Consider the following 110,879-nt stretch of genomic DNA (forward strand, 5'->3'; position numbering starts at 1 on the left):
CCTTGTCGGTACTTCCCTTCTCTGCGCCCTTCTTGCCCCCGCCGTCGCGGAAATCGGTGACGTACCAGCCCGAGCCCTTCAGTTGAAAGCCGGCCGCGGTGACCTGCTTGCTGAATGCGCTGGCGCCGCACTGCGGGCAGTCGGTCAGCGGCGCATCGGACAGTTTCTGCAGCACGTCCTTGGCAAAGCCGCAGGCGCTGCACTTGTAGGCGTAGATTGGCATGAGAAGGGGAGAGGAAAAAGCGGCCGGCGGCCGCTCGCAAAGCCTCTAATTATAGGTTGGCATAAAAGGTGCCATGAGGGTTGCCTCCCACCCTCACGCGGCGTACTTCACGCCTTTTCAAACAGTATCGACCGCCAGCGGCCGGTGCGGCGTGCGCCGGTTGGGCACCCACTGCGGCGCCAGCGAGCCCGCGAACATGCCCGCGAAGGAGGCCAGCACGCCGGCGAGCTGGGCCGGGAATTCCTCGCCCCAGGGCATGCTCAGGAACAACAGCCAGACCCCGATGCCCAGCACCACGGATGCCACCGCGCCCTGGGTGGTCGCCCGTTGCCAGTACAGGCCGCAGACCAGCGGCACGAAGGCGCCCACCAGCGGCACCTGGTAGGCGCCCGAGACCAGCTCGTAGATCGGGGTGCCCTGCATGCGGATCGCGTAGGCGAGCACGGCGGCGCTGAACAGCAGCACAGTGATGCGCATGGTCAGCAGGTTCTCGCGGTCGCTGCCGGCCGGGCGGAACTGGCGCCAGATGTTCTCGGTGAAGGTGACGCTGGGCGCCAGCAGCGTGGCCGAGGCGGTCGATTTGATGGCCGACAGCAGCGCGCCGAAGAAGAACACCTGCATGACGAAAGGCATCTTCTCCAGCACCAGCGTGGGCATGACCTTCTGCGGGTCGTCCTTGAGCAGGGTGGCGGTCTGCTCCGGCATGATCAGGAGCGCACTTGCCACCAGGAACATGGGCACGAAGGCGAAAAGGATGTAGCAGATGCCGCCGATCACCGGACCGCGGGTCGACGCCTTCACGCTGTTGGCCGACATCACGCGCTGGAACACGTCCTGCTGCGGGATCGATCCCAGCATCATGGTGATGGCCGCAGCGAAGAAGAAGACGATGTCTTTCCAGGCCGGCTCCGGCCAGAAGCGGAAGAGGTCCTTGCTGGCCGCAAAGGCCACCACCTTGTCCGCGCCCCCGGCCATGTTGCCGGCGAACACCGCGATCACTGTCAGGCCGAGCACCAGGATGATCATCTGGATGAAGTCGGTCACGGCCACGGACCACATGCCGCCGAACAGCGTGTAGGCCAGGATCGAGACCACGCCGATCACCATGCCGATCGGGATGCTGACGACGCCGGCCGACAGCAGGTTGAACACCAGCCCGAGAGCCGTCACCTGCGCCGAGACCCAGCCCAGGTAGCTGAGCATGATGATCAGCGAGCAGGCGATCTCGACGGTGCGGCCGAAGCGCTCGCGGTAGTAGTCGCTGATGGTCAGCAGCGTCATGCGGTAGAGCTTGCCGGCGAAGAACAGGCCGACCAGGATCAGGCACATGCCGGCACCGAAGGGGTCCTCGACCACGCCGTTCAGCCCGCCCTCGATGAACTTGGCCGGAATCCCCAGCACCGTCTCGGAGCCGAACCAGGTGGCGAACGTGGTGGTCACGATCATGTAGAGCGGCAGGTGCCGCCCCGCGATCGCGAAGTCGGTGGTGTTCTTCACACGCCTGGCCGCATACAGGCCGATGGCGATCGTGATGAGCAGATAGACGATGACCAGGGTCAGCAGCACGGCGGAATCCTCCTATTCAGAACAGACGCACCCGCACCAGCAGCTGCATCGCGATCAAGCCCAATACAAAACCTATGCCACCGTAGATGACGGCCTGCAGGAGCCGGTTGGTCCGCTTTTGAGCGGCCAGCAGTTCCAGCAGTTCACGGCGGTGGTCGGCCGGCCGATTTTCGAGGTAATCGTGCAGGAGGCGCGGCAGCTGCGGCAACAGCTTGGCGTAGCGCGGCGCCTCGGCGCGCAGCTGCTCCAGCAGCTTGCGCGGGCCGATCTGGTCGCTCATCCACTTTTCCAGAAAAGGCTTGGCGGTGTGCCACAGATCCAGCTCCGGGTCGAGCTGGCGGCCCAGGCCTTCGATGTTGAGCAGCGTCTTCTGCAGCAGCACCAGCTGCGGCTGGATCTCGACGTGAAAGCGGCGCGAGGTCTGGAACAGGCGCATCAGCACCATGCCGAGCGAGATCTCCTTGAGCGGCCGGTCGAAATAGGGTTCGCAGACGGTGCGGATCGCCGCTTCCAGCTCGTCGATGCGCGTGCCTTCCGGCACCCAGCCGCTTTCCAGGTGCAGCTCGGCGACCCGCTTGTAGTCGCGCCGGAAGAAGGCGGCGAAGTTCTGGGCCAGGTACTCCTTGTCGGACTCGGTCAGCGTGCCGATGATGCCGAAGTCCAGCGAGATGTAGCGCCCGAAGGTGGCCGGGTCCAGGCTGATCTGGATGTTGCCCGGGTGCATGTCGGCATGGAAGAAGCCGTCCCGGAACACCTGGGTGAAGAAAATGGTGACGCCGTCGCGTGCCAGCTTCGGGATGTCGACGCCTGCGGTGCGCAGCCGGTCCAGCTGCGCGATGGGCACGCCTTTCATCCGTTCCATCACGATCACCTCGGGATGGCAGAAGTCCCAGAACATCTCGGGGATCATCACCAGGTCGAGCTTGCTCATGTTGCGCCGCAGCTGCGCGGCATTGGCGGCTTCGCGCACCAGGTCGAGCTCGTCGTGCAGGTACTTGTCGAACTCGGCCACCACCTCGCGCGGCTTGAGGCGCTTGGCATCGCTGGACAGGTTCTCGACCCAGGCGGCCATCATGGCCATCAGCTCCAGGTCCTTCTCGATCACGCCGCGCATGCCGGGCCGCAGCACCTTGACCGCGACCTCGCGCACCAGCCCACCGGGCTCGCGCAGGGTGGCGAAGTGCACCTGCGCGATCGAGGCGCTGGCCACCGGCGTTTCGTCGAACTCGACGAAGACTTCGCCGACCGGCCGGCGGAAGGCGCGCTCGATGGTCGCGATCGCGATCCTGGAGTCGAAGGGCGGGACCCGGTCCTGCAGCCAGGCCAGCTCGTCGGCGATGTCGGGCGGCAGCAGGTCGCGTCGGGTGGACAGCACCTGGCCGAACTTGACGAAGATCGGCCCCAGGCTTTCCAGGGCCTCGCGCAGCCGCTGGCCCCGGGGCGCATCGAGCTTTCGCCCGAAAGACACGATGCGCGTCACCACGCGCAGCCAGGGCTTCTGGAAGCTGCTGAGCACGAGCTCGTCGAGCCCGTAGCGCAGCGCGACGAGGACGATGAAGATGCCGCGGTAGAAGCGCCTCATTCGGCGCCTGCGGAGCCCGCGGGCTTGCCGCCGCGCTCACCGACGAACTGCCGCAACCCCTCCACCACGCGCCTGGCGCCGTTCGCGATGGTATGGGCCGGCACATCGCCGATAAGGCGCGCCAGGTCGTCCTCCACGTCCCAGCGCACGTGGTCGACCAGCCAATTGACCTCGGCGGCCAGCTGCACGTCGCCCTCGATGCGGACGGCCGGCTTGTCGCCGCGGACGGCGGCCCGGGCCAAGCCGAGAGGCGAGGTCTCGGCAAGCACCAGCATGAGCTCGGGCACCTTGTCCTCGGGCGCCAGGTCGAGCAGGCCGGCCGGCGTGGCAACGACCTTCATCGTCACGAAGCGCCATTCGAACTCCACCACCCTGCCCTGCTGGCGCGCCAGGCGCTGCTGGGCTTCGGGCTCCTGCTGGAGCACGTGGTTGAGGAAGAGCACGGCGCGGTGCTGGACCTCGTGGATCACCCAGTCCGGCGGCTGCAGGCGGCTGCCGACGCGGTTGATGAAGTCGTCAAGAAACGAAAAAGGGGACGATGGTGTAACCATGTCCCCATTATCCCGGTCTTGCGACCGGCTTCGAAGCGTAATGCGCCTACTGCAGAGCCTGCACGCCGGCCACCAGCCAGCCGCTCGAGCCGCTGGTCGGCTTGGTCATGTTCCAGACTTCGCGGAAGGGGCTCGGGCCGGAGGACAGATCCTCGCGGATCATGCCGGAGAACTCGACACTCGCCAGGTAGGCGTCGGGCAGCTCCTCGATGCCCAGCAGCTTGGCGTCCAGCATCACGACCTCGGTCTTGTTGGCCTGGCCGCCGGTATGGTTCTCGCGCTCCGCCAGCTGCTGGCGGATCTCGCCGACCATGCCATCGGTCATCATCGAACGAAGGGTGCCGATGTCGGCACGGTCCCAGGCGTCCTGCAGGGTCACGAAGTTGCGCTTGGCCGCGGCCAGGAAGCCGTCGACGTCGAAGCCGGCCGGGATGCCCCACGACTGTGCGCCGCTCAGGGCCGAGCCGATCAGGCTGCCGCCGCCGGCCGCTGCCGCGCCGGCCATCGACGAGCCGCCGGTGTGGTGCTCGAGCTGCGCCGGGCTGGCGTCGAAGGCCGCGGTGTTGCGCTCCCAGGGACGTGCCGACGCGTCGTTGCCGACATTCTTCGGGCTGTACTCCACGGGCGAAACGGGATTGCCAGGAGTCCCCGCCCCCTGAAAGGCGAAGCCGCCGCTGCGCTGAGCGCCGGCCGCACGGGAACGGGCCGCGAAAATCCGCCACACGACCACGGCCGCCAGCACCAGGAGGGCGATCAGCAGGATATTGCCGAAGGCCTCGCCCAGGCCGAGCGAGTGGGCGAGCCAGGCAAGCCCGAGGCCGGCAGCCAAGCCACCGAGCATCGCGCCCCACGGCTTCTTGGGTGCTGCCGCCGGAGCGGCTGTGGCGGGCTTGGCCGCCGCGTTGCTCACGTTGCTCTGCGCGGGCGCGCCGGGCGTGGCCGGCGCGGTGGGCGTCGCCTCGCGCTGCGTCACGTTGCTCGACTGCTTGCCGATGGACTTCCCGCCGCCCAGGCGGCGTGCGTCGGCATCCATGCTTCCGACAGCCAAGGCACATACCAACAAAACGGACAACAAACTTTTCATGACGTCTCCTCTAACGGCAAAGAAATCTCTTCTGATCATCAACACATCAACACTTGATTCCAACATGCAGGGCGGCGACACCCCCCGTCATGTTGTGATAGTCCACATGCCCAAAACCGCCCTCTTTCATGAGGGTCTTGAGCTCCTCCTGCGAGGGATGCATGCGGATCGATTCGGCCAGGTAGCGATAGCTCGCATCGTCGCCCGCGACGGCCTTGCCCAGGCGCGGCAGCACGCTGAAGGAGTACCAGTCGTAGATCTTCGACAGCGGCTTGGCAACCTTCGAGAACTCCAGCACCAGCAGCTTGCCGCGCGGCTTGAGCACGCGGTTCATCTCCTTGAGCGCCAGGTCCTTGTGCGTCATGTTGCGCAAGCCGAAGGCGACGCTCACGAGGTCGAAATGGTTGTCGGGGAACGGGAGCTTTTCGGCATCGCAGACCACCGTGGGCAGCGCGACGCCGGCATCGAGCAGCCGGTCGCGGCCGGTGCGCAGCATGGCCTCGTTGATGTCGGTGTGGATCACCTCGCCGGTGGCGCCGACCTTCTTCGCGAAGGCCAGCGCGAGGTCGCCGGTGCCGCCCGCGATGTCCAGCACCTTCGAGCCCTCGCCCACGTTGGCGACCATCACGGTGTAGGCCTTCCAGGCGCGGTGCAGGCCACCCGACATCAGGTCGTTCATCAGGTCGTAGCGGCTGGCGACCGAATCGAACACGCCGCGCACGCGCCGTGCCTTGTCGCCTTCCTCGACCGTTTCGAAGCCGAAATGGGTGCTGCTCATGCGTCCGATGTTAGGTCGGAAGCGTTCACGTCAAGCCGACGCCCCTGCAAGGACGCCGGGCATTCGTTGCTTTGCGGCGAGCGATCTCGGCTTCTTCAGTGGCTGCCGCAAGCGTGGCCGCCCTTCTCGGCCATCGGCGCATCGCGGTCGACGCCGGCTGCGGCGAGGCGGCGCTCGTACTCGGCCCACAGTTCGTCCTGCTTCGCGCCCAGCTGGTACAGCAGGTCCCAGGAGTAGATGCCGGTGTCGTGGCCGTCGGAGAAGCTGGGTTGCACCGCGTAGTTGCCGACCGGCTGAAGGTCCAGCAGGTCGACGTTGCGCTTGCCGGTCTGAAGCACTTCCTGGCCCGGCCCATGGCCCTGCACCTCGGCCGAGGGCGAGTAGATGCGCATCAGCTCGAAGGGGATGCGGAAGCTGGCGCCATCGGAAAAGCCCACTTCCAGCACACGCGACTGGTTGTGCACGGTGATCGACTGGGGCGTCGGCGCGCCCGTTTGCAAACCTGCCATCAGGAACTCCTCGTCTCGAAGCTTTCGGCCAATTTCTGCTCCAGCGCCGGCAACAGCTTCTCGATTGCCGCCTCGCGCTCAGGCTCGCGTTCCCGCTGCACCTCGGCCCACACCGACCCCGGGAAGCGCGGATCCCAGTCGAAGCGCGCGATCACATGCCAGTGCAGGTGCGGCACCATGTTCCCCAGCGCCGCGATGTTGATCTTGGCGGGCGCCAGTGCGTCGCGCAAGCATCGCTCCACGGCGACCACGGCGTCCATGCACAGCGCGCGGTCTTCCGGCGCCAGATCGGACCATTCGGCGACATGGTCTTTCCAGACGACGCGGTAGAAGGCGGGAAAGCCCTCCTCGACCGCGTGGACGACGCGAAACGCCGGCGCCTCGAACACCACCCGGCCGCCGGGCCCCTCGCACAGCGGGCAACCCGCCACGCGCAGCGCCGTCATACCAGCACCCGCTCGATCCCGCCCTGGTTGGCGGCTGCCACGTACTCGGGCATCCAGTCCTTGCCGAGAATCCTGTTGGCCATCTCGACCACGATGTAGTCGGCCTCCAGCAGGCCGTTGTCCAGGTCCTTGCCGTAGCGGCTGAGGCCCTGCAGACAACTGGGGCAGCTGGTGAGGATCTTGACGTTGTCCTTGGGCGCAACCAGGCCGCCGCTGCGCAGCGCGGCCTCGCCCTTGCGCAGCTCCTCCTCCTTGCGGAAGCGGACCTGCGTCGAGATGTCCGGCCGCGTCACGCCCAGCGTGCCGGACTCGCCGCAGCAGCGGTCGTTCTTGAGCACCTGCTCGCCGACCAGCGCTTTCACCGTCTTCATCGGGTCCTGCAGCTTCATCGGGCTGTGGCAGGGGTCGTGGTAGAGGTAGGCGCCGGCGTTGGCGTCGCCCAGCGTGATGCCCTTCTCCAGCAAGTACTCGTGGATGTCGATGATCCGGCAGCCCGGGAAGATCTTGTCGAACTGGTAGCCCTGCAGCTGGTCGTAGCAGGTGCCGCAGCTCACCACCACGGTCTTGATGTCCAGGTAGTTCAGCGTGTTGGCCACTCGGTGGAAGAGCACGCGGTTGTCGGTGATCATCTTCTCGGCCCGGTCGTACTGGCCGCTGCCGCGCTGCGGATAGCCGCAGCACAGATAGCCCGGCGGCAGCACGGTCTGCACGCCGGCGTGCCAGAGCATCGCCTGCGTGGCCAGCCCCACCTGCGAGAACAGGCGCTCCGAGCCGCAGCCCGGGAAATAGAACACCGCCTCGGTGTCCGGCGTGGTGGCCTTCGGGTCGCGGATGATCGGCACGTAATCCGCATCCTCGATGTCGAGCAGCGCACGCGCGGTCTTGTTGGGCAGGCCACCCGGCATCTTCTTGTTGACGAAATGGATCACCTGCTCCTTGATCGGCGCCGGCCCCAGCGTCGCCGGCGGCGCGGCGGTTTGCTTCTTGGCCAGGCCGCGCAGGAGATCGTTGGCCAGGCGCTGGGCCTTGAAGCCGATGTCCACCATGCCGACGCGCATCGCCTTGATGGTCTGCGGGCTGGTGGCGTTGAGGAACAGCATCGCCGCCGCATTGCCGGGGCGGAAGGACTTCTGACCCATCTTGCGCAGCAGGTTGCGCATGTTCATGGAGACGTCGCCGAAGTCGATGTTGACCGGACAAGGGGTGACGCACTTGTGGCACACCGTGCAGTGGTCGGCCACGTCCTCGAACTCCTCCCAGTGCTTGATGCTGACGCCGCGCCGGGTCTGTTCCTCGTAGAGGAAGGCCTCGACCAGGAGCGAGGTCGCGAGGATCTTGTTGCGGGGCGAGTAGAGCAGGTTGGCGCGCGGCACGTGGGTGGCGCACACGGGCTTGCACTTGCCGCAGCGCAGGCAGTCCTTCACGCTGTCGGCGATGGCGCCGATGTCGCTCTGCTGCATGATCAGCGACTCGTGGCCCATCAGGCCGAAGCTGGGCGTGTAGGCGTTGGTCAGGTCGGCATAGAGCCCCGGACCGGCGTGCATCGAGGGGCGCAGCAGCTTGCCCTTGTTGAAGCGGCCTTCGGGGTCGACGCGCTGCTTGTAGTCGGCGAAGGGCCGCAGCTCGTCGTCGGACAGGAATTCAAGCTTGGTGATGCCGATGCCGTGCTCGCCGGAGATCACGCCGTCCAGGCTTCGCGCCAGCACCATGATGCGGGCCACCGCGGCGTGCGCGGTCTGCAGCATCTCGTAGTTGTCGCTGTTGACCGGGATGTTGGTGTGCACGTTGCCGTCGCCGGCGTGCATGTGCAGCGCCACCCAGACCCGGCCCTTGAGCACGCGCTGGTGGATCGCGTTGCACTCGGCCAGGATGGGCGCGAATTCGGCGCCCGAGAAGATGGCGGCCAGCGGCGCGCGGATCTGCGTCTTCCAGCTGGCGCGCAGCGAATGGTCCTGCAACTGCGGGAACAGCACGTCGATCTGGTCCAGCCAGCCCTGCCACAGGGCGCGCACCTCGCGCACCAGCGCCACGGCCTGCGCCACGCGGTCTTCCAGCAGCTCGGCCGAGGAGATCTCGCTGGCATCGTCGCTCTTGCCCAGCGGCAGGTGGCCGCGCAGGAAGAAGGCCTCCAGCTCGTCGGCGAGCTGGAGCTTGTTCTGCAGCGACAGCTCGATATTGATGCGCTCGATGCCGTCGGTGTATTCGGCCATCCGCGGCAGCGGGATCACCACGTCCTCGTTGATCTTGAAGGCGTTGGTGTGGCGGCTGATGGCGGCCGTGCGCTTGCGGTCCAGCCAGAACTTCTTGCGCGCCTCGGGACTGATGGCGATGAAGCCCTCGCCGCTGCGCGAGTTGGCGATGCGCACCACCTCGGAGGTCACGCGCGCCACGGCGTCGGCGTCGTCGCCGGCGATGTCGCCGAACAGCACCATCTTCGGCAGGCCGCCATGCTTCTTGGACTTGGTCGCGTAGCCGACGGCCTTGAGATAGCGGTCGTCCAGGTGTTCGAGGCCGGCCAACAACACGCCCGAGCGCTTCTGCTCGGCGAACATGAAGTCCTTGATCTCGACGATGCTGGGCACCGCGTCCTTGGCGTTGCCGAAGAACTCCAGGCACACCGTGCGGGTGTGCGCCGGCATGCGGTGCACCACCCAGCGGCAGCTGGTGATCAGGCCGTCGCAGCCCTCCTTCTGGATACCCGGCAGGCCGGAGAGGAACTTGTCCGTCACGTCCTTGCCCAGGCCCTCCTTGCGGAAGGTCTTGCCGGGGATCTCGAGCCGCTCGCTGCGCAGCTTCGTCCGGCCGTCGGCCGCGAAGTACTGCAGGTCGAAGACGGCGCTCTCGGCGTCGTGGATCTTGCCCAGGTTGTGGCCGATGCGCGTGACCTCCAGCCACTCGGCCTCGGGGGTCACCATGCGCCAGGAGGCCAGGTTGTCGAGGGCCGTGCCCCACAGCACGGCCTTCTTGCCGCCCGCATTCATCGCGACGTTGCCGCCCACGCAGGAGGCCTCGGCCGAGGTGGGGTCGACGGCAAACACGAAGCCTGCGCGCTCGGCCGCGTCGGCCACGCGCTGGGTGACCACGCCGGCCTCGGTCCAGACGGTGGGCACGGGCTGCTCGAGGCCGGGCAGCGCGACCATCTCGACTTCGGTCATCGCCTCCAGCTTCTCGGTATTGATGACGGCGCTGTTCCAGGCGAGCGGGATCGCCCCGCCGGTGTAGCCGGTCCCGCCTCCGCGCGGGATGATGGTCAGCCCGAGCTCGATGCAGCCCTTGACCAGCGCGGCCATCTCGGCCTCGCTGTCGGGCGTCAGCACGACGAAGGGGTACTCGACCCGCCAGTCGGTCGCATCGGTCACGTGCGACACGCGCGACAGGCCGTCGAACTTGATGTTGTCGCGCGCCGTGAGCCGGCCCAGCGTGCGCATGGCCTTGCGCCGCAGCGCCGCGACGTCGCGGAACAGGGTGTCGAAGGACTGCACAGCTTGCGCCACGAGCGCCGTGAGCTCGCCGACCAGCGCGTCGCGCTGCGCGGCGGCGTCGGGGGTGCGCCGCTTCTGCACCTCGGACAGGCGGTGGTTGAGCGCATCCACCAGTTGGCCGCGGCGGCGCGGGTTGTCCAGCAGGTCGTCGACCAGGTAAGGGTTGCGCTGCACGACCCAGATGTCGCCCAGCACCTCGTAGAGCATGCGCGCGGAGCGGCCGGTGCGGCGCTCGGAACGAAGGGTCTGGAGCAGCTCCCAGCCGCGCTCGCCCAGGAGGCGGATCACGATCTCGCGATCGGAGAAGCTGGTGTAGTTGTAGGGGATCTCACGCAATCGCGCGGGCTCTGCGGCCTGCGACAACAACGCCGTCAACGCGGTCGGTGCATTCATCGGGGTGGGCCTCGGTCGGGCGCTGCGCGCCCCTGAACCAGGGCCGACGATTTTAAGTCAGTGGGCGCAGGCCGCGCCCGGCTTTCAGAACAGCACCCGGCTGCGGATCGTCCCCGGCACCTTGGCCAGCTTCTCGAGCGCAAGGTCGGAGTAAGCGGCGTCGACGTCCGTCACCACGTAGCCCACCTTCTCGTTGGTCTGCAGGTACTGCGATGCGATGTTGATCTTGTTGTCGGCAAAGACGCGGTTGACGTTCGAGAGCACGCCCGGCACGTTGCGGTGGATGTGCAGCAGCCGGTGCTTGCCCGGGTGCGCCGGCAGCGCCACCTCGGGAAAGTTGACCGAAGAGGTGGAGGTGCCGTTGTCGCTGTACTTGACCAGCTTCTCCGCCACTTCGAGCCCGATGTTGGCCTGCGCCTCCATCGTGGAGCCGCCGATGTGCGGGGTGAGGATCACGTTGTCCAGCCCACGCAGCGGCGACTGGAACTCGTCCTTGTTGCTGCGCGGCTCGACGGGGAACACATCGATGGCCGCGCCCAGCAGCCTTTTCTGCCGAAGCGCCTGGGCCAGCGCGTCGATGTCGACCACGGTACCGCGCGAGGCATTGATCAGGATCGACCCGGGCCGCATGGCCGCGAGCTCCTTGGCGCCGATCATCCATTGCGTGGCGGGCGTCTCGGGCACGTGCAGGCTCACGATGTCGCTCTGCAGCAGCAGCTCGTTGAGCGTGCGCACCTGGCGCGCGTTGCCGAGCGGCAGCTTGGTGACCACGTCGAAGAAGGCCACCTGCATGCCCAGCGCCTCGGCCAGCACCGACAGCTGCGCGCCGATCGAGCCGTAGCCCACGATCCCCAGCGTCTTGCCGCGGATTTCGAAGGCGTTCTCGGCCGACTTGAGCCAGCCGCCGCGGTGCGCCACGGCGCTCTTTTCGGGGATGCCGCGCAGCAGCAGGATGGCCTCGGCCAGCACCAGCTCGGCCACGGAGCGCGTGTTGGAATAAGGGGCGTTGAAGACCGCCACGCCGTGCTCGCGCGCGGCATCGAGATCGATCTGGTTGGTGCCGATGCAGAAGGCGCCGACCGCCACCAGCTTCTGGGCCGCGGCGAACACCTCGGCCGTCAGTTGGGTGCGGGAGCGGATGCCGAGGAAATGCACGTCGGCGACGCGGCTGCGAAGCTCCTCATCGGGCAAGGCCCCCGCCAGCGTCTCGATGCTGGTGTAGCCGGCCGCGCGCAGCACCTCGACGGCCGAAGGATGGATGCCTTCGAGGAGAAGGAACTTGATCTTGCTCTTGTCGAGGGAGGTCTTGCTCATAGGCGTGACGATTACCCTGGTTGGCTTCCCACTCGAAGCAGGGCCTGAAAAACGGAAGGCGATGCTAGCATGGTGCAACGCAGCAATCAGATTTCATCGACTGTGCGGCCCGGGCGCGAAAAGGGTTTCCCCGGCTGGAGAGGCACCCTGCGGGTGCGACAAAATGTGACGCGGCCGTGTCATACGTACGGCCTAGCATGCGCGCTTTTGTTCTCTCCCTAGGAGTCTTCATGCAATTCAAGACGTTTGCCGTGGCATCGGCACTTGCGGCAACGCTTTCGGCACCTGCGATGGCCCAGACCGAAATCCAGTGGTGGCATTCCATGAGCGGTCCGCTCGGCGAATGGGTCAACGACCTGGCCAAGCAGTACAACGAGAGCCAGAAAGACTACAAGGTCGTGCCCACCTACAAGGGCCAGTACGACGAGTCGATGACGGCCGCCATCGCCGCCTTCCGTGCCGGCAACGCACCCGACATTCTTCAGGTGTTCGAGGTGGGCACCGCGACCATGATGGCTTCGAAGGGCGCCATCAAGCCGGTGGGCGAAGTGATGGAGTCGGGCGGGGCCAAGTTCGACCCCAGCGTCTATGTGCCGGCGGTGGCCGGCTACTACACGGCGCCCAACGGCCAGATGCTGAGCTTCCCGTTCAACAGCTCGACCACGATCTTCTATTACAACAAGGATGCCTTCAAGGCAGCCGGCCTGGACCCGGAAAAGGCGCCCACCACCTGGCCCGAAGTCATCGCGGCGGCCGACAAGCTCAAGGCCAGCGGCCACAAGTGCCCCTTCACGACGAGCTGGATGAGCTGGACCCAGCTGGAAAGCTTCTCGGCCTGGCACAACACCCTGTACGCGACGCAGAACAACGGCTTCGGCGGCACCGGTGCACGCCTGGCCTTCAACTCGCCGCTGCAAGTGCGTCACTTCGAGAACCTGGCCAAGATGGCGAAGGACGGCACCTTCGTCTACAAGGGCCGCAACAACACGGCCGACGCTGCCTTCCCCTCCGGCGAATGCGCCATGATGACCGGCTCGTCCGGCCTGTATGCCCGAGTGGCCAAGGACGCCAAGTTCAAGTACGGCATCTCGACCCTGCCCTACTACCCTGACGTGAAGGGCGCACCCCAGAACACCGTGATCGGCGGCGCCAGCCTGTGGGTGATGTCCGGCAAGCCGGCCGACCACTACAAGGGGGTGGCCAGCTTCTTCAACTACCTGTCCGACACCAAGGTGCAGTCCGAGAGCCACAAGCGCACCGGCTACCTGCCCATCACCACGGCCGCCTACAAGTTGACCGACGCCTCGGGCTTCTACAAGGAGAAGCCCGGCACCGACGTCGCCGTGACGCAGATGATCCGCAAGACCACCGACAAGTCGCGCGGCGTCCGCCTGGGCAGTTTCGTGCAGATCCGCACCATCGTCGACGAGGAAACCGAACAGATCTGGAGCGGCAAGAAGACCGCCAAGGAGGCACTCGATGCCGCCGTCAAGCGCGGCAACGAGCAGCTCGAGCGCTTCCAGAAGGCGAACAAGAGCTGAGGCCCCGGCTCGCTTCGCGGCAGTCCTGGCACCCCGCCCTGCCCTCCCCGCCAAGCGGAGAGCTTGCCTGCCGGTGAGGCGGGCGCCACAGTAGACTCGCACGCCCGCCCAATTCCACGCAGGGCGGGCGTTCTGTTTTTCGGGTTTGGAGGGATATGGAGAAACGCGTTCTTTTCCGGTCGGCCTGGCTGCCCTGGCTGCTGGTCGCGCCGCAGATGGCGGTGATCCTGGTGTTCTTCTTCTGGCCGGCAAGCCAGGCCATCTGGCAATCGCTGCAGTCGGAGGACGCCTTCGGCACCTCGACCGTCTTCGTCGGGCTGGAGAACTTCGAGACCCTGTTCGACGATCCGGCATACGTCGAGTCCTTCAAGGTCACGGCACTCTTTTCAGTGCTGGTGGCCGGCAGCGGCATCGCGCTGTCGTTGATGCTGGCCGTCTTCGCCGACCGCATCCTGCGAGGCGGCCTGGTCTACAAGACGTTCCTGATCATTCCCTACGCCGTGGCGCCGGCCATCGCGGGCGTGCTGTGGGTGTTCATGTTCTCGCCCAGCATCGGGGTGGTGTCGTACTTTCTTCGCTACATCGGCCTGGACTGGAACCACCTGCTCAACTCCAACCACGCGCTGACGCTGATCGTGGTGGCCGCCGTGTGGAAGCAGATTTCCTACAACTTCCTGTTCTTCCTGGCGGGCCTGCAGTCCATTCCCAGGGCACTGATCGAGGCCGCCTCGATCGACGGCGCCGGGCCGCTGCGGCGCTTCGCCACCATCCAGTTTCCGCTGCTGTCGCCCACCACCTTCTTCTTGCTGGTGATCAACATCGTCTATGCCTTCTTCGACACCTTCGCGATCGTGCATGCGACGACCGAAGGCGGGCCGGGGCGAGACACCGCGATCCTGGTCTACAAGGTGTGGCACGACGGCTTCAAGGCGCTGGACCTGGGCGGCTCGGCCGCGCAGTCGGTGGTGCTGATGGTGATCGTCGTCGTGCTGACGGTGATCCAGTTCCGCTACGTCGAAAAGAAGGTCCAGTATTGATGGCCGCCCATTCCCTCGCCCCTGACTTCGCCCTTCCTCGCGCCCTGTCCCGGAGGCAGCACCATGGTTGAACGCCGCCCCGGCCTCACCGTCCTGTCGCATGTGGTGCTGATCCTGGGCATCGCCATCGTGGCCTTCCCCATCTACCTCGCCTTCGTTGCCTCCACGCACACGCGCGACGAGATCCTGCGGGTGCCCATGCCGCTCCTGCCGGGCGGCCACATGTTCGAGAACTACAGCGCAGCCTTGCTGGGCGCCGACACCCAGGGCGCGCGCGTGGTGGTGGGCCGCATGATGTGGATCAGCCTGGTCACGGCGCTGGTCATCAGCATCGGCAAGATCGCGATCTCGCTGCTGTCGGCCTTCGCCATCGTGTACTTCCGCTTCCCGTTCAAGAAAATCGTCTTCTGGATGATCTTCGTGACCCTGATGCTGCCGGTGGAGGTGCGCATCCTGCCGACCTACCAGGTCCTGGCAGACCTCAACATGCTCAACACCTACGCGGGGCTGACGGTGCCGCTGATCGCGTCGGCCACGGCCACCTTTCTGTTCCGCCAGTTCTTCCTGAGCGTGCCCGACGAGCTGGTGGAAGCGGCGCGCATGGACGGTGCCGGGCCGATGCGCTTCTTCAAGGACATCCTGGTGCCGCTGTCGCAGACATCGATCGCGGCGCTGTTCGTGATTCAGTTCATCTACGGCTGGAATCAATACCTGTGGCCGCTCCTGGCCACCACCAGCGAGGACATGTATCCGGTGGTGATCGGCATCAAGCGAATGATCGCCTCGGGCGACGCCGCGGTCGACTGGAACCTGGTGATGGCCACGGCCATCCTGGCGCTGGTGCCGCCGGCGATCGTGGTGGTGCTGATGCAGCGCTGGTTCGTCAAGGGCCTCGTGGACACCGAGAAATAACCGACAAGAAGCAAACGACGCAATGGCTGCCATCTCTCTTCGCAACGTCATCAAGCGCTACGGCCACGGGGCCAAGGCCAACCAGGTCATCCACGGCGTCTCGGCCGACGTCAAGGACGGCGAATTCGTCGTCATCGTCGGGCCCTCGGGCTGCGGCAAATCCACGCTCCTGCGCATGGTCGCCGGCCTGGAGGAAATCAGCGCCGGCGAGATCGCCATCGGCAATCGCGTGGTGAACAACATCGAGCCGGCCCAGCGCGACATCGCGATGGTGTTCCAGAACTACGCGCTCTACCCGCACATGTCGAACTTCGACAACATGGCCTACGGGCTCAAGATCGCCAAGGTGCCCAAGGAGGAGATCAAGGCGCGCGTCGACAAGGCCGCCAAGATCCTCGAGCTGGGCCACCTGCTCGATCGCAAGCCGCGCGAGCTCTCCGGCGGGCAGCGCCAGCGCGTGGCCATGGGCCGTGCCATCGTGCGCCAGCCGCAGGTCTTCCTGTTCGACGAGCCGCTGTCCAACCTCGACGCCAAGCTGCGCGCCCAGACCCGCCTGGAGATCCAGAAGCTGCACCGCGAGCTCGGCATCACCTCGCTCTTCGTCACCCACGACCAGGTCGAGGCGATGACGCTGGCGCAGCGCATCATCGTGATGAACGCCGGCGTGATGGACCAATTCGGCACGCCCGAGGAGGTGTATGCGCGCCCCGCCACCACCTTCGTCGCCAGCTTCATCGGCTCGCCGCCGATGAACCTGCTCAAGCACGCGCCGGGCGTGCGCCCCGGCATGATCCTCGGCATCCGTCCGGAGCACCTGATGCTCGACGCGAGCGGCTGGTCGGTGCAGGTCGAGTATGTCGAGCTGCTGGGCGCCGAGCGGCTGATCTACGGGCGCGTCGGCGACGAGCAGCTGGTGGTGCGTGCCGACGAAAGCCAGCCGGCGCCGGTGGCCGGCGACACGGTGAAGATCGCGGCGCGGCAGGACAAGCTGCACTGGTTCGACGCCGGTTCCGGCAAGCGCGCCGCATGAAGCCCTGGCCATATCCCTACTGGATCGCACACCGCGGCGCCGGCAGGCTGGCCCCCGAGAACACCCTCGCCGCATTCCGCCTGGGCGCCGCGCACGGCTATCGCATGTTCGAGTGCGATGCCAAGCTCAGCGCCGACGGCGTGCCCTTCCTGCTGCACGACAGCACGCTCGAGCGCACCAGCAACGGCCACGGCGTCGCGGGCGAGCTGTCGTGGAGCGCGCTGGCCCAGCTCGATGCGGGCGCCTGGCACTCGCGCCGCTACGCCGGCGAGCCGCTGCCGACGCTCGAGGCGCTGATCCGCTTCTGCCTGGCCAACCGCCATCTGCTCGACATCGAGATCAAGCCCACGCCGGGCGAGGAGCGGCGCACGGGCGAGGCGGTCGCGCTGCTGGCGGGCCGGCTCTGGACGGCCACCGACCTGGCGCCGCCCGTCCTCACCTCCTTCTCCCCCGAATCCCTCGAGGGTGCGCGCTCGGCGCAGCCCGGCCTTCCTCTGGGACTCCTGCTCGATACCTGGTGGGACGGCTGGCTCGCCACCGCGCGCCGGCTGGACTGCGCGGCGATCGTCTGCAACTACGCGCTGTGGGACGCCACCACCGTGGCCCAGGTGCATGCCGCCGGCATGCGCGCGCTGAGTTACACCGTCAACGACGAATCGGTCGCCCGCTGGCTGGCCGGGCTCGGCACCGACGGCGTCGTCACCGACCGCGTCGACCGCTTCAGCCCGGCCTGATCCCGCGCCGCCCGGCCCGCGGCAGCCGCCTTCTATGATCGACCCATGAGCTGGATGCCCCGTCTCGCGGCCCTGCTGCTGGCCGCCGTCCTCGGCAGTGCCGTCTTCGCGCAGGGCGCCGCCCCGCCGCCGGAAGCGACGGTGGCCGAGTTGCGGACCCGGCTCGACGCCATCCCCTCCTCGGTGGAGAGCAACGCCGAGGTGCGCGAACTGCTCGCCCGCATCAACGCGATCGGCACCCAGGCGGACAAGTTCGTCGCGTCGCGCACCACGCGGCTCAGCGACCTCAACGCGCGCCTGGGAGAGCTGGGCAATCCGCCGGCGGCCGGCGCGCCGCCCGAAGACCCCGACATCACCGCCCAGCGCGCCGCCCTGCTGAAGGAACGCAACGCGCTCGATGCCGACATCCGGCTGGCGCGCCTCATCACCGTCGACGCGGAGCAACGCGGCAGCGAGCTGCTCGCCAAGCGCCGCAAGCTGTTCGAGGCCCAGCTCACCGAGCGCGCGCCCTCGCCGCTGGGCCGCCAGTTCTGGTTCGACATCAGCGACGCCTGGCCGGCCGACGTGGAGCGCCTGGAGAGCCTGCGCGACGAGCTGCGGACCGGCGTCGACACCGGGCTGCAGCCGGCGCACCGCATCTCGGTGCTGGCCAGCCTGGCCGCGGCATTGCTGCTCGCGCTCCTGGGCAACTGGGCGGCCGAGCACGGGCTGGTGCGGCTGGCCGCGCGCGTGCTGCCGCCCGGCCGGCTGCGCCGCTCGCTGCTGGTGATCGCGGTCGTGGGCGTCAACGTGGTGTTGGTCGCGCTGGCGGCGCAGGGCGTGTTCGCCACGCTCGACCGCCACGGAATCCTCGGGCCGCAGATCCGCAAGCTGGGCCAGGCGGTGGTGCAGTCCATCATCTTCATCGCCTTCGTGGTCGGGCTCGGGCGGGCTCTGCTGTCCAACCGGCGGCCGTCGTGGCGGCTCCCGCCGATTCCCAACACCATGGCCCGGCGACTTGCCCCCTTTCCCTGGCTCACGGCCCTGATCGCCGTGCTGGTCTGGGTGCCGAGCCAGATCAATGCGATCGTGGACGCCAGCTTCGCGGCCGTGGTCGCCACCCACGTGGTCACCGCGCTGGCGCTGACGGCGCTGATCGGCACCATGCTGCTGCGCCTGCACGAGCCCGCCGGCGCCGCGCCTGCCGATGCCGCCGCCAAGGAGGGGGCGGAGCCGGCGCCCGCCGAGCCGGAGCGCCCGCTGTGGATCAGCTTCCTGCTGAGCGCCCTGGCGCTGGCGGTCATCGTGATCTGGGTGCTGGTGGGCATCGGCTATGTGGCGCTCGCCAGCTTCCTGGCCAACCAGCTGACCTGGGCCGGCATCGTCGCCTCGGCCTTCTATCTGCTGTTCAAGTTCGCCGACGACCTGTTCATGGCCACGGTGGCCTCGAAGAGCGGACTGGGCCAGAAGCTGCAGAAGAGCTTCGGCTTCGCGCCGCGCACCCTGGACCAGGCGGCGGTGGCGCTCTCGGGCCTGGCGCGGGTCGCGCTCTTCTTCTACATGCTGATCGCGCTGGCCACGCCGCTGGGCACCAGCCCGGGCGAGGTGTTCCAGCGCAGCGGCCAGTTCGGCACCGGCGTCAAGGTCGGCGAGTTCCAGCTGGTGCCGGGCGCGATCTTCACCGCCCTCGCGGTGCTGGCCGTCGGCTTCGTCGCGCTGCGCGTGTTCAAGAAATGGCTGGGGGCGCGCTATCTGCCGGAGACTTCGCTCGAGCCCGGCATGCAGAGCTCGATCACCACGCTGCTCGGCTACGTGGGCGGCATCGTGGTGATCGCGGTGGCGATGTCGGCGCTGGGCATCGGCGTCGAGCGCATCGCCTGGGTGGCGAGCGCGCTGTCGGTGGGCATCGGCTTCGGCCTGCAGGCGATCGTGCAGAACTTCATCTCGGGGCTGATCCTGCTGGCCGAGCAGCCGGTCAAGGTCGGCGACTGGGTGGTGCTGGGCACGACCGAGGGCGACGTGCGGCGCATCAACGTGCGCGCCACCGAGATCCAGCTGGCCGACCGCTCCACGCTGATCGTGCCGAACTCGGAGTTCATCACCAAGACCGTGCGCAACATGACCCTCACCAACGCCGAGGGCCGCGTGCTGATCCGCCTGCCGATGCCGCTGTCGACCGATGCCAGGCTGGCGCGCGAGCTCATGCTCTCGGCCTGCGCCGACCATGGGGGCGTGCTGGTCGCACCCGCGCCCTCGGTCTCGCTCGAAGGCATCGAGAACGGCATGCTGATTTTCCAGGCCATTGCCTTCGTGCAGAGCCCGCGCCTGGCCGGTGGCGTGCGCAGCGATGTGCTGTTCACGATGCTGGAACGCTTCAAGCAGGCCGGGCTGCCGCTGGCGGCGCCGACCCTGGTGATGTCGCAAACCGAGCTGCCGGCCCCGCCGGCACCGGCACCGCCGACGCCGCCGCTCACGCAATAGGAACGGAGCCGAACCGAACCGCTGGGGCAGGCCAAGCGCAGCTGAACGGATCGAATCTGTTGGCCGCAGCTCGATCAGCCGCGCCAGCCGCGCAGCAGCCACCACTGGACGCTGCCGCAGACCACCACCAGCGCGGCATAGGTCGCCATGCGCCCGTCGCGCCCGAACCAGGCCAGGCCGGCCACCAGCACGAGCAGCCCCGCGGCGAAAGTGACCGCCACCTGGACCCAAAGGCCGACTGCCGCGCTGCGCCTGTGCAGGGCGAGCCGGAACAGCAGGGCGAGCAGGAGGGCCACGAAGAAGGCCGGCGCCGCGAAGTTGAGCAAATGGATCAGCAGGTCGAGCGCGGACATGAAAGGCAAGGGAGTGGCAGTCCGGGGTCATCCCTGGAGCGGAGGACTGCTGCCGGCCGCGGATTTTATAATCCCCGGTTATGTCAGTCTGGGCCCTTGGCTTGAACCACACGACCGCGCCGCTCGATCTGCGCGGTCGCTTCGCGTTTGCCATCGACCAGATCGCGCCCACGCTGCACAGCCTGCGCAGCTCCTTCGGCGCCCATCGGCATCCGGATGTCGAGGCGGCCATCATCTCCACCTGCAATCGCACCGAGATCTACTGCGCCGCCGACCACCTGGCGCTCGATCACACGGTCGACTGGCTGGCCCAGAGCGGCGGCGTCGCGCCGGCCTTGCTCCGCTCCCATGCCTACACCCTGCACGACGACAACGCGGCGCGCCATGCCTTCCGGGTTGCCAGCGGGCTCGACTCGATGGTGCTGGGCGAGGCCCAGATCCTGGGCCAGATGAAGGACGCGGTCCGTGTCGCCGAGACCGCCGGCTCGCTCGGCAGCACGCTGAACCAGCTGTTCCAGCGCTCCTTCGCGGTCGCCAAGGAAGTGCGCACCGCCACCGAGATCGGCGCCCACTCCATCAGCATGGCCGCCGCCGCCGTGCGCCTGGCGGCCCAGCTGTTCGAGGACCTGAAGCAGACGCGCGTGCTCTTCGTCGGCGCCGGCGAGATGATCGACCTGGCCGTGACGCACTTCGCGGCCAAGGAGCCCAAGTCCATCGTCATCGCCAACCGCACCCTGGAGCGCGGCGAGAAGCTGTCCTCGCGCTTCGGCGGCGAGGCGATGCGGCTGGCCGACCTGCCGGGGCGGCTGGCGGAATTCGACATCGTCGTGAGCTGCACCGCCAGCACGCTGCCGCTGATCGGCCTTGGCGCGGTGGAGCGCGCGCTCAAGCTGCGCAAGCACCGCCCGATGTTCATGGTCGACCTGGCCGTGCCGCGTGACATCGAGCCCGAGGTCAAGGCGCTCGAGGACATCTATCTCTACACTGTCGACGACCTGGCCCAGGTGGTCCAGCAGGGCCACGCCAGCCGCCAGGCTGCGGTGGCCGAGGCCGAGGTGATCATCGATGCCGGCGTGCGCAGCTTCATGCACTGGCTCGACCAGCGCGGCAGCGTGCCGCTCATCCAGCAGCTCAACGCCCAGGCCGACGAGTGGCGCGCCACGGAGCTGGCCCGCGCCCGCAAGCTGCTGTCCAAGGGCGAGCCGGTCGAGGCGGTGCTGGAGGCCCTGTCGCGCGGGCTCACGCAGAAGATGCTGCATGGCGCCATGGCCGAGCTGCATGCCGGCGACGCCACGGCGCGCGAGCACACGGCGCAGGCCATCTCGCGGCTGTTCCTGCGCAAAGAGCGTTAGCGGCGACCCCGGGGCGCGCTGCGCCCTTCCCGGCTCCTGCCGCATCGCGGCATGGCTCCTTCCCCGATCTTTCCCTTGTCCCCGTGAAACCCTTCCTGCGTCAACAACTCGAGCGCTTTGCGCAACGCCTCGGCGAGCTGGACTTCCTGCTCTCGCGCGAGGACATCATGTCCGACATGACGCAGTACCGCAGCATCTCGCGCGAGCATGCCGAGGTGACGCAGGTGGCGGGCCGCTACCAGCGCTACCTGCAGCGCGAGTCGGACCTGGCGGCCGCGCGCGAGATGCTGGACGACCCCGATATGGCCGAGATGGCCCGGGAAGAGATCGCCGGCGCCGAGTCCGAGCTGCGCTCGCTCGAGGACGAGCTGCAGCGCCTGCTGTTGCCCAAGGACCCGGAGGATGCACGCAACGCCTTCCTCGAGATCCGCGCCGGCACCGGCGGCGACGAATCGGCGCTCTTCGCCGGCGACCTGCTGCGCATGTACATGCGCCACGCGGAGCGCGCCGGCTGGCGCTGCGAGATCGTGAGCGCCAGCGAAAGCGAGTTGGGCGGCTTCAAGGAAGTGGTGGTGCGCGTGGTGGGCGACGAGGTCTTCGGTTGGCTGCGCTTCGAGTCCGGCGGCCATCGGGTGCAGCGGGTGCCCGCGACCGAGACCCAGGGGCGCATCCACACCAGCGCATGCACGGTGGCCGTGCTGGCCGAGCCGGACGAGGCGCAGGCGGTGCAGATCAACCCGGCCGACCTGCGCATCGACACCTACCGCGCCAGCGGCGCCGGCGGCCAGCACATCAACAAGACCGACTCGGCGGTGCGCATCACGCACATCCCCACCGGCATCGTGGCCGAGTGCCAGGACGACCGCAGCCAGCACCGCAACAAGGCCAAGGCGCTGCAGGTGCTGTCGGCCCGCATCCAGGAGAAGGAGCGCAGCGAGCGCGCCGCCAAGGATGCGGCGCTGCGCAAGGGCCTGATCGGCAGTGGCGACCGCAGCGACCGCATCCGCACCTACAACTTTCCGCAGGGGCGGCTCACCGACCACCGCATCAACCTCACGCTCTACAAGCTGCAGACGATCATGGAAGGCGACCTGGGCGAGGTGCTGAACGCCCTGCGTGCCGCGCGCGAGGCCGAGCAGCTGGCCGAGCTGGAAGCCAGCTTGCCGGCATGAAGCACGAGGACGGCCGCTCGCCATCGACCGCGGCGCAGATGCTGGCCGCGGCCGCGGCGATGGGTATCGAGCGGCTCGACGCGCAACTGCTGCTGCTGCACGTGCTGGACCGGCCCTTGGGTGACCGCGCCTGGCTGCTGGCGCACGACACCGACAAGCTGGACGACCACATCTGGCCCGCCTTCGCGCGGCTGTGCGCCCGCCGGGTGGCGGGCGAGCCCGTGGCTTACCTGGTGGGCGAGAAGGAATTCCACGGCCTCGGCCTGCAGGTCGACGCACGCGTGCTGGTGCCCCGGCCCGACACCGAGACCCTGGTCGAGTGGGCACTGCAGTGCCTGCAGGGCTGCACGGCACCCACGGTGCTCGATCTGGGTACCGGCAGCGGCGCCATCGCGCTGGCGATCGGGCATGCCCGGCCCGATGCGCGGGTTGCAGCGGTCGACCGCAGCGCCGCGGCCCTGGCGGTGGCCCGCGCCAACGCGCAGCGCTTGGGGCTGGCCGTCCGGTTCGCCGAAGCCGACTGGCTGGAAGGTGCCGACGCGGACCTGGACCTGGTGGTTTCCAACCCGCCCTATGTCGCCGCCGGCGACCCGCACCTCGCCGCCCTGCGCCACGAGCCTTTGGGCGCACTGGTGTCGGGCGCGGACGGGCTGGACGACATCCGCCGCATCGTCGAAGACGCGCCCGCACATCTGCGCCAAGGTGGCTGGCTGCTGCTCGAGCACGGCTACGACCAGGCGGCTGCGGTGCGCGCCCTGCTCGCGCGGCGCGGCTTCGCCGAGGTGCAAAGCCGCGACGACCTGGCAGGCATCGCGCGCTGCTCGGGCGGGATCTGGCAGGCGGTGAAATAATCCGCCCAACTCATTTTTTGGAGAGGCCCATGTCCGAAGTCCAGCAGCGCATCGACGATCTCGTCAAGACCAACGATCTCGTGCTCTTCATGAAGGGCAACGCCAGTTTCCCGATGTGCGGGTTCTCGGGCCGCGCAATCCAGATCCTCAAGGCGGTGGGCGTCGACACCCGCACGCTGAAGACCGTCAATGTGCTCGAGGACGAGGGCATCCGCCAGGGCATCAAGGAATACAGCAACTGGCCGACCATCCCGCAGCTCTACGTCAAGGGCGAGTTCGTCGGCGGCTCGGACATCCTGATGGAGATGTACGAATCGGGCGAGCTGCAGCAGATGCTCAACGGCAGCCCTGCTTGAATGTTGCTCGCCCCCAGGTTGCCCGCACTTCGTGTCGGGCGCCCACCCCCTACCGGGGGCAACACCAGCGGCCCGGCAGAGCCGGTTCCGCGGTGTTGTTGCTCGCCCCCAGGTTGCCCGCACTTCGTGTCGGGCACCGACCCCCTACCGGGGGCAACACCAGCGGGCCTGGCTTCGCGGGCCATGAGGGCGCACCATGAGCCACGAACATTCGGATCATGACCACGCATTCGATGCCTCCGCCTGGAAGCACGACGGCGTGCGGGTGATCCCCGGCAACCAGCTCGACACGAATACCGCGCAGACGCCGGGCATGAACCGCGCCGCAGCCATCAACTTCGCGCGCGTCGGCGCGCAGAAGCTCTGGGCCGGCACCGTGACCATCCACCCCGATGCGAAGACCGGAGCCCATCACCACGGCCACCTGGAATCCGTGATCTACGTGGTGCGCGGGCGTGCCCGCATGCGCTGGGGCGAGCACCTCGAGTTCACGGCCGAGGCCGGCCCGGGCGACTTCATCTACGTGCCGCCCTACGTGCCGCACCAGGAAATCAACGCCAGCCCGACCGAAGCCCTGGAATGCGTGCTGTGCCGCAGCGACGGCGAGGCGGTGGCCGTGAATCTCGACATCGAGCCGGTCGAGAAGCCGGAATCCGTGCTGTGGGTCGACCCGACCCATCCGAAAGGCGGCGTCTGAGGCCTCCCGGGCCTTCTCTCAAAAGCCTTCGAAGCGAGAAAACATAGACAAGCGCCGACACCGGGCACGGCTTATGCTGTGCAAAAGTGTGTGCTATCGGAGGTGTCCATGGATTCCCGCTCAACCCGCGACCTGGTTCCAGCATCCACGTCGTCCTTCCGGCTGCCGGTGGCGCACTTGCGCAGCGTGTTCCGCACGCACGATGTCGAGCGCAAGCTCGCCAAGCTCCCCGAACGCGACCACGAACACCTGCGCACCACCTACGAGCGCATGCTCGAGCGCGGCCCCGAACGCTTCCAGGTCAAGCCCAGCGGCGTGCCCGAAATGGCCGCCCTCTATGCCGAGCTGCCCAACTTCACCGACGTGCTCGACGACGTGCGGCGCCATGTCGCGCTGGCGCAGGACAGCCGCGACGGCCTGGAGGTCACGCCCATGCTGCTGCTCGGGCCGCCCGGCATCGGCAAGACCCATTTCGCCAAGCGGCTGGCCGAGCTGCTGGGCACCGGCATGTCGCTGGTGCCGATGAGCTCGATGACCGCCGGGTGGCTGCTCTCGGGCGCCTCCTCGCAGTGGAAGGGCGCCAAGCCCGGCAAGGTGTTCGAGGCCCTGGTCGATGGGCAGTACGCCAACCCGGTGATGGTGGTCGACGAGATCGACAAGGCCGGTGCCGACGTGCAGTACGACCCGCTGGGCGCGCTCTACAGCTTGCTGGAGCACGACACCGCCCATGCCTTCGTCGACGAGTTCGCCGAGGTGCCGATCGACGCCAGCCAGGTGATCTGGGTGACGACGGCCAACGACGTGCGCGGCATTCCCGAGCCGATCCTCAACCGGATGAACGTGTTCGAGATCGACGCGCCCTCGCCCGAGGCGGCGCGGCAGATCGCGCGCCAGCTCTATGCCTCGATCCGCGAGGGCCACGACTGGGGCCGCCGGCTGGCCGAGGAACCTTCGGCCGACGTACTCGACCAGCTGGCCGCGCTGGCGCCGCGCGAGATGCGGCGCGCGCTGATGACCGGCTTCGGCAATGCCCGCCTGGCCGGGCGCGATGAGGTGCACGTCGAGGACTTGCCGCGCACCGGCCCGGGCCGCAGCCGCATCGGCTTCGTGCAGTAGCGCGGCGGCGCCGGGTGCTGCTCACTGGAGTACCTTCGCCTTCGCCTTCGCCTTCGGCTGCGGTGCTATTCGCCTTCGGAGCGGCCGTGCGGCTCATGGCACCATGTCGGTCTTCCCCGGCCGACCCATGACGCTGACCCAAAGCCTCCTCATCATCGCCCTCCTGATCGCGACCAGCGCCTTCTTCTCGCTGGCCGAGATCTCCCTGGCGGCCTCGCGCCGCCTGCGGCTGCGACAGATGGCCGACGAGGGCGATGCGCGCGCGGAGCGCGTGCTGCGCATCCAGGAACAGCCGGGCCACTACTTCACCGTGGTCCAGATCGGGCTCAATGCCGTGGCCATCCTCGGAGGCGTGGTCGGCGAAGGTTCGCTCAGTCCCTACTTCGCGCGGCTCTTCGAGCTCTGGTTCACGGTCCAGACAGCGCAGACTGCCGCGTTCCTGGCTTCCTTCGTCACCATCATCGCGGTGTTCCTGGTGTTCGCCGACCTGTTCCCCAAGCGCCTGGGCATGAACGACCCGGAGCGCCTGGCGATGCGCATGGTCGGTCCGATGCAGATGCTGATCACCGTGATGAAGCCGCTGGTCTGGCTGTTCACCCACTGCACCGACCTGCTCTTCAAGCTGCTGGGCTTGCCCATGCAGCGCGACGACAAGATCACCTCGGCCGACATCCTGGCCATGACCGAGGCCGGCGCCCGCGCCGGCATCCTGGCCGTGCGCGAGCAGCAGGTGATCGCCAACGTGTTCGAGCTCGACACGCGCCTGGTGAGCAGCGTGATGACCTCGCGCGACCGCATCGCCTGGTTCCAGAAGGACGACCCCGAGGCAGTGCTGCGCGCCCGCATCGTGGCCGAGCCCTTCTCGGCCTACCCGGTGTGCGAAGGCGACATCGACCACGTGCTGGGCTACGTGGACGCCAAGGACATGTTCCAGCGCGTGCTCAGCGGCCAGCCCCTGGCGTTCGGCCAGGGGCTGCCATTGCACAAGGCGCTGATCATTCCCGACCGCCTCTCGCTCACCGAGGTGCTGGAGCAGTTCCAGCAGGCGCACGAGGACTTCGCGATCATCGTCAACGAGTACGCGCTGGTGGTGGGCGTGATCACGCTCAACGATGTGATGAGCACGGTCATGGGCGACCTGGTCGGCGTGCAGGACGAGGAGCAGCAGATCGTCCGGCGCGACGAGAACTCATGGCTGATCGACGGCGTGACGCCGATCCAGGACGTGCAGCGTGCCCTCGACATCGACGAGCTGCCGCATGCCGACGAGTACGAGACCTTGGCCGGCTTCCTGATGGTGATGCTGCGCCGCGTGCCCAAGCGCACCGACACCGTGAGCTGGGGCGGCTTCACCTTCGAGGTGATGGACGTGGACAGCCACCGCATCGACCAGGTGATGGTCACGCGCGGCGGCGCGGTGGTCGCCACGCCCGCGGCCCTGGTGGGCTAGCCGCGGTCGTCGCGGCGGTCGTTGAAGACCCAGAGCCGCTGGTTGGAGAACACGGCGTTCGGGTATGGCGCCCGGCCGCGGCTGCCGTTGTAGCGGCCCAGCGTCATGAACAGATCGCCGGCCTCGCGATCGAGGTAATGGCGCAGGATCACGCAGCCGAAGCGCAGGTTGGTCTGCATCCGGAAAAGAGTCGAAGAGTCCCCGTTGCCGATCACGCGCGTCCAGAAGGGCATCACCTGCATGAGGCCGCGGGCGCCGGCACTCGACACGGCGAACTTGCGGAAATTGCTTTCGACCTGGATGAGGCCGAGCACCAGGCTGACTTCCAGACCTGCACGCTTGCTCTCGTACCACACGGTCTGAAGGAACTCGATGCGCTCCTGATGCCCAGGAATCTTCTTCTTCAGACGCTCGCTCATTTCACCCAGCCAGCGCAGGAAGGCGAGACGCGAGGCCGTGTCGCTGAATTCCGGCTTCGGCGGGGCGCTGCTGCGGATGGCCATGCTCAGGGCGTTGCGCACCGAGTCGATCAGGGGCTCCTCGATCTGCGCGCCGGCATGGGCGCGGCCCGGCAGCAGCGAGAGCGGCAGCGCTCCGGCGGCAGCGCCCGCCAACAGGCACGAGCGCCGGGACAGGCTCATGCAGCCAGCTTGCCCTTGATGAACCCAGCGACCTCGGCCACGGCCACCTTGGTGGCTGCCGTGTCGCGCCGGTGCTGGTACTCGAACTGGCCGTCCTTCAGCCCGCGATCGGAGATGACCACGCGGTGCGGCACGCCGATCAGCTCCCAGTCGGCGAACATGGCGCCGGGACGCTCCCCGCGGTCGTCGAGCAGCACGTCGACACCGGCGCCCAGCAGCTCGCCGTAAAGCGCCTCGGCTGCCTGCCGGACCTCCGCGCTGCGGTCCATGCCGATCGGGCACAGCACCACGGTGAAGGGCGCGATGGCGTCGGGCCAGATGATCCCGCGCTCGTCGTTGTTCTGCTCGATCGCGGCGGCCGGCAGGCGCGAGATGCCGATGCCGTAGCAGCCCATCTCGAGGAACTGCGGCTTGCCCGACTCGTCGAGGAAAGTCGCGTTCATGGGCTTGCTGTACTTGGTGCCGAGCACGAACACGTGGCCGATCTCGATGCCGCGCTCGATCGCCAGCACGCCCTTGCCGTCGGGCGAGAGGTCGCCGGCAACGACGTTGCGCAGGTCGGCCACCAACTCGGGCTCGGGCAGGTCGCGGCCCCAGTTGACGCCGGTCATGTGAAAGTCGAGCTCGTTGGCGCCGGTGATCCAGTCGGCCATCACCGCCACCTCGCGGTCGGCCACCAGCTTCACGGGCTTCTTCAGGGCGAGCGGGCCGAGATAGCCGGGTTTGCAGCCGAAGTGCTCGTCGATCTCGGCATTGGTCGCGAAGCGGAAGCCCTGGTCCAGGCCCGGCACCTTGCTCACCTTGACTTCGTTCATGTCGTGATCGCCGCGCACCAGCAGCAGCCAGAGCTGGGAGCTCTCGACCTGGCCGTTGGCGCCGAGATTGTCGGTGGCCAGCACCAGGGACTTGACTGTGGTCGAAAGCGGCACACCCAGCAGCTCGGCGACCTGCTCGCAGGTGGCCTTGCCCGGCGTGGGGGTCTTGGCCAGCGCCTGGGTCGCCGCCGGCCGCGGGCCGGCAGGGGCCAGCGCCTCGGCTTTCTCCATGTTGGCCGCGTAGTCGCTGCCGGGGCAGTAGACGATCGCGTCCTCGCCGGTAGCGGCGATCACCTGGAATTCCTGGCTGACGTCGCCGCCGATGGCACCGCTGTCCGCGGCCACCGCACGGTAGCGCAGGCCGAAACGGTCGAAGATCTTGCGGTAGGCGTCCGCCATGACCTGATAGCTGGTCTTGGCGCTTTCGAGGTCGCGATCGAAGCTGTAGGCGTCCTTCATGATGAACTCGCGCCCACGCATCAGGCCGAAGCGCGGACGGCGCTCATCGCGGAACTTGGTCTGGATCTGGTAGAGGTTCTTGGGCAGCTGCTTGTAGCTGCGGATCTCCTGGCGGGCGATGTCGGTGACGACCTCCTCGCTGGTCGGCTGCACGACGAAGCCGCGCTCGTGCCTGTCCTTGATGCGGAGCAGCTCGGGGCCGTAAGCCTGGAAGCGGCCGCTTTCCTCCCACAGCTCGGCCGGCTGGACCACCGGCATGGCGAGCTCGACGGCGCCGGCGCGGTTCATCTCCTCGCGCACGATGGCCTCGACCTTGCGGATCACGCGCAGCCCCATGGGCATGTACGTGTAGATGCCGGTGCCCAGTTTCTTGATCATGCCGGCGCGCATCATGAGCTGGTGGCTTGCAACTTCGGCGTCCGCCGGCGCTTCCTTGAGGGTGGAGATAAAGAATCGGGAAGCTTTCATCGGTCGCGCAGAAATGGAATCCAGGTAGGAGAGGAACGCCCGGCGGCGCCCCGGAACCGGTCGCTTTGCCGAGGGCGACCCGGCATGCATAATCGACTCAGTTCAAAAAATTGGGGTTTGATTATGCTCGACCGCGACGGCTTCAGGCCCAACGTCGGCATCATCCTGCTCAACCAGAAGAACCAGGTTTTCTGGGGCAAGCGCATCCGGACCCATTCCTGGCAGTTCCCGCAAGGCGGCATCGATCGCGGCGAGAGTCCCGAACAGGCCATGTTCCGGGAGCTGCACGAAGAAGTCGGACTCCATCCGGAGCATGTGCGCATCGTGGCCCGTACCCGCGACTGGTTGCGCTACGAGGTGCCGGACCGGTTCATCCGCCGTGACGCACGGGGCCACTACAAGGGCCAGAAGCAGATCTGGTACTTGCTGCAGTTGATCGGCCACGATTGGGACCTCAACCTTCGCGCCACCGATCACCCTGAATTCGACGCCTGGCGCTGGCACGACTACTGGGTCCCGCTGGACGTGGTGGTCGAGTTCAAGCGCGGTGTCTACGAAATGGCGCTGACCGAACTGGCCCGCTATCTGCCCCGGCAGGATTTCCGCAACCGTTTCCTGCGCAGCAACGTGCGCGCTCGCGAGTTCGAGCGCCATCCGCATGGCGCAGGCCATGAAACCAACTTCGAATTGCCTCCCGGGGCGAGCTTCGATCCGAATCCCAATGCCCCTCATCCTGCGCCAGATCCGTCTTCGACCAACGACCCTCTTCATGCGCCGCGCTAGGCCGGCGCTCGCGCTCGTCCTGGCGGGCGTCCTCGCCGGTTGCGGCTCGACCCCCAGGGACACCGACAATCCGGACTGGGCCCAGGCCGGCATGCCGCCGCCGCCCAAGGTGACCGCGCAGGCCGACGAATGGAAAGAGGCCGAGGTGCCGCCGCCTCCTGCCTTCAGCGAGAGCCGGCTGATCCAGATCGAGATGCCGCCCTACTCGACGCTCAAGTTCGGCGTCGACCCGGCCACCCTCAGCGTGACGGGCGATGGTGTCGTGCGCTATGTGGTGGTGGCCAGCAGCAAGACCGGCGGCGGTGGCACCAATGCCTTTTACGAAGGGATCCGCTGCTCCTCGGAGGAGGTCAAGCAGTATGCCCGGTACAGCCAGGGCGCCTGGCAGATCGTGAAGACGGCGGAATGGAAGCGCATCGACGACCGCACGCGCTATGCCAGGGAGCTGTCGCGGCAAGGCGTCTGCCGCGACCACGCACCTCGCGCCTCGGTGCGCGAAATGCTCCAGCAGATGAAGAATCCGCTGCGCGAGCTCCCCTGAGCGTTCAGACGGGCATCAGGACCATGTTGTCCCGATGCACCATCTCCGGCTCCGCCGCGTAGCCGAGCAGGCGCTCGAATTCGGCCGAGGGCTTGCGGCACAGCAGCCGCGCCTCGGCGCTGGAGTAGTTGGCCAGGCCGCGGGCCAGCTCGATGCCTGCGGCGTCCCGTACGGCAATCACGTCCCCGCGCGAGAAGTCGCCCTCGACCCCGGTCATGCCGATGGGCAGCAGGCTCTTGCCCTCGCCCCGCACCTTGGCGGCGGCGCCGGCGTCCACCGTGACCGAGCCGCGCAGCTGCAGGTGATCGGCCATCCAGCGCTTGCGCGCCTGGTGCTTGGCAGTCTGCGCCACCAGCAGGGTGCCGATCGACTCACCGCGCGTCAGGCGCAACAAGGCGTCGGGCTCGCGGCCCCAGGCGATCACGGTCGAAGCGCCCGAGCCCGCGGCACGCTTGGCGGCCAGGATCTTGGTGATCATGCCGCCGCGGCCGATGCTGCTGCCTGCGCCGCCGGCCATGGCCTCCAGCGCCGCATCGCCCGCCGCAGCCTCATGCACGAAGCGCGCGTCCGGGTCCTTGCGCGGGTCGGCGGTGTAGAGTCCCTTCTGGTCGGTCAGAATTACCAGCGCATCGGCTTCCACCAGGTTGGCGACCAGCGCGCCCAGCGTGTCGTTGTCGCCGAACTTGATCTCGTCGTTGACGACGGTGTCGTTCTCGTTGATGACCGGCACCACGCCGAGCGCGAGCAGGGTCATCAGCGTGGAGCGGGCGTTCAGGTAACGCTCGCGGTCGGCCAGGTCGGCGTGGGTGAGCAACACCTGGGCGCTGCCCAGGCCGTTCTCGCGCAGCTTGGTCTCGTAGATCTGGGCCAGGCCCATCTGCCCCACGGCGGCAGCGGCCTGCAGTTCGTGAACTTCGTGCGGGCGCGTGCGCCAGCCCAGGCGCTTCATGCCCTCCGCGATGGCGCCGCTGGATACCATCACCACCTCACGGCCATCGCGCACCAGGGCCGCGAGCTGGCGGCACCACTCGCCGATGGCCTGATCGTCCAGGCCACGGCCTTCGTTGGTGACCAGGCTGGAACCCACCTTGACCACGAGGCGGCGGGCGTCGCGCAGGACGGTAGAGGCAGTCATCGGCGTGGCAGACATATCAGGCGAAACGCGGATCGATCTCGGCGGGGGGTTGCTCGGCCGCCTGCTGCGCCTTGACATGCTGGTAGACCGACTGCACCAGCGTCTCGCAGCCTTCACGGGTCAGCGCGGAGATCTCGAACACGGGACCCTTGAAGCGCAGGCGCTTGACGAAATCCTTCACCTTCGCGGCCCGCTCCTCGATCGGAATCATGTCCAGCTTGTTGAGCACCAGCCAGCGCGGCTTCTCGTAGAGCGCGGGGTCGTACTTCTTGAGCTCGCCGACGATGGCCTTGGCCTGTGCGACCGGATCGGTGTCGTCGAACGGCGCGAGGTCCACCACGTGGAGCAGCAGGCGGGTGCGCTGCAGATGGCGCAGGAACTGGTGGCCCAGGCCCGCACCCTCGGAGGCGCCTTCGATCAGGCCCGGCAGGTCGGCGATCACGAAACTCTGCTCCGGACCCACCCGCACCACGCCCAGGTTCGGGTGCAGCGTGGTGAAGGGGTAGTCGGCAATGCGGGGGCGCGCATTCGACACCGCGCTGATGAGGGTGGACTTGCCCGCATTGGGCATGCCCAGCAGGCCGACGTCCGCCAGCACCTTGAGCTCGAGCTTGAGGCTCTTGCGCTCTCCGGGCCACCCCGGCGTCTTCTGGCGCGGCGCGCGGTTGATGGCGCTCTTGAAGCGCAGGTTGCCAAAGCCGCCGTCGCCGCCCTTGGCGATGATGGTGACCTCGCCCGGCGTCAGCAGCTCGAACAGAACCTCGCCGGTCTCGACATCGCTGATGATCGTGCCCACCGGCATCTTGAGCGTGATGTCGTCGCCGGCGGCGCCGAACATGTCCGAACCCATGCCGTGCTGGCCGCGCTTGGCCTCGTGGCGGCGCGAGAAGCGGAAGTCCACCAGCGTGTTGAGGTTGGGGTCGGCCACCGCGAAGACATGGCCGCCGCGGCCGCCGTCGCCGCCGTCGGGGCCGCCGAATTCCTTGTACTTCTCATGGCGGAACGACACGCAGCCGTTGCCGCCATCGCCGGCGGCGATGTCGATGAAGGCTTCGTCGACGAACTTCATGAGATGTCCAGTTTACAAATGAAGAAGCCCCGGCAAAGCGGGGCTTCGAGCGGATCGAAGTGACGGGCTCAGGCCGGCGTCACGTTGACCGTTTGCTTGTTGAGCGCGCCCTTGGTGCCGAAGGACACATGGCCGTCCACCAGGGCGAACAGCGTGTGGTCCTTGCCCACGCCGACGTTGGTGCCGGGGTGGAACTGGGTGCCGCGCTGGCGCACGATGATCGAGCCTGCGCTGATCAGTTCGCCGCCGAAAGCCTTCACGCCGAGCATCTTGGGCTTGGAATCGCGCCCGTTTCGCGTAGAGCCGCCGCCTTTTTTCTGTGCCATGGTGTCAGCTCCTTAGCCGGCAATCGCGCCGATTTGCAGCTCGGTGAACTGCTGGCGATGGCCTTGACGTTTCTGATAGTGCTTGCGACGGCGCATCTTGAAGATGCGGACCTTGTCGTGCTTGCCATGCGACAGCACGGTGGCTGTGACCGTTGCGCCGGACACCAGGGGCGTACCGACCTTGAGAGCGCTGCCGTCGCCGACTGCAAGCACTTGGTCGATCACGATTTCCTGGCCTACGTCCGCAGCAATCTGTTCTACTTTAATTTTCTCGCCGGAAGCAACGCGATACTGCTTGCCGCCGGTTTTTATGACCGCGTACATGTAAACCTCTTGAGGAAGATGGCTCCGCGGCGAATTCCGCAGAGCCCAAGATTCTAGCACGGCAAGCGCTTTGCGCCATAGACGCCGGCCCAGGGGCATGGCCCATGCACCCGGCTCCCTATAATCTGCGCGTTCCGGCCCCGGCCGGCCACTCCCCCAGCAGCGCACGAGCGCACTCGCCTTGTCAGTTCCCCCCGCCGATAACTCCCCCGCCGCCGCCGTGCTCAGCCTGATCGCCGAGGACATGGCCGGGGTCGATCTCGTGATCGCCCGCCGCCTCGACACCGGCGTTCCGCTGGTGCGTCAGGTCTCCCAGTACATCATCTCCGCCGGCGGCAAGCGCCTGCGCCCGGCTTTGCTGCTGCTGATGGCGGGCGCCCTGGGCTACCGCGGGGAACAGCGCTTCAACCTCGCTGCGGTGGTGGAGTTCATCCATACCGCGACCCTGCTGCACGACGACGTGGTCGACGAATCCACGCTGCGGCGCGGCCGCCCCACCGCCAACGAGTCCTTCGGCAACCCCGCCAGCGTTCTGGTCGGCGACTTTCTCTATTCCAGGGCCTTCCAGATGATGCTGGACGCCCAGAATATCCGCGTCATGGAGATCCTGGCCGACGCCACCAACGTGATCGCCGAGGGCGAGGTGCTGCAACTGATGAACATGCACGACGCCTCGCTCGACGAGGAGGCTTACCTGCGCGTGATCCGCTCGAAGACAGCCAAGCTGTTCGAGGCCAGCACCCGCCTGGCCGCGGTGCTCGCAGGTGCCGCGCCGGAAACGGAAGAAGCTTGCGCCGCATACGGTCAGGCCCTCGGCACCGCCTTCCAGGTGATCGATGACGTGCTCGACTATGCCGGCGATGCCAACGAGACCGGCAAGAACGTCGGCGACGACCTGCGCGAAGGCAAGACCACCCTGCCGCTGATCCTCGCCATGCAACGGGGCTCGGCGGCGCAGCGCGACCTCGTTCGCGCTGCGATCGAGGCCGGCGACACGACGCAACTGCCGCAGATCGTCGCCATCGTCCGTGAAACCGGCGCGCTCGACGCTACGCGTGATGCCGCCGCGGCCGAGGCGCAGCGTGCGATCGATGCACTCGCCGGCTTTCCCGCGAATCCGCACTCCGCGGGTTTGCTACAATTGGCGGCTCAGTTGCTGGAGCGACGCGCCTGATACCTCACGATGTGAGGCCACCAAGGTCGAATCCTTTTCTCGCAACCACCATCGGGGTGTAGCTTAGCCTGGTAGAGCGCTACGTTCGGGACGTAGAGGCCGGAGGTTCGAATCCTCTCACCCCGACCAGATTGATTGCTGAATCCGCCCCATCGCGCGGACTTCGGCAGAGGCAGCGGAGGCGCAGTTACGATGCGTCGAATCCACGACTTCCGCCGCCCAGCATGACGAACGTCTACTCCCCAAACAAGATCGCGGCTTCGCCTGCCGTCAGCGAGCAGACGCGCGCCCTCGACACACTGCTGCTGCCGGTCTGAAGACCGCGCGAGTGTCATGCGCCTCGCCCGCATCACACTGGTCGCCAGCCTCCTCGCCGTGCTTGCCGGCTGCGCGCCCATGCAGCGCAGCGGCTGCGAAGACACAGAACAGGCCTTCGTCCACGACACGCTGTACTTCGGCACCGGCAAGCCGCGCGGCGGCGTGGTGACGCCCGCGGAATGGAGCGAATTCCTGAAGAGCACCGTCACGCCGCGATTCCCGCAAGGCCTGACCGTGTCGCCCGCCTCCGGCCAGTGGCGCGGCGCCGACGGCACGATCGTGCAGGAGGCCTCGCAGGTGCTTCAACTCATCCATCCCGACGACGCAGCCAGCGAGAAGGCGGTGCAGGCGCTCGTGGCCGCGTACAAGGCACAGTTCCAGCAGGAAGCCGTCCTGCGCGTCAAGGCGCGAACCTGCGTATCCTTCTAGCCTTCGCCGCAGACCCCGCCGATCCATCCATTCCATAGAGCGACCATGTGTCGAAACATCAAGACCCTCTTCAATTTCGAACCGCCCGCGACGGATGAGGAAATACGGTCCGCCTCGCTGCAATTCGTGCGCAAGCTCAGCGGCTTCAACAGCCCCTCGAAGCTCAACCAGGAGGCTTTCCATCGCGCCGTTGAAGATGTCGCGAGTGCGGCGCGCGTGCTGATCGATTCGCTGGTGACCACCGCCGATCCGCGCGACCGCGAGATCGAAGCCGAACGAGCGCGGGCCAGGTCGGCCAATCGATTCGGAACGCAGTCCTACAGGCCCCTGAAGGCAGACGCATGAGTGATCGAAGCGCGTCTCGTGCGTCGAAGCGAGAACATCGAACGAACACGAAGAAGGGCGTCCCATGAGCATCCCCTCCGTCGAAGCAGTCCAGCAAATCCTGGATCCGGTCTTTCCCGGCCTCATGGGCGTTCGCCTCCTCACGCTCGAGCCCGAGCGCGTGGTCGCGGAACTGCACGTGCGCCCGGACCTCTGTACCACCGGCGGCGTCCTGCACGGCGGTGCCTACATGGCCTTCGCCGACACGCTTGGCGCGATCGGCACGGTCATCAACATGCCGCAGGGGAAGCGGACGACGACCACCGACTCCAGCACCAAGTTCATCGGCAGTGCGCGCGTCGACACCAAGGTCACCGGCGAGAGCATCGCCCTGCACCGGGGCCGCACCACGATGGTGTGGCAGACCACGGTCCGTTCTGCCGAGGGCAAGCTGTGCGCCGTCGTCACGCAGACGCAGCTCATCCTGGACTAGCAGAGCAACCGTTGTCGAATCCCTTTGTTCTGGAAGGCGGCTTTCAGTGCGGCACGGTCCGATGATCCGGCGCGCGTCGCCCCGCGCTTGCATTACTGGGAGTCGAAGCGCCTGCCCTGGGTGCATTTCGCCGACGACCTGCCGCGCCATCCGGAATTTCCGCTTCAGGAGTAGCGCGCAGGGCACCCACGCTCAATAGCGGTTGGGATTGTTCGGGCGGCTGTCGTAGCGGTTCGGCACGCCGTCGTTGTCGCGATCGCGGTCGTACCGGTTGGGCACGCCGTCGCGATCGCGGTCGCGGTCCGCATAGCCGGCGTGCGGCGGGGGCCGGCCGCTGTCATAGGGCACCGCCACGCAGCCAGCCAGGACGGCGGATGCGGCGATCAGCAGGGCAGCAAGTGTTTTCATGCGTTCTCCTTGGATGACACGATGTGCCTCCACGATGCGCGCCGCGGAGCTGCCGCCAACCGCCACCCGCGCCCGTTCGAAAGTAGGTGCGAACCGCATTCGCATGCCGGGCAGGCCTCTCTGTCCATGGATGCCACCCCCTCGCGACAAGGCACCGTGGTGCCGCCTGTGGCAAGCTAGCGGCCCCATGCCGCGCACTCGAAACGCTTTCCTGGCGCTGAGCCTGCTTGCCGCCCTGGCCGGACCGGCGCGCGCGCTACCGGCCTTCGAGGAGGTGAAGCGCGACTTCCGTCCCTCCGACGTTCAGGTGCTCGACCGCGACGGCGAGTTGCTGCAGCGCGTGCGCACCGATGCCCGCGTACGTCGCGGCCGGTGGGTCGCGCTGGCAGAGGTGTCGCCGGCCTTGCGCACCGCCATGCTCCTGAGCGAAGACAAGCGCTTCTACGAGCACAGCGGCGTCGACTGGCGCGCGGTCTCGGCCGCTGCCTGGGGCAATCTGTGGAACACGCGCACGCGCGGCGCCTCCACGATCACCATGCAGCTTGCCGGCCTGCTCGATGACGAGCTGCGGCGCGGAAGCGGCGGGCGCGACCTCGCGCAGAAGCTGGGGCAGACCGTGGCGGCGCAGCAGCTCGAGCGCCGGTGGCGCAAGGACCAGATCCTCGAGGCCTACCTCAACACCGTGCCGTTCCGCGGTGAGCTCGTCGGCATCGATGCGTTGTCGCGCACGCTCTTCGGCAAAGCGCCGCACGGGCTGGATGCGCGCGAAGCAGCGGTGGCGGCCGCGCTGGTGCGCGCGCCCAACGCGAAGCCGGCGCTGGTCTCGCAACGCGCTTGCGAGGTGATGCGCGCCATGGCAGTCGGCGCCAGAGTGGATTGCGAGGCGTTGGACATGTTCGCGAGTGCGGCCCTGCAACGCAGGGCCTTCGAGGCGAGCGAAGGCATCGCGCCGCATCTGGCGCGGCGGGCTTTGAAGGAGTCCGAGGCGCTATCGAGCGCCAATGCCCTCGCCCCGACACCCTCCCGCAGTAAGCGGGAGCAAAGCGGAGACATCCGCACCACGCTGCGGGCGCCGTTGCAACGCCTTGCGCTCACGACCTTGCAGCGCCACCTGAAGGAGCTGCGCGGCCGCAACGTCGAGGACGGCGCGCTGGTGGTGCTCGACAACGCCAGCGGCGAGGTGCTGGCCTGGATCGGCTCCTCCGGCACGCTGAGCCGCGCAGCCGAGGTCGATGGCGTGCTCGCGCAGCGTCAGCCGGGCTCCACGCTCAAGCCCTTGCTCTATGCGCAGGCGATCGCCGAGCGACGGCTCACCGCGGCCTCGCTGCTCGACGATTCCTCGGCCCAGATCAGCACCGCCGGCGGCCTCTACGTCCCGCAGAACTACGACCGGCAGTTCAAGGGACATGTCTCGGTGCGCACTGCGCTCGCGGCCTCGCTCAACGTGCCTGCGGTTCGCACGCTGGTGATGGTGTCGCCGGAGGCCTTCGCGCGGCAGTTGCGCGCGGCGGGGCTGGGGCTGGCGCAGAGCGGGGACTATTACGGGTACAGCCTGGCGCTGGGGAGCGCGGAGGTGTCTCTGCTGGGCCTGGCCAATGGGTATCGAGCCTTGGCGAATGGGGGGAGGTTTGGGGAAACGCGCATCTTGCGAGCGCCCACGCCCTCGCCCCAGCCTTCTCCCGCCAGCGGGAGAGGGAGCGAAGCGCGCGCGATCGATCCGCGCGCGAGCTTCATCGTGGGCGACATCCTGAGCGACGCCAACGCCCGCGCCCCCACCTTCGGCCTGGACAGCGTGCTCGGCACCCGCTTCTGGAGCGCGGTAAAGACCGGCACCAGCAAGGACATGCGCGACAACTGGGCCGTGGGCTGGTCCGAGCGCTACACGGTGGGCGTGTGGGTGGGCAACGCGAGCGGCGCGCCGATGTGGGACGTGAGCGGCACCAGCGGCGCCGCGCCCGTGTGGGCCGATCTCATGGCCTTCCTGCACCGCAGCGAAGCCAGCCGCGCGCCCGCGCCGCCGGCGGGCGTGGTGCGCGCGCACGTGCGCTTCGGCGAGGGGCTCGAGGCGGCGCGCGACGAATGGTTCATCGCCGGCACCGAGCAGGCCCGCTTCGAGCTGCCGGCCGACGCTGCCGATCCGGCGCCGCGCATCACTGCGCCCACGGACGGCACCATCATCGCGCTCGATCCCGACATTCCCCCGCGCCACCAGCGCGTGCGCTTCGAGGCGCAAGGCAGCGGCGTCGCCTGGCGCATCGACGGCAAGCCCTTCGCGCGCGGCGCCGCCGCGCAGTGGCTGCCCTGGCCCGGCCGGCACGTGGTGGAACTGCTCGACGCGCGCGGCCGCGTGGTGGACCAGGTCAAGGTCGAAGTCCGCGGCGCGGGCGTGAAGAGCACAGCGGCCAGATAGCCTGCGCAGCACTGGAAATCTCGGGAAGAGCGGCGACTGGTGCGACTTCGCCGCCACCTCCACGAACTTCGGGCGCCGCTGCGCCCGGCCGAGTCGAGACCGGCACGCCGGGCTTCGGCGATCCCATCCGCGCGCGAGCGAGAGTGAATCAGACGGAGCGCGGCAATGGCGCAGACATGATCTCTTCGCAGATCACCGCGCCGGGCGCAGGACGCGCCACGGGGCCTTGCGGGTTCTCGTCGATGCACATGGCGGCCTGCAGCGCGGCGACAGCCGCCTCGGCATCGGCCTGGCTGGCAGCGTGCACGCGCGCGAGCGGCTGGCCTTGCCGGATGCTGCTGCCCAGCGGCAGCACCTGCGCGAGGCCGACGCGCGGATCGATGCGATCGCCGGCGCGGCGGCGCCCGCCGCCCAGGGCGACGATGGCCAGGCCCATGGCGCGCACATCCGTCGCCGCCAGAACGCCGTCCCGCGGTGCCGGCACATCGCATTGCACGGGCGCCGCCGGCAGCTGCCGGGTGGCCAGCCGCAGGTCGCCCGCCCCGCCCAGCCCCGCCACCATGCGTGCAAAGCGCTCGGCAGCCGCGCCGCTGTCGAGCGCACGCAGGGCCTGCGCCCGGGCCTCGGGCATGCCGCCCGAAAGGCCGCCCAGGCACAGCAGGCGCGCCGCCAGTGCCAGAGTCACTTCGAGCAGCCGCGGCTCGCGCTCGACGCCCGCCAGGAAGTCGATCGCCTCCCGCACTTCGAGCGCGTTGCCTGCGCTGTGGCCCAGCACCTGATTCATGTCGGTGATCAGCGCCTGCGCCGGCAGGCCGGCGCCCGCTGCCACTGCCACCAGGCTGCCCGCCAGCGCGCGTGCGTCGCCCAGGCCCTGCATGAAGGCGCCGTTGCCCACCTTGACGTCGAGCACCAGCCCCTGCAGGCCGGCCGCGAGCTTCTTGGAGAGGATGCTGGCGGTGATCAAGGGCAGCGATTCGACCGTGGCCGTCACGTCGCGAATGGCATAGAGCCGCTTGTCGGCAGGCGCCAGCGCGGGGCCGGCCCCGACGATGGCGCAGCCGGCATCGCGCAGCACCGCGAGCAGCGTTTCGCGCGAAGGCTCGACGCCGTAGCCGGCCAGCGATTCGAGCTTGTCCAGCGTGCCGCCGGTATGGCCCAGGCCGCGGCCGGAGATCATCGGCACCACGCCGCCGCAGGCCGCGACGATCGGCGCCAGCATCAGGCTCACCTTGTCGCCCACGCCACCGGTGGAATGCTTGTCGAGCACCGGGCCCGGCATGTCCGGCCAGCGCAGCACTTCGCCGGAATGCGTCATGGCGCGGGTCAGGGCCACGCATTCGCCGGCGTCCATGCCGTTGAGCAGGATCGCCATCGCCAGCGCCGCCACCTGGCCCTCGCTCCAGCTGCCGTCGGTCAGGCCGCGCACGAAGGCCTCGATCTGCGCCGGCGCGAGCGCATGGCGATCGCGCTTGGCGCGGATGACCTCGGCCGGCAGCAGCATCTCAATAGTCCTCTGGCGCGGCAGGCTTGCCGAGACGGCCCTGCCGCAACAGCACCGCTTCGATGTCGGCCAACAGGCCGCTGGCGCCGAAGCGCAGGCGCGCCGGCGTGAGCGCCGATTCGCCCAGCAGCTCGCGCACCAGCGCGATGTAGACCGCCGCATCGGCCACCGTGCGCACGCCGCCCGAGGCCTTGAAGCCCACCGCATCCCGCCGTGCATGGCCGGCGATGGTTTCGAGCATCAGGCGCGCAGCCGCGGGCGTGGCCCCCGTGCCCGTCTTGCCGGTGCTGGTCTTGACGAAGTCCACGCCGGCGTCCAGCCCGAGGTTGCAGGCTTGGCGGATCAGCTCGGTCGATGGCAGCTCGCCGGATTCGATGATGAGCTTGAGCGTCTTGTTCGCGCATGCCGCGCGCACCGCCGCGACCAGTGCCGCAGGGCCCGCCGTGTCGCCGGCTGCGAGCGCGCGCCAGGGCAGCACCAGGTCCACCTCGTCGCCCCCGGCATCGAGGATGGCCTGCGTCTCGCGCAAGGCGCGCCCTGTGTCGAGCGCGCCCTCCGGAAAGTTGGCCACGGCCGCGATCCGGATCGATGCCGGCAGCGCGGCCCTGGCCTGCGCCACGAAACGCGGCCACACGCACAGCGCGGCCGGCAGGCCTGCCGGGCCCTGCGCCCTGGCGCACAAGGCATCGATGGCGGCCGCATCGTCGTTGTCGTCGAGGCTGGTCAGGTCCAGGCAGGCCAGGGCAAGGCGGGCAGCGCGAATCATGTCTTGCGGGCTCATGGTCTTGGAAGATGCGCGGGGCCGAAGCTCGCGGGCAGCAGTTCGCCCAGGGTATGGCGCTCGCGCACCTCGCGCAGGTCGGCACACCAGACCGGCGTGTCGTCATCCGCGAACTCGCGCAGCTTCTGTCGGCAGCCGCCGCACGGGGTGACGGGCGCATCGGCCACGCCGACCACCACCGCCGCCAGCACTCGCGTGCCGCCGGCCAGCACCAAGTGCGCGAGCGCCGATGCCTCTGCGCACTGGCCCTGCGGGTAGGCCGCGTTCTCGATGTTGCAGCCCGCGTGGACGCGGCCGTGTTCGTCCAGCAGCGCAGCACCCACGGCGAACTTCGAATAGGGCGCATAGGCGCGCTCGCGCGCGGCGCGGGCCGCATCGACCAGCTGCGCCATCGAGGTTTGCGAAACGGTCACGTCATCGCTCCTTCACATACGGGATGCCCAGCGCCTTCGGCGCACGCGCCTTGCCCACGAAACCGGCCAGCAGCACCACCGTCAGCACGTAGGGCAAGGCCTGGATCGCCTGCACCGGCACGGCGCCGACCAGCGGCAGCGAGACGCCTTGCAGCCGGATCGACACCGCATCCAGAAAGCCGAACAGCAGGCAGGCCAGGAAGGCGCCGACCGGATGCCACTTGCCGAAGATCATCGCGGCCAGCGCCATGTAGCCGCGGCCGGCCGTCATGTGCGGCATGAATGCGGGATTCTGCGCCAGCACCAGGTAGCTGCCGGCCAGCGAGCAGAGCACGCCGTTGAGCATCAGCGCGCGGTAGCGCAGCGCGGCGATGGAGACGCCCGCCGCATCGACCATGGCCGGGTTCTCGCCGGTGGCGCGCAGGCGCAGGCCGAAGCGCGTGCGGAACAGCAGCCACCACACGGCCGGCACGAGGCCGATGGCCAGGTACACCAGCACGTTGTGGCCGAACAGGCCCAGTCCCAGGACCGTGCCCACCCACGGCAGCGCGCGCAGCGCCTCGCCGGCGCCCGCTCCCCAGGCTGCGAGGCGTACCGCGTCGGGCAGCGGCGGCGTCTGGCCGCCCTGCTGGAACCACGCGATGCCCAGCACCACCGTCAGACCCGCGGCCGTCATGGTGATCGCCATGCCCATCACCACCTGGTCGCCGCGATGGGTCACGCAGCCGAAGCCCTGCAGCAGCGACAGCGCCACGCCGACGAGGAGCGACACCGTCAGGGCCAGCGCCAGCGAGCCGCTCAGCGCGGCGATGCTGCCGGCAGCGAAGGCGCAGGAAAGCATCTTGCCTTCGAGGCCGAGATCGATCACGCCCGAGCGTTCGGCCAGGGTGCCCGCCAGCGCGCACAGGATCAGCGGCGTCGCCACGCGCAGGGTCGAGGCGAGCAGCGTGCCGAGCGCGACTTCATCCATCGCTGCTCCCTTGCGCCGCGGCGGTGCGCGGCCCGCGGCGCATCGCGTGCCACAGCCGCGCCAGCGGCGGCGCGGCCACCTGCGACAGCGCGCCGGAGAACAGCACGATGAGCCCCTGCAGCGTGAACACCATGTCGCGGCTGAAGCCGGGGATCTCGAAGGCCAGCTCCGAGCCGCCCTGGTAGAGCGCGCCGAACAGCAGCGCCGCCAGCACGATGCCCACCGGGTGGTTGCGCCCGATCAGCGAGACCGCGATGCCGGCGAAGCCTGCGCCCACCACGTACTCCAGCAGCAGCCGGCCGTGCACGCCCGCGATCTCGTTGATGCCCACCAGCCCGGCCAGCGCGCCCGACAGCGCCATCGACACCATGATCTGCATCCGCGGCCGCATGCCGCCGTAGTGCGCCGCCTCCGGCGCATGGCCGACCGCACGGATGGCGTAGCCCGCCTGCAAGCGCCACAGCAGCAGGTACACCGCCACGGCGCCGGCCAGCGCCAGCAGCACGCTCAGGTTGAGCGGCGAGGCCGGCCACTCGATGCCGACGGCAGCGAGCGCCTCGTGCATGCCGGGCACGCGCGCCGAAGGCGCGAAGGCGCGGCTTTCCACCGTCATGTTGCCGGGCTCCTTGAGCACGTCGACGAGCAGGTAGGCCAGGAGCGCCGAGGCGATGAAGTTGAACATGATGGTGGTGATCACCACGTGGCTGCCGCGCCAGGCCTGCAGCGCCGCCGGCACCGCGGCCCAGGCCATGCCGAACAGCATGGCAGCGCCGATCATCAGCGGCACCATGGCCCAGCCGGGCAGGTGCTCGCCGAAGGCCAGGGCCGCCAGCGCGGTGCCCAGGCCGCCCATCATGGCCTGGCCTTCGCCGCCGATGTTGAACAGGCCCGCATGGAAGGCGACCGCGACCGCCAGGCCCGTGAAGACGAAGGTGGTCGCGTAATACAGCGTGTAGCTCAGTCCCATGCGGCTGCCGAAGGCGCCCTCCACCAGCAGCGCGAGCGCCTGCCAGGGGTCGTGCCCGACCACGGCGACCACGATGCCGCAGGCCAGCAGCGCCAGCGCGAGGTTGACCAGCGGCAGCACCAGCAGGTCGATCCAGCGCGGCAGCTCGGCGGCGGGCGAGCTCACCAGGCGACCTTCGCGCCGCGCGCTGCGGCGCCGTTCGACTCGGAAGCGGCCCGGCGTCTCATGCTGCGGCGGCCTCGTCCCCGGCGCCGCACATCAGGCGGCCCAGCGTGGTCTCGTCGCACAGCGCCACCGGGCGCTCGCCGACGATGCGGCCGCCCGCCATCACGAGCACGCGGTCGGCGAGCGCCAGGATCTCGTCGAGCTCGGAAGACACGAGCAGCACGGCGCCGCCGCCGGCGGCCATCGCGTGCAGGCGGCCGTGGATGAACTCGATGGCGCCGATGTCGACGCCGCGCGTCGGCTGGCCCACCAGCAGCACGCGCGGCTTGGGCGCCGCCTCGCGCGCCAGCACCAGCTTCTGCTGGTTGCCGCCGGAAAACTTCCCGCTGCCGAGGCGCACGTTGCGCGGGCGCACGTCGTACTCGTCCATCATCTGCGCGGTGTCGGCCTGCATGACCGCGTGCCGCATCCAGCCGCGGCGGTTGTAGCGCGGCCGGCGCTGGTAGCCGAGCACGGCCGATTCCCAGGCTGCGAAGGGCAGCACCAGGCCGCGCCGGTGACGGTCTTCCGGCACATGGGCGACGCCCGCCTCGCGCGCGGCTTCGGGGTCGAGCCAGCGCTGCGGCATGAAGGATTGCGAGCCCAACGACAGCGTGCCGGCCTGCGGCACCAGCATGCCCGACAGCACCTCCAGCAGCTCGCTCTGGCCGTTGCCCGAAACGCCCGCGATGCCGACGATCTCGCCCGCGTGCAGCTGCAGCGAGACATCGGCCAGGCGCGGCGTGCCTTGCGCATCGCGCCAGCTCAGGCCGCGCGCATCGAGCAGCGGCGCTCCGCGCGCCGCCGGCGGGGCACCGCCGACCCGCCCCGTCTGCACGCGGCGCCCGACCATGGCCTGCGCGAGCGCATCGACGCCGGTGTCGGCGATCGCGCAGTCCAGCACCACGGCGCCCGCGCGCATCACCGTCACGGCGTCGCACAGCGCCATGATCTCCTTGAGCTTGTGCGTGATCAGCAGCACCGTGGTGCCGCGCGCCCGCAGGGCGCGCAGCGTGTCGAAGAGCTGCTCGGTCTCCTGCGGCGTGAGCACCGCGGTCGGCTCGTCGAGGATCAGGATGCGCGCGCCGCGAAAGAGCGTCTTGAGGATCTCCAGCCGCTGGCGCTCGCCCACCGGCAACTGCTCGACCGGCAGGTCCAGCCGCACCTGCAGGCCGCTGCCCTGCATCAGCGCCTCCAGCCGCGTGCGCACCTGCGCGCGGGCCTTCGGCAATTGCCAATGCGGCTCGACGCCGAGCAGGATGTTGTCGAGCGCGGAAAAAGGTTCGACCAGCATGAAGTGCTGGTGCACCATGCCGATGCCCAGGGCAATGGCGTCGCTCGAGCCGCGGATCTGCACGGGCTTCCCTTCGATCTCGATCTCGCCGCCGTCGGCCTGGTAGAAGCCGTAGAGGATCGACATCAGCGTGCTCTTGCCGGCGCCGTTCTCGCCCACCACGCCATGCACGGTGCCGGCCGGCACGACGAGCGTGACTTCGCGGTTGGCATGGACCGCGCCGAAGCGCTTGTCGATGCGCGTCATGCGCACCGCGGGACTCACAAGCCCTCCCCCAGGCTTCCCCACTTCGTGTGGTCCGCCAACCCCTTGCGCAAGCAAACTCACAACTTGCAGTTGTTGTCGGCCATGTAGTCGACCACCTTGATCTTGCCGGCAATGATGTCGGCCTTGGCGGCGTCGACCTTGGACTTCATGTCGGCGCTCACGAGCCTGGCGTTGTGCTCGTCGAGCGCGTAGTCGACTCCGCCCTCTTTCAAACCCAGGGAGGTGACGCCCGGCGTCGGCTTCTTCGCGGCGTTGTACACCGCCACGTCGACGCGCTTGACCATCGAGGTCAGCATGGTGCCGGGCTGCATGTGGTTCTGGTTGCTGTCGACGCCGATGGCCAGCTTGCCCGCGTCCTTGGCCGCCTGGTAGACCCCCGAGCCGGTGCCGCCGGCGGCGGCGAAGACCACGTCGACGCCCTTGGCGAACTGCGCCTTGGCCAGCTCGCTGCCCCGCGTCGGATCGCTCCAGGCGGCCGGCGTGGTGCCGGTCATGACCGAGCTCACCTCGACCTTCGGGTTGGCGTACTTCGCGCCCTGCTCGTAGCCGCACTGGAACTTGCGGATCAGCGGGATGTCCATGCCGCCCACGAAGCCGACCTTGCCGCTCTTGCTGGCCAGCGCGGCCATCATGCCGACGAGGAAGCTGCCCTCGTGCTCCTTGAACACGATCGATTCGACATTGGGCAGCTTGACCACTGCATCGATGATCGCGAAATTGAGCTTGGGGAATTCCTTGGCCACTTTCTCCAGGCTGCTGCCCTGCGAGAAGCCGATGCCGATCACCGGATTGGCGCCGCGTCCTGCCATGCGCCGCATGGCTTGCTCGCGCTGCGCCTCGTTGGCGATCTCGAAGTCGAGATAGGGTTTGCCGCTTTCCTTCTTCCACATCTCGGCGCCGCGGTAGGCCGCCTCGTTGAAGGACTTGTCGAACTTGCCGCCCATGTCGTAGACGATGGCGGGCTCGGCGCCTGCGAGGGTGGCGGCGCAGGCCGCGAGAGCGAGGACGAGGGCCTTGTCGAGTTTCATGGTGCGCATCCCCAGCAGTCCGGCCGTCGAGAATTCTTCTGCGTTGCACCTCCGCCGTCCGAGGCCCGCCGCAGGCCCGCAAGGAGCCCCGGGCAGGATAGCAAGAGTTGCGCCGAGTCAAACCGGGGGCGCACCCTAGGCGCCGCCCCTCTGCCGCGCCCGGTTCGTGCCGCTTTGGTGCACCGCGATAATCTGAAGCCCTGCGCAACCCCAGAAGGAGACCCCGAGTGCCCGACCTTTCCCGGATCACCTGCATCGAAGACCTGCGAGTGATCGCCCAGTCGCGCGTGCCGCGCATGTTCTACGACTATGCCGACTCCGGCGCCTGGACCGAGGGCACCTACCGCGCGAACGAGGCCGACTTCCAGAAGATCAAGCTGCGCCAGCGGGTGGCCGTCAACATGGAAGGCCGCTCGACGAGGAGCACCATGATCGGCCAGGAAGTCGCGATGCCGGTGGCGATCGCGCCCACCGGCATGACGGGCATGCAGCATGCGGACGGCGAGATCCTGGGCGCGCGCGCGGCCAAGGCCTTCGGCATTCCCTTCACGTTGTCGACCATGAGCATCTGCTCGCTGGAAGACATCGCGGAGAGCACCGACCGCCATCCCTTCTGGTTTCAGCTCTACGTGATGCGCGACCGCGACTTCGTCGAGCGGCTGATCGATCGCGCCAAGGCCGCCAACGTCTCCGCGCTGCAGCTCACGCTGGACCTGCAGATCCTGGGCCAGCGGCACAAGGACATCAAGAACGGCCTGACGGCGCCGCCCAAGCCGACGCTGAAGAACCTGATCAACCTCGCGACCAAGCCGCGCTGGTGCCTGGGCATGCTGGGCACGAAGCGGCGCAGCTTCGGCAACATCGTGGGCCATGCCAAGGGCGTGGGCGACCTGTCTTCGCTGTCCTCCTGGACGGCCGAGCAGTTCGATCCGGCGCTGAGCTGGGCCGATGTGGAATGGATCAAGAAGCGCTGGGGCGGGCCGCTGATCCTCAAGGGCATCATGGACGTGGAAGATGCGCGCCTGGCGGCTTCCAGCGGCGCCGATGCGCTGATCGTGTCCAACCACGGCGGCCGCCAGCTCGACGGCGCGCCCTCCTCCATCGAGGCGCTCCCGGCGATCGCCGAGGCGGTGGGCACGGAGATCGAAGTGTGGATGGACGGCGGCATCCGCAGCGGCCAGGACGTCCTGAAGGCGCGCGCGCTCGGGGCGCGCGGCACGCTGATCGGGCGCAGCTTCCTCTACGCGCTGGGCGCCTTCGGCGAGTCCGGGGTGACGCGGGCGCTGCAGATCATCCAGAAGGAACTCGACATCACGATGGCCTTTTGCGGGCGCACGAGCATCGACGAGGTCGATTCGAGCATCCTGCTGCCGGGCACCTTCTAGACGCAGACCGAGGCGCGCTGCTGGGGGCGGCTCGGCCGAGTGCGTCGCGCTGGGGCTCAAGGCTCAGCGCGCCGGGTTCAACCCACTTTCGAAAAGAACACGACGCCGGGCAGGCCCTTGAAATGGGCGTCGCAGGTCAGCAACTCCGCCAGTTGATTCTGCGCCGTGGCGTAGACGATTGCATCGGCGGTGGCCAGCTTGTGCTCGCGGTGCAGGTCTGCGGCGAGCAGTGCAATGGTGGTGTCCAGGGGCACGACTGCGCATTTCTGCGTATAGGCGATCACCTGATCTGCCTGCTCCTCGCCGACCTCGCGCACCAGCCATTTCGAAAGTTCGAGCTGCACGATGGTAGGCACGATGCATTGCGGCTTGTCCGGGAACTGCTTCGCCAGCGTCTTGCCGAGTGCGCTGCCCGTAAGCCATTCAATCCAGACCGAAGTATCAACCACGCGCAACGGTGCAGCCATCAGTAGCGGTCCTTGCGGTCGCGGTAGCCGTCCTTTCGTGCGCCTTTGGCGACTCCGACCAGCTGTTCCAGTTCGGGTACGGGCATCATTAGAACGCCCTTGCCCTTGGGAATGAACACGAACTCCTGCCCGGCCTGCCAGTGCTTCTCTTCACGCACTGCCTTGGGAATCGAGATCTGGAACTTGCTGGAAAGAGTGGCAGTGGCGGGCATGCTCGTAGCTCGTCGTCATCGATGGTGATCCAGTAAGAATACGCGACATCACACCAAACTGTCTATTGCGCGCGACATCGAGACGAGAACGACCAATGACGGGGAGGGCGGTCGCGTTAGCTGCGCATCCGCCGAGGGTTGGCTACGTGACGGAGGTTGACGACGAACAAGTAGGACTTCGCGCTGCACCGGTTGCGCCTCGCGCCGACATGGGTTCCCCTGCCGTGTTCTAGCTTGGCAGGCAGTCCCGTCCCCTTTTCAAAGGACTCATATGCCGCAGCAAGAAGCCTCGTCACAAGACGAAAGCATCGACGTCAGTTCCGCCAGTGCGGTGGAAGAGCTTGCCAAGCGATTCGACGCGACACCCCAGCAGATCCGGGAAGCCGTCAAGGCGGTCGGAAGCCGGGTCGCGGACGTGGAGCTTCACTTGAAGGGCACCCGCAGTTCGAGCAACGAACAACGCGTGGACAGCAAGCTTTGAAGGCCTGACACGAATCCGGGCCCCATCGGCGTACCAGCCTCCTCCACGGTTGCACAGGGCTAAGGTGGGCCGTCGCCCAGTGCAGACAACAGGTCGAGCGGGTGCACCATGGCCGAGCGCACCTGCCTCGCAGTCTCGAATTGATACAGCGCCGACCGCAGTCGGGGCTCCTTCGCGAGAGCGTCCCACACATCGAGGAGCGCTGAAGGCGGCGGCGCTTTGCCCTCGGCGAGCTCGCAGGCGAACGCGAGGCTCGCGCGTTCACCGAGCAGAACGGCTTTTGTCGCTGCACTCAGGAACTGCGGGGGCGACTCGGCCGGCGCGGAACAGCAATAGATCACATGCGCAGGCAGCGAATGGCCCTGGGGCTGGAGTCTTCGCAGCGATCCGCCCAGAATGCGCGCCTCGCCGGCTGCAGACGCAAAGGAATAGGTCTTGCCGGGATCGGCATGGGCCAGGCGCCGCAAGCCACGCAGGAGGCGCGAGAAATCGGAGCTCGCAGCGGCCGGAGAAGCCTTGACCTCTGCGAGGAGAACGATGTCGTCGCCTCCGCCCTCGCCGCTTCGCACGATCGCCGCATCCCATTCATCCTTCGCCTTGTTCCGTTCTCCCGGAAATGCCACCGGCGCACGAAGGCTTTGCAGGACACGGTAGCCGGCGCCCTGTCCGCCGCACCGGTTCAACAACTCGACGATGGCACCGAAGGCTTGCACGGTCGCGCGCTCGGCCGCCTCGCCCAGGCGCGCCGATGCGCGTCCCGATGCAGCCGCGGTGTCGCTGCCGGCCAGCGGCCCTCTGCGCTCGGTGAGGCTCAAGTAGCGTTGCACGTCTGCATTTCGCAGCAACGCACTGCCACGCGCAAGGCGCTGCAACGCGGGATTCGATCGGAGGCGATCCAGCAGGACACCGGCCTGCTGCGCCGCCGCGTCGCCCTGCACGAGCGGCTGCTCGAGCGCCGCTGCAAGCTCCGCCCAGGCGCCTTCGCCTGCGAGACGGTGCAAGCCAGACAGTGCGTCCCGCGCCGCGCCGGCTGGCTGGTCGCGCAGCTTGCCAGGGTGGGAGATTGCATTCGCGGCAGCACGAACGGCACGACGGTCGCCTGCGAACTGCGCAGCCAGCCGCACATACTCGCCGACGGCCGGCCTCTGCGCTCGAAGCAGGAGCGCCTGGAACGCCAGATCGCCACCCTCGGATGCGAGCGCCCTGCCGATCAACGCCGCAAGGGAGCGCGTGAACAGATCCTGCGCCCGCGCAGATGGCGCCGATCCGCCTTCCTTCGCGAGGCGCGCGGCTTCGATCGCGAAGGCGAGAGCGGCATCCACGCCGAGCGATGCCGCCGCGTCGGCGTCGGCCGGCAAAGGCGGCATGCGGTACCGGCGCGGGGCAGCGCGCACGGCGGCGAGAAGAAATGTGTCGAGGTGCTGCAAATCGCACTCGGGCCATTCACGCCCGCCCTAGTCGCCCAGCAGTTCCCCGATCGGCTGCAGATCCTCCACCCGGTCGCACACCGCCTTCACGACCATCATGATCGGAATGCCCAGCAGCAGCCCCCAGATGCCCCAAAGCCAGCCCCAGAAGATCACGCCCACGAACACGGCCACCGGGTTCATGCGGCTGGTGCGGCTGGTGAGCCAGGGCACCAGCAGGTTGCCCACGAGGGTGTGGATCAGCAGCGAGGCACCGCCGATCACCAGGGCCATCTGGATGCTGTTGAACTGCAGGAAGGCCACCAGGCCGGCGGCAGCCATCATGATCACCGAGCCGATGTAGGGGATCAGATTGGTCACCCCGGCGAGGATGCCCCACACGGCCGCGTTCTCCAGCCCGACGGCCCAGAAGGCCAGGCCGGTGGCGATGCCGACCACTGCGCTGGTGAGGATCTGCACCAGCAGGTAGCGCTCGATCTGCTTGGTGATGTCGTCCAGCACATGCACCGTGATCCTCTTCTTTTGCAGGCCGGGCCCCGTGATCTTCACCAGCTTGCGCCTGAAGGTGTCGCCCGAACCGAGCGCGAAGTAGGTCAGGAAAGCCACCAGCGTGAGCTGGCCGGCGGCGCCGATCAGGCCCACCGTGCCGCTCCAGAGGTAGTCGCGCACGTTGAAGGGCGGCCGCTCGATGATCACGCGCGCGACGCCGCGGCGCGAGGCCACCTTGGCGGAGTTCTCGTCGGCCGCCTGCTCGAGCTGCTGGGCCGCCTTCTGCACCGTGTCGAGCGCGCCCGGGTTGCTGGTGCGGCCGTCGGCGCGGAGCGCCAGCCTCAGCTTCTGGGCCGCGACCGGCAGCGAATCGAGCAGCTCCGTGGCGCTGCCCGACAGCGAGTAGCCGGTCCAGCCGACGCCGCCGCCGAGGCCGAGCAGGATCACGGCCGCACCGATCCAGCGGGAGATCTTCCAGCGCTCCAGCAGGCCCACCAGCGGCTCGAGCGCGTAGGTCAGCAGCAGGCTCAGCATCAGCGGAACGAACACGGCCTTGGCCCAATGGAGCGTGAACACGACCGCGAGCACGCTGAGCACGACCAGCGCGGCGCTGCGCACGTCGACGGGCATCTGCAGCAGCACGCGCTCCGGCTCGGGGACGGGGGCGGACGCGGGCGGCTCCGGCTCGACCGTCGGCGCCTGCTCCGGCTTCGGCTCGGGTTCGGGCTCGGGCTCGGGCGGAGGCTGGGGCTGCTCGGCCTTTTTCTGCGCAGTTTCGTCGTTCATCTCGGGTCCTTGAGCACCTCGCGCACCGCGGCCAGCTGTCGCCGCGACACCACCACCGGCTCGGGAATGCCGTCGAGCCGCAGCGCCCAGCCCTCGGCATCCTCGCCGTCGTCGTATTTCTCGAGCGCGCGGATCGCCTGGCGCGCCACCAGTGCATTGCGGTGCACGCGCACGAAGCGCGCCGGATAGCGCTCCTCGAACTCGGCCAGCGACCCATCGTAGATATGGCTGCGCGCCGCGGTGCGCACCGTGAGGTACTTGAACTCCGACTTGAGATAGACGACCTCGGACAGCAGCACCCGCTCGGTGCGGCCGCGGTCCTGGATCAGCAGCACCTCGTGCGGCACCTCGGTCAGCGGGCCGCGCCGCTCCCGCAACGAGCGCTCCGCCTTCTGCAGCGCCTGCTGCAGCCGCTCGGCCCGCACGGGCTTGGTCAGGTAGTCGACCGCCTCGAGCTCGAAGGCCGTCACGGCATGGGCCGCGTGGGCGGTGACGAACACCACCGCCGGCGCGCCGGCGCGCTGGCGCAGGCTGCGCGCCAGCTCGATGCCGTCGATGCCGGGCATGTGGATGTCGAGCAGCACCAGGTCGAGGTCGGCGGTGAGCAGCTGCGCCAGGGCGTCGGCGCCGTTGGAGGCCTCGGCCACCACCTCGGCTCCCGGCGCACGGCATTCGGCCAGCAGCGTGCGCAGCCGCGACCGGGCCAGCGTTTCGTCGTCGACGATCAGGGTGCGCAGAAGATTCATGGACTCCTCAAGTTCCGACAGGAATGGCGATGCGCACGCGGTAGGCCTTCTGGTCCATGCCGGCGCTGAACTGCGCCTGCACGTCGTGCAGCAGCCGCAGCCGGTCGCGCACGTTGGCCAGGGCGATGCCGTGGCCGCGCGGCAGGGGCTCGTCGGCCCAGCGCAAAGGCGGCAGGCTGTTGACCACCTCGATCACCGCCATGCTGCCGCGGCGCTCGGTGCGGATGCGGATCTTCGCGCCCTCGGGGCTGGGCTCGACGCCGTGCTTGACGGCGTTCTCGACCAGCGGCTGCAGCAGCAAGGGCGGCAGGCGCGCACCGTTGGCCGCGGGGTCGATGTCCCAGCGGATGCGCAGCCGGTCGCCGAAGCGCACCTGCTCGATCGCCAGGTAGCGCTCGGCCAGCGCGATCTCGTCGGCCAGGGTGACCGGTTCGCCCGCATCGGCCAGGGCGTGGCGGAACAGCTCGCTCAGGTCTTCCAGCATGGTCTCGGCCTTGGCCGGCTCCTCGCGCACCAGCGCGATGGCGCTGTTCAGCGTGTTGAAGAGAAAGTGCGGGCGGATGCGCGACTGCAGCTCTTCCAGCCGCGCCGTGGTGGCCGCCGGCGTCTGCCCGCGCGCGCGCAGCACCAGCGCGGCCATCACCAGCGACGCGAACATCGCGCCGGACAGGGCGCTCGCGATCCAGGGTGCGCTGGCAAGCACGCCCGTCAGCCGCAGCAGCCCGCAGCCGTAGAGCGCGGACAGCGCCCCCAGGACGATGCCGGCGCCGTACTGCCCGGCGCGCGGCAGGCGGCCCAGCAGCTTCTTGAGCCAGCAGGCCGCGAGCAGCCACAGCAGCGTGGCCGGCAGGGCGCCGCCGGTCACGGTGGCCAGCAGCATCAGCCACTCGGCCGGTGTGGGCGCCTGGAACAGCGTGACGACCGCCACCACCGACTCGACGAACATCACGGTGCGCAGCACCACGCCGATTTGGCAGGCATCGAAGATCGCGGCACCGGCACGCGCCGGCGCGCGGGCCCGTGCCGGGGACGGCGCCTGGGGGGTGGTCGATAAAATCGATGGGCTGCGCATCAAGCAAATCGGGTGCAAACCCATTATTGCCTCCCAACCGGTTCACCCCATGACCCACAACCAACTCGACAAGAAATCCGAAGCCTGGTCCGCCCTGTTCTCCGAACCGATGAGCGACCTGGTGAAGCGCTACACCGCGAGCGTCTTCTTCGACAAGCGGCTGTGGCAGGCCGACATCCAGGGCTCGCTCGCGCATGCGGGCATGCTGGCGGCGCAGGGCGTCATCAGCGCGGAGGACCATGCGGCCATCGAGCGCGGCATGGCGCAGATCCGCGGCGAGATCGAGTCCGGCGCCTTCGACTGGAAGCTCGACCTCGAGGACGTGCACCTGAACATCGAGGCCCGCCTCACCCAGCTGGTCGGCGACGCCGGCAAGCGCCTGCACACCGGCCGCAGCCGCAACGACCAGGTGGCCACCGATGTGCGGCTCTGGCTGCGCGGCGAGATCGACCTGATCGGCGGGCTGCTGGTCGACCTGCAGAGGTCGCTGGTGGCCATCGCGGAGAAGAACGCCGAGGTGATCCTGCCGGGCTTCACGCACCTGCAGGTGGCGCAGCCGGTGAGCTTCGGCCACCACATGCTGGCCTACGTCGAGATGTTTTCGCGCGATGCCGAGCGCATGGCCGACGTGCGCGGCCGCGTCAACCGCCTGCCGCTGGGCGCCGCGGCGCTGGCCGGCACCAGCTACCCGCTGGACCGCGAGCTGGTGGCCCGCACGCTGGGCATGGACGGAGTGTGCGAGAACAGCCTGGATGCGGTGAGCGACCGCGACTTCGCGATCGAATTCAGCGCCGCCGCCTCGCTCGCCATGGTGCACATCAGCCGGCTCAGCGAGGAACTGGTGCTCTGGACCAGCCAGGCCTTCGGCTTCATCGACATCGCCGACCGCTTCTGCACGGGCAGCTCGATCATGCCGCAGAAGAAGAACCCGGACGTGCCCGAGCTCGCGCGAGGCAAGACCGGCCGCGTCGTGGGCCACCTGATGGGCCTGATCACGCTCATGAAGGCCCAGCCGCTGGCCTACAACAAGGACAACCAGGAGGACAAGGAGCCGCTGTTCGACACCGTCGACACGCTCAAGGACACGCTGCGCATCTTTGCCGAGATGGTGGGTGGCATCACGGTCAAGCCCGAGGCCATGGAGAACGCCGCGCTGCGCGGCTACGCGACCGCCACCGACCTGGCCGACTATCTCGTGAAGAAGGGCCTGCCCTTCCGCGACGCGCACGAGACCGTGGCGCATGCGGTCAAGGCCGCGATCTCGCACAAGGTCGATCTGTCGGAGCTGCCGCTGTCGGTGCTGCAGACCTTCCATCCGAAGATCGAGAAAGACGTCTACGACGTGCTGAGCCTGCGGGGTTCGCTGCATGCGCGCAACATTCTGGGCGGCACGGCGCCGGCCCAGGTGCGCAAGCAGATCGCCCGCCATCGCGCCAGACTCGGTTGAGAAATGTTTGGGGTTTACCCCGAATAGCTGCCGAAACGGTTGCCGGCTCTTGCGCGGCCGCTATCGATTGGATAGCTTTGCAGAGCGATTACGACCTATGGCAGGGCTCTACGCCGTAAGCTTTGTGGCCAGTTGTAAAACTGTAGTGCTAAAGTTTGGCATTGCATTGCAGCAAACTGCCCGGCAACCTGTGTTGCCGAAGCACGCCAGCCCGACCGAATCCATGGAACAAGCCCCCTGCGTCGTCGTCATCCTGACCTTCAATTCCGCCTCGATCATCCGGGAGACCGTGTCGCAGGCGAAGAAGGTCAGCCCCAAGATCTTTGCGGTCGACTCGCATTCGTCGGACGGCACCGTCGCCATCCTCGAGGAACTGGGCTGCACCGTGGTGCAGCGGCCCTTCTCCAACTACAGCGACCAGCGCAACTGGGCGATCTCGCAGGTCGAGGGCCTCTACGGCTGGCAGTTGCACCTGGATGCCGACGAAGTGCTGGACGAACAGGCAGTCGGCGAAATCCGCGACCTGCTCGCCGGCACGCCCCGCTTCGACGCCTACATGCTGCGCCGGCGGGACTACTTCATGGGCAAGATGCTGCGTTTCTCGGGCGTCAACCCTTGGCACCTGCGGCTCTTCCGCTCGGGCGCGGGGCGCTGCGAGGCGCGGCTCTACGACCAGCACTTCATCAGCAGCGCCACGCCGGGGCGCCTGCAGGGCTTCATGCACGACAAGAATTCGGCGCGGCTCACCGACTGGATCAACAGCCACAACCGCTGGAGCGACGCCGAGGCCAAGGAGAAGCTGGGCCCCCGCATGGCCGCCGACAACGTGCTCCAGCCGCGGCTGATGGGAGACGCGCGCGAGCGCACCCGCTTCATCAAGGAGCTCTACTACAAGCTGCCGACCGGCCTGCGCTCGCTCAGCTACTTCGTCTACCGCTACGTCTTCCGGCTCGGCTTCCTGGACGGCACCACCGGCTTCTACTTCGCGTTCTTCCAGGCACTGTGGTTTCGCATGCTGGTCGACGCGAAGATGTACGAGCAACGCACGGCGCAGCGCCCGCCGGCCGAACTGAAGGCCACCACCCACCCGATTCCCCCTATGGAGTGAACTCGCAACATGCGGCAATACAACGCTTCCAAGAAGGTCCTGGTCACCGGCGGCGCCGGCTTCCTCGGCAGCCATCTGTGCGACCGGCTCATCGAGCAGGGCCACGATGTCCTGTGCGTGGACAACTTCTTCACCGGCACCAAGCGCAACATCGAGCACCTGCTCGGCCACCCGCGCTTCGAGCTGATGCGGCACGACGTGACCTTCCCGCTCTACGTGGAGGTGGACGAGATCTTCAATCTCGCCTGCCCGGCCTCGCCCATCCACTACCAGCACGACCCGGTGCAGACCACCAAGACCAGCGTGCACGGCGCCATCAACATGCTGGGCCTGGCCAAGCGGGTGCGCGCCAAGATCCTGCAGGCCTCCACCAGCGAGGTCTACGGCGACCCCGAGATCCATCCGCAGGTCGAGGCCTACTGGGGCCGCGTCAACCCGATCGGCATCCGCAGCTGCTATGACGAGGGCAAGCGCTGCGCCGAGACGCTGTTCTTCGACTACCACCGCCAGCACAAGCTGCGCATCAAGGTCGTGCGCATCTTCAACACCTACGGTCCGCGCATGCACATGAACGACGGGCGCGTGGTGTCCAACTTCATCGTGCAGGCGCTCAAGGGCGAGGACATCACCATCTACGGCGACGGCCAGCAGACGCGCAGCTTCTGCTACGTGGACGACCTGGTGGAGGCCATGCTGCGCATGATGGGCACCGGCGACGAGGTGCCCGGCCCGATCAACATCGGCAACCCGGGCGAGTTCTCGATGCTGGAGCTCGCCAACAAGGTGATCGAGCTGACCGGCTCCAGGAGCCAGCTGATGCGCATGCCGCTGCCGGCGGACGATCCCAAGCAGCGCCGCCCCGACATCACCCTGGCCCAGCAGGAACTCGACGGCTGGGCGCCGAAGACCCAGCTCGAGGAAGGGCTGAAAAAGACCATCGCCTACTTCGACAAGGCGCTCTCCGAATCCACCGCAGACTGAAGAACGCATGAACGTCACCATCATCGGAACCGGCTATGTCGGACTCGTCACCGGCGCCTGTCTCGCCGACATCGGCAACAACATGCTGTGCGTGGACGTCGATGCGCGCAAGATCGACACCCTCAACGCGGGCGGCATCCCGATCTACGAGCCGGGCCTTGGCGACCTGGTCGAGTCGAACATGGCGGCGAAGCGCCTCGCCTTCTCGACCGACATCGAGGCCTCGGTGGCGCACGGCGACGTGCAGTTCATCGCCGTGGGCACCCCACCGGACGAGGACGGCAGCGCCGACCTGCAATACGTGCTGGCGGCGGCGCGCAACATCGGCAAGTACATGAACGGCTTCAAGGTCGTGGTCGACAAGTCGACGGTGCCGGTGGGCACGGCCGACAAGGTCGCGGCCGTCATCCGTGAAGAGCTCGACAAGCGCGGCCGGTCCGACCTGCGCTTCTCGGTGGTGAGCAACCCCGAGTTCCTCAAGGAAGGCGCGGCCATCGAAGACTTCATGCGCCCCGACCGCATCGTCATCGGCTACAGCGACGACGAGGACGGGCGCGAGGCGCTGGCCGCGATGCGCAAGCTCTACGCGCCCTTCAACCGCAACCACGAGCGCACCCGCGTGATGGACGTGCGCTCGGCCGAGTTCACCAAGTACGCGGCCAACGCGATGCTCGCCACCCGCATCAGCTTCATGAACGAGCTGGCCAACCTCGCCGATCGCGTGGGCGCCGACATCGAGGCGGTGCGCCAGGGCATCGGCTCCGACCCGCGCATCGGCTACAGCTTTCTCTACGCGGGCACGGGCTACGGCGGCAGCTGTTTCCCGAAGGACATCCAGGCCCTCACGCGCATCGCGCGCGACAACGGGCAGGCGCTTCGGGTGCTGGAGTCGGTCGAGGCAGTCAACGACGAGCAGAAGCGCGTGCTGACGCAGAAGGTGCTCGACCGCTTCGGCCCCGACCTCAGCGACCGCAGCTTTGCGCTGTGGGGCCTGGCCTTCAAGCCGAACACCGACGACATGCGCGAAGCCCCGAGCCGCGTGGTGCTCGATGCGCTGCTGCGCGCCGGCGCGCGCGTGGTGGCGCACGACCCCATCGCGGTCGACGAGACCCGGCGCGTGCTGCAACTGGACTTCGCCGATGCGCCGGCGCTGCTGGAGCGCATCAGCTTCTCCTCGGCCAAGGACCCGATGGAGGTGCTGGCCGATGCGGATGCGCTGATCATCGTCACGGAGTGGAAGGCGTACCGCAGCCCCAACCTCGCGCGGCTCAAGGCGCTGATGAAGTCGCCGGTGATCTTCGACGGCCGCAACCTCTACGAGCCGGGCGTGATGAAGGAAGCCGGCGTCATCTACCAGGGCATCGGGCGCAACAGCCTCTGAGCGCGCTGCCTCGGCGTCCGGCAGCGTGTTCTACGCGATCCCCCTCGAAAACCGGCCGAGCTGGCGCAGCCCGCCCTGGGTGACGGTGCTGCTCATCCTGGTGAACATGCTGGTCTTCTGGGGACCGCAGCGCGCGGAAGAAGCGGCGCAGGCGCGGGCCGCGCAGTACTACCTGCAGAGCGGCCTGCCGAAACTGGAGCTGCCGCCCTTCGTGGCCTGGCTGCAGGAGACCGGCTCGCCGCGCGCAAACGCGGCCCGGCGGCTGCTCGAGCGCCAGCGCTACGGCGAGCTGCTCGAAGGCCTCCAGCAGGAGCAGGCCTTCCTGCGCAAGCTGCACGCGGACCAGATCATCGAGCCCGTCCACGCCCGCTACGCGGACTGGAAACGCGAGCGGCAGCGCTACGAGGCCCAACTGCCGGCGCCCTTCACCACCCGCTGGGCGCAGGACCACAACCCGGACGCCGAATCCAGGCCCTGGACCTGGCTCACGTCGGCCTTCCTGCACGGCAGCACCAGCCATCTGCTGGGCAACATGCTCTTCCTCTTCCTGTTCGGCTTCTCGGTCGAGCTGGCGCTGGGCCGCGGCCTGTACCTGGGCTTCTACCTGCTGGGCGCGGCCGGTGCCTCGGCCCTGGCGGCCTGGGCCTATTCGGGCCAGGGCGGCTACGGGCTGGGCGCCTCGGGCGCGGTGTCGGCGCTCATGGGCATGTACGCGGTGATGTATCGGCTGCGGCGCATCCGCTTCTTCTACCAGCTCTTCTTCTATTTCAACTACGTCACTGCGCCGGCGCTGATCCTGCTGCCGGCCTGGATCGCCAACGAGCTGCTGCAGCATTTCGTCGGCGGCAAGGGCATCGCCTACATGGCACACCTGGGCGGGCTGCTGACCGGCGCGCTGCTGATGGCGATCGCGATGCGGTGGCGCCGGGTGCGCCTGCCCGACGCGCCCGTCGAGCTGGCGCCGGACCCCTTCGAGCAGCATGCGGCCGCAGCGCGCCGCCTGGCCGGCGAGATGAAGTTCGAAGAGGCCTGCGCCCAGTGGCGCGCCGCCGCGAAGCTGCGCCCCGGGGACGCGGTCACGCTGCGCGCCTGGTTCAACACCGCCAAGCTCTGGCCCGCCGGGGAGGACTTCCATCGTGCGGCGCACCGCATCTTCCAGCTCCGGCCGCAGGACCCCGCCACGCTGGAACTGCAGCATGCGAGCTACAAAACCTACCTCGACCACGCCAAGCCGGGTGCGCGCCTGCGGCCCGAGGACATGGCGCGGCTGGCGCGCCGCTTCACGCGCGCGCAGCAGTTCGCCGATGCGGAGCGCCTGTGCCAGGCGCTGATGAAGACGGCGCCGGAACATCCGGAGCTGGCCGAGACCGTGTCGCTGTGTGCCAACGGCCTGCTGCAGGCCGGGCGGCGCGATCAGGCGCTGGGCTGGCTGCCGCACCTGCTGAGGCTGGCGCCGGAGGCGATGGTGACGCGGATGCTTCAGAAGGCCTGAGCGGCCTTGTCTTGCGGCACCTCCCGCAGCAGCCAGCGCACCTCCTGCGTCTGCTCGCTGTCCGGATAGCGCTTCTCCAGCGTCCTCAGGATCGGCCGCGCCATGTCGCCGCGGTTCAGCCCCTGCACCAAGACCCGCGCCGCCAGCTCGTAGGCCTGCGGAATGGCCGCATGGCCGCGGAAGCGCTTGTCGAAGCCGGACAGCAGTGCGAGCGCGGCCTTCGCCTCGCCGTTGCGCCATTCGGCGCGTGCCAATGCGATGGTCGTCGCCGGATCGTCGAGCACGAAGGCGGCGTCCTTCGCGCTGCAGGCCTTGTAGACCTTCAGCGCTTCCGACGGGAGATCGCGCGCGGCGAGCATGCCGATCAGCCGCCGCCCGTGGTCCAGCAGGGCGGCCGTCTTGTCGGGCGCCAGGAGCAGCACGCGGTGGTAGCGCCGCTGCGCGGCCAGGTCGTCGGGTTTGGTGCGCTGCTCCTCGTAGGCCAGCGCCAGTGCGCCGGCCACGTCGCCGTCGGTCACCATCTGCGCCACCAGCGCGTCGGTCTGCTGCTGCGCGATCTGGGCCGGGGTGCGGGTGTCGATCGCACGCTCGTCGGCACCGGCACCCGGCAGCAGGTCGATGCCGAGCGCCGCATGGTTCTGGTACATCACGTAGCCCAGCAGGCTGGCCATGACCCAGCCGAAATAGATCATCACGAAATTGAAGAGCGGCAGCGCGATCCAGCCCTTGAAGACAGGCAGCAGCATGACCACCGCCAGCTGCGCGCCGGAATTCAGCAGAAACAGGAAAAAGCACAGCAGCGCGTAGGGCCAGCCGATGGCCCGCAGGGTCTCCCACACCAGGCCGGGGTTCAGCGCCTGCCAGAAGCTGCCCGACTGCACCAGCACCATGGTCGTGGCCGGCAGCGTGAACGAGAGCACGAGGATCGCGATGTAGCCGAGCGCCGGATTCAAGGCACCGATGAAACCGCCGACCATGCCCTGCAGCACGAGCAGCGCGAACAGCTTCCAGGGCAGGTTCTTCCACTCCTCGTCCAGCGTGCGCGGAAAATCGGCGGCCCGCACGATGCCGCGCGCGCCGAGCGCCATCACCTTGAAGCCGTAGCGGCTGGCCGCGAGCACGATGCCCAGTTCGACCAGCAGCAGCATCAGCGCTTGCGGCACAAAGAAGAACAGGTGAATGAGCAGGCTGGAGCCCGCGAGCAGCAGCGCATAGCCGAGCGGCTGCAACTGGAAAGGGAAGGCGAAGAAGGTGTTCAGGCGGTGCCAGAACGGGCGTGGCGAGGGACTTCCGGGCTCTTGCATGGACGCTCCAAGGAGGAGCGCCCAGTATATGTTTCAAGTTGTTGCACAACGGCCACGCAGGCCGCCGCCGTCGTGCAGGACCGCTCACATCGCGCGATAAAAAATGTAGTCCGCCTGGTACTTCACCACCTGTTTCCGGCCCGTCGAGTCTGCGCCGCAGGCGGCGGCCGGCGCCGTTCCGCCCTGGGTGGCCACGCGCTGGATGTAGCTCACGCCCTGCATCGCGCCGCTGCCCATGGCCGGGTTGGCCTTGACCAACTGGTAGGGGATGTTGCCGCTGCCATTGGGCGCGATCGCGAGCTGTGTCCCCGTGAGCCTGGAGCCGTCCATGCTTTCCCAGGTGGCCGGCGGGCCGTAGTACTTGCCGACCTGCTTGCCGCGGCGGTCCATGAGGCGGGCGTCGGGGCCGACGAAGACCCATTCGTGCTGTCCCGGCGCGTTGGCCTTGGCGCGGCATTCGTAGGTGATGTCGCCGGCGCCGACCGTCTCCATCGCCACCCGGTGGCCGGCGGGCACCTTGACGGCGTCGGGGAGGCTGGCCTGGGAGTACGCGATCGGCTCGTTCATGCCCATGCCGGAGCAGGCGGCGAGGCTGGCGGCGGCCGCGAGGAGGCCGAGGTTGCGCAAGGTCATGGTCTGTTCCTTTCGTTGTCGATTCGGATGCTGAGGGTTCATGGCGGACGCTGTTGTTGGCGGACTGGCGGCCTCCATCCCCCGGTACGCGGCAGGGGCGCGATCGGATTCATCGATCGGCATCGTCTGAATCCGCCGGCCACCTCGCGCCGTACCGCCTGGGTGACGACCCATGCTCCACAATCCGCGCATGCCCGAAGCCAGCCCCGACGCCGAACTGATGGCACTGATCGACCGCGTCGGCCTCCGGGACGAGACCGCCCTGCGCCTGCTTTACGAGCGCACCTCGCCCAAGCTGTTCGGCCTGGCGATGCGGGTGGTGCGCCGGCGCGAATGGGCCGAGGACGTGCTGCAGGAATCCTTCCTCACCATCTGGCGCGTGGCCGGCGACTACCGCAGCACGCTGAGCCCGCCGATGGCCTGGATGGGGCTGATCGTGCGCAGCCGCTCGCTCGACCTTCTTCGGCGCCGCACCGCCGACCGTGCCCAGCTCACCCAGGAATTCGACGATGTGATGGCCGAGACCTTCGAGTCCGATGCCGCGAACCCGATGGACAGTGCCGATGCCAGCGAGCAGGCCTGGGCCCTGCACCAGTGCCTGAGCCGGCTCGAGGGCAAGCAGCGCGAAGTGCTGAGCCTGGCCTACCTGCGCGAGCTCAGCCACGGCGAGCTGGCGGAGCAGCTCAAGCTGCCGCTGGGCACGGTCAAGACCTGGATCCGGCGTGGGCTGGAGAAGCTGCGCATCTGCATGCAGCAATGGGCATGAGACGCCGGAACCGCTCCCAGCTCGAGCAGCACCGCAGTGCGCAGCACGAAGGTGCGCCATCAACGGCCACATCGCCATGAACCTCTCCGCCCATCCCGAGCTGCTGGATCTGCTGGCCGCGAGCCACGCACTGGGGACCCTGCGCGGCGGCGCGCGAAGGCGCTTCGAGGCCCTGGCGCGCGAGCAGGCGCCGGTGCGGGCCGCTGCGCTGGTCTGGCAGAGCCGGCTCGCCGGCATGGCCGAGCTCCAATCGCCGGTGGTGCCGGATGCGGCCGTGTGGACCCGCATCCGCAACCTGATCGCTGCCGAGCAGGAGCGGGGAGCCATCGCACGCCGGCGCACGCCGCCGCCGCCCGAGGCGCCCGCGCGCGGCGGCTGGCTGCGCAGCCTCGCACTGTGGCGCAGCGCCGCAGCGGCCGGCGCGCTCGCCACCGTGGTGGCCGCTTTCGTCGGCGTCAACCTGAGCGAGCAACTGCGCAATGCGCCGGCCGTTCAGTACGTGGCCGTGCTGTCGGACGAGCAGGCCACCGCCTCGATGCTCGTGACCTTCGATCCCAAGAAGCGCCAGCTGGTGCTGCAGCGCGTCGGCGGCTATCGCGAGAGCGAGGACAAGTCGCTGCAGCTGTGGGCGTTGCCGCCCGGCGGCGCACCGCGTTCGCTGGGCGTGCTGGGCCGCGACCCGGCGCTCAGGCTGACCGCGCAGGAAGCCGACGTGCGCTCGGTCCCGGCGCTGGCCATCAGCCTCGAGCCCAAGGGCGGCGTGCCCAGCGAGCGCGGGCCGACCGGGCCGGTGCTGTTCAAGGGCGCGCTGATCGAAAAGACCCTTTGAGGACCGTTAACATCCTGCGACGCATGGGCGGGGACCCGACCGCATGATGAGGTCGAAGGTCCTCTCTCGAACTTGATGCTTGTGATGAACGTTGCTCCCGCCGCCAGGGCGGCTCGCCGAGCCCTGTTGCCCATCGCGCTGTCGCTCGCAGCGTGCGCCTCGCAGGCCCAGTCCACCAGCGCTGCCGAAACCCCCTCCCCTGCCTACCTGGCAGCGCAGACACGCTGGCGCAGCGAGCTTTCGGCCTTCGATGCCGCCGACCGCCAGCAGTGGCCCAGCGAGGGCGGCGTGGTCTTCGTCGGCAGCTCCACCATCCGTTTGTGGACTCGCCTGGCACAGGACTTTCCGCAACTGCCGGTGGTCATCAACCGGGGCTTCGGCGGCTCGACCATGGCCGACTGCAGCTTCTTCGCGCGCGAGCTGGTGCTGCGCTACAAGCCGCGCCATGTGCTGGTCTACGCCGGCGACAACGACCTGGCCGAGGGCCGCACGCCGATCCAGATCCTGGAAAGCTTCGCCCAGTTCGCCAACACCGTGCGCGCGGAGCTGCCCGAGGCGCGCATCAGCTACGTCTCGATCAAGCCCAGCCCCTCGCGCGAGAAGCTGCTGCCGCGGATGCGCGAGACCAACGACATCATTGCCGCCTATCTCCGGCGGCTGCCGAACAGCGACTACATCGACGTCTTCACGCCCATGATGGGCGCGGACGGGCGCCCGCGGCCCGAGCTGTTCCGCGGCGACCAGCTGCATCTCAACGACGAAGGCTACCGGCTGTGGCGCTCGGTCATCGGCGCGCAATTGGCGCGGCCCGTGGATCAGGCCGAGCTGTCGATCGTGCCGGCGTCGCGGTAGCCGAGCCGCGCGCGCCGCCGCGCGCCCCACCAGAGCGCCGCCCGGGCCACGCCATAGAGCCCGGCGAACACCAGGGCCAGCAGCAGCAGATCGCCCCACCAGGGCCGCGCGGTCTGGCTGTCGCCGTAGACAGCCAGCACCAGCAGCACCGCGACCAGGTGCGCGCAGAACACCGGCAGCGAAGCCGAGCCCATGGCCTCCAGCGCGTGCAGGCGCGGCAAGCGCCGCATGAGCGCCGGCCCGAAGCGCACCGTGACGATGCCCAGCACCGCGAGGTTGAAGATGCGCAGCGGCCCGAGCTGCCACTTGTCGAACAGGAGGTTCATCTCCTCGTCGCCGCCGAAGGGCGCCTGGCCGTGGATGCCATGGTGCCGCCACCAGAGCCCGTAGAGCGCTGCGCCCACCGCAAGCGCAACCAGCGACGCAGGGAAGCGGAAGGGCTCGGCATCGGGCGCGTGCCGGCTGGCGCCCATCCACAGCCCCGCGAACCACAGGAACTGCCAGGCGAAGGCATTGAAGGCGCCCATCTCGCGGAAGGGCACGGGCAGGTGCAGGTAATGCACCGCCAGCCCGTACAGCCCTTCGCTGAAGCCGAACTGCGCCAACCCCCACAGCGCCGCGCTGGACGCCATCACGCCGGTCCAGCCGTGGCGCAGCGCGAAGGAGAGCACCCACGGGCTCATGAGCATGAAGAAGATGTACATCGGCAGGATGTCGAGCAGCGCCGGCTCGTACACCAGCAGCAGCGAATAGCCGAAGCCCTCGAGCGGATGCGCAAGGTAGAAGGACAGCAGGTTCTTTACCGCCGGCTGGTCGATGCGCAGGCCCACCCGCGTGATGATGGTGAAGAGAAACAACAGCGTCGCCGCCTGCGCCAGGTAGACCTTGAGCGCGCGCTGCCAGAAGGCCCGGCGCATCGCGTCGACGCCGCGGCGGTCGCTGATGCGGGTGTAGACCAGGCCCGCGACGAAGGCTGAGAGCAGCACGAAGCCCTCGGCCGCCGAGACGAAGCCGAAGGGCTGCCCCAGCGGATCGGTGAACCGCGTGGGCAGGTGGGTGAAGGTCATCAGCACGAGCATGAGCCCGCGCAGTGCGTCGATTTCCCGGTAGCGCTTCATGGGGGCAGGCACCCGGCGTATGCGGCGGGGCCGCTGTCGGTGCTACGCCAGCTTGCGGATGGCGTCGATCACGACCTCGCTGTACTTCTTCCAGGTGTAGCTGGCCGCATGCCGCACGGCCGCCTCGCTCATGGCCGGAAGTTCCTGCCGGTTCTGGTTGAACCAGGCGAGCTTCTCGGCGATCTTCTCGGGCGAGCGGATCGGCACCAGGAAGCCGGTCTTGCCCTCGATCACGAGGTCGTCGCCGCCGGTGTTGGGCGTGATCACGATCGGCAGGCCCTGGCTCATCGCCTCCTGCATCACCAGCGCGCGGCCTTCGTAGAGCGAGGGCAGGCAGAACACGTCGCAGCTGCGCATCAGGGCCAGCACCTCGGCATGCGGACGCCCCTTCTCGAGGGTGAAGTCGGCGTACTGGCCGCGGTAGAAGGCGGGCTCGTTGAGCAGCGAGCCCATCACGACCAGCTCGATGTTCTCGCCCTTGAGCAGGTGCATGGCCTGGAACAGGTCGCCTAGGCCCTTGCGCTGCCCCATCGAGCCCACGAAGAGCACGCGCAGCGGCTTCGAGGGGTCGACCGCCTTGCGCGCGGGCGCGATCGGCGGCAGCGGCGAGCCGAAGGGCGACAGCACCCGGGCCTTCTGCCCGGCCCAGTCCGGCAGCGAATCGGCCACGAAGCGGCTGGGCACCACCACGAGGTCGGCCAGCTCGAGCTCGCGCGCCTTGCGCTCCAGCTTGGCCGGCGAATCGGCCATGCCGCCACCCAGGGCATGGGCCCAGGCCGGGAGGCGCTGCACCTCTTCTTCCATCAGCTTGCGGCCGACCTCCCAGTAGGAGATGGGCAGGTCGTACACGCATTTCAGGCCCAGGTCCTTGGCGGCCCGGAAGGTGTCGAGCGCGGAGTCTTCGTAGGTGTACACCGCCCCGAGGCCGAGGCGCTGGTGCAGCCGCGGCAGGGCGCGGGCGCTGAAGCGGTCGAAGTCCTGCAGCACCCCGTCGATGGAGGCGAAGCCCTGCTCGTGGCGCAGCCAGTAGTTCCAGCCGGCCCGGGAGCAGACGGCGCGCGCCAGCTCGCGCCAGGGGTGCTGAAGAATCTTCTCGCGCGGGACGTTGAAGCGCCGCCGCAGCAGGTCGCGGCTCAGGCCCTGGGGCACCAGCTTCAGGGCCACGTTGTCCGGCTCGACCGCCAGGGTGGTCGTGAAACGCGCGAGCATTCCGGCGGCCTCCAGCCCGTCGAGCATGGCGCGCACGTTCTGGTTGCCTGCGGGGTGGCTGAACAGCAGTTTCATATCGATCGATCATAGTGGACGCCTGCGGCGCTCCAGAGTTGCGCTACCCTGCGCACCCGAAGGAGAAGCCCTTGAAAACGAGAACAATGACGCGGACCTTTGCAGCCGCCGCCCTGCCCCTTTTTTGCAGCCTCGGCGCCCATGCGCTGCAGATCGCCAGCCTCACGCCGCAGGGTGAGGTGGCCCGGGTCCGGCAAGTGGTCGCGAAGTTCGACCAGGCGGCCGTCAACTTCGGCGATCCCAAGGCACCCGCCCCGCTCGCCGTCAGCTGCAGCGACGCGCAGGCCGGCAAGGGCACCGGCCGGTGGACCGGCGAGAAGCAGTGGGTCTGGGACTTCGAGAACGACCTGCCGCCGGGCGTGCGCTGCACGGTCACGCGGGTCGCGGGCTTCAAGTCGGCCTCCGGGGCGGAGCTGACGGGGCCGGAGCGCTACCAGTTCTCGAGCGGCGGCCCCTTCGTGCGCCACTGGCAGCCCGGCTACGGCAAGATCGACGAAGAGCAGCAGTTCATGCTGGAGCTCAACGGACCGGCCACGCTGGAGAGCGTGCGCGACAACATCTGGTGCCAGGCCGACGGCCTGGGCGAGCGCATTCCGGTGCGGCTGGTCGAGGGTGCGCAGCGCCAGGCCCTGCTCAAGGCCTTCGGCCGCGACAAGGAAGCCGAGAAGACGCCGCTGCGCTTCGTCACGCTGCAGTGCAATCGCCGGCTGAGCCCGGGCGGGCGCCTGCAGCTGGTCTACGGCAAGGGCGTGGCCACGCCCTCCGGCATCGCCAACGCGGTCGAGCGGCGCCTGAACTTCGAGGTGCGCGAGCCCTTCGCGGTCTCCTTCAGCTGCGAGCGCGAGAACGCGCAGTCGGCCTGCCTGCCGCTCAAGCCGATGGTGTTGCAGTTCAACGCGCCGGTGGCGCGCAAGCTGGCGGCGCAGATCACCCTGCAAGGCGGGGGCAAGAACCTCAAGCCCAAGTTCGACGACGAGAGCACGTCCCAGGACGAGGATGCCGTGGTCGATTCGGTGAGCTTCCCGCCGCCTTTCGCCGAGCAGACGCCTTTCACCATCACGCTCCCGGCCAGGTTCGAGGACGCCTCCGGCCGCGCCGTGGCGTCGCCGGACAGCTTTCCCCTGAAGGTCGCGACCGGCGCCATGCCGCCGCTGGCCAAGTTCGCGGCCTCGCCCTTCGGCGTGGTCGAGCGGCTGGCCGAGCCCGGCGGCACGGCGCTGATGCCGGTCACGGTGCGGCGCGTCGAGCCCGCGCTGCAGGTGCAGGCGCTGACGCCCGGCAAGGTCAGCGACATGAGCCCGAAGACCGACGCGGACATCATTGCCTGGTTCCGCAAGGTGCGGCGCTACGACAGCAACTACACGATCACGCGCGACCAGGCGGCGCGCGACGTCAAGGGCGCGCTCCCCAAGGTGATCGACAAGGACGAGCGCGACAACGTCCAGACCCGCATGGTCTCGCTGCTCGGCGGCCAGGCCGGCGTGAAGACCCTCGACATGCCCAAGGCCGAAGGCGGCGACCCCCGGCCCTTCGAGGTGATCGGCATCCCGCTCACGCCGGGGTTCCACGTGCTGGAGATCGCCTCGCAGAAGCTGGGCGACACGCTGCTGGACGAGCGCTACGGCGCCGGCCGCACGATGTATGTGCGCACCACGGCGCTGGCCACCAACCTGGCGGTGCATTTCAAGCTGGGCCGCGAGAACGCGCTCGCGTGGGTCACGACGCTGGACAAGGGCAAGGTGGTGGCCAATGCCGCAGTGCGCGTCTCGGACTGCAACGGCAAGGAGGTCGCGGCCGGCACCACCGATGCGCGCGGCCTGGTGCAGCTGGCGGGCATCCCGCCCAACCCGCCGAGCTGTTCCAGCGAGGAGGACTACGGCAGCGACGCCTGGTTCGTCAGCGCCCGCGCCAAGGACGAGGCCGGCGTCGAAGACCTCGCCTTCACCTGGAGCGACTGGCAGCGCGGCATCGAGCCCTGGCGCTTCAACGTGCCCACCAGCCTGGAGCCGGAGCCCGACCGCGTGGCGCACACCATCTTCGACCGCACGCTGCTGCGCGCCGGCGAGACGGTGTCGATGAAGCACCTGATCCGCACCCAGACCCGCGCGGGCTTCGGGTTGCCGAAGACGCTGCCCGACACGCTGGTCGTGACGCACGTGGGCAGCGGCCAGCAGTACACCCAGCCGCTCCAGTGGCGCAAGACCGCCACCGGCGGCCGGAGCGGCGAGAACACCTTCGCGATCCCGCCGGCGGCCAAGCTCGGCCTCTACCAGGTCGAGCTGCGCAACGGCAAGGACGGCAGCGCCGGCGACGACGAAGACGGCGGCCGGCGCAGCGTCGGCACCGGCCAGTTCCGCGTCGAGGAGTTCCGCCTGCCGGTGCTGGAGGGCCGCATCGCGCCGACCGAGAAGAAGCCGCTGGTGGCTGCGACCTCGCTGCCCACCGACGTGCAGATCAACTACGTGGCCGGCGGCGGCGCCGCCCACCTGCCGGTGCGCGTGTCGGCCGCGGTGCGGGCCAAGAGCCTGGCCTTTGCCGACTTCGACGGCTTCAGCTTCGCGCCGCCGCGCAAGGACGGGACGGACGCGACCGATGCCGAGGACGTGGATTCCGCCTCGCAGGCGTTGCGCGTGGTGGCCGACAAGCTGCCGCTCACGCTCGACAAGGAGGGCGCGGGCAAGCTCACCATCGAGAAGATTCCGCTCGCCAAGGCGACGCCGCGCGAGCTGCTGCTCGAAGCCACCTACGCCGATCCGAACGGCGAGGTGCAGACGCTGCGCAGCGTGCAGGCGCTGTGGCCCGCGGCCGTGATCGCCGGCGTGAAGACCGAAGGCTGGGTCTCGACCGGCCAGAAGCTGAAGTTCCAGGCCCTGGCCCTGGACCTCGCCGGCAAGCCGCAAGAAGGCGTGACGCTCAACGTGCGCGCCATCGCGCGCATCACCACCACCAGCCGCAAGCGCATGGTGGGCGGCTTCTACACCTACGACAACAAGACCGAGGTGAAGGAGATCGGCACGGTCTGCAGCGGCAAGAGCGATGCGCGCGGCCTGCTGCTGTGCGAGGCCGAGCTCAAGGAGTCCGGCCAGGTCGAGCTGATCGCCAGCGCCACCGACAAGGACGGGCGCGACAGCCGCGCCGCGAGCTCGGTCTACGTCACGAAGCAGGGCGAGCTGTGGTTCGGCGGCGAGGACCACGACCGCATCGACGTCCTGCCCGAGAAGAAGAACTACCAGCCCGGCGAGACCGCCCGCTTCCAGGTGCGCAGCCCGTTCCGCTTCGCGACGGCGCTGGTGTCGGTCGAGCGCGAGGGCGTGATCGAGACACAGGTCGTGCGGCTCGACGGCAAGGACCCGACGGTCACGCTGCAGGTCAAGCCCGAATGGGGGCCCAACGCCTACGTGAGCGTGCTCGCGCTGCGCGGTCGCCTGCGCGAGGTGCCGTGGTACAGCTTCTTCACCTGGGGCTTCAAGGCGCCGCGCGAGTGGTGGACCGCCTTCTGGTACGAGGGCAAGGAATACGTGGCGCCGACCGCGCTGGTCGACCTCAGCAAGCCGGCCTTCCGGCTCGGGTTGGCCGAGATCCGCGTCGGCGCGCAGGCGCACCGGCTCGACGTGAAGGTGGCGAGCGACAAGCCCAGCTACCCGGTGCGCGGCAAGGCGCTGGTCACGATCTCGGCCAGGCTGCCGGATGGCAAGCCCGCCGCGGGCGCCGAGGTGGCGCTGGCGGCGGTCGACCAGGCCCTGCTGGAGCTGATGCCCAACGACAGCTGGAAGCTGCTCGAGGCCATGCTGCAGCGGCGCAGCTGGGGCGTCTCCACGTCCACCGCGCAGATGGAGATCGTGGGCCGCCGGCATTACGGCCGCAAGGCGGTGCCGGCCGGCGGCGGAGGCGGCAAGGGCCCGACGCGCGAGCTGCTCGACACCCTGCTGCTGTGGAATCCGGCCGTGGTGCTGGACGCCAACGGCCAGGCCACGGTGACGGTGCCGCTCAACGATGCGCTGACCACCTTCAGGATCGTCGCCGTGGCGGATGCCGGCACGGGCCTGTTCGGCACCGGCCAGGCCTCGATCCAGGCCACGCAGGACCTGCAGATCGTCAGTGGCCTGCCGCCGCTGGTGCGCGAGGACGACCAGTTTCGAGCGCAGATCACGCTGCGCAACACCACGGCGAAGGCGATGAAGGTGGAGGCGGCGCTGTCGGAGCCGAGCGCCGCGCCGGGCCGCCCCAAGCAAGCGAGCGCCCTCCCGGGGGGCAGCGATGTACACGCAGTGACGAGCGTGGGGGCCGTACTTGCTCCGCAGACGGTCGAGATCCCTGCTGGCGAGGCCCGCGAGCTGGCCTGGATGGTGACCGCGCCGGCCCAGTTCGCGCAGACGCGCACCGAGGCCCTGCTGTGGGAGATCGAGGCCAAGGACCAGATCGGCGGCGCGCGCGACGCGCTCAAGGTGCGCCAGCGCATCGTGCCGGCCGTGCCGCTCACGGTGCAGCAGGCCAAGCTCGTGCAGCTGGACGGCCCCTTCACCCTCGACGTCGCGCCGCCGGCGGACGCCCTGCCCGGCCGCGGCGGGCTCAAGCTCTCGCTGCAGCCGCGGCTGGCCGAGGGCCTGACCGGCGTTCGCGACTGGTTCGCCAACTACCCCTACGCATGCCTGGAACAGAAGACCAGCAAGGCCATCGGACTGCGAGACGGCAAGGCCTGGCAGACGGTGGTCGCGCAGTTGCCGAGCTACCTGGACGGGGACGGCCTGGCCAACTACTTCCCGCCGCGCGACGGCGAGGCCAACCGCGGCAGCGACATCCTCACGGCCTACCTGCTCGCCGCCACCCACGAGGCGGCCGCGCTCGATACGGCCTTCGCCCTGCCCGACGCGGCACGGGCGCCGATGGAACAGGGGCTGATCGCGTTCGTCGAAGGCCGCATCCAGCGCGAGTTCTGGAGCCCTCGCAAAGACCTGGACGTGCGCAAGCTTGCAGCCCTGGAAGCGCTCTCGCGCTACGGCAAGGTGCAGGGCCGCATGACCGGCAGCATCGCGATCGCGCCCAACCAGTGGCCGACCGGCGCGGTGCTCGACTGGATCAACATCCTCAAGCGCGTGCCCGACGTGCCGCAGCGCCAGCAGCGGCTCGAGGAGGCGAACAACGTGCTGAAGGCGCGCCTGAGCTACCAGGGCACCAGGCTGGTCTTCAGCACCGAGCGCGAGGACTACTGGTGGTGGCTGATGGCCAATGGCGACGTCAACACCGCGCGCCTGTTGCTCACCGCGCTGGACGACCCGGCGTGGAAGGACGACATCGGCCGGCTCGCCGTCGGCTTCATCGGCCGCCAGCAGAATGGCGCCTGGCACACGACCACGGCCAACCTCTGGGGCGGCCTGGCGCTCGAGAAGTTCTCGAAGCAGGTCGAGAGCGTGCCGGTCACGGGCGTCACCGCGGCCAACCTGGGCGGCGTCAAGGCCCAGGTGGACTGGAGCAAGGTCGAGCGCATCAAGGCCGGCGACCCCGCCGGCGCGCCCCACCAGCGCAGTGCGTTCGGCGCGCCCGCCGCCCCCGGCAACCTGCGCAACAACAGCATGTTCCTGCCCTGGCCGGCGGCAGCGGCGCCGCGCGACACGCTGCTGGTCACGCAGAGCGGCAGCGGCAAGCCGTGGCTCACGCTGCAGTCCATCGCGGCGGTCCAGCTGAAAGCGCCGTTCGCGGCCGGTTATGCGATCAAGAAGACCATCGCGCCGGTCGAGCAGGCGGTCCAGGGCGTCTACACGCGCGGCGACGTGCTGCGCGTCAGCCTGGAGGTCAATGCCAGCGCCGACATGACCTGGGTCGCGATCACCGACCCGATCCCGGGCGGCGCCACCATCCTGGGCGGCGGGCTGGGCCGCGACTCGCAGATCGCGACCCAGGGCGAGAAGCGTTCGGGCGCCGGCTGGCCGGCCTTCGAGGAGCGCAGCTTCGAGGCCTTCCGCAGCTACTACGAGTACCTGCCCAAGGGCGTGGTCAAGATGGAATACACGGTGCGGCTGAACAACGTGGGCGAGTTCGCATTGCCGCCCAGCCGGGTCGAAGCCTTGTATGCGCCCGAGATGTTCGGGGAGCTCCCGAACGAGCGGGTGAAAGTGCAGGCGGCAAGATAGCGGGGCGCAAACACTCGCCTCGAACGACGAGGCGGCAGCCCGGTTTAGGCCTAAACTGGCGCCTCGTTTCGAGTGCTGAAAGTGGGGAATTTTCAGCAGAAGCCATTGACCCGAAGGCATTCATTTCGACGCGTCTTCCGGCTGCAAGTGCAAAATGCTCCGCACCCCGGGCCGGTGGCGCGGTTTACAGCCCCTGGGTGATCGGCGATGATCGGGACGCATTTTTTCACGTCTTGTTACATTCCACTGAATGGCTGCCGCTGAACCTCTCATCAAAGAAAGCTCGTCCATCGCCCTGCCCGGGCTGGCGCGGGCCTTGATCTCCGCCGGCAAGCTGCCGGCGAAGACAGCGGAGGAGATCTACCAGAAGTCGCTCAGTGGGCGCAGCAGCTTTATTGCCGAGCTGACCGGCACCGGCGCCGTCTCGGCGGCCGATCTCGCCCATACCCTGTCGAGCGCCTTCGGCGCCCCCCTGCTCGACCTCGATGCGATCGACCCGCAGCGCCTGCCCAAGGACCTGCTGGACTCGAAGCTGTGCCAGGCCTATCGGGTCGTGGTGCTGAGCAAGCGGAACAATCGTCTCATTGTTGCAACAGCCGACCCCTCCGATCAGCAGGCGGCCGAAAAAATAAAGTTCGCCTCGCAAATGGGCGTGGACTGGGTGGTCGCCGAGTACGACAAGCTCTCCCGCATGATCGAGGCGGCGGCGGCCAGTGCCGCCGAAACCATCGACAGCATCGTCGGCGCCGAGTTCGAGTTCGACGATTCCTCCATCGCCGAAAGCGCCGACGCGAACGAAGCGGCCGTCGCCGAGGTCGAGGACGCACCGGTCGTCCGCTTCCTGCACAAGATGCTGCTCGACGCCTTCAGCATGCGCGCATCGGACATCCACTTCGAGCCTTACGAGCACCAGTACCGGGTGCGCTTCCGGGTCGACGGCGAGCTGCGCGAGATCGCGACGCCGCCCACGGTCATCAAGGACAAGCTGGCCTCGCGCATCAAGGTGATCTCGCGCCTGGACATCTCCGAGAAACGCGTCCCGCAGGACGGCCGCATGAAGCTCAAGATCGGCCCCGACCGGGTGATCGACTTTCGCGTCAGCACCCTGCCCACGCTGTTCGGCGAAAAGATCGTGGTGCGTATCCTCGACCCGAGCAGCGCGCGCCTGGGCATCGACGCCCTGGGCTACGACCCTGACGAGAAAGAGCGGCTGCTGCAGGCCATCGGCCGTCCCTACGGCATGGTGCTGGTCACCGGGCCGACGGGCTCGGGCAAGACGGTGTCGCTCTACACCTGCCTGAACCTGCTGAACAAGCCGGGCGTCAACATCGCCACGGCCGAGGACCCGTCCGAAATCAACCTGCCCGGCGTCAACCAGGTCAACGTCAACGACAAGGCGGGCCTGACCTTCGCGACCGCGCTGCGCGCCTTCCTGCGCCAGGACCCGGACATCATCATGGTCGGCGAAATCCGCGACCTGGAAACCGCCGACATCTCGATCAAGGCCGCGCAGACCGGTCACTTGGTCCTGTCCACCCTGCACACCAACGACGCCCCGACCACGCTGACGCGGATGCGCAACATGGGCATCGCGCCCTTCAACATCGCCTCCAGCGTGATCCTGATCACCGCGCAGCGGCTGGCGCGCCGCCTGTGCACCGTGTGCAAGGCGCCGGCCGAGGTGCCCAAGGAAGCGCTGCTCGAAGCCGGCTTCCGGGACCGCGAGATCGACGGCACCTGGAAGCCCTACAAGCCCGTCGGCTGCTCGGCCTGCAACGGCGGCTACAAGGGCCGCGTCGGCATCTATCAGGTGATGCCGATCTCCGAGGAAATCCAGAAGATCATCCTGCGCGACGGAAGCGCGCTGGAGATCGCCCGTCAGTCCGAGGCCGAGGGCGTGCGCTCCCTGCGCCAGTCCGGACTCCGGAAGGTCATGCAGGGCCTGACTTCGCTCGAGGAAGTGCTCGCGGTCACCAACGAATAGAGAAGCAGATATCGAATGGCAACGACAGCAGCATCCTCAGCCCGCGCGGCGCTCAAGGAATTCGTCTTCGAATGGGAAGGCAAGGACCGCAATGGCAAGGTGGTGCGCGGAGAGATCCGCGCCGCCGGCGAGAACCAGGTCCAGGCCGCGCTGCGGCGCCAGGGCGTGCTGGCCTCCAAGATCAAGAAGCGGCGCATGCGCGCCGGCAAGGCCATCAAGCCCAAGGACATCGCCATCTTCACGCGCCAGCTGGCGACCATGATGAAGGCCGGCGTCCCGCTGCTGCAGGCCTTCGACATCGTGGGCCGCGGCAATGCCAATCCGAGCGTGGCCAAGCTGCTCAACGACGTCCGCAGCGACGTGGAAACCGGCACCTCGCTGTCTTCCGCCTTCCGCAAGTTCCCCAGGTACTTCGACAACCTCTACTGCAACCTCGTCGAAGCCGGTGAGGCCGCGGGCATTCTGGAAGAGCTGCTCGACCGCCTGGCCACCTACATGGAGAAGACGGAGGCCATCAAGTCGAAGATCAAGTCGGCGCTGATGTACCCCACTTCGGTGATCGTGGTCGCCTTCGTGGTGGTGGCGATCATCATGATCTTCGTGATCCCGGCCTTCAAGCAGGTGTTCACCTCCTTCGGCGCCGACCTGCCCGCGCCGACGCTCTTCGTCATGGCGATGAGCGAGTTCTTCGTCGCCTACTGGTGGCTGATCTTCGGCGTGATCGGCGGCGGCCTCTACTTCTTCTTCCAGGCCTGGAAGCGCAACGAAAAGGTCCAGCGCTTCATGGACCGCCTGCTGCTGCGCCTGCCGATCTTCGGCACGCTGATCGACAAGTCGTGCGTCGCGCGCTGGACCCGCACCCTGGCCACCATGTTCGCCGCCGGCGTGCCGCTGGTCGAGGCGCTCGACTCGGTGGGCGGCGCCTCGGGCAACACGGTGTACAGCGATGCCACCGTCAAGATCCAGCAGGAGGTCTCGACCGGCACCAGCCTGACCATGGCCATGACCAACGCCAATCTCTTCCCCTCGATGGTGCTGCAGATGACCGCCATCGGCGAGGAATCGGGCTCCATCGACCACATGCTGGGCAAGGCGGCCGACTTCTACGAGTCGGAGGTCGACGACATGGTGGCGGGCCTGTCGAGCCTGATGGAGCCGATCATCATCGTGTTCCTCGGCGTGATCATCGGCGGCATCGTGGTCTCGATGTACCTGCCCATCTTCAAGCTCGGCCAGGTCGTCTGATGCTGCCGTCGCAGGCGGTCGACGCCGCACTGGCCGGCGTGCTGGGGTTGCTCGTCGGCAGTTTCCTCAACGTGGTGATCTACCGCACGCCCATGATGATGTACCGGCAATGGCTGGGCGAGGCCGTGGGCAACCTGATGAAGGTCGACGGCGTGCCTTCGCTGTGGAGCCTGGTGTTCGGCCCGAAGACGAACACGCCCCCCCCGCTCGAGGCAGCAGCCGGCGAAGCGGCCAAGGCCGTCGACGCCCTGCCCCCGTTCAGCCTGGCGCGTCCGGCCTCGCGCTGCGGTCACTGCGGCCACGCGATCCGCTGGTACGAGAACGTGCCGGTGCTCAGCTATCTCTTCCTGCGCGGCCGCTGCAGCGCCTGCAAGACAAGGATCAGTCCGCGCTACCCGCTGGTGGAAGTGGTCACGGGGGCGCTGTTCGCGCTTTGCGCCTGGCGCTACGGGCTGTCGCCGACCGCAGCGCTGTGGGCCGCTTTCGCGGCGCTCCTGGTCTGCCAGTTCCTGATCGACCTGGACACGCAGTACCTGCCGGACTCGCTCAACTATGCCCTGCTCTGGCTGGGCCTCATCGGCGCGGCCGCGGGGCTGACACGCGTGCCGCTGGCCTCCGCGGTGTGGGGTGCCGTGTTCGGCTACCTGAGCCTGTGGCTGGTCTACCACGCCTACCGCCTCGCCACCGGCAAGGAGGGCATGGGCTATGGCGACTTCAAGCTGCTGGCGGCCTTGGGCGCCTGGCTGGGTGCCGACTACCTCATTGCCATCGTGCTGGTGTCCTCTCTCGTGGGCGCCATCCTCGGCAGCCTGCTGCTGCTGGTCGGCAAGCTGGCCCACAAGGACGTCCCGATCTCCTTCGGCCCCTTCCTGGCAGGCGCCGGGCTCGTGTGCCTCGTCGCCGGGCCCGATACTGTGCGGCAATGGATCCCCTTCGCATTTCCCCTGGGCGCACTGACGTCCTGAGCCTGCGCATCGGCCTGACCGGCGGCATCGGCAGCGGCAAGAGCACGGTCGCGTCCATGCTGGTCGCGGGCGGCGCGACGCTGATCGACACCGACGCCATCGCGCGCGCCATCACCCTGCCGCAAGGTGCCGCGATGCCGGCGATCGCAGCCGCCTTCGGTCCCTCGGTCGTCGCCGCGGACGGCAGCATGGATCGCGCGAAGATGCGTGAGCTGGCGTTCGCCGACCCCACGGCCAAGCAACGGCTCGAGGCCATTCTTCACCCCGCGATCGGCGCCGAGTGCGAGGCCCAGGCGGCCGCTGCCGGTCCGGGCCTGGTCGTCTTCGACGTGCCCCTGCTGGTCGAATCGAGGCGCTGGCGCGCGCTGGTCGACCGCGTGCTGGTGGTCGACGCCACCGAAGAGACCCAGTTGCAGCGCGTGATCGCCCGCTCGGGCTGGACGCCGGAGGCGGTGCGCGCCGTCATCGCCCAGCAGGTGCCGCGCAGCGCCCGGCGTGCCGCCGCCGACGCGGTGATCTTCAACGAAACGCTCTCGCTCGAGGAACTCGCGCTGGAAGTCCGCGCTCTGCCCTGGCACCCCGCTGCCCAGCGATAATGCGGGGTTTGCTGCCCCCGGCGGCGGATCCCCCCCGAACAGAAGAACGCGGCGCGCGAGGCCAGCGCGCACGCCCCCTCCGAGATGCTTTTCAATTCGCACGCGTTTCTCTTTGTCTTTTTTCCGATCGTCCTGTTCGGCTTCTTCCTGATCGGTCAACGCAACGTGCGCGCCGCGGCCGGCTTCCTGGCCCTCGCCTCGCTCTTCTTCTACGGCTGGTGGAGCGTCAAGGCGATGCCGCTGCTCATCGCCTCGATCTGCATCAACTACTGGTTCGGGCTGCGCCTCACGCCCGGGCCGGGGCGCGACGACGCCCAGCGCAAGCGCCTGCTGATCGTCGCCCTGGTGGTCAACCTCGGCGTGCTGGCAGTCTTCAAGTACGCGAACTTCTTCGTGTCGAACGTCAACGAGGCGCTGACGACGGCCGGCTTCTCGCCCATCCCGATGCTGCACATCGCGCTGCCCATCGGGATTTCCTTCTACACCTTCACGCAGATCGCCTTCCTGGTCGACTGCTGGCAGGGCAAGGTGCATGAGCGCAGCTTCGTGCACTACGCGCTCTTCGTCACCTACTTCCCGCACCTGATCGCGGGCCCGGTGCTGCACCACGCGCAGATGATGCCGCAGTTCGCCAACCCGCAGACCTACAAGGCCGACCCGCGCAAGGTGGCGCTGGGCCTGGCGATCTTCAGCTTCGGCCTGGCCAAGAAGCTGCTGATCGCCGACCCGATGGGCCAGTACTCCGACCTGATGTTCAACGGCGCGCACAACGGCCTCGCGCCCACGCTCTACACGGCGTGGTTCGGGGTGCTCGCCTACACGCTGCAGATCTACTTCGACTTCTCGGGCTACTCGGACATGGCGGTCGGCCTGTCGATGTGCCTGGGCGTGCAGTTGCCGCTCAACTTCCGCTCGCCCTACAAGTCGACCAACATCATCGAGTTCTGGCGCCGCTGGCACATCTCGCTGTCGACCTTCCTGCGCGACTACCTCTACGTGCCGCTGGGCGGCAATCGCAAGGGCGAGGCCCGGCGCTACCTGAACCTGTTCCTCACCATGCTGCTGGGCGGGCTCTGGCACGGCGCCGCCTGGACCTTCGTGATCTGGGGCGCGCTGCACGGTGCCTACCTGATGATCAACCACCTCTGGAACGCCAAGGTTCGGCGCAACATTCCGGCAGGGCCCATCGCCCGCGTGTTCGGCTGGCTGCTCACCTTCCTCTGCGTGATGATTGCCTGGGTGGTCTTCCGCGCCGACGGCATGCACACGGCGGTGGCGGTCTACAAGGGCATGCTGGGCCTGCACGGGGCGCCGCCCACCGCCTTCAGCGAGATGGGCCTGGTGCCCTACCGCAAGTCCGAGTTCTTCAGGACGATGCTGATCGGCGTGCTCATCTGCCTGGCCTTCCCGCCCACCATCTCGCTCGAGCGCTGGGTGCCCCATCCGCAGGCCGTGGCGGGCAACAGGGTGCTGGCCCTGGGCTCCACCGTGCTGATTGCCGCGGGCAGCTTCCTGATGTTCGCCTGGGCGGTGTCGAAGCTGGGCGGCTACAGCCCCTTCCTGTACTTCCAATTCTGAAAACCGCCATGACGCTCGCAAAAGTCTGGCTCCGCATCTTCGTCACCGGCTACGTGGCCGTGTTCGTGATGTGGCTCGTCTCGCTCACCAGTCTCCCGCCCTATGGCGACCTGACCCGCATCGGCCACCTGGCGGAAGAGGATTTCGGCTGGACCAAGCCGGCGCCCACGGTCGACCCCGCCTACCTGAAGGCCGCCCCGGTCGACCAGGCCGACATCCTGGTTATCGGCGACAGTTTTTCGATGACGCTCTACTGGCAGGCCTCGCTGGCGAAGGCCGGCTACCGCGTCGCCACCACCTACTGGGGCCAATACGGCACGGTGATGTGCAAGGATTTCGACCAGTGGATCCAGCGCGCGGGCTTCAAGGGGAAGCTGATCATCTTCGAAAGCGTGGAGCGCCTGCTCGACGAGCGGACGGTGAGCGGCCAGACGTGCGACAAGGTCATCAAGCCCTTCTCGGCCCAGATCGAGCCCTTCGTCAAGCCCGCCGAGCTTCCGGGCCCCGATGCCCTGCCCAACTGGACCGCACGCTTCGACACCGGCCCGGTCGCCTATTTCAATTCGTGGCGCGCGAAGAAGTCGCAGGTCGAACTGCTGTTCAACAAGAACACCTGGGTCCGGTCGCTGCCGGACGGCTGCAAGTACTTCTCCCACCGCGAGTGCGACAAGCTGCCGGTCTTCGTCGACGACGAGGGCAACGGCCCGCTGACCACGGGCACCCTGGACCGGATCAAGCGCTTTGCGGCGCAGCACCAGGCCATCCCGCAGCTGTGGATGGTGATCCCCAACAAGACCACCGTCTTCCTCAAGCCCGACTTCTCGAAGGACTTCGTGCATGGCTTCCGCGAGGCGAAGCTCGGGCCCGACCTCTACGCCTTCGCGCGCGAGAAGGGCCACCAGATGCAGGACTTCTATTTCTCGAACGACACGCACCTGTCGATGCACGGACAGCTGGCGCTGGGCGAGCACATGCTGGGCGTGGTGCGCGAAGTGCTGCCCGTCCCACAGACGAAGGCACCGTGAGAGGCTTATCATCCCGCGACGGGAAACCCACAGACACGTGATCCTCTACGAATACCCCTTCAACGAGCGCATCCGGACCTACCTGCGGCTGGAGCACCTGTTCCGCCGCCTGGGTGAGCTGGTCCCTGCCGACTCGGCGCTGTCCCACCACTACGCGCTGGTGACGATCTTCGAGATCATGGACGTGGCCGCACGCGCCGACCTGAAGGCCGACGTGATGCGCGACCTGGACAAGCACAAGAACGTCTTCAACAGCTATCGCGGCAACCCGGCGATTTCCGAGGCCGTGCTGGACCAGGTGGTCGGCAAGCTCGAAGCCAATTTTGCGACGCTCAATACGATTCCGGGCAAGGCCGGCCAGGCGCTGACCGAGAACGAGTGGCTCATGAGCATCCGCAGCCGCGCCAGCATTCCCGGCGGCACCTGCGAGTTCGACCTGCCCGCCTACTACGCCTGGCAGCACCGCCAGGCCCACGAGCGCCGGGCCGACCTGGAACGCTGGTCCTCCACGCTCGCGCCGCTGGCCGAATCGATCTACCTGCTGCTCAAGCTGCTGCGCGACACCGACGTGCCCTACAAGGTGATCGCGACGAACGGCCAGTTCCAGCAGAACCTGCCGCAGGGCCGCAGCTTCCAGCTCCTGCGTCTGCGCATCGATCCGCGTCTCGGGCTCATTCCCGAGATCAGCGGCAACCGGCTCATGGTGTCGGTGCGGCTCATGCGGCACGAGGCCGACGACCGCCTGCACCAAAGCACGGAAGACACGCCTTTCGAGCTCACCCTCTGCGCCTGAAGCCGGCCATGGCGACCAGCAAGAAGACCTCTTCGGGCGAGCGCATCGTCCGCTGCCCGGCCTGCGGCAAGGACAGCGTCTACGGGCCGAGCAACCCTTACCGCCCGTTTTGCAGCGCGCGCTGCAAGGGCATCGACCTCGGCGCCTGGGCCACCGAGGAATTCCGCATGCCGGCGGATGCCCCGCCCGACGACGAGGCCTTCGGCGACCCCAAGCTTCAGTAGGCGGCCCGGGGCAGCCCGCGCTCCTGCGCCAGCCAGTCGAGCACCGGCAGCGCACCGGGCAGCACGGGCGTCACCGACAGCGGCAGCTGCTGCCAGCGCATCGCCTGCCCCTCGCGCATCTCGAACTCGCCCTGCCACGCGCGCACCTTGCACCAGTGCAGGCGCACGAGCGCATGCGGGTAGTCGTGCTCGGTGGTCTTCCACACCTCGGCGGCACCGATGGTGATGCCGAGCTCCTCGTGCAGCTCGCGCCGCAGCGCCTCTTCGATGGATTCGCCGCTCTCGATCTTGCCGCCCGGGAACTCCCAGTAGCCGGCATAGGGCTTGCCTTCGGGGCGGGTCGACAGCAGCAGCGCCTCGTCCTGCTCGCGGATCAGGATGCCGACTGCCACCTCGGTGTGCTTGCGCGCCTCGGCCATGGCGTTGCTCAATGCCGGCCGGCGTAGTCGCGCGCGAACTGGTAGGCCACGCGGCCGCTGCGCGAGCCGCGCTCCAGCGCCCAAACCAGCGCCTCGGCGCGCGCCCCCTCGATGGTCTTCGCATCGGCGCCGAAGGACGACAGCCACTGCGCGACGATCGCCAGGTACTCGTTCTGGCTGAAGGGATAGAAGCTCACCCACAGGCCGAAGCGCTCGGACAGCGAGATCTTCTCCTCGATCACCTCGCCGGGATGCACCTCGCCGTCCTCCGTGTGGGTGTAGCTGAGGTTGTCTTTCATGTACTCCGGCAGCAGGTGGCGCCGGTTGCTGGTCGCGTAGATCAGCACGTTGGGCGTGGCAGCCGCCACCGAACCGTCGAGGATGGACTTGAGCGCCTTGTAGCCCGGCTCGCCTTCGTCGAAGCTCAGGTCGTCGCTGAAGACGATGAACTTCTCGGGCCGCTGCGACACCACCTCGACGATGTCGGGCAGGTCGGTCAGCTCGGCCTTGTCGACCTCGATCAGGCGCAGCCCTTGCGGGGCATAGGCGTGCAGGCAGGCGCGGATCAGGGAGGACTTGCCGGTGCCGCGGGCGCCGGTCAGCAGCACGTTGTTGGCAGGCTTGCCTTCGACGAACTGGCGGGTGTTGCGCTCGATCTTTTCCTTCTGAACGTCGATTTCCTTCAGCGCGTCGAGCGGCATGGGCGCCAGGTGGCGAACCGGCTCCAGCGTGCCGTGGCCCGAGCTGCGGCGACGGTAGCGCCAGGCAATCGAGGCGTTCCAGTCGGCGGGGGCGGACAGCGGCTGGGGAAGAATGGATTCGATGCGGCCGATCAACTGCTCGGCACGCTCGATCAGCTTTTCGAACTTCTCGTTCATGACCTGTAGTCGGCGTTGATCGAGACGTAGTCGTGGCTCAGGTCGCAGGTCCAGACCGTGTCGGCGGCCTCGCCGCGGCCGAGCGCGATGCGCACGGTGATCTCGCTCTGCTTCATCACGCGCTGGCCGTCTTCCTCGCGGTAGGACGGATTGCGCCCGCCCTTGACGGCCACATGCACGTCGTCGAGGTAGAGATCGATGCCCGTCTGGTCCAGGTCGGAGATCCCGGCATAGCCGACTGCAGCCAGGATGCGACCGAGATTCGGGTCGCTCGCGTAGAAGGCCGTCTTGACCAGCGGCGAATGCGCGACCGCATAGGCCACCTGCCGGCATTCGGCAGCGTCGCGGCCACCCTCCACGCGCACCGTGATGAACTTGGTCGCGCCCTCGCCGTCGCGCACGATGGCCTGGGCCAGCTGGCGCGCGACCGCCTGCATCGCATCGACGAGCGCACGGCCATCGGCCGAATCCAGCGAATCGATGGTGGCATGCGCGGCCTGCTGCGTCGCGATCACCACGAAGGAGTCGTTGGTCGAGGTGTCGCCGTCGATGGTCACGCGGTTGAAGGAAGCCTCGGCCAGCGCCTTGGCCAAGGGCTGGATCAGGGCCGGCGCGATCTTCGCGTCGGTCGCCATGAAGCCCAGCATGGTCGCCATGTTGGGCCGGATCATGCCGGCGCCCTTGCTGATGCCGGTGACGGTAACGGTCGCTCCGCCGATCTGCAGCTGCCGGCTGAAGGCCTTGGGCACGGTGTCGGTGGTCATGATGCCTTCGGCCGCGCGCGCCCAGTTCGCGGGCCGTGCATCGGCCAGCGCGGCGGGCAGGCCGGCCTCGATGCGGTCGATGGGCAGCGGCTCCATGATCACGCCGGTCGAGAAGGGCAGGATCTGTTCCGGCGCCACGTTGAGCCTGCGGGCCAGCGCGATGCAGGTGGCGCGCGTGCGTGCCAGCCCGTCCTCGCCGGTGCCGGCGTTCGCATTGCCGGTGTTGATCAGCATCGCGCGGATGCCGAAGTCCTTCTGCAGATGCTCGCGGCAGACCTGCACCGGCGCCGCGCAGAAGCGGTTCTGCGTGAAGACGCCGCCGACCGCGGCGCCCTCGTCGATCAGCACCACCGTCAGGTCCTTGCGGTTGGCCTTGCGCACGCCCGCCTCGGCCACGCCGATGCGGACGCCGGGCACCGCGTGCAGCGCGGCGGGATCGGGAGCGGAGAGATTCACGGGCATGGCGTTGGCGCTTTCATTCTCTGCAAGGTCGTAAGCCCGGGTGCGTCAGCTCAGCTTGCCGTGGCAATGCTTGAATTTCTTGCCGCTGCCGCAGGGGCAGGGGTCGTTGCGGCCCACGCGCGCGAAGGCGGCGGCGCCGGTCGCATGGCCGGTGGCGATCGCTGCCAGGCGGCGCTGGCTTTCCTCGTCGACGCGGATTTCGACCTCGCCGGTCTCGGTCGGCGCGCTGTAGGTGATGTTGGCGAGGTTCTCGCCGCGGCTTTCCATCGCCTCGGCGGCCTGCTCGAGCTGCTCGGTGGACTGGACGCGCACCGTCATCAGCTGGCGCGTGACTTCGTTCTTCACCGAGTCGAGCAGCTGGCCGAAGAGCTCGAAGGCCTCGCGCTTGTATTCCTGCTTGGGCTGCTTCTGCGCATAGCCGCGCAGGTGGATGCCCTGGCGCAGGTAGTCCAGCGAAGCCAGGTGCTCGCGCCAGTGCGTGTCGATGCTCTGCAGCAGCACCATGCGCTCGAACTGCGTGAAGTTCTCCTGGCCGATCAGCGTCACCTTGGCGTTGAAGGCCTCGTTGGCCGCGGCGATCACCTTCTCGACGACGTCCTCGTCGGTCATGGCGGTGGCGGCCTCCACTTCCTTCTGCAGCGGGAGGTCGATGGTCCATTCGCCGGACAGCGTCTTCTCGAGCCCGGCCAGGTCCCACTGCTCCTCGACCGATTCGGCCGGCACGTACTGGCGGACCAGGTCGGTGAAGCAGCCCTCGCGCAGGGCCTCGATCTGCGCCGTCAGGTCGCCGGCATCGAGGATGTCGTTGCGCTGCTGGTAGATCACCTTGCGCTGGTCGTTCGACACGTCGTCGTACTCGAGCAGCTGCTTGCGGATGTCGAAGTTGCGCGCCTCGACCTTGCGCTGCGCGCTCTCGATGCTGCGGGTGACGATGCCGGCCTCGATGGCCTCGCCGTCCGGCATCTTGAGGCGGTCCATGATCGCCTTGACGCGGTCGCCCGCGAAGATGCGCATCAGCGGATCGTCCAGGCTCAGGTAGAAGCGCGAAGAGCCGGGGTCGCCCTGGCGGCCCGAGCGGCCGCGCAACTGGTTGTCGATGCGCCGCGACTCGTGGCGCTCGGTGGCGATGATGCGCAGGCCGCCGACCGACTTGATGAACTCGTGGTCCTTCTCCCACTCGGCGCGCAGGCGCGCGATCTCGGCGGCCTTGGCCGAGGGGTCGAGTTCCTCGTTCGCCTCGACCGCTTCGATCGCCTTCTCGACGTTGCCGCCGAGCACGATGTCGGTGCCGCGCCCCGCCATGTTGGTCGCGATGGTGATCATCTTGGTCCGCCCCGCCTGCGCCACGATCTCGGCTTCGCGCGCGTGCTGCTTGGCGTTGAGCACCTGGTGCGGCAGGCCGGCCTTGGCGAGCAGGCCGTCGATGATCTCGGAGTTCTCGATCGAGGAGGTTCCCACCAGCACCGGCTGGCCGCGCTCGTAGCACTCGCGGATGTCCTGGATGGCGGCCTCGTATTTCTCGCGCGTGGTCTTGTAGACGCGGTCGAGCTGGTCATCGCGCCGGCTCGGACGGTTGGGCGGGATGATCACGGTCTCCAGGCCGTAGATCTCCTGGAACTCGTAGGCCTCGGTGTCGGCCGTGCCGGTCATGCCGGCGAGCTTCGCGTAGAGGCGGAAGTAGTTCTGGAAGGTGATCGAGGCGAGGGTCTGGTTCTCGGCCTGGATCTCCACGCCTTCCTTGGCTTCCACGGCCTGGTGCAGGCCGTCGCTCCAGCGCCGGCCCGTCATCAGCCGGCCGGTGAATTCGTCGACGATCACCACCTCGCCCTGCTGCACCACGTAGTGCTGGTCGCGGTGGTAGAGATGCCGCGCGCGCAACGCGGCATTGAGGTGATGCATCAGCGTGATGTTGGCGGGATCGTAGAGCGAGGCGCCCTCGGGCAGCAGCTTGAACTCGGAGAGCACCTGCTCTGCCTTCTCGTGGCCGTCTTCGGTGAGGAACACCTGGTGCGTCTTCTCGTCGACGGTGAAGTCGCCTGGCTTGGTGACGCCCTCGCCGGTGCGCGGGTCGGCCTCGCCTTCCTGGCGGGTGAGCAGCGGCACGACCTTGTTGATCGCCAGGTACAGGTCGGTGTGGTCCTCGGCCTGGCCGCTGATGATCAGCGGCGTGCGCGCTTCGTCGATCAGGATCGAGTCCACCTCGTCGACGATGGCGTAGTTCAGCCCGCGCTGCACCCGGTCCTGCGTCTCGTAGACCATGTTGTCGCGCAGGTAGTCGAAGCCGTACTCGTTGTTGGTGCCGTAGGTGATGTCGCTGCCGTAGGCCTGCTGCTTCTCTTCGCGCGGCATCTGCGGCAGGTTGATGCCGACCGTGAGCCCGAGGAAGTTGTAGAGCCGGCCCATCCAGCGCGCGTCGCGGTTGGCGAGGTAATCGTTCACCGTCACCACGTGAACGCCCTTGCCGGTCAGCGCATTCAGGTACACGGGGAGCGTGGCGGTGAGCGTCTTGCCCTCGCCCGTGCGCATTTCGGAGATCTTGCCGTGGTGCAGCGCCATGCCGCCGAGCAGCTGCACATCGAAGTGGCGCATCTTCATGACGCGCTTGGAGCCCTCGCGCACGGTGGCGAAAGCTTCGGGCAGCAGGTCGTCCAGCGATTCGCCGCGCGTCACGCGGTCCTTGAATTCCTGCGTCTTGGCCTGCAACGCCTCGTCGCTGAGCTTTTCGAAGCTGGGCTCGAGCGCGTTGATGCGATCGACCGTCTTGCGATACTGCTTGAGGAGCCGGTCGTTGCGACTGCCGAAGATCTGGGTCAGGAAGTTGGTGGCCATGCGAGCGGGTCGACAGCGACCCCATGGCATGCGGGTCCGCGACCGAAATTCCTAAGATAGTGAAAGCAGGTGGGCGCGCCTGGCGCAAAATCAACACGCCAAAGGGCACGCGCCCCGCCGGCACGAATGCCGGCAAACCGGGCATTTTAGCCGCGTTGCCGTTTCCACTACCTTGTCATGAACCGTCGTTTGCACCCCGTCACCTTGCAGCAGGCTGCCGAGGATTCGCCCACGCTGGCGAGCCTGATCGCGCGCGCGCGCGACGCCTCCGAACGGCTCCAGGCGATCCAGGAACTCATCCCGCCCGAGATGCGCGCTGCGGTCCAGGCCGGGCCCGTGGAGGGCGACAGCTGGTGCCTGCTGGTGCGGGGCAGCGCAGCGGCGGCCAAGCTGCGACAGCTGGTGCCTGCGCTGCAGGCGCGATTGAAGTCCCGAGGGTGGCCCGACGTGACCCTTCGCCTGAAAGTCCACACTCGTCATTGAGAAGCAGAACCTTGTCATCCAGAGTCTCTCGCATCGCACTATCGGCATCGGCAGCTGCCATCGGCAGCATTGCGGCCTATTGGGCGCTCCTGGCGGCGCGCCAGGGCCACATCCTGTTCAATGCCCGCAAGCACCCCGTCGTCCATCTGTCCGACGACTTCTCCACGTACTCGCACACGGTGCCGGGCGGGATGGTCCGCGGGTACATCTACCACCCCCATGGCGAGGCAGCGCTGCAGGACCTGTTCATCTATTTCGCCGGCCGCGGCGAGGACGTCCGCGCCACGGCGCAGGCCCTGCACTGGCTTCCGGAAGGCTTCGGATTCGCCGCGATCAACTACCGCGGGGTGGCCGACTCCGAGGGGCACCCCTCCGAGCTCGCCTCGGTGCAGGACGCGAGCCAGTTCGCCGATCACCTGCGCCGGGCCCTCCCGCACGCCCGCCTGCACGTGGTCGGCCGCAGCCTCGGGACGGGCGTGGCCATCCAGCTGGTGGCCCGGCAGGAGTTCGCGAGCCTGCAGCTGGTCACGCCTTACGACTCGATGCTGGCGGTGGCGAAGCGGCGCTTTCCGCTGGTTCCGCTTTCCCTGCTGCTGCGGCATCAGTTCAACTCCCTGACGCACTGCAAGGAGGTCGCGGCGAAAACCCAGGTCCTGCTGGCCGAGCAGGACGACATCGTGCTGCCCGAGCGCTCGCAGAAGCTCATCGCGGCCTGGCCGACGCCCATCAGCGTGCAGACGATCACCGGCTCCGATCACCACAACATCATGGGCCTCGAGGCGACCTGGCTCCATCTCGTCGACTTCGCCCTGACGGCCATCCTCCCGGAGCCGAAGGCGGCGTGAGCTCCAACCATGCTGCGTCATCCGTCCCTCACGCATCGCGAACGCGCACTGCTGGTCGCGTTCGCGTTGCTGTCGGCGGCCGCCTTCGTGGGACCTGCCCTGCCCACCCCTGAATCGGCTGCCGCGCCTTTTGCCGACGACCGTGCCTGGTACGGCCTGCCGAATGCGATGGACGTGCTGAGCAACCTGGCCTTTGCGGCGATCGGCATCTGGGGCCTGCTCCAGCTGCGCCGGCTGGACCGGACACGGGAGGCCGCCCAGGATGCCCTGCCGGCGTCCGGGACGACAAGGCAGGCAAGCGACAACGCGCTCGATTGCGCATGGCTCTTCTTCGCGGGCCTGATCCTCACCGCCGTGGGGTCGGCCTTCTACCACCTGCATCCCGACAGCCTGCGGCTCGCGGCCGATCGTGCCGGCATGGCCGTCGCGTTTGCAGGCATCGTGGGCGTCGCGGTCTGCGACCGGGTGAGCGCGCGCGCCGGCTGGCCGGCGGCCTGGTTCACTTTGGCGGGCGGCTTGCTGGCGGTGGGCGTCTTTCACGAGACCGGCAACGTGCTGCCGTGGGGACTGGTCCAGTTCGGCGGCATGGCGCTGCTCCTGGTGCTGGCGCTTGCCAAGCCGATGGGCGGCGGCATCGGGTTCAAGCCCGGTTGGGTGCTCTTCTTCTACGGCCTGGCCAAGCTGTTCGAGCTTTCGGACCAAGCCATCTTCGAGGCGACGAACGAGCTGATGTCGGGTCACACCCTCAAGCATCTGACTGCGGCGCTCGCGGCCCTTCCCGTGCTGCACGCGGTTCGGGCCATGGGAAGGCAGCCGTTGCGACAGGACCCGGGCACGCCCGCGATGACCGCCTGAGCAAGCCGCGGCAAATCCCGGTTGCAATCACGCCGGTGACGGCGAGCATCGCCGCGGTGTGGACGCCGACGGCCGCGAGTGCCAGGACCAGCGAACCCGATGCGCCGACCTCCCCGGCCGACACGTCGCCCAGGCAGAGCGGGATCAACGCCGGCACCAGCATCAAGCCGGCGCCGTGCGCGCTGGACATCATGAAGGACCAGAGCGCCAGTCCGACATGCCCGGCCGGCGTGCGCGCCTGCCGGGGCGTGCGGCCCGACAGGTGAAGCAGCGCGGCGACGATCAGCAGCCCGCCGGCCACCCATTGCAGCACCACGCGATCCATCGACAGGCCGAAGGCCACCGCGGCGGCCACCAGCGCGACCGACGCGGCATGCCCGAACGCGATCGGCACCAGCGCCCGCAGCGCCTGCGCCCGATCGCGCGAACGCAGGCCCCAGGCGGCAGCCCACATCCAGCCGGTGGCAGGATTCAGCCCGTGAAGGGCGCCGGCTCCTGCGACCGCCAGCCATGGCCAAAGGCTTGCCACGACATGTGCTCCGGCGCGGGGTGGGCGTGCCTCAATCGTGCGCGCAGCACGAATGGGCGGACGGCTTCGCCGCCGGTTCGCCTGCATCGTCCTTGCAGAGATGGCTCACCGTGTTCACGACGTGCTCCTGTCGTGGTTCGAAGCACCTCTGGGGCGCCGCACGGCGCGCACCTTTCCGCTCGCGCCGCCGCCGGCATAGAAGAGATCGGCCCCGTCGGATTCGAGCCCGCTGACCCCGGCGCCGCGCGGCATCTCCAGCCGCTCGAGGACGGCGCCGCTGACCGGATCGATGCGGCGGATGTCGCTCTCGTCGCCCTCCCATGTTCCATGCCACAGCTCGCCATCGACCCAGGTGACGCCGGTGACGAAGCGGGTGGACTCGATCGTGCGAATCACGGCACCGGTCGCCGGGTCGACCTGGTGGATCTTGCGGTCGCGGTACTGCCCCACCCACAGGCTGCCCTCGGCCCAGGTGAGGCCCGAATCGCTCCCGCTACCCGGCGCCGGGATCGACGCCACCACTTCGCCGGTGGCCGGATCGATCTTGTCGATGCGCGACTCGGCAATCTGATAGAGGTGCCTGCCGTCGAAGGCGGTGCCGGCGTCGCCGGCGCAGGCCAGCGTGCGCGTGGTCTCGCCGCTCTCGGGGTCGAAGGCGATCAGCCTCGCGCCGGTGGCGGCCCAGACGCGCTGGCCGTCATGGGTCACGCCGGCCACCTGATCGACGCCGGGAAAGGGGCCGTACTCGCGGACGATCTCGGCCGCCTGCACTGCGGCCTCGGGTCTGCCCTTGCTTGTCTTGCTGCTCATCGCTGCTCCTTGTGGTGCGCCACGGATCGACGCCTGGAGACAACTCTATTCAATCGGCAGCGCTGCAGGGAGTAACAAGATCGTCGTGAATCCGGCGAGCGGCGGCGCCAGCCAGCGCTGGGCCCGGGCCCGGCCGACGGAGCGCGCGCGCCCTGCCGACTCGAGCTCGGCCAGCGCGCGCTGGACGGTGCGCTGGCTGGCGCCCAGGGCCAGGGCCAGGGCCGACGTCGACCAGGCCGCGCCATCGGAAAGCAACGCCGCCAGGGACGCCTGCTCGCCATCGATCGGCGGCGCCAGCACGATGACGTCGCGCTCGTCGCGCGGCCTGAGAACGAAGCCGCGCGCGGTGGCTTCGATGCGGACCAGCCCCGTGACGAGTGCGCGCAGCCGGCCGATCTCCACCCGCAGGCGAGCACGATGCGTCTCGTCGGGGTACTGGGTGCGGAATGCGCAGGCGATCAAGGCCTCCCGATCCACATCCCCCGGCCACGCCTCGGCGAGCGCGCGCGCCAACGCGAACAGCACCGGCCGCCGCGCCAGCAGTCGCCATTCGGCACCGGCACCCAGGCCGCGCCGGCAGGCGTCGACCACCAGGGCGCCGGAATCCAGGAGCGCGGCCACCTCGTCGAGGCGCAGTGCCTGCTCGCCGCCGGCAAAGAGGCGCCGGGCGGCGGGACGACCGAGCACCGCGCGCGCCTCCGCCACCTCGGCCAGGAGCGCCGGCACGCGTGCGCGATCGGCCGCTTCCTGCGCGCGGGCAAGCGCCGCCTGGGCCGGACCGGTGCGCAGCGAGCGCAGCGCCAGCTCGGCCGCGCTCAACTCGGCCACCGCCGCCAGCGAGGGCGGCAGGCCGCGTGCATCGAGGCGCGCCAGCGCGGCCCCCGCCTCATCGAGACGGCCGAGCAGCAGCAGCCGGCGCGCTGCGATCAGCCGCGCCTGCAGTGCGTTGGCGCGATCGCCGCGCGCATCGAGCGTGGCCGCCGCGGCCGCCAGCGAGCGCGGCGAGCCGCCGAGGTCGCGCATGGCCAGCGCCACCTCGGCCTCGGCAACGAGGCAGCGGGCGCGCGCCAGTTCCTCGTGGGTGCCGAAGCCGCGGGCGGCGCGCCGCAGGAGCTCGCGCGCTCTCGGATGCTCGCCGAGCTGGGCCATGGCGATGCCGCGCAGGGCCAGCGCCGGGGGGTCCTCGCGCAGGGCGACACGCTTGAGGGCGCCGAGCGCATCGCCGGCAGCGAGGGCACGCGCGGAGGCGGCGATCAGGGAATCCATGGCGACAGGCTACCAGCGCGCCGATGTCGCGCGCCGCCTTGCCGGGATGGGGGGAGATTGGCTTGCTCTGCTGCCGGTTCAGAGCGCCACGGCGTCCGCGCCCTTGAGCTGCAGGATGCGACGCGCATCCTGCGGCGAGGCGATCTCGCACCCCAGCTCTTCGAGGATGCGCCGGATCTTGGCCACCTGCTCGGCGTTGCTCTTTGCCATGTGGCCGGCCCCAAGGTACAGACTGTCCTCCAGCCCGACCCTGACATGCGCACCCATGATCGATGCGAAGGTCAGCAGCGACATCTGGTGGCGGCCGGCGCCGAGCACCGACCACTCGTAGTCCTTGCCGAACAGCCGGTTTGCCGTCTGGCGCAGGAAGGCGACATTGTCCGGATCGGGTCCGATGCCGCCCAGGATGCCGAAGATCGTCTGGATGAAGAACGGCGGCTTCACCAGACCGGCGTCGACGAAGTGCGCCAGGTTGTAGAGGTGGCTGGCGTCGTAGCACTCGAACTCGAAGCGCGTGCCGCAGCCGTCGCCCAGCTCCTTGAGGATGCGGCGGATGTCGCGGAAGGTGTTGCGGAAGATGACGTCCTCCGTGCCCTCGATGTAGGGCTTCTCCCACTCGTATCGCCACTCCTTGATTTTGGCCGCGGCAGGATGAATCGAGAAATTCATCGATCCCATGTTCAAGGAGGCCATCTCCGGCTTGAACCGCAAAGGCGGGGCCAAACGCTCCTCCAGCGTCATCTTCGTGGAGCCGCCGCTGGTGATGTTGATGACCGCATCGGTCCGCGCGCGGATGACCGGCAGGAAGCGCGCAAAGACTCCGGGGTCGGCGCTCGGCCGCCCGTCCTCGGGGTCGCGTGCATGCAGGTGCAGGATCGCTGCGCCTGCCTCGGCGGCATCGACCGCCTGTTGCGCGATCTCCTCGGGCGTCAACGGCAGGTGAGGCGACATCGACGGCGTGTGAATTGCGCCGGTGATCGCGCTCGTGATGATCACCTTGCGTGTGGTGCGGGCCATGGCTTCAGTCCACCGTGATGTTCTTGGTTTTGAGCAGATCGCCCCACAGCTTCGCCTCCGAACGGCACCTGGCCCGAAACCACGTCTGTGAGCGGGCCGGTCTTTTAGGGCACGTGCAGCATTTGAACCTGCGCGCGCTCGCAGAACAGCTCCATGGCCAGATGCGGGAAGCCGCCTATGCCGTACGACGCATAGGCCAGCTTGCCGGGCCGCTCCTTCGCATAGGCCACCAGTTCCTTCACGGACTTCACCGGGAGGTCGTTGTTGACGACGATGAACGCACCTTGCGAAAGGATCGGAGAAACGGGACGCAGGTCCTTCTCCGGGTTGAAGCTCAGCTTGCTGTAGATCCACGGGTTGATCACGAAGGCGTTCGACACGGTGTAGAGCAGCGTGCAGCCGTCGGCAGGCGCCTTGGCGACCGCGTCGGACGCGAGGTTTGCGCCGGCTCCGGGCCTGTTCTCGACGATTACCGGCACGCCCAGCACCTTGGACAGACGCTCGGCGTAGATACGGCCATAGGTGTCCGGCGGCGACCCAGGGGGTCCCATGTTGACCAGCTTGATGGGTTTGGCGGGCCATGCCTGCTGCGCATTGGCAGCCTGCCAGGGCAGGAGGGTCGCGGCAGCGCATGCAGCGGCTGCACGCGCGACCATGTCGCGGCGTGTGAGGTTCATGAAGACTCCTGTCAGCGGGTGGCGGGGATCACGGGAACGAGCAGGAACGAGCCGTTCTTGCCACCCGTGTGGATCGTGACCTGCCCGCCGAAGCGTTGCGGCGAGCGATCCTTCACGTTGTCGTGCAACAGCACGGAGGAGCCGCGCATCTGCTTGCCGTAGATCTGCGGATACGGGCCCGGCAGATCGTGCTGGAAGTCCGACGCGCCCACGGTGAGCACGAGGCGATAGCCTTTGGGGAAGACGAAGCACATCGGCCAGATCTCGACCTGCACCTCGTATGTCTTGCCGGGCTCGGGCATCTGGATCTCGTCATGAGCGTGCACGGGCTGGTAGGACTTGGAGGCCTTCTCGTCCAGCTTGCGATGGGAGACCCGCAGCCAGCCCTGCGCAAGCGGCGCGTTGGCTTCCACCGCACCGACGATGAGGTGTTCCTTGCCGTCAGCCGCGAAGGCGCGGACGGTGAGGAACAGGTCGGCGTCCCGTGCCGCCGTCGAGACGTACAGCGTCGCCGCCAGCGGCCCGGTCACTTCAGTATCGCGCTCGAACGGCGCCGTGCTGAAACTGACCTTACCGGAGAGGCCGTCGTACGTCTCTTCCCCAGCCCCTTGTGCCGGTTGCACTTGCAGAGACTTCTGGCTGGCATCGAGATACAGCCGGGTCCACTCGGTCCGGGCCAGCGGCCACTCCCGCTCGAAGCGCTCGACAAAGCGGTCGACATGGCGCACCTGCATGCGGATGGGCGGCTCCTTGTCCCAGCCGTTGTCCTCGCCCTTCAAGAAGTGATCGAAGAAGCGCTTTTGGATCGCGACGCCGTAGTCCGTGTAGAACTCGGTCCAGTGCTCCAGGCCGTGGAACTCCAGCCACTTCTGCTTCGAGCCTGCGCCCAACCAGCCCTGAACGTTGCCGCGCAGGTGCAGACCATGGCCACCCCAGTTGGCGCAGGAGAGGACCGGAACCTCGACCGCCGCAATGTCGGCGCGCCGGCCTTCGAAGAAGGCATCGGTGATGAGTTCCGCTTCGAGCATTTGGGCATTGATGTCCACGCGGTTGGCGCGCAGTTCCTCCTCGCCCAGCTCGTCGGGGCCGGAGATCGGCACGCCGTTGTTGGGGTTGACGCGTCCGCGCGAACCCAGACCGTTCTGCACGTTCTCCACCTGTTTGGGGTACCACGCCTCCATGAACGTGTTCAGGATGCCACCGTGCCGGCACGCGTCCCGGTAGTAGTCAGAGAAGCCTTCGAAGGGACAGATCGCGGCCAGGTGGGGCGGGCGCCTGCCGGCCACGAGCCATTGGGTGGCGCCGTAGTAGGACACGCCAGCCAGACCGATCTTGCCGTTGCTCCAGCGCTGATTGGCTGCCCATTCGATGCAGTCGTAGAAGTCTTGGGTTTCACGCGGGGAGAAGCAATCGATCACGCCCGGCGAGCGGCCGGCGCCGCGCGAATCGACACGCATGCACACGTAGCCGAAGGGAACCCAGCGCTCGGGATCCACGGTCTCCCAGTTGGCGTACTTGCCGCTGCTGCCGCGCAGGATCTCCGGGTGCTTGGCAGTCAGCGATCGCCATTGCGTTGGATAGCCCTCGTCGAAGTGCAGGCCCTTGCCATAGGGGCCGTACGACATCAGGACCGGGTAGCGGTCATCGCCATCGGGCCGATAGACATCCGCGCGGACGACCAGACCGTCGTCCATGGGGATTTCGACATCCCAATCAATCTGCATGTTGCCTCCTGGAGTTGGACAAAACGCGTGTCTCAAACACGTGTTTAGTATGGCGTCAGCCCAATGCCGCAGCACTGGGGGTTTCCCTAATCGCCGTTTCAATCGTTTGTTTGAAACTGGATCCATGAATGACGCACCAGCAACGACAACAGATCCCAGTCCCATCCCCGACGCACGCGAGCGCATCCTCGCTGCGGCGGAGCGCCTGTTTGCGCAGAAGGGGGCAGGTAAGACATCGATCCGGGAGATCACGGCGGAGGCCGGCGTCAACGTGGCGTCCGTCAACTACTACTTTCGCTCCAAGGACGCCCTGGCCGAAGCGCTCTTCGCGCGCCTCGCCGAGCGCGCAACGACGATGCGGCTCGCCGAGCTTTCCGCCTGCGTGCGGTCAGCGCAGGCGCGCAGCGAACCGGTGCGGCTCGAAGCGCTCGTGGCCTGCTTCATCAGGCCGTACTTCGAGCCGGCCCGAACCGGCCAGCTGTTTGCACGCTTTATCCTGCAGCACAGGCTGGAGCCCAACGCAATGACGCAACGGGTCTACGAGCAGTACCTCGACCCCTTCGCGCTCACCTTCATCGATGCGCTGCGCCAGACCGATGCCCGTGTCCCCAAGGCGCAGTGGATCTGGCGTTACACGCTGATGGTCGGTACCGTCCTGCTCGCCGTCACGGACGCCACGGCCGGGAATCGGCTGGCGAAGCTCTCGCAGGGCTTGGCCGATGCCGCCCGGGGTGATGAACTGGAGCGCAACCTGACAGGGTTTCTGTGCGCCGCATTGGCAGGAAGTGCGTCGGATTACCCATGACTACGGCTTGCGAGCTATGCGCCGCGCCCGTGAGGCACGGCATCATCGAGATCAATGTCGGCCAGCGGAAGTCCCACGACTTCAGCGAGGCGTGCCCCAGTGTCGATCAGCAGCGCCGCGATCCATCGAAGGTCATCGTCAACCTCGCGGCATGCCGCATAGAGCGTCATCAGTTCTTTCAATGTGAACGGGACCCGAGCCTTGGAGTCGCTTCCCTTTTCGGGTATCTCGATGCTCTCGAACGGGTTAATGAGTCCTGGGGCCGAAGCAAAGTCTCATGGGGTTGAGCTACCACAGTTGCTACCCCGCTGGAGCTACCCCGGATCATCTGAAACTCGACAACGGCGCGGGTTTCCGGCCGATTCAATGGTGCCGCTTGTCGGAATCGAACTGACGACCTACCGCTTACAAGGCGGTTGCTCTACCAACTGAGCTAAAGCGGCATGGGAATGGGCGTTGATTCTAACGGCGCCCCTGCACGCGCCGCTCCCCTGCTCTTGCGGCTACTTGATGCGCTTGAGCGAAGGGCGCGAGCCACCGCTGCCCGGGGGACGGGGCGGCTCCTCCGGGCCGGGCGGTGTGGACGCGGTCGTTGCCGTGCCGTCTTCCGCCGCGCCTTCGCCGCTGATCAGGTGCACCACCTTGCCGGGATCGGCCTCCGCGCCGCGGGAGGCATCGCGCAGCGGCAGGCGCGCCGCAGGCGCATCGCCGGACGTGCTGCCCGCACCGGCCGGCGCCGTGGAAGGCGCTGGCGCGGGAAAGGCCATGCCCTGGCCGTTCTCGCGCGCATAGATCGCGATCACGCGGCCCACCGGCACGCTGATCTCGCGAGCGGTGCCGGCGAAACGGGCCTTGAACTCGATGAAGTCGTTGCCCAGCTTGAGCGAGCTGGTCGCATCGAAGCTGATGTTCAGCACGATCTCGCCGTTTTTCACGTACTCGCGCGGCACCTGCACGGTGTCGTCGACCTGCACCGCCACGTAGGGGGTGAAGCCGTTGTCCGTGCACCACTCGTACAGCGCCCGGATCAGGTACGGGCGGGTCGAAGAGGACTCCAGCGCATTGATCATGAAAAAAGCGGCAACAGCGTTCGGCGTTTACTTGCGCATGACCTTTTCGGAAGGCGTCAGCGCCTCGATGTAGGCAGGGCGCGAGAAGATGCGCTCGGCGTACTTCAGAAGCGGGGCAGCGTTCTTGCTCAGGTCGATGCCATAGTAATCCAGGCGCCAAAGCAGCGGCGCAATGGCGACATCCAGCATCGAGAAATTGTCGCCGAGCATGTATTTGTTCTTGAGGAACACGGGCGCGAGCTGGGTCAGGCGGTCGCGGATGTGCGAGCGGGCCTTTTCCAGCGCCTTTTCGTTGCCCTTGGCGCTGCGGTTCTCGAGCGTGGACACGTGCACGAAGAGTTCCTTCTCGAAATTGAGCAGGAACAGGCGCACGCGGGCGCGGTCGACCGGGTCGCCGGGCATCAGTTGCGGATGCGGGAAGCGCTCGTCGATGTACTCGTTGATGATGTTCGACTCGTACAGGATCAGGTCGCGCTCGACCAGGATGGGCACCTGGCCGTACGGGTTCATCACGCTGATGTCCTCGGGCTTGTTGTAGAGATCGACATCGCGAATCTCGAAGTCCATGCCTTTTTCGAACAGCACGAAGCGGCAACGATGGGAGAAGGGGCAGGTCGTTCCTGAATACAAGACCATCATGGCTTAAGGCTCCTAAAAACTAAAAGGAGTGGGAAGCTCTCGGCAACCCACTCCGCAAGGACGCGCGCCGGCAAACACCGGCCGCGTTCCGTCTGTTACTTCACGTCTTTCCAGTACGAGGCGTTGAGACGCCACACGAAGACCAGCGCCAACACCAGGAACAGCAGGACCCAGACACCCACGCGGATGCGGGTGTTCTGCGCCGGCTCGGCCATCCACTGCATGTAGGCCACGAGGTCGCCCATCGCCTGGTCGTACTGAAGCGGCGTCATGGTGCCGGGCGTGACCTGCTCCCAGCCCTTGAAGACCTCGGTCGCGTGGCCGTGGGCTTCGACCTTGTCGAACACCGGGCGGCGGTCGCCCTGAAGTTCCCACAGCACATGCGGCATGCCGACGCTCGGGAACACCAGGTTGTTCCAGCCCGTCGCCTTGGTGTCGTCGCGGTAGAAGGTGCGCAGGTAGGTGTACAGATAGTCCGCACCGGTGCCGCCATGGCCGGCGCGCGAGCGCGCGACCAGCGTGAGGTCGGGCGGAACGCCGCCGAACCAGGCCTTGGCCTGGACCGGGTCGAGGTTGGCCTTCATCGTCTCGCCGACCTTGTCCGTCGTGAACAGCAGGTTGTCCTTGATCTGCTGCTCGGTGATGCCGATGTCCTGCAGCCGGTTGTAGCGCATGAACGCCGCCGAATGGCAGTTGAGGCAGTAGTTGACGAACAGCTTGGCGCCGTTTTGCAGGGCGGCCAGGTCGTTGGTCTTGTTCGGTGCCTTGTCCCAGGCAATGCCGCCCTCGGCGGCATGCGCGCCGGCCACGATGCCGAGCGCTGCGATCAACGTGAGGATCAGTTTCTTCATTGTTGTGTGCTCCGGCTCTCTCAGTGCGCGTGGAAGGTCACGCGCTCGGGCACCGGCTTGAATTCGCCGAGGCGGCTCCACCACGGCATCAGCAGGAAGAAACCGAAATAGAAGAGCGTACCAACCTGCGACACGCGCTCGCCGGTCGGCGAGGGCGGCTGAACGCCGAGGTAGGCGAGGACCACGAAGTTGATGACGAACAGACCGTACAGGTACCAGTGCCAGGTCGGACGGTAGCGGATCGACCGCACCGGGCTGTGGTCCAGCCAGGGCAGGAAGAACAGGATGATGACCGCGCCGCCCATCACCACCACGCCCCAGAACTTGGCGTCGATCGTCAGCATCATGGCGGCGACGCCGACGGCGACGATCACGATGACGGCCTTGAAGATCGCGGCGAGGTGCGCCTTCCAGACGCCGAAGGCGGCACCCGCGATCACGCAGGCGATCAGCGCATACATCATCTCGCCGGTGATGGCGCGCAGCATGGAGTAGTAAGGCGTGAAGTACCAGACGGGCGCGATGTGGTTCGGCGTCTTCAGCGAATCGGCCGGGATGAAATTGTTGTACTCGAGGAAGTAGCCGCCCGCCTCTGGCGCGAAGAAGATCACGGCCGAGAAGATGGTGAGGAACACCACCACGCCGAAGATGTCGTGCACCGTGTAGTACGGGTGCGAGGGAATGCCGTCCAGCGGGTGGCCGTCAGGGCCGCGCTTGGCCTTGATCTCGATGCCGTCAGGATTGTTCGAGCCCACCTCGTGCAGGGCGATCAGGTGAGCGACCACCAGGCCGAGCAGCACCAGCGGCACCGCGATCACGTGGAAGCTGAAGAAGCGGTTGAGCGTGGCGTCGCTCACCACGTAGTCGCCGCGAATCAGCAGCGCCAGGTCGGGGCCGACGAAGGGGATGGCGGAGAACAGATTGACGATCACCTGAGCGCCCCAGTAGCTCATCTGGCCCCAGGGCAGCAGATAGCCCATGAAGGCCTCGGCCATCAGGCACAGGAAGATGGCGCAGCCGAAGATCCAGATCAGCTCCCGCGGCTTGCGGTAGCTGCCGTAGATCAGGCCGCGGAACATGTGCAGGTACACCACGATGAAGAAGGCCGAGGCCCCCGTCGAGTGCATGTAGCGGATCAGCCAGCCCCAGGGCACGTCGCGCATGATGTACTCGACCGAGGCGAAGGCCAGGGCCGCATCGGGCTTGTAGTGCATCACGAGGAAGATGCCGGTCACGATCTGGATCACGAGGACCAGCATCGCGAGCGAGCCGAAGATGTACCAGAAGTTGAAGTTCTTCGGCGCGTAGTACTGGCCCCACTGGTCGTTCCAGAGCTTGGTCAGCGGGAAGCGGTTGTCGACCCAGTTCAGCAGCTTGTCGCCGGCGGGGGCGTTGGGCGAGATTTCCTTGAATTCAGCCATGTTCCTTTTGCTCCTCAGGCCTTCTTGTCTTCGCCGATCAGAAGGCGCGTGTCGGAGAGGTACATGTGCGGCGGCACCGGCAGGTTGTCGGGCGCGGGCTTGTTCTTGAAGACGCGGCCGGCCAGGTCGAAGGTCGAGCCATGGCAGGGGCAGAGGAAGCCGCCTTCCCAGTTGTCGGGCAGCGAGGGTTGCGGGCCGGGCTGGAGCTTGTCGATGGGCGAGCAGCCGAGGTGGGTGCAGATGCCCACGACAACGAGGACCTCGGGCTTGATCGAGCGGCCCCCGTTGCGCGCGTATTCGGGCGTGAACTCGTCGGGGTTGCGCTTGGATTGCGGATCGGCGAGCTGGTCGTCCAGCTTGGCCAGTTCGGCGACCTGGGCCGGCGAGCGCTTGAGGATCCACACCGGCTTGCCGCGCCATTCGACCGTCATCTTCTCGCCGGGCTGAAGACCACCGATGTCCACCTCGACGGGTGCGCCGGCGGCCTTGGCTTTTTCAGATGGCTGGAAAGTGCTGACGAACGGGATGGCGGTGGCCACTCCGCCCACTGCGCCGGCACAGCCTGATGCGATCAACCACGTCCGCTTGCTGCTGTCGATCCGCTGGCGGCCGACGGAGATGTCACTCATGGGGGTCCTCAATCTTCTTCGCTGGGGGCTTGGGTCAGCCGGCGATTGTAGCGGAGCGTCACAAGCCGATTCAACGCGAGCGCGGGGCGTGGCCGCGAGCGAGGTGCCCCTCTATACTGCCCCGGACCAACAACAAGCACGCGAGGCAGGCCTCATGAGTTTTCTGAAGGAATTTCGCGAGTTCGCCGTCAAGGGCAACGTGGTGGACCTGGCGGTCGGCGTGATCATCGGCGCCGCCTTCGGCAAGATCGTCGACTCGATCGTGGCCGACATCATCATGCCGATCGTGAGCCTGGTGTTCGGCAGGCTGGACTTCTCGAACCTCTACGTGGTGCTGGGCACGATACCGCCGAACGTGGCGAACAACCTGGCCGACCTCAAGAAGGCCGGCGTGCCGGTGCTGGCCTACGGCAACTTCATCACCATCGTGGTCAATTTCGTGATCCTGGCCTTCATCATCTTCATGATGGTCAAGCAGATCAACAGGCTGCGCAGGAGGCACGAGGAAGCACCCGCGCCGGCCGCGACGCCCGAGGACATCGTGCTGCTGCGCGAGATCCGCGACAGCCTCAGGCGCCCCTGAACGTCGGTCCACCAGCCAGCGAGCGCGCCACCCGGATCGCCTCGATCAGGCTGGACGCGTCGGCCCGCCCGCTGCCGGCGATGTCGAAGGCGGTGCCGTGATCGGGGCTGGTGCGCACCAGCGGCAAGCCCAGCGTCACGTTCACGCCCTTCTCCACGCCCAGGTACTTGATGGGGATCAGGCCCTGGTCGTGGTACATCGCGACCACCACGTCGAATTCGCCGGCGCGCTGCGTGGTGGCGCGGGCGCGCATGAAGACGGTGTCGGGCGCATGCGGTCCATCGGCGTCGATGCCCTGCGCGCGCGCGGCCGCGATGGCCGGCGCGATGATCTGGCGCTCTTCCGTGCCGAACAGGCCGCCCTCCCCCGCATGCGGATTCAGGCCGGCGACGCCGATCCTCGGCGCGCGCCCCAGGACCGCCGACAGCGAATCGTGCGTAATGCGCAGCGTCTGGAGCACGCCTTCGAAGCTCACGGCCTCGATCGCCGCGCGCAAGGACATGTGGATGCTCACGAGCACGGTGCGCAGCTCGTCGTTGGCCAGCATCATGCGCACCGGCACGTCCGCCGGGGCCCGGTGCAGGTGGGCTGCCGCCTCGGCCTGCAGCAGCTCGGTGTGGCCGGGAAAGGCATAGCCGGCCGCCGCCAGCGCCTCCTTGTGCAGCGGCGCGGTCACGATGGCCGCCACTTCGCCGCGCAGGGCGGCGCGCGCCGCCCAGACCACGCAGTCGCCGGCGATGCGGCCGGCGACTGCACTGATCGCACCGGGCGCGATCGCCTCTCCGGGTGGGGCCACGACTTGCAGTAAGGGAATGCAGTGCGGCGGCACGGCCAGCGCCTCGGCCGGTGCCTCGATCAGCGCGACCGGCAGCGCAGGCCGTCCCGGCGCCTCGAGCGCCTGCGCCGCCCGGCGCACGAGCCCCAGGTCGCCGGCCACGAAGCAGCCCCGCGTGAGCTCGGGCGCGTCGCGAAAGGCACGGGCGATGATCTCCGGGCCGATGCCTGCGGGATCGCCCAGGGTGATGGCGAGGGCCTGGCTCTTCACGCCGGGTTGTCGATGTCGATGAACTGATGCGCGAGGCCCAGCTGCGCGGCTACATGGGCCGCCACCGCAGGCGCGCCGTAGCGCTCCGTCGCATGGTGGCCGCAGGCCAGGAAGGCCACGCCCATCTCGCGCGCATAGTGGGCCTGCGGCTCGGAGATCTCGCCGGTGATGAAGGCATCCGCGCCGGCGGCGATCGCGGCCTCGAAGTAACCCTGCGCCCCGCCGGTGCACCAGGCGACGTTGCGGATGGGCCGCGGCTTCTGCACGTCGACCAGCGTGATCTTCTTGCCCAGCGCCTGCTCCGCGTGCGCGGCCAGCGCACGGGCATTGTCGAAGCTCTCGCCATTGCCGGGCGCGCCGAGAAAGCCGATCTCCTGCTCGCCGAAGCGGCCGCTCGAACCCGCGTGCGCGACCAGGCCCAGCTTCAGTCCGAGCTGGGCGTTGTTGCCGAGCTCGGGATGTGCATCCAGCGGCAGGTGGTAGGCGAACAGGCTCACGTCGTCGCCGAGCAGCAAGCCCAGCCGTTGCTTCATCCAGCCGGTCACGCGGCCGTCCTGGCCGCGCCAGAACAGGCCGTGGTGAACGAAGATCGCGTCGGCTTCGGCATGGATGGCGGCTTCGATCAGCGCGCGGCTCGCGGTCACGCCGGAGACGATCTTGCGCACCGAGGTGCGGCCCTCGACCTGCAGGCCGTTGGGTCCGTAGTCCTTGAAGCGCTCGGGCGCGAGCAGCAGGTCGAAGGCGTGCAACAGCTCGTGTCGGGTGGTGCTCATCGCGCCATTGTGGACCCGCTCGCGGCCAAGGGCGCGCAATCAGCAGGGTTTTCCCTAGATGGACAGGAGCGGAATAGCCCCTGCGCGCGCGGGCGCACAGGAACCGCCCGGACGTTGAGGGACAATGCGGCTCCTCGACGCCGCTTTTGTACGGCAACGCTGCAACCCTCCTTCTCCTCCCAGTTTTTTCATGAAACGCACCTGGCTGCTGTTCGCCCAAGCCGTGACCGTGATGCTCGCGGCCTATTTCGTCGTCGCCACGCTCAAACCCGAATGGATCGGCCGCCGTGCGACGTCGCTGGGCGGCGTGGTGTCGGTGATCGAGGCGCCGGTGTCCCATCCGTCGGCGATCACGCCCGGCAGCCTGAGCGCGGCGGCCAAGAAGGCCTCCCCGGCCGTGGTCAGCATCAACACCAGCAAGGCGGCGCGGCGCAGCCCGCGCAGCGACGACCCGTGGTTCCGCTTCTTTTTCGGCGACCAGGGCGACCAGCCGCAGATCGGGCTGGGCAGCGGCGTGATCGTGAGTGCCGACGGCTACATCCTCACCAACAACCACGTGGTGGAGGGCGCCGACGAGATCGACGTCACGCTCAACGACAGCCGCCAGGCGCGCGGCAAGGTGATCGGCACCGACCCGGACACCGACCTCGCGGTGCTCAAGATCGAGCTCGACAAGCTGCCGGTGATCGTGCTGGGCAACTCGGACAACCTGCAGGTGGGCGACCAGGTGCTGGCCATCGGCAATCCTTTCGGCGTCGGCCAGACCGTGACCAGCGGCATCGTCTCGGCGCTCGGGCGCAACCAGCTGGGCATCAACACCTTCGAGAACTTCATCCAGACCGACGCCGCCATCAACCCCGGCAACTCGGGCGGTGCGCTGATCGACGTGAACGGCAACCTCGAGGGCATCAACACCGCCATCTACTCGCGCTCGGGCGGCAGCATGGGCATCGGCTTCGCCATCCCGGTCTCCACCGCCAAGCAGGTGCTGGAAGACATCGTGAAGGAAGGCAAGGTCACGCGCGGCTGGATCGGCGTCGAGCCCAACGACCTTTCGCCGGAATTGGCGGAGACCTTCGGCGTCAAGGCCCGCAAGGGCGCGATCATCACCGGCGTGCTGCAGAACGGCCCGGCCGCGAGGGCGGGCATTCGCCCCGGGGACGTGATCACCGGCGTCGGCGAGAAGCAGATCGGCAACGTGCAGGAACTGCTGACCGCGGTCGCAGGGCTCAAGCCCGGCAATGCCACCCGCTTCGCGCTCCAGCGCGGCAGCGACAAGATGGAGCTGGACGTCACGCCGGGCCTGCGGCCCCGCAGTCCGATGCGCCGCGGGCCGCAGACGGAGTAGTCGGCGCCCGTCAGGGCTGCGGCGAGTCGGCGCTTTCGCTTTCCTCGGGCGACTTGCTGTGCTTGACGAAGTAGCGCGCGGCGATGATGCCAACTTCGTAAAGCAGGCACATCGGGATCGCCAGCGCGAGCTGCGAGACCACGTCGGGCGGCGTGAGCACCGCCGCCACCACGAAGGCCAGCACGATAAAGTAGCCACGGAAGCTCCTCAGCTTCTCGATGGTGACCATTTCGAAGCGAACGAGCAGCATCACGACGATCGGCACCTGGAACGCGACGCCGAACGCGAGATAGAGCGACAAGATGGCTTCGACGTACGACGCGATGTCAGGCGTGGCCGCCACCGCCTCGGGCGTGAATTTCTGGATGAAGCCGAACATCTTGTCGAGCACGAAGAACTGCACGAACGCGATGCCGGCATAGGCCAGGAAGCTGCCGAAAATGATGAGCGGGAGCGCGAACTTCTTTTCGTGGCTGTAGAGGCCGGGCGCGACGAACATCCAGGCCTGGTACATGAGCCAGGGGAGGGTCAGCAGCACCGCCGCCATCATCAGCGCCTTCAGCGGCACGAAGAAGGGCGAGAACACCCCTACTGCGATCAGCTTGGCATCGGGCGGCATGTGGGAGCGGATCGGCACCGCGATCATGTCGATCAGGCCGCTCGGGCCGGGCCAGATCGCCAGCAAAACGCCTGCGATCGCGAGGCCGTAGACGCAGTAGAGCAGGCGGTCGCGCAGCTCCATCAGGTGCGCGACAAAGGGCTGCTCGGTGCCGGCCAGTTCGTCTTCTTTGTTCTTGTCGGGGGAATCGGCCATGTGGGGGCGCTGCGGGCGAAGTTGGGGGCGCGCTGCGCGCGGCCGGAACGAGCGGACGGCTCTCAGTTGATCTTGTGCGGGCGGTAGCGGGCGACGCGCGCCGCGCCCGAAAGCGCCCGCGTGCGGACGCCGTTGCGTGCCTTGTACCACTGCGGCATGGCGCCCTGCTTCAGGCGCCACTTCTTGCGGGGGTGCTTGTACTCGGGGTAGCTCGGTGTCGGCTCGGTCAGCTCGGAGCTGGTCTGGCCGACCTCGGAAAACTGCTTCTCGAAGTCGCTGGCGCCGGTCTGGATGCTGTGCTCGACGTCGCGGGCGGCATCCTGGACCGTGTCCTTCATCTTGCGCAATTCGTCGAGGTCCATCGAGCGGTTGACCTCGGCCTTGACGTCGTTCACGTAGCGCTGGGCCTTGCCCAGCAGCGTGCCGACGGTGCGCGCGACCCGCGGCAGCTTTTCGGGGCCGATCACGATCAGCGCAACGGCGCCGATCAACGCCAGTTTCGAGATGCCGAGGTCGATCACGGAGGCAGCGTGCTCAGGACTTCTGGCGCGCTTCGACGTCGATGGTCGACTTGTCGGCGTTGCTGCCGTTCGCGCTCACCTGGGGATTCGGGGTGGCGGGCGTCTCGGGCGCCGAGCCGTCCTTCATGCCGTCCTTGAAGCCCTTGACGGCGCCGCCCAGGTCGGAGCCCATGTTGCGCAGCTTCTTGGTGCCGAAAATCATCACCACGACGAGCAGCACGATCAGCCAGTGCCAGATGGAAAGTGAACCCATGGATTACTCCTGAAGAATGTTCGATTTTAGTCGGCGCGAGAGGCGGCCCCCGGCGCAGAACGGAATATCAACCCTTGAGCCAGGGGCGGGGTCCGCCCATGACATGGACATGGAGATGGTGAACCTCCTGCCCGCCCTCGGCGCCGGTGTTCACCACGATGCGGTAGCCGCCCTGGGGGTAGGGGCGGCAGCCCTGCTCCAGGGCCAGCTTGGGGGCCAGCGTCATGATTCGCCCGAGCAGCGCCGAATCTTCTGACGTGACCTGGGCCATCGAGGGAATGTGGCGCTTGGGCACCAGCATGAAATGCACGGGCGCCCACGGCGCGATGTCGTGGAAGCCGAACAGTTCGTCGTCCTCGTAGACCTTGCGCGAGGGGATCTGGCCCGCAACGATTTTGCAGAAGATGCAGTTCGGATCAGAGGACATTCGAAGGCTCCATGGAACGGCCCGCATTCATGCGCACCATCCCCTTGACGATGCGATAGAGGAACCACAGTGAAATCAGGGCCCAGGCGATCCAGCCGGGCAGCAGCAACAGCAGCCAGAGCCAGGAGGTCAGGAGATAGGCCAGTCCTGCCCATAGCACGGAGCGGATACGCCAGCTGAAGTGCGAGGCCTGCCAGGTGCCGGCGGCATCGTCGCGCTTGACCAGGTCCATCACCAGCGCGATCAGCAGCAGTGCGATGGAGGCTTGCGTTCCGGGCAGCACGGCGGCCACGGCGACGACCAGATGCAGGATGTAACTGATCCAGCCCCAGGTCTTGAGCGACGAATCGGGCTCGACGGTCACGATGTCATTGGGCATGGCGTCCTCTCAGTCTCGGTCCTTGGACTCAATCGTTGGAAGCTTCGCGGTCCTGCGCCTTGCGCAGGGCCTTTTCCTCGATGCCGCTGGTGCCTGCGCGCCGCTCCAGCTCGGCGACCACGTCGCGCGGCGAGAAGCCGTAATGGGCCAGGGCCACCATGCTGTGGAACCAGAGATCGGCCACTTCGTTCACTATTTTTGCGCGCTCGCCGCCGTGGTCGGCGTCCTTGGCGGCCATCACCACCTCGGTCGCCTCCTCTCCGATCTTCTTGAGAAAGGCATCGGGCCCGCGGTGCAGCAGGCGCGCGACGTAGCTCTTGTCGGGGTCGCTGCCGTGGACGGGCAAACGGCTCTCGATCACGGCGGCCAGCCGGGCCAATGCGTCTTCCATCGGGCGTTGAGGGACTTCGGTGCTCGAGAGGCGACCTTCGCCTTCGGCTGCGGTGCGAGCACCTTCGGGCGGCCGTGCGGTACTCATCGGGGCGAGGCGGAGTAGATCATTTCGGGGTCTTTCAGGACCGGCTCGGTCACGGTCCAGCGGCCGTTCTCGTACTTGCTGAAGAAGCAGCTGTGGCGGCCGGTATGGCAGGCGATGCCGGGCTCGTGGCCGGTCTGCGTGACCTCGATCAGCAGGACGTCATTGTCGCAGTCCATGCGGATCTGGTGCACGGTCTGCACATGGCCCGACTCTTCACCCTTGAACCAGAGCTTGCCGCGCGAGCGGCTGAAATACACGGCGCGGCCCAGCTCGGCGGTCTTTTCCAGGGCCTCGCGGTTCATCCAGGCGAACATCAGCACGTCCTTGCTGCCCTGTTCCTGCGCGATGACCGGCACCAGGCCGTTCGCGTCCCACTTCACTTCGTCCAGCCAGTTCATCTTGGTCATTGTCGGGGATGTTCGTTTCACATCCGCACGGGAATCCCGCGCGCCGCCATGCAGGCCTTGGCCTGGCCGACGGTGTATTCGCCGTAGTGGAAGATGCTGGCCGCCAGTACGGCGTCCGCCCCGCCGATCTGGATGCCGTCGGCCAGGTCGTCCAGGTTGCCGACGCCGCCCGAGGCGATCACCGGCACGCTCACCGCATCGCTCACCGCCCGGGTCAGCGCGAGATCGAAGCCGCTCTTGGTGCCGTCGCGGTCCATGCTGGTCAGGAGGATCTCGCCGGCGCCGCGGCGCGCCATCTCGACCGCCCATTGGACCGCGTCCAGGCCGGTGTTCTTGCGGCCGCCGTGGCTGTAGACGTCCCAGCCTTCGCCACGCCGGCCCGCGTCCTCGGCCGAACGGCGCTTGGCGTCGATCGCGACCACGATGCACTGGGCGCCGTACTTGCGCGAGGCGTCTTCGATGACCTGCGGATTCGCGATGGCGGCGGAGTTGAAGCTGGTCTTGTCCGCACCGGCGTTGAGCAGGCGGCGCACGTCCTCGACGGTGCGCACGCCGCCGCCGACCGTCAGCGGGATGAAGACCTGCGAGGCGACGGCCTCGATGATGGGCAGGATCAGGTCGCGGCCGTCGCTGGTGGCCGTGATGTCCAGGAAGGTCAGCTCGTCGGCGCCCTGGGCGTTGTAGCGCGCCGCGATCTCGACCGGGTCGCCGGCATCGCGCAGTTCGACGAAGTTGACGCCCTTGACGACACGGCCGCCGGTGACGTCGAGGCAGGGAATGATGCGCTTGGCAAGCATGGGGATTCAGCTCGGGGAGAAGTTCAGAGGACGGTGAGCTGCTGCCAGCCCTGCCAGCTGCGGCCGGGCGCCAGCATGACCTGCTCGTCGATGCGCGCCGCCTCGACGCAGAGCATGTGTCGCCAGCCGTCGTCCGGCAGGTCCGCCAGCCGCGCGCTCAAGTCGGGGCCGGGGTTCCAGACCACCGTTTCGGTGCAGCTCGCGCTCTGCGCGATCTCGAGCGTGCCGGAAGGCTGCACCAGGTGCAGCGGCCGGGCCGGCGCAGCGTAGACGCTGTCGAACTCGGTGCCGAAGCGCAGCGCGGGCGCGAGGTCCACATGGCGGTCGTCGCGCACTGCGTCCCAGCGGTTGGCGCCCTGCAGGCCTTCCAGCGTGGCCTGGGCAATGTCGTCCACGCGCAGGTAGCTGTGCAGTGCGGCGGCGAAGGACCAGGGCGCGCCGCCGGTGTTGTCGATGGTGAGCGCGATGCGCAGCGAATGCGGCGCCAGGGTCACCGCCAGCTTGGCGTGGAAGGCATGCGGCCAGATCGCGCGGGTGGCCTCGTCGTCGTGCAGCGCGAGGACCACGGTGTCGGCCTTGCCGGCTGCGCCGGCCGGGTCGGCCGGGTCGACGCGCCAGGCGAAGTTGCGCACGAAACCGTGTTTGGGCAGCGGTCCGCGCTGGTTGAACTGGGGCCAGCAGAGGGGCACGCCGCCGCGGATCGCGCTCTGGCCGTCGAAGCGCGCTTCCGGGCTGAGGTACAGGCGCTCGGTGCCATCCGCGGTGGTCCAGGACAGCACCTGGGCGCCGTGCAGCGCTACCGTACAGGCATCGCCATCAGGCAAGGCGAGGCGCAGCGCGGGCTGGCCATGAAAATCGAGCTCTTGGAGAGACATGGCCCCATTCTAGGTTTTGGCGTGCGACCGCCGAGGGGACCACCGCATGCTGAAGCGTGGCCAGCATGGGGCGCGTCAAGCGCGCCTTCAACCTACCATCGCACACGCAGCCCCGCCGAGGCATTGAGCTGCGACTTCACGCGGTTGTCGCCTCCTGTGGCCCACAACTTGCCGAGCTCGCCATAGAGGCTGGTCGATTCGCTCAGGCCCAGCGTGAAGCCTGCGGCGAGTTCGGCGGAACTGCTGCCGTTGCTGCTGACAATGGTCGTGGTGGCTGCCGGGGCGATGAAGCGCGTGGCGTCATCGCCACCTCCGGTGCGGTACAGGTTCACGCGCGCATAGGGTTGCAGCCGGCCTGCACTCGTGCTTATGTCGCCCTTCACGCGCACGCCCAGGCGGGCGAGCCAGCTGGTGTCGCTCTCCTGGTGCACGCGTGTGGCGGCAAGGTGGACGTCGTCGTGTTCGACGTCCTGGTGCACGAGTTGGGCCTGTGGTTCGATCAGCCAGCCATCGCCGAGCGCGAAGGACTGGCCGATCTCCAGGGAGGCGCTCAGGCTGCTGGCCTTGCCCTTGGTGCGCAGGGTGGTTTGCGGCCTGACCTCGTAGCGGTGGCGCCCGGCCTGCAGCACGGCGTCGAGATAGACACCGTTGTCGTTGCCATAGGTGGCATAGCCGCCCAGGTATTGATTGCGCAGGTCGTTGCTGCCGACCGCCAGGTTGGCGATGCCGCGGGCGAAGCCCCTGATTTGCATATCGCCGTCGAGCTGGCCGGCGTAGAGGCCGGCGCGCCAGTGGGGGGCGGTCCACAGGTCGGTGCCGGCCTGCAGGCCGCTCAGGCGGCCGTCGCTTTGCGGGCTGACGGTGCCGCCTTGCCGGATGTCGAGGCGGGAGCTGAGGACACGGCCCCAGGCGCGGCGCTCGCCGGTGGCGGGCGTCGATGCGCTGCCGGTCTTCACATCGTCGTCGCCGATGCGCTGGTGCAGGTTGCCGAGCATGGCCAGGTTGCCCTGGCGCAGCTGCTCGGGCAGGGCTGCGAAGAGAGGCACTTCGGCTCGGTAGGTGGGCACCTCGATGGGTGGAGCAGGCGGGCCGGGCGGAATGAGGGTGCTGGTGGAGCGCAGGTACCAGTTCTCTCCCGCGCCTGCGGCGTCGCCGGGCTGCAGGCGGTATTCGTAGGCGCCCGCATCCACATGGCCGCCCTGCAGGGCGAAGGCATCCTTGGTGCTCTGCGCGGTGGTGGTGGCGCCGTCGAGGGCGCTCACGAGCTCGATGCCATTGCCGCTGGTGAGCGCACCGAGGCCGCCGAGGTTGACGACTTGCACGGTGGTGTTTCCGCTGGCGACGGCACTCGGGCCGCTCAAGACGAGCCGGTCGCTCGCGCTGGCGCTGTCTCCCAGGAAGGTGCCCAGGCGCAGGAGGCCGTTGTTGCCTACGTAAGGGCCGGTGACGGTGAGGGTGGTGCCAGGAGCAGCGCCGATGAGCGAGACAATGCCGGCGTTCGTGAGGCCCGCCACGCTCTGGCTGAAGCCGGCGAGGTCGAGCGTGGCGCCGGAGGCGACGCTGTGGGCCGAGGCCGGGCTGAAGGTGTTGGGCACACCCGCACGCAAGGTGCCTTCGGTGACGGCAGTGGCGCCCGTGTACGTGTTGGCACCCGAGAGGATGAGGGTGCCGCTGCCGATCTTGCTGAGGTCACCAGGCCCGGTGATGGCGCCCGTGAGCGTCGCAGTGAAGGGACCGGTGTCGACGATCGGATCGACCGCATCGGTGAAGGCGATGGGATTGGCCAAGGTGAGCCCATCGGCGGCAAAGAGCAGGATGGTGCCTTCGTGCATGGCGAGCTCGCCGGTGCCCAGCGCGCGGTTGTTGCGCACGGCCAC

108 protein-coding genes and 2 tRNA genes (2 of these 110 only partly in view) are annotated in these 110,879 nt (G+C 68.0%); 46 read left to right on the plus strand and 64 right to left on the minus strand.

All coding sequences use genetic code 11. The annotated features are described in order from the left end of the window. From AC3A6Y_RS16430 to serA, 10 genes are all read right to left on the minus strand, one after another. On the minus strand, positions 1-223 hold the 5' portion of the coding sequence (locus AC3A6Y_RS16430; protein ID WP_487869302.1) for an FmdB family zinc ribbon protein. Its footprint begins 143 nt before the window's first position; the window shows 223 of its 366 coding nt (coding positions 1-223); its start codon is at positions 221-223; its stop codon lies off the left edge, out of view. A 117-nt stretch (positions 224-340) separates the two neighbouring features. Next, entirely contained in the window at positions 341-1,789 is a 1,449-nt protein-coding gene (locus AC3A6Y_RS16435; protein ID WP_487869303.1) for a high affinity choline transporter 1, read from the minus strand. Between the two features lie 16 nt (positions 1,790-1,805). Then, positions 1,806-3,371: a ubiquinone biosynthesis regulatory protein kinase UbiB gene (gene ubiB, locus AC3A6Y_RS16440; protein ID WP_487869304.1), complete on the minus strand. Its 1,566-nt coding sequence runs from the start codon at positions 3,369-3,371 to the stop codon at positions 1,806-1,808. Beyond that, entirely contained in the window at positions 3,368-3,922 is a 555-nt protein-coding gene (locus AC3A6Y_RS16445; RefSeq protein ID WP_487869305.1) for a ubiquinone biosynthesis accessory factor UbiJ, read from the minus strand. Before AC3A6Y_RS16445 ends, ubiB begins: the two co-directional genes overlap by 4 nt. Before the next feature lie 46 nt (positions 3,923-3,968). Next, positions 3,969-5,006, minus strand: a complete 1,038-nt coding sequence (locus AC3A6Y_RS16450; protein ID WP_487869306.1) for a Tim44 domain-containing protein — start codon at positions 5,004-5,006, stop codon at positions 3,969-3,971. A gap of 46 nt (positions 5,007-5,052) precedes the next feature. After that, complete coding sequence (ubiE, locus tag AC3A6Y_RS16455; protein WP_487869307.1) at positions 5,053-5,784, minus strand: bifunctional demethylmenaquinone methyltransferase/2-methoxy-6-polyprenyl-1,4-benzoquinol methylase UbiE; 732 nt, start codon at positions 5,782-5,784, stop codon at positions 5,053-5,055. Between the two features lie 95 nt (positions 5,785-5,879). Continuing rightward, on the minus strand, positions 5,880-6,293 hold the full coding sequence (locus AC3A6Y_RS16460; RefSeq protein WP_487869308.1) for a gamma-butyrobetaine hydroxylase family protein: 414 nt from the start codon (positions 6,291-6,293) through the stop codon (positions 5,880-5,882). Continuing rightward, a complete protein-coding gene (locus tag AC3A6Y_RS16465; RefSeq protein ID WP_487869309.1) occupies positions 6,293-6,739 on the minus strand; it encodes an HIT family protein in 447 nt (148 codons plus the stop codon). The genes AC3A6Y_RS16460 and AC3A6Y_RS16465 overlap by 1 nt, the downstream gene beginning before the upstream one ends. Next, complete coding sequence (locus tag AC3A6Y_RS16470) at positions 6,736-10,614, minus strand: DUF3683 domain-containing protein (RefSeq protein ID WP_487869310.1); 3,879 nt, start codon at positions 10,612-10,614, stop codon at positions 6,736-6,738. The genes AC3A6Y_RS16465 and AC3A6Y_RS16470 overlap by 4 nt, the downstream gene beginning before the upstream one ends. Positions 10,615-10,698: 84 nt before the next feature. Next, a complete protein-coding gene (gene serA, locus AC3A6Y_RS16475) occupies positions 10,699-11,928 on the minus strand; it encodes a phosphoglycerate dehydrogenase (RefSeq protein WP_487869311.1) in 1,230 nt (409 codons plus the stop codon). 230 nt (positions 11,929-12,158) lie between these two features. Here serA and ugpB point away from each other — a divergent pair, with 230 nt between their 5' ends. The 6 genes from ugpB to AC3A6Y_RS16505 all read left to right on the plus strand — a co-directional run bounded on the left by ugpB (position 12,159) and on the right by AC3A6Y_RS16505 (position 19,642). After that, positions 12,159-13,469, plus strand: coding sequence for a sn-glycerol-3-phosphate ABC transporter substrate-binding protein UgpB (gene ugpB / locus AC3A6Y_RS16480; protein WP_487869312.1), 1,311 nt, complete (start codon positions 12,159-12,161; stop codon positions 13,467-13,469). 155 nt (positions 13,470-13,624) lie between these two features. Next, positions 13,625-14,506 carry a sn-glycerol-3-phosphate ABC transporter permease UgpA gene (gene ugpA / locus AC3A6Y_RS16485; RefSeq protein ID WP_487869313.1) on the plus strand — a complete coding sequence of 294 codons (882 nt, stop codon included), beginning with the start codon at positions 13,625-13,627 and terminating at the stop codon, positions 14,504-14,506. 63 nt (positions 14,507-14,569) lie between these two features. Beyond that, positions 14,570-15,418 (plus strand): sn-glycerol-3-phosphate ABC transporter permease UgpE, encoded by an 849-nt coding sequence (gene ugpE / locus AC3A6Y_RS16490; RefSeq protein WP_487869314.1) that lies wholly within the window; start codon positions 14,570-14,572, stop codon positions 15,416-15,418. A gap of 22 nt (positions 15,419-15,440) precedes the next feature. Continuing rightward, a complete protein-coding gene (gene ugpC, locus AC3A6Y_RS16495) occupies positions 15,441-16,448 on the plus strand; it encodes a sn-glycerol-3-phosphate ABC transporter ATP-binding protein UgpC (RefSeq protein WP_487869315.1) in 1,008 nt (335 codons plus the stop codon). After that, a complete protein-coding gene (gene ugpQ / locus AC3A6Y_RS16500) occupies positions 16,445-17,182 on the plus strand; it encodes a glycerophosphodiester phosphodiesterase (protein WP_487869316.1) in 738 nt (245 codons plus the stop codon). Before ugpC ends, ugpQ begins: the two co-directional genes overlap by 4 nt. Before the next feature lie 45 nt (positions 17,183-17,227). Next, the gene (locus tag AC3A6Y_RS16505; RefSeq protein WP_487869317.1) at positions 17,228-19,642 is read left to right on the plus strand and encodes a DUF3772 domain-containing protein; all 2,415 of its coding nucleotides are present in this window, start codon (positions 17,228-17,230) and stop codon (positions 19,640-19,642) included. Between the two features lie 74 nt (positions 19,643-19,716). Here AC3A6Y_RS16505 and AC3A6Y_RS16510 read toward each other — a convergent pair whose 3' ends face one another. Next, the gene (locus AC3A6Y_RS16510) at positions 19,717-19,995 is read right to left on the minus strand and encodes a hypothetical protein (protein ID WP_487869318.1); all 279 of its coding nucleotides are present in this window, start codon (positions 19,993-19,995) and stop codon (positions 19,717-19,719) included. A gap of 80 nt (positions 19,996-20,075) precedes the next feature. Here AC3A6Y_RS16510 and hemA point away from each other — a divergent pair, with 80 nt between their 5' ends. From hemA to paeA, 7 genes are all read left to right on the plus strand, one after another. After that, positions 20,076-21,347 (plus strand): glutamyl-tRNA reductase, encoded by a 1,272-nt coding sequence (gene hemA, locus AC3A6Y_RS16515; RefSeq protein WP_487869319.1) that lies wholly within the window; start codon positions 20,076-20,078, stop codon positions 21,345-21,347. A gap of 83 nt (positions 21,348-21,430) precedes the next feature. After that, positions 21,431-22,519, plus strand: a complete 1,089-nt coding sequence (gene prfA / locus AC3A6Y_RS16520) for a peptide chain release factor 1 (protein ID WP_487869320.1) — start codon at positions 21,431-21,433, stop codon at positions 22,517-22,519. Next, entirely contained in the window at positions 22,516-23,370 is an 855-nt protein-coding gene (gene prmC / locus AC3A6Y_RS16525) for a peptide chain release factor N(5)-glutamine methyltransferase (RefSeq protein ID WP_487869321.1), read from the plus strand. Before prfA ends, prmC begins: the two co-directional genes overlap by 4 nt. A 29-nt stretch (positions 23,371-23,399) precedes the next feature. Then, the gene (grxD, locus tag AC3A6Y_RS16530; RefSeq protein WP_068680044.1) at positions 23,400-23,726 is read left to right on the plus strand and encodes a Grx4 family monothiol glutaredoxin; all 327 of its coding nucleotides are present in this window, start codon (positions 23,400-23,402) and stop codon (positions 23,724-23,726) included. A 196-nt stretch (positions 23,727-23,922) separates the two neighbouring features. Next, positions 23,923-24,423, plus strand: coding sequence for a cupin domain-containing protein (locus tag AC3A6Y_RS16535; RefSeq protein WP_487869322.1), 501 nt, complete (start codon positions 23,923-23,925; stop codon positions 24,421-24,423). 108 nt (positions 24,424-24,531) lie between these two features. After that, on the plus strand, positions 24,532-25,539 hold the full coding sequence (locus AC3A6Y_RS16540; RefSeq protein ID WP_487869323.1) for an AAA family ATPase: 1,008 nt from the start codon (positions 24,532-24,534) through the stop codon (positions 25,537-25,539). A gap of 127 nt (positions 25,540-25,666) precedes the next feature. Continuing rightward, positions 25,667-26,989 (plus strand): polyamine export protein PaeA, encoded by a 1,323-nt coding sequence (paeA, locus tag AC3A6Y_RS16545; RefSeq protein WP_487869324.1) that lies wholly within the window; start codon positions 25,667-25,669, stop codon positions 26,987-26,989. Here paeA and AC3A6Y_RS16550 read toward each other — a convergent pair. Together AC3A6Y_RS16550 and AC3A6Y_RS16555 are read right to left on the minus strand one after the other, a co-directional pair. After that, positions 26,986-27,630: a lytic transglycosylase domain-containing protein gene (locus AC3A6Y_RS16550; RefSeq protein ID WP_487869325.1), complete on the minus strand. Its 645-nt coding sequence runs from the start codon at positions 27,628-27,630 to the stop codon at positions 26,986-26,988. The two genes, paeA and AC3A6Y_RS16550, sit on opposite strands and share 4 nt — an antisense overlap. After that, complete coding sequence (locus tag AC3A6Y_RS16555) at positions 27,627-29,372, minus strand: proline--tRNA ligase (RefSeq protein ID WP_487869326.1); 1,746 nt, start codon at positions 29,370-29,372, stop codon at positions 27,627-27,629. Before AC3A6Y_RS16555 ends, AC3A6Y_RS16550 begins: the two co-directional genes overlap by 4 nt. A gap of 123 nt (positions 29,373-29,495) precedes the next feature. On the opposite strand from AC3A6Y_RS16555, the gene AC3A6Y_RS16560 reads away from it, so the two are divergent. Continuing rightward, positions 29,496-30,155, plus strand: a complete 660-nt coding sequence (locus AC3A6Y_RS16560) for an RNA pyrophosphohydrolase (protein ID WP_487869954.1) — start codon at positions 29,496-29,498, stop codon at positions 30,153-30,155. Continuing rightward, the gene (locus AC3A6Y_RS16565) at positions 30,142-30,696 is read left to right on the plus strand and encodes a CNP1-like family protein (protein ID WP_487869327.1); all 555 of its coding nucleotides are present in this window, start codon (positions 30,142-30,144) and stop codon (positions 30,694-30,696) included. Before AC3A6Y_RS16560 ends, AC3A6Y_RS16565 begins: the two co-directional genes overlap by 14 nt. Before the next feature lie 4 nt (positions 30,697-30,700). Here the strand turns inward: AC3A6Y_RS16565 and proB are convergent, their stop codons facing one another. The 4 genes from proB to rplU all read right to left on the minus strand — a co-directional run bounded on the left by proB (position 30,701) and on the right by rplU (position 33,550). Next, positions 30,701-31,831, minus strand: a complete 1,131-nt coding sequence (gene proB / locus AC3A6Y_RS16570) for a glutamate 5-kinase (protein ID WP_487869328.1) — start codon at positions 31,829-31,831, stop codon at positions 30,701-30,703. A gap of 16 nt (positions 31,832-31,847) precedes the next feature. Continuing rightward, entirely contained in the window at positions 31,848-32,900 is a 1,053-nt protein-coding gene (cgtA, locus tag AC3A6Y_RS16575; protein WP_487869329.1) for an Obg family GTPase CgtA, read from the minus strand. Between the two features lie 68 nt (positions 32,901-32,968). Further along, on the minus strand, positions 32,969-33,226 hold the full coding sequence (rpmA, locus tag AC3A6Y_RS16580; protein ID WP_487840664.1) for a 50S ribosomal protein L27: 258 nt from the start codon (positions 33,224-33,226) through the stop codon (positions 32,969-32,971). A 12-nt stretch (positions 33,227-33,238) separates the two neighbouring features. Next, positions 33,239-33,550 (minus strand): 50S ribosomal protein L21, encoded by a 312-nt coding sequence (rplU, locus tag AC3A6Y_RS16585; RefSeq protein WP_106556579.1) that lies wholly within the window; start codon positions 33,548-33,550, stop codon positions 33,239-33,241. 181 nt (positions 33,551-33,731) lie between these two features. Here rplU and AC3A6Y_RS16590 point away from each other — a divergent pair, with 181 nt between their 5' ends. The 5 genes from AC3A6Y_RS16590 (at position 33,732) to AC3A6Y_RS16610 (ending at position 36,288) form a co-directional block, all read left to right on the plus strand. Beyond that, positions 33,732-34,724, plus strand: a complete 993-nt coding sequence (locus AC3A6Y_RS16590) for a polyprenyl synthetase family protein (RefSeq protein ID WP_487869330.1) — start codon at positions 33,732-33,734, stop codon at positions 34,722-34,724. A 52-nt stretch (positions 34,725-34,776) separates the two neighbouring features. Continuing rightward, a tRNA-Pro gene (locus tag AC3A6Y_RS16595) sits at positions 34,777-34,853 on the plus strand. Positions 34,854-35,057: 204 nt separating this feature from the next. Continuing rightward, complete coding sequence (locus AC3A6Y_RS16600; protein ID WP_487869331.1) at positions 35,058-35,471, plus strand: DUF3574 domain-containing protein; 414 nt, start codon at positions 35,058-35,060, stop codon at positions 35,469-35,471. 45 nt (positions 35,472-35,516) lie between these two features. Beyond that, positions 35,517-35,816, plus strand: a complete 300-nt coding sequence (locus tag AC3A6Y_RS16605; protein WP_487869332.1) for a DUF2277 domain-containing protein — start codon at positions 35,517-35,519, stop codon at positions 35,814-35,816. Positions 35,817-35,880: 64 nt separating this feature from the next. After that, entirely contained in the window at positions 35,881-36,288 is a 408-nt protein-coding gene (locus AC3A6Y_RS16610; protein WP_487869333.1) for a PaaI family thioesterase, read from the plus strand. Between the two features lie 192 nt (positions 36,289-36,480). Here AC3A6Y_RS16610 and AC3A6Y_RS16615 read toward each other — a convergent pair whose 3' ends face one another. Further along, complete coding sequence (locus tag AC3A6Y_RS16615; protein WP_487869334.1) at positions 36,481-36,696, minus strand: thrombospondin type 3 repeat-containing protein; 216 nt, start codon at positions 36,694-36,696, stop codon at positions 36,481-36,483. A gap of 187 nt (positions 36,697-36,883) precedes the next feature. Between AC3A6Y_RS16615 and pbpC the strand changes: the two genes are divergently transcribed. Beyond that, the gene (gene pbpC, locus AC3A6Y_RS16620; RefSeq protein WP_487869335.1) at positions 36,884-39,106 is read left to right on the plus strand and encodes a penicillin-binding protein 1C; all 2,223 of its coding nucleotides are present in this window, start codon (positions 36,884-36,886) and stop codon (positions 39,104-39,106) included. 148 nt (positions 39,107-39,254) lie between these two features. Here pbpC and deoA read toward each other — a convergent pair whose 3' ends face one another. From deoA to AC3A6Y_RS16655, 7 genes are read right to left on the minus strand one after another with little or no spacing between them, the layout of a single operon-like run. Beyond that, positions 39,255-40,607: a thymidine phosphorylase gene (gene deoA / locus AC3A6Y_RS16625; protein ID WP_487869336.1), complete on the minus strand. Its 1,353-nt coding sequence runs from the start codon at positions 40,605-40,607 to the stop codon at positions 39,255-39,257. Between the two features lies 1 nt (position 40,608). Beyond that, a complete protein-coding gene (deoC, locus tag AC3A6Y_RS16630; protein ID WP_487869337.1) occupies positions 40,609-41,388 on the minus strand; it encodes a deoxyribose-phosphate aldolase in 780 nt (259 codons plus the stop codon). Continuing rightward, a complete protein-coding gene (locus AC3A6Y_RS16635; protein ID WP_487869338.1) occupies positions 41,385-41,801 on the minus strand; it encodes a cytidine deaminase in 417 nt (138 codons plus the stop codon). The genes deoC and AC3A6Y_RS16635 overlap by 4 nt, the downstream gene beginning before the upstream one ends. Before the next feature lies 1 nt (position 41,802). Next, positions 41,803-42,771: an ABC transporter permease gene (locus AC3A6Y_RS16640; protein ID WP_487869339.1), complete on the minus strand. Its 969-nt coding sequence runs from the start codon at positions 42,769-42,771 to the stop codon at positions 41,803-41,805. Then, positions 42,764-43,903, minus strand: coding sequence for an ABC transporter permease (locus AC3A6Y_RS16645; protein ID WP_487869340.1), 1,140 nt, complete (start codon positions 43,901-43,903; stop codon positions 42,764-42,766). The genes AC3A6Y_RS16640 and AC3A6Y_RS16645 overlap by 8 nt, the downstream gene beginning before the upstream one ends. 58 nt (positions 43,904-43,961) lie before the next feature. Next, the gene (locus AC3A6Y_RS16650) at positions 43,962-45,500 is read right to left on the minus strand and encodes an ABC transporter ATP-binding protein (protein ID WP_487869341.1); all 1,539 of its coding nucleotides are present in this window, start codon (positions 45,498-45,500) and stop codon (positions 43,962-43,964) included. A gap of 59 nt (positions 45,501-45,559) precedes the next feature. Then, the gene (locus AC3A6Y_RS16655; RefSeq protein WP_487869342.1) at positions 45,560-46,531 is read right to left on the minus strand and encodes a BMP family lipoprotein; all 972 of its coding nucleotides are present in this window, start codon (positions 46,529-46,531) and stop codon (positions 45,560-45,562) included. 227 nt (positions 46,532-46,758) lie between these two features. On the opposite strand from AC3A6Y_RS16655, the gene AC3A6Y_RS16660 reads away from it, so the two are divergent. After that, positions 46,759-47,916, plus strand: coding sequence for an alpha-hydroxy acid oxidase (locus tag AC3A6Y_RS16660; RefSeq protein WP_487869343.1), 1,158 nt, complete (start codon positions 46,759-46,761; stop codon positions 47,914-47,916). A gap of 77 nt (positions 47,917-47,993) precedes the next feature. Here the strand turns inward: AC3A6Y_RS16660 and AC3A6Y_RS16665 are convergent, their stop codons facing one another. Then, complete coding sequence (locus AC3A6Y_RS16665; protein ID WP_487869344.1) at positions 47,994-48,383, minus strand: PIN domain-containing protein; 390 nt, start codon at positions 48,381-48,383, stop codon at positions 47,994-47,996. Next, the gene (locus AC3A6Y_RS16670) at positions 48,383-48,595 is read right to left on the minus strand and encodes an AbrB/MazE/SpoVT family DNA-binding domain-containing protein (protein WP_487869345.1); all 213 of its coding nucleotides are present in this window, start codon (positions 48,593-48,595) and stop codon (positions 48,383-48,385) included. Before AC3A6Y_RS16670 ends, AC3A6Y_RS16665 begins: the two co-directional genes overlap by 1 nt. A 271-nt stretch (positions 48,596-48,866) precedes the next feature. Here AC3A6Y_RS16670 and AC3A6Y_RS16675 point away from each other — a divergent pair, with 271 nt between their 5' ends. Then, complete coding sequence (locus AC3A6Y_RS16675; protein WP_487869346.1) at positions 48,867-49,076, plus strand: DUF3606 domain-containing protein; 210 nt, start codon at positions 48,867-48,869, stop codon at positions 49,074-49,076. A gap of 59 nt (positions 49,077-49,135) precedes the next feature. On the opposite strand, the gene AC3A6Y_RS16680 is transcribed toward AC3A6Y_RS16675, so the two are convergent. From AC3A6Y_RS16680 to AC3A6Y_RS16695, 4 genes are all read right to left on the minus strand, one after another. Further along, positions 49,136-50,443, minus strand: a complete 1,308-nt coding sequence (locus tag AC3A6Y_RS16680; protein WP_487869955.1) for a hypothetical protein — start codon at positions 50,441-50,443, stop codon at positions 49,136-49,138. Between the two features lie 87 nt (positions 50,444-50,530). Next, positions 50,531-51,778, minus strand: a complete 1,248-nt coding sequence (locus AC3A6Y_RS16685) for an AI-2E family transporter (protein WP_487869347.1) — start codon at positions 51,776-51,778, stop codon at positions 50,531-50,533. Beyond that, positions 51,775-52,524 carry a LytR/AlgR family response regulator transcription factor gene (locus AC3A6Y_RS16690; protein WP_487869348.1) on the minus strand — a complete coding sequence of 250 codons (750 nt, stop codon included), beginning with the start codon at positions 52,522-52,524 and terminating at the stop codon, positions 51,775-51,777. The genes AC3A6Y_RS16685 and AC3A6Y_RS16690 overlap by 4 nt, the downstream gene beginning before the upstream one ends. 7 nt (positions 52,525-52,531) lie before the next feature. Continuing rightward, a complete protein-coding gene (locus tag AC3A6Y_RS16695; RefSeq protein WP_487869349.1) occupies positions 52,532-53,596 on the minus strand; it encodes a sensor histidine kinase in 1,065 nt (354 codons plus the stop codon). A 49-nt stretch (positions 53,597-53,645) separates the two neighbouring features. Between AC3A6Y_RS16695 and argH the strand changes: the two genes are divergently transcribed. From argH to AC3A6Y_RS16720, 5 genes are all read left to right on the plus strand, one after another. After that, positions 53,646-55,043 carry an argininosuccinate lyase gene (gene argH / locus AC3A6Y_RS16700; protein ID WP_487869350.1) on the plus strand — a complete coding sequence of 466 codons (1,398 nt, stop codon included), beginning with the start codon at positions 53,646-53,648 and terminating at the stop codon, positions 55,041-55,043. A 223-nt stretch (positions 55,044-55,266) separates the two neighbouring features. Further along, complete coding sequence (locus tag AC3A6Y_RS16705) at positions 55,267-56,151, plus strand: glycosyltransferase family 2 protein (RefSeq protein ID WP_487869351.1); 885 nt, start codon at positions 55,267-55,269, stop codon at positions 56,149-56,151. Between the two features lie 9 nt (positions 56,152-56,160). Then, positions 56,161-57,132, plus strand: a complete 972-nt coding sequence (locus AC3A6Y_RS16710; RefSeq protein WP_487869352.1) for a UDP-glucuronic acid decarboxylase family protein — start codon at positions 56,161-56,163, stop codon at positions 57,130-57,132. A 7-nt stretch (positions 57,133-57,139) separates the two neighbouring features. Then, positions 57,140-58,513, plus strand: coding sequence for a UDP-glucose dehydrogenase family protein (locus AC3A6Y_RS16715; protein WP_487869353.1), 1,374 nt, complete (start codon positions 57,140-57,142; stop codon positions 58,511-58,513). A gap of 25 nt (positions 58,514-58,538) precedes the next feature. Continuing rightward, complete coding sequence (locus tag AC3A6Y_RS16720; protein WP_487869354.1) at positions 58,539-60,005, plus strand: rhomboid family intramembrane serine protease; 1,467 nt, start codon at positions 58,539-58,541, stop codon at positions 60,003-60,005. On the opposite strand, the gene AC3A6Y_RS16725 is transcribed toward AC3A6Y_RS16720, so the two are convergent. Beyond that, positions 59,993-61,309, minus strand: a complete 1,317-nt coding sequence (locus AC3A6Y_RS16725) for a hypothetical protein (protein WP_487869355.1) — start codon at positions 61,307-61,309, stop codon at positions 59,993-59,995. The genes AC3A6Y_RS16720 and AC3A6Y_RS16725 overlap by 13 nt on opposite strands. 84 nt (positions 61,310-61,393) lie before the next feature. Continuing rightward, positions 61,394-61,942 carry a DUF3455 domain-containing protein gene (locus AC3A6Y_RS16730; RefSeq protein WP_487869356.1) on the minus strand — a complete coding sequence of 183 codons (549 nt, stop codon included), beginning with the start codon at positions 61,940-61,942 and terminating at the stop codon, positions 61,394-61,396. Positions 61,943-62,132: 190 nt separating this feature from the next. Between AC3A6Y_RS16730 and AC3A6Y_RS16735 the strand changes: the two genes are divergently transcribed. From AC3A6Y_RS16735 to AC3A6Y_RS16745, 3 genes are all read left to right on the plus strand, one after another. Further along, a complete protein-coding gene (locus tag AC3A6Y_RS16735) occupies positions 62,133-62,708 on the plus strand; it encodes an RNA polymerase sigma factor (protein ID WP_487869357.1) in 576 nt (191 codons plus the stop codon). A 76-nt stretch (positions 62,709-62,784) separates the two neighbouring features. Further along, positions 62,785-63,537 (plus strand): anti-sigma factor, encoded by a 753-nt coding sequence (locus tag AC3A6Y_RS16740; RefSeq protein WP_487869358.1) that lies wholly within the window; start codon positions 62,785-62,787, stop codon positions 63,535-63,537. Positions 63,538-63,621: 84 nt separating this feature from the next. Beyond that, the gene (locus AC3A6Y_RS16745; RefSeq protein WP_487869359.1) at positions 63,622-64,389 is read left to right on the plus strand and encodes an SGNH/GDSL hydrolase family protein; all 768 of its coding nucleotides are present in this window, start codon (positions 63,622-63,624) and stop codon (positions 64,387-64,389) included. Here the strand turns inward: AC3A6Y_RS16745 and opgC are convergent. Continuing rightward, positions 64,353-65,507, minus strand: a complete 1,155-nt coding sequence (gene opgC / locus AC3A6Y_RS16750) for an OpgC domain-containing protein (RefSeq protein WP_487869360.1) — start codon at positions 65,505-65,507, stop codon at positions 64,353-64,355. The two genes, AC3A6Y_RS16745 and opgC, sit on opposite strands and share 37 nt — an antisense overlap. 42 nt (positions 65,508-65,549) lie before the next feature. Beyond that, complete coding sequence (locus AC3A6Y_RS16755) at positions 65,550-66,791, minus strand: glycosyltransferase family 4 protein (RefSeq protein ID WP_487869361.1); 1,242 nt, start codon at positions 66,789-66,791, stop codon at positions 65,550-65,552. Between the two features lie 86 nt (positions 66,792-66,877). Between AC3A6Y_RS16755 and AC3A6Y_RS16760 the strand changes: the two genes are divergently transcribed. From AC3A6Y_RS16760 to AC3A6Y_RS16800, 9 genes are all read left to right on the plus strand, one after another. Beyond that, positions 66,878-72,919: an alpha-2-macroglobulin family protein gene (locus AC3A6Y_RS16760; protein WP_487869956.1), complete on the plus strand. Its 6,042-nt coding sequence runs from the start codon at positions 66,878-66,880 to the stop codon at positions 72,917-72,919. Positions 72,920-73,169: 250 nt separating this feature from the next. Then, a complete protein-coding gene (gene pilB / locus AC3A6Y_RS16765; RefSeq protein WP_487869362.1) occupies positions 73,170-74,903 on the plus strand; it encodes a type IV-A pilus assembly ATPase PilB in 1,734 nt (577 codons plus the stop codon). A gap of 15 nt (positions 74,904-74,918) precedes the next feature. Continuing rightward, on the plus strand, positions 74,919-76,148 hold the full coding sequence (locus tag AC3A6Y_RS16770; protein WP_487869363.1) for a type II secretion system F family protein: 1,230 nt from the start codon (positions 74,919-74,921) through the stop codon (positions 76,146-76,148). Next, positions 76,148-77,113, plus strand: a complete 966-nt coding sequence (locus AC3A6Y_RS16775; protein WP_487869364.1) for a prepilin peptidase — start codon at positions 76,148-76,150, stop codon at positions 77,111-77,113. Before AC3A6Y_RS16770 ends, AC3A6Y_RS16775 begins: the two co-directional genes overlap by 1 nt. Beyond that, a complete protein-coding gene (gene coaE, locus AC3A6Y_RS16780; RefSeq protein WP_487869365.1) occupies positions 77,071-77,709 on the plus strand; it encodes a dephospho-CoA kinase in 639 nt (212 codons plus the stop codon). The genes AC3A6Y_RS16775 and coaE overlap by 43 nt, the downstream gene beginning before the upstream one ends. Positions 77,710-77,793: 84 nt before the next feature. Continuing rightward, entirely contained in the window at positions 77,794-79,287 is a 1,494-nt protein-coding gene (locus AC3A6Y_RS16785; RefSeq protein ID WP_487869366.1) for an MBOAT family O-acyltransferase, read from the plus strand. Positions 79,288-79,295: 8 nt separating this feature from the next. Continuing rightward, positions 79,296-80,312, plus strand: coding sequence for an HAD family hydrolase (locus AC3A6Y_RS16790; RefSeq protein ID WP_487869367.1), 1,017 nt, complete (start codon positions 79,296-79,298; stop codon positions 80,310-80,312). A 37-nt stretch (positions 80,313-80,349) separates the two neighbouring features. Then, positions 80,350-81,105 (plus strand): cell division protein ZapD, encoded by a 756-nt coding sequence (gene zapD / locus AC3A6Y_RS16795; RefSeq protein WP_487869368.1) that lies wholly within the window; start codon positions 80,350-80,352, stop codon positions 81,103-81,105. An 8-nt stretch (positions 81,106-81,113) separates the two neighbouring features. Beyond that, entirely contained in the window at positions 81,114-81,329 is a 216-nt protein-coding gene (locus AC3A6Y_RS16800; RefSeq protein WP_487869369.1) for a DNA gyrase inhibitor YacG, read from the plus strand. Here AC3A6Y_RS16800 and AC3A6Y_RS16805 read toward each other — a convergent pair. From AC3A6Y_RS16805 to secA, 4 genes are read right to left on the minus strand one after another with little or no spacing between them, the layout of a single operon-like run. Continuing rightward, on the minus strand, positions 81,323-81,748 hold the full coding sequence (locus AC3A6Y_RS16805; RefSeq protein WP_487869957.1) for an NUDIX domain-containing protein: 426 nt from the start codon (positions 81,746-81,748) through the stop codon (positions 81,323-81,325). The two genes, AC3A6Y_RS16800 and AC3A6Y_RS16805, sit on opposite strands and share 7 nt — an antisense overlap. Before the next feature lie 8 nt (positions 81,749-81,756). Next, a complete protein-coding gene (locus tag AC3A6Y_RS16810) occupies positions 81,757-82,626 on the minus strand; it encodes an ATP-binding protein (protein ID WP_106554991.1) in 870 nt (289 codons plus the stop codon). Beyond that, a complete protein-coding gene (gene argJ / locus AC3A6Y_RS16815) occupies positions 82,623-83,852 on the minus strand; it encodes a bifunctional glutamate N-acetyltransferase/amino-acid acetyltransferase ArgJ (RefSeq protein WP_487869370.1) in 1,230 nt (409 codons plus the stop codon). The genes AC3A6Y_RS16810 and argJ overlap by 4 nt, the downstream gene beginning before the upstream one ends. Positions 83,853-83,897: 45 nt before the next feature. Beyond that, the gene (secA, locus tag AC3A6Y_RS16820) at positions 83,898-86,681 is read right to left on the minus strand and encodes a preprotein translocase subunit SecA (protein WP_487869371.1); all 2,784 of its coding nucleotides are present in this window, start codon (positions 86,679-86,681) and stop codon (positions 83,898-83,900) included. Between the two features lie 177 nt (positions 86,682-86,858). On the opposite strand from secA, the gene AC3A6Y_RS16825 reads away from it, so the two are divergent. The 3 genes from AC3A6Y_RS16825 to AC3A6Y_RS16835 are packed head-to-tail and all read left to right on the plus strand — an operon-like array spanning position 86,859 to position 88,864. Next, the gene (locus AC3A6Y_RS16825; RefSeq protein WP_106554994.1) at positions 86,859-87,164 is read left to right on the plus strand and encodes a hypothetical protein; all 306 of its coding nucleotides are present in this window, start codon (positions 86,859-86,861) and stop codon (positions 87,162-87,164) included. A gap of 11 nt (positions 87,165-87,175) precedes the next feature. Further along, complete coding sequence (locus AC3A6Y_RS16830) at positions 87,176-88,009, plus strand: alpha/beta hydrolase (protein WP_487869372.1); 834 nt, start codon at positions 87,176-87,178, stop codon at positions 88,007-88,009. A gap of 9 nt (positions 88,010-88,018) precedes the next feature. Then, entirely contained in the window at positions 88,019-88,864 is an 846-nt protein-coding gene (locus AC3A6Y_RS16835) for a hypothetical protein (RefSeq protein WP_487869373.1), read from the plus strand. Here the strand turns inward: AC3A6Y_RS16835 and AC3A6Y_RS16840 are convergent. The 6 genes from AC3A6Y_RS16840 to AC3A6Y_RS16865 all read right to left on the minus strand — a co-directional run bounded on the left by AC3A6Y_RS16840 (position 88,755) and on the right by AC3A6Y_RS16865 (position 94,887). Beyond that, entirely contained in the window at positions 88,755-89,393 is a 639-nt protein-coding gene (locus AC3A6Y_RS16840; protein WP_487869374.1) for a hypothetical protein, read from the minus strand. The genes AC3A6Y_RS16835 and AC3A6Y_RS16840 overlap by 110 nt on opposite strands. A gap of 114 nt (positions 89,394-89,507) precedes the next feature. After that, positions 89,508-90,203: a Vgb family protein gene (locus tag AC3A6Y_RS16845; protein WP_487869375.1), complete on the minus strand. Its 696-nt coding sequence runs from the start codon at positions 90,201-90,203 to the stop codon at positions 89,508-89,510. Between the two features lie 45 nt (positions 90,204-90,248). Next, the gene (locus tag AC3A6Y_RS16850; RefSeq protein ID WP_487869376.1) at positions 90,249-91,469 is read right to left on the minus strand and encodes a helix-turn-helix domain-containing protein; all 1,221 of its coding nucleotides are present in this window, start codon (positions 91,467-91,469) and stop codon (positions 90,249-90,251) included. Positions 91,470-91,547: 78 nt separating this feature from the next. After that, a complete protein-coding gene (kce, locus tag AC3A6Y_RS16855; protein WP_487869377.1) occupies positions 91,548-92,486 on the minus strand; it encodes a 3,5-dioxohexanoate:acetyl-CoA acetone transferase in 939 nt (312 codons plus the stop codon). A 104-nt stretch (positions 92,487-92,590) separates the two neighbouring features. After that, positions 92,591-93,163 carry a Bug family tripartite tricarboxylate transporter substrate binding protein gene (locus AC3A6Y_RS16860; RefSeq protein WP_487869378.1) on the minus strand — a complete coding sequence of 191 codons (573 nt, stop codon included), beginning with the start codon at positions 93,161-93,163 and terminating at the stop codon, positions 92,591-92,593. A gap of 11 nt (positions 93,164-93,174) precedes the next feature. After that, positions 93,175-94,887, minus strand: coding sequence for a CocE/NonD family hydrolase (locus AC3A6Y_RS16865; protein ID WP_487869379.1), 1,713 nt, complete (start codon positions 94,885-94,887; stop codon positions 93,175-93,177). Positions 94,888-95,011: 124 nt separating this feature from the next. Between AC3A6Y_RS16865 and AC3A6Y_RS16870 the strand changes: the two genes are divergently transcribed. Continuing rightward, positions 95,012-95,692: a TetR/AcrR family transcriptional regulator gene (locus AC3A6Y_RS16870; protein WP_487869380.1), complete on the plus strand. Its 681-nt coding sequence runs from the start codon at positions 95,012-95,014 to the stop codon at positions 95,690-95,692. Between the two features lie 14 nt (positions 95,693-95,706). On the opposite strand, the gene AC3A6Y_RS16875 is transcribed toward AC3A6Y_RS16870, so the two are convergent. The 7 genes from AC3A6Y_RS16875 to petA all read right to left on the minus strand — a co-directional run bounded on the left by AC3A6Y_RS16875 (position 95,707) and on the right by petA (position 100,302). Further along, positions 95,707-95,862, minus strand: coding sequence for a hypothetical protein (locus tag AC3A6Y_RS16875; RefSeq protein WP_487869381.1), 156 nt, complete (start codon positions 95,860-95,862; stop codon positions 95,707-95,709). A gap of 197 nt (positions 95,863-96,059) precedes the next feature. Then, a tRNA-Thr gene (locus AC3A6Y_RS16880) sits at positions 96,060-96,135 on the minus strand. A 60-nt stretch (positions 96,136-96,195) separates the two neighbouring features. After that, complete coding sequence (locus AC3A6Y_RS16885; RefSeq protein ID WP_487869382.1) at positions 96,196-96,762, minus strand: ClpXP protease specificity-enhancing factor; 567 nt, start codon at positions 96,760-96,762, stop codon at positions 96,196-96,198. 27 nt (positions 96,763-96,789) lie between these two features. Then, entirely contained in the window at positions 96,790-97,401 is a 612-nt protein-coding gene (locus AC3A6Y_RS16890; RefSeq protein ID WP_068684852.1) for a glutathione S-transferase N-terminal domain-containing protein, read from the minus strand. A gap of 95 nt (positions 97,402-97,496) precedes the next feature. Beyond that, positions 97,497-98,252 carry a cytochrome c1 gene (locus tag AC3A6Y_RS16895; RefSeq protein WP_487869383.1) on the minus strand — a complete coding sequence of 252 codons (756 nt, stop codon included), beginning with the start codon at positions 98,250-98,252 and terminating at the stop codon, positions 97,497-97,499. Positions 98,253-98,272: 20 nt separating this feature from the next. Continuing rightward, entirely contained in the window at positions 98,273-99,673 is a 1,401-nt protein-coding gene (locus AC3A6Y_RS16900) for a cytochrome b (protein WP_487869384.1), read from the minus strand. A 14-nt stretch (positions 99,674-99,687) separates the two neighbouring features. Next, entirely contained in the window at positions 99,688-100,302 is a 615-nt protein-coding gene (gene petA, locus AC3A6Y_RS16905) for a ubiquinol-cytochrome c reductase iron-sulfur subunit (RefSeq protein ID WP_487840717.1), read from the minus strand. Between the two features lie 154 nt (positions 100,303-100,456). Here petA and mscL point away from each other — a divergent pair, with 154 nt between their 5' ends. Further along, entirely contained in the window at positions 100,457-100,885 is a 429-nt protein-coding gene (gene mscL / locus AC3A6Y_RS16910; protein WP_487869385.1) for a large conductance mechanosensitive channel protein MscL, read from the plus strand. Here the strand turns inward: mscL and pdxA are convergent. After that, positions 100,872-101,930 (minus strand): 4-hydroxythreonine-4-phosphate dehydrogenase PdxA, encoded by a 1,059-nt coding sequence (gene pdxA, locus AC3A6Y_RS16915; protein ID WP_487869386.1) that lies wholly within the window; start codon positions 101,928-101,930, stop codon positions 100,872-100,874. The two genes, mscL and pdxA, sit on opposite strands and share 14 nt — an antisense overlap. After that, positions 101,927-102,703: a Nif3-like dinuclear metal center hexameric protein gene (locus tag AC3A6Y_RS16920; RefSeq protein WP_487869387.1), complete on the minus strand. Its 777-nt coding sequence runs from the start codon at positions 102,701-102,703 to the stop codon at positions 101,927-101,929. The genes pdxA and AC3A6Y_RS16920 overlap by 4 nt, the downstream gene beginning before the upstream one ends. Before the next feature lie 190 nt (positions 102,704-102,893). Here AC3A6Y_RS16920 and AC3A6Y_RS16925 point away from each other — a divergent pair, with 190 nt between their 5' ends. Beyond that, positions 102,894-104,051, plus strand: a complete 1,158-nt coding sequence (locus tag AC3A6Y_RS16925; RefSeq protein ID WP_487869388.1) for a S1C family serine protease — start codon at positions 102,894-102,896, stop codon at positions 104,049-104,051. Positions 104,052-104,061: 10 nt separating this feature from the next. On the opposite strand, the gene tatC is transcribed toward AC3A6Y_RS16925, so the two are convergent. From tatC to AC3A6Y_RS16975, 10 genes are all read right to left on the minus strand, one after another. Next, positions 104,062-104,865 (minus strand): twin-arginine translocase subunit TatC, encoded by an 804-nt coding sequence (tatC, locus tag AC3A6Y_RS16930; RefSeq protein WP_487869389.1) that lies wholly within the window; start codon positions 104,863-104,865, stop codon positions 104,062-104,064. Between the two features lie 62 nt (positions 104,866-104,927). Further along, positions 104,928-105,386 carry a Sec-independent protein translocase protein TatB gene (tatB, locus tag AC3A6Y_RS16935; protein ID WP_487869390.1) on the minus strand — a complete coding sequence of 153 codons (459 nt, stop codon included), beginning with the start codon at positions 105,384-105,386 and terminating at the stop codon, positions 104,928-104,930. A gap of 13 nt (positions 105,387-105,399) precedes the next feature. Further along, positions 105,400-105,639 carry a Sec-independent protein translocase subunit TatA gene (tatA, locus tag AC3A6Y_RS16940; protein ID WP_309903058.1) on the minus strand — a complete coding sequence of 80 codons (240 nt, stop codon included), beginning with the start codon at positions 105,637-105,639 and terminating at the stop codon, positions 105,400-105,402. A 67-nt stretch (positions 105,640-105,706) separates the two neighbouring features. After that, positions 105,707-106,066 (minus strand): histidine triad nucleotide-binding protein, encoded by a 360-nt coding sequence (locus AC3A6Y_RS16945; protein WP_487869391.1) that lies wholly within the window; start codon positions 106,064-106,066, stop codon positions 105,707-105,709. Continuing rightward, a complete protein-coding gene (locus AC3A6Y_RS16950) occupies positions 106,056-106,445 on the minus strand; it encodes a DUF4870 family protein (RefSeq protein WP_487869392.1) in 390 nt (129 codons plus the stop codon). Before AC3A6Y_RS16950 ends, AC3A6Y_RS16945 begins: the two co-directional genes overlap by 11 nt. Before the next feature lie 28 nt (positions 106,446-106,473). Then, on the minus strand, positions 106,474-106,836 hold the full coding sequence (locus AC3A6Y_RS16955) for a phosphoribosyl-ATP diphosphatase (RefSeq protein ID WP_487869393.1): 363 nt from the start codon (positions 106,834-106,836) through the stop codon (positions 106,474-106,476). 83 nt (positions 106,837-106,919) lie between these two features. Beyond that, positions 106,920-107,330, minus strand: coding sequence for a phosphoribosyl-AMP cyclohydrolase (hisI, locus tag AC3A6Y_RS16960; RefSeq protein WP_487869394.1), 411 nt, complete (start codon positions 107,328-107,330; stop codon positions 106,920-106,922). Positions 107,331-107,347: 17 nt separating this feature from the next. Beyond that, complete coding sequence (gene hisF / locus AC3A6Y_RS16965) at positions 107,348-108,127, minus strand: imidazole glycerol phosphate synthase subunit HisF (protein ID WP_487869395.1); 780 nt, start codon at positions 108,125-108,127, stop codon at positions 107,348-107,350. A gap of 23 nt (positions 108,128-108,150) precedes the next feature. Then, positions 108,151-109,002: a D-hexose-6-phosphate mutarotase gene (locus AC3A6Y_RS16970; protein WP_487869396.1), complete on the minus strand. Its 852-nt coding sequence runs from the start codon at positions 109,000-109,002 to the stop codon at positions 108,151-108,153. A gap of 92 nt (positions 109,003-109,094) precedes the next feature. Next, positions 109,095-110,879, minus strand: partial view of an autotransporter outer membrane beta-barrel domain-containing protein gene (locus tag AC3A6Y_RS16975; RefSeq protein WP_487869397.1) — the 3' portion only. Its footprint extends 3,723 nt past the window's final position; only the last 1,785 of its 5,508 coding nucleotides appear in the window; its start codon lies off the right edge, out of view — the gene reads right to left on this strand; the stop codon is at positions 109,095-109,097.

The sequence above is a fragment of the Variovorax sp. Soil_C_17 genome (assembly GCF_057657265.1).

Excerpts from the sequence above, each read along its gene's own strand:
- AC3A6Y_RS16925 (WP_487869388.1), top strand. The coding sequence starts at position 102,894 with ATGAAACGCACCTGGCTGCTGTTCGCCCAAGCCGTGACCGTGATGCTC.
- AC3A6Y_RS16895 (WP_487869383.1), bottom strand. The coding sequence starts at position 98,252 with ATGAAGAAACTGATCCTCACGTTGATCGCAGCGCTCGGCATCGTGGCC.
- AC3A6Y_RS16680 (WP_487869955.1), bottom strand. The coding sequence starts at position 50,443 with ATGCCGCCTTTGCCGGCCGACGCCGACGCGGCGGCATCGCTCGGCGTG.
- AC3A6Y_RS16710 (WP_487869352.1), top strand. The coding sequence starts at position 56,161 with ATGCGGCAATACAACGCTTCCAAGAAGGTCCTGGTCACCGGCGGCGCC.
- AC3A6Y_RS16825 (WP_106554994.1), top strand. The coding sequence starts at position 86,859 with ATGAACCGTCGTTTGCACCCCGTCACCTTGCAGCAGGCTGCCGAGGAT.
- AC3A6Y_RS16705 (WP_487869351.1), top strand. The coding sequence starts at position 55,267 with ATGGAACAAGCCCCCTGCGTCGTCGTCATCCTGACCTTCAATTCCGCC.
- ugpC (WP_487869315.1), top strand. The coding sequence starts at position 15,441 with ATGGCTGCCATCTCTCTTCGCAACGTCATCAAGCGCTACGGCCACGGG.
- grxD (WP_068680044.1), top strand. The coding sequence starts at position 23,400 with ATGTCCGAAGTCCAGCAGCGCATCGACGATCTCGTCAAGACCAACGAT.
- AC3A6Y_RS16735 (WP_487869357.1), top strand. The coding sequence starts at position 62,133 with ATGCCCGAAGCCAGCCCCGACGCCGAACTGATGGCACTGATCGACCGC.
- prmC (WP_487869321.1), top strand. The coding sequence starts at position 22,516 with ATGAAGCACGAGGACGGCCGCTCGCCATCGACCGCGGCGCAGATGCTG.
- AC3A6Y_RS16655 (WP_487869342.1), bottom strand. The coding sequence starts at position 46,531 with ATGAAACTCGACAAGGCCCTCGTCCTCGCTCTCGCGGCCTGCGCCGCC.
- AC3A6Y_RS16550 (WP_487869325.1), bottom strand. The coding sequence starts at position 27,630 with ATGAGCCTGTCCCGGCGCTCGTGCCTGTTGGCGGGCGCTGCCGCCGGA.
- kce (WP_487869377.1), bottom strand. The coding sequence starts at position 92,486 with ATGGCCCGCACCACACGCAAGGTGATCATCACGAGCGCGATCACCGGC.
- AC3A6Y_RS16745 (WP_487869359.1), top strand. The coding sequence starts at position 63,622 with ATGAACGTTGCTCCCGCCGCCAGGGCGGCTCGCCGAGCCCTGTTGCCC.
- mscL (WP_487869385.1), top strand. The coding sequence starts at position 100,457 with ATGAGTTTTCTGAAGGAATTTCGCGAGTTCGCCGTCAAGGGCAACGTG.
- AC3A6Y_RS16555 (WP_487869326.1), bottom strand. The coding sequence starts at position 29,372 with ATGAAAGCTTCCCGATTCTTTATCTCCACCCTCAAGGAAGCGCCGGCG.
- deoA (WP_487869336.1), bottom strand. The coding sequence starts at position 40,607 with ATGCTGCTGCCGGCCGAGGTCATCCGCGCCAAGCGCGATCGCCATGCG.
- AC3A6Y_RS16610 (WP_487869333.1), top strand. The coding sequence starts at position 35,881 with ATGAGCATCCCCTCCGTCGAAGCAGTCCAGCAAATCCTGGATCCGGTC.
- opgC (WP_487869360.1), bottom strand. The coding sequence starts at position 65,507 with ATGAAGCGCTACCGGGAAATCGACGCACTGCGCGGGCTCATGCTCGTG.
- AC3A6Y_RS16615 (WP_487869334.1), bottom strand. The coding sequence starts at position 36,696 with ATGAAAACACTTGCTGCCCTGCTGATCGCCGCATCCGCCGTCCTGGCT.
- AC3A6Y_RS16945 (WP_487869391.1), bottom strand. The coding sequence starts at position 106,066 with ATGTCCTCTGATCCGAACTGCATCTTCTGCAAAATCGTTGCGGGCCAG.
- tatC (WP_487869389.1), bottom strand. The coding sequence starts at position 104,865 with ATGGCCGATTCCCCCGACAAGAACAAAGAAGACGAACTGGCCGGCACC.
- AC3A6Y_RS16785 (WP_487869366.1), top strand. The coding sequence starts at position 77,794 with ATGCTTTTCAATTCGCACGCGTTTCTCTTTGTCTTTTTTCCGATCGTC.
- hisF (WP_487869395.1), bottom strand. The coding sequence starts at position 108,127 with ATGCTTGCCAAGCGCATCATTCCCTGCCTCGACGTCACCGGCGGCCGT.
- AC3A6Y_RS16870 (WP_487869380.1), top strand. The coding sequence starts at position 95,012 with ATGAATGACGCACCAGCAACGACAACAGATCCCAGTCCCATCCCCGAC.
- serA (WP_487869311.1), bottom strand. The coding sequence starts at position 11,928 with ATGAGCAAGACCTCCCTCGACAAGAGCAAGATCAAGTTCCTTCTCCTC.
- pilB (WP_487869362.1), top strand. The coding sequence starts at position 73,170 with ATGGCTGCCGCTGAACCTCTCATCAAAGAAAGCTCGTCCATCGCCCTG.
- AC3A6Y_RS16835 (WP_487869373.1), top strand. The coding sequence starts at position 88,019 with ATGCTGCGTCATCCGTCCCTCACGCATCGCGAACGCGCACTGCTGGTC.
- AC3A6Y_RS16695 (WP_487869349.1), bottom strand. The coding sequence starts at position 53,596 with ATGCGCAGCCCATCGATTTTATCGACCACCCCCCAGGCGCCGTCCCCG.
- AC3A6Y_RS16460 (WP_487869308.1), bottom strand. The coding sequence starts at position 6,293 with ATGGCAGGTTTGCAAACGGGCGCGCCGACGCCCCAGTCGATCACCGTG.
- hisI (WP_487869394.1), bottom strand. The coding sequence starts at position 107,330 with ATGACCAAGATGAACTGGCTGGACGAAGTGAAGTGGGACGCGAACGGC.
- rpmA (WP_487840664.1), bottom strand. The coding sequence starts at position 33,226 with ATGGCACAGAAAAAAGGCGGCGGCTCTACGCGAAACGGGCGCGATTCC.
- AC3A6Y_RS16800 (WP_487869369.1), top strand. The coding sequence starts at position 81,114 with ATGGCGACCAGCAAGAAGACCTCTTCGGGCGAGCGCATCGTCCGCTGC.
- AC3A6Y_RS16465 (WP_487869309.1), bottom strand. The coding sequence starts at position 6,739 with ATGACGGCGCTGCGCGTGGCGGGTTGCCCGCTGTGCGAGGGGCCCGGC.
- AC3A6Y_RS16810 (WP_106554991.1), bottom strand. The coding sequence starts at position 82,626 with ATGAACGAGAAGTTCGAAAAGCTGATCGAGCGTGCCGAGCAGTTGATC.
- AC3A6Y_RS16565 (WP_487869327.1), top strand. The coding sequence starts at position 30,142 with ATGCGCCGCGCTAGGCCGGCGCTCGCGCTCGTCCTGGCGGGCGTCCTC.
- AC3A6Y_RS16760 (WP_487869956.1), top strand. The coding sequence starts at position 66,878 with ATGACGCGGACCTTTGCAGCCGCCGCCCTGCCCCTTTTTTGCAGCCTC.
- ubiE (WP_487869307.1), bottom strand. The coding sequence starts at position 5,784 with ATGAGCAGCACCCATTTCGGCTTCGAAACGGTCGAGGAAGGCGACAAG.
- tatA (WP_309903058.1), bottom strand. The coding sequence starts at position 105,639 with ATGGGTTCACTTTCCATCTGGCACTGGCTGATCGTGCTGCTCGTCGTG.
- AC3A6Y_RS16885 (WP_487869382.1), bottom strand. The coding sequence starts at position 96,762 with ATGATCAATGCGCTGGAGTCCTCTTCGACCCGCCCGTACCTGATCCGG.
- AC3A6Y_RS16715 (WP_487869353.1), top strand. The coding sequence starts at position 57,140 with ATGAACGTCACCATCATCGGAACCGGCTATGTCGGACTCGTCACCGGC.
- rplU (WP_106556579.1), bottom strand. The coding sequence starts at position 33,550 with ATGTACGCGGTCATAAAAACCGGCGGCAAGCAGTATCGCGTTGCTTCC.
- AC3A6Y_RS16770 (WP_487869363.1), top strand. The coding sequence starts at position 74,919 with ATGGCAACGACAGCAGCATCCTCAGCCCGCGCGGCGCTCAAGGAATTC.
- AC3A6Y_RS16560 (WP_487869954.1), top strand. The coding sequence starts at position 29,496 with ATGCTCGACCGCGACGGCTTCAGGCCCAACGTCGGCATCATCCTGCTC.
- deoC (WP_487869337.1), bottom strand. The coding sequence starts at position 41,388 with ATGAGCCCGCAAGACATGATTCGCGCTGCCCGCCTTGCCCTGGCCTGC.
- argH (WP_487869350.1), top strand. The coding sequence starts at position 53,646 with ATGACCCACAACCAACTCGACAAGAAATCCGAAGCCTGGTCCGCCCTG.
- AC3A6Y_RS16505 (WP_487869317.1), top strand. The coding sequence starts at position 17,228 with ATGAGCTGGATGCCCCGTCTCGCGGCCCTGCTGCTGGCCGCCGTCCTC.
- AC3A6Y_RS16535 (WP_487869322.1), top strand. The coding sequence starts at position 23,923 with ATGAGCCACGAACATTCGGATCATGACCACGCATTCGATGCCTCCGCC.
- AC3A6Y_RS16445 (WP_487869305.1), bottom strand. The coding sequence starts at position 3,922 with ATGGTTACACCATCGTCCCCTTTTTCGTTTCTTGACGACTTCATCAAC.
- AC3A6Y_RS16850 (WP_487869376.1), bottom strand. The coding sequence starts at position 91,469 with ATGGATTCCCTGATCGCCGCCTCCGCGCGTGCCCTCGCTGCCGGCGAT.
- AC3A6Y_RS16865 (WP_487869379.1), bottom strand. The coding sequence starts at position 94,887 with ATGCAGATTGATTGGGATGTCGAAATCCCCATGGACGACGGTCTGGTC.
- AC3A6Y_RS16950 (WP_487869392.1), bottom strand. The coding sequence starts at position 106,445 with ATGCCCAATGACATCGTGACCGTCGAGCCCGATTCGTCGCTCAAGACC.
- AC3A6Y_RS16665 (WP_487869344.1), bottom strand. The coding sequence starts at position 48,383 with ATGGCTGCACCGTTGCGCGTGGTTGATACTTCGGTCTGGATTGAATGG.
- AC3A6Y_RS16540 (WP_487869323.1), top strand. The coding sequence starts at position 24,532 with ATGGATTCCCGCTCAACCCGCGACCTGGTTCCAGCATCCACGTCGTCC.
- AC3A6Y_RS16920 (WP_487869387.1), bottom strand. The coding sequence starts at position 102,703 with ATGAGCACCACCCGACACGAGCTGTTGCACGCCTTCGACCTGCTGCTC.
- AC3A6Y_RS16600 (WP_487869331.1), top strand. The coding sequence starts at position 35,058 with ATGCGCCTCGCCCGCATCACACTGGTCGCCAGCCTCCTCGCCGTGCTT.
- AC3A6Y_RS16640 (WP_487869339.1), bottom strand. The coding sequence starts at position 42,771 with ATGGATGAAGTCGCGCTCGGCACGCTGCTCGCCTCGACCCTGCGCGTG.
- AC3A6Y_RS16725 (WP_487869355.1), bottom strand. The coding sequence starts at position 61,309 with ATGCAAGAGCCCGGAAGTCCCTCGCCACGCCCGTTCTGGCACCGCCTG.
- AC3A6Y_RS16730 (WP_487869356.1), bottom strand. The coding sequence starts at position 61,942 with ATGACCTTGCGCAACCTCGGCCTCCTCGCGGCCGCCGCCAGCCTCGCC.
- paeA (WP_487869324.1), top strand. The coding sequence starts at position 25,667 with ATGACGCTGACCCAAAGCCTCCTCATCATCGCCCTCCTGATCGCGACC.
- AC3A6Y_RS16470 (WP_487869310.1), bottom strand. The coding sequence starts at position 10,614 with ATGAATGCACCGACCGCGTTGACGGCGTTGTTGTCGCAGGCCGCAGAG.
- ugpE (WP_487869314.1), top strand. The coding sequence starts at position 14,570 with ATGGTTGAACGCCGCCCCGGCCTCACCGTCCTGTCGCATGTGGTGCTG.
- ugpA (WP_487869313.1), top strand. The coding sequence starts at position 13,625 with ATGGAGAAACGCGTTCTTTTCCGGTCGGCCTGGCTGCCCTGGCTGCTG.
- AC3A6Y_RS16775 (WP_487869364.1), top strand. The coding sequence starts at position 76,148 with ATGCTGCCGTCGCAGGCGGTCGACGCCGCACTGGCCGGCGTGCTGGGG.
- AC3A6Y_RS16690 (WP_487869348.1), bottom strand. The coding sequence starts at position 52,524 with ATGAATCTTCTGCGCACCCTGATCGTCGACGACGAAACGCTGGCCCGG.
- ugpQ (WP_487869316.1), top strand. The coding sequence starts at position 16,445 with ATGAAGCCCTGGCCATATCCCTACTGGATCGCACACCGCGGCGCCGGC.
- AC3A6Y_RS16605 (WP_487869332.1), top strand. The coding sequence starts at position 35,517 with ATGTGTCGAAACATCAAGACCCTCTTCAATTTCGAACCGCCCGCGACG.
- AC3A6Y_RS16755 (WP_487869361.1), bottom strand. The coding sequence starts at position 66,791 with ATGAAACTGCTGTTCAGCCACCCCGCAGGCAACCAGAACGTGCGCGCC.
- AC3A6Y_RS16955 (WP_487869393.1), bottom strand. The coding sequence starts at position 106,836 with ATGGAAGACGCATTGGCCCGGCTGGCCGCCGTGATCGAGAGCCGTTTG.
- pbpC (WP_487869335.1), top strand. The coding sequence starts at position 36,884 with ATGCCGCGCACTCGAAACGCTTTCCTGGCGCTGAGCCTGCTTGCCGCC.
- AC3A6Y_RS16450 (WP_487869306.1), bottom strand. The coding sequence starts at position 5,006 with ATGAAAAGTTTGTTGTCCGTTTTGTTGGTATGTGCCTTGGCTGTCGGA.
- AC3A6Y_RS16675 (WP_487869346.1), top strand. The coding sequence starts at position 48,867 with ATGCCGCAGCAAGAAGCCTCGTCACAAGACGAAAGCATCGACGTCAGT.
- AC3A6Y_RS16740 (WP_487869358.1), top strand. The coding sequence starts at position 62,785 with ATGAACCTCTCCGCCCATCCCGAGCTGCTGGATCTGCTGGCCGCGAGC.
- AC3A6Y_RS16670 (WP_487869345.1), bottom strand. The coding sequence starts at position 48,595 with ATGCCCGCCACTGCCACTCTTTCCAGCAAGTTCCAGATCTCGATTCCC.
- ugpB (WP_487869312.1), top strand. The coding sequence starts at position 12,159 with ATGCAATTCAAGACGTTTGCCGTGGCATCGGCACTTGCGGCAACGCTT.
- AC3A6Y_RS16970 (WP_487869396.1), bottom strand. The coding sequence starts at position 109,002 with ATGTCTCTCCAAGAGCTCGATTTTCATGGCCAGCCCGCGCTGCGCCTC.
- AC3A6Y_RS16860 (WP_487869378.1), bottom strand. The coding sequence starts at position 93,163 with ATGAACCTCACACGCCGCGACATGGTCGCGCGTGCAGCCGCTGCATGC.
- hemA (WP_487869319.1), top strand. The coding sequence starts at position 20,076 with ATGTCAGTCTGGGCCCTTGGCTTGAACCACACGACCGCGCCGCTCGAT.
- AC3A6Y_RS16845 (WP_487869375.1), bottom strand. The coding sequence starts at position 90,203 with ATGAGCAGCAAGACAAGCAAGGGCAGACCCGAGGCCGCAGTGCAGGCG.
- AC3A6Y_RS16890 (WP_068684852.1), bottom strand. The coding sequence starts at position 97,401 with ATGATGGTCTTGTATTCAGGAACGACCTGCCCCTTCTCCCATCGTTGC.
- AC3A6Y_RS16510 (WP_487869318.1), bottom strand. The coding sequence starts at position 19,995 with ATGTCCGCGCTCGACCTGCTGATCCATTTGCTCAACTTCGCGGCGCCG.
- AC3A6Y_RS16875 (WP_487869381.1), bottom strand. The coding sequence starts at position 95,862 with ATGACGCTCTATGCGGCATGCCGCGAGGTTGACGATGACCTTCGATGG.
- ubiB (WP_487869304.1), bottom strand. The coding sequence starts at position 3,371 with ATGAGGCGCTTCTACCGCGGCATCTTCATCGTCCTCGTCGCGCTGCGC.
- AC3A6Y_RS16900 (WP_487869384.1), bottom strand. The coding sequence starts at position 99,673 with ATGGCTGAATTCAAGGAAATCTCGCCCAACGCCCCCGCCGGCGACAAG.
- cgtA (WP_487869329.1), bottom strand. The coding sequence starts at position 32,900 with ATGAAGTTCGTCGACGAAGCCTTCATCGACATCGCCGCCGGCGATGGC.
- petA (WP_487840717.1), bottom strand. The coding sequence starts at position 100,302 with ATGAGTGACATCTCCGTCGGCCGCCAGCGGATCGACAGCAGCAAGCGG.
- proB (WP_487869328.1), bottom strand. The coding sequence starts at position 31,831 with ATGACTGCCTCTACCGTCCTGCGCGACGCCCGCCGCCTCGTGGTCAAG.
- secA (WP_487869371.1), bottom strand. The coding sequence starts at position 86,681 with ATGGCCACCAACTTCCTGACCCAGATCTTCGGCAGTCGCAACGACCGG.
- coaE (WP_487869365.1), top strand. The coding sequence starts at position 77,071 with ATGGATCCCCTTCGCATTTCCCCTGGGCGCACTGACGTCCTGAGCCTG.
- AC3A6Y_RS16685 (WP_487869347.1), bottom strand. The coding sequence starts at position 51,778 with ATGAACGACGAAACTGCGCAGAAAAAGGCCGAGCAGCCCCAGCCTCCG.
- argJ (WP_487869370.1), bottom strand. The coding sequence starts at position 83,852 with ATGCCCGTGAATCTCTCCGCTCCCGATCCCGCCGCGCTGCACGCGGTG.
- AC3A6Y_RS16790 (WP_487869367.1), top strand. The coding sequence starts at position 79,296 with ATGACGCTCGCAAAAGTCTGGCTCCGCATCTTCGTCACCGGCTACGTG.
- AC3A6Y_RS16805 (WP_487869957.1), bottom strand. The coding sequence starts at position 81,748 with ATGGCCGAGGCGCGCAAGCACACCGAGGTGGCAGTCGGCATCCTGATC.